Consider the following 113974-nt stretch of genomic DNA (forward strand, 5'->3'; position numbering starts at 1 on the left):
AACTGATCAAGGAATCCCTCGCCGAGCTGGTGCAGAATGAACCTTTCGCCGCCATCCACGTGCGGGCAAGGGTGGAATGATGAACCTGACCGATCCCAAGGAACTGGCCTCGCTGCTCGAGGCGATCCTTCTCGCTGCCGGCAAGCCGTTGTCGCTGGAGCGCCTCTGCGAGCTGTTCGAGGACGGCGAGCGGCCCGAGCCAGCGCTGTTCCGCGAGGCCCTGGCGGTGCTCGCCAAGTCCTGCGAGGGGCGTGGCTTCGAGCTCAAGGAAGTCGCCTCCGGCTATCGCCTGCAGGTGCGCGAGCGCTTCGCGCCTTGGGTGGGCCGCCTGTGGGAGGAGCGCCCGCAGCGCTATTCCCGGGCGATGCTGGAGACCCTGGCGCTGATCGCCTATCGCCAGCCGATCACCCGTGGCGAGATCGAGGACATCCGTGGCGTCGCGGTCAACAGCCAGATTGTCAAGACCTTGCAGGAGCGCGAGTGGATTCGCGTGGTCGGCTACCGCGACGTGCCCGGCAAGCCGGCGATGTTCGCCACCACCCGCGCCTTCCTCGACCATTTCAACCTCAGGAGCCTCGATGAGCTGCCGCCACTGGCCATCCTGCGCGAGCTGGAGCCCGAGCCAGAACTGGCGCTCGACGAGGAGGCGCCGGTGCCCGAGGCATTGCAGGCGCGCGCCGACCTGGCCGCTGCCGAGGACGAGGCGGCGCAGCGCGGTGAGACCAGCTTCGGCAGCCTGCTGGCCGAGCTGGACGCCATGGAGCAAGGCCTGAAGACCGATTTCGACGACCTGCTCCAGGAAGGCGACGACGACGTCGAGGCGAACCCGCAGGACGAGGCCCTGGGCACCGACGGCCCGCTGCATTGAAGGGATTGAGACTTTCAATCCCGGCCCGGCCCGTTCCCGTCCTATGCTGGCGGCGCCTTTCACCGTGACAGGTTGCCGCCATGAGCAAGAACCCCTGCATCAAGGTCTGCGAGTTCGAGCAGGATGTCTGCGTCGGCTGCGGCCGCAGCCGGCAGGAGATCAAGGGCTGGAAGAAACTCGGCAAGGCCGAGCGCCTGACCCTGCTGGCCGAGGCCGACCTGCGCCTGCTGGCGCTGGAAGCCACCGGCCGGCGCAAGCGCCGCTGAGCGGTCTATAGTCAGCCGTGCGCGACGCCGGCGATCCGCGTATGATGCGCGCCCCTTCACCACACAGTTACACCGGGAGGTGCCCAGATGAGTGAATCCGAATCCAGACCTGGCGGCGAAAAGTTGCAGAAAGTCCTGGCCCGCATCGGCCTGGCGTCGCGTCGCGATGCCGAGGCGTGGATCAGCGAAGGCCGGGTCAAGGTCAACGGCGTGGTGGCCACGCTCGGCCAGCGCGTGGACCTGCACGACGCCATTTCCGTCGACGGTCGCCTGCTCAAGCGCGAAGAGGTCAGCGAAACCGTGCGCCGCGTGCTGATCTACAACAAGCCGGACGGCGAGATCTGCACCCGCGACGATCCCGAAGGCCGGCCAACCGTGTTCGACCGCCTGCCGAAGCTGCGCGAAGGCCGCTGGATCAACATCGGCCGCCTGGACATCAACACCACTGGCCTGCTGCTGTTCACCACCGACGGTGAACTGGCCAACCGCCTGATGCACCCGTCCTACCAGATGGACCGCGAATATGCGGTGCGAGTGCGTGGCGAGGTCGACGAAGACATGCTCGAGCGCCTGAAGAACGGCGTGATGCTCGAGGATGGCCCGGCGCGCTTCACCGACATCAAGGAAGCGCCCGGCGGCGAAGGTCTCAACCACTGGTACCACTGCGTGGTGATGGAAGGCCGCAACCGTGAGGTGCGCCGCCTGTGGGAGTCCCAGGGTGTGGTGGTCAGCCGCCTCAAGCGCGTGCGTTTCGGCCCGGTGTTCCTGACCTCCGACTTGACCATGGGCCGCTGGCGCGAGATGGGGCAGTCAGAGGTCGACATCCTCAGCGAGGAAGTCGGTCTCAAGCCCGTTCTGCTGCCGGCGATGAAGGAAAAGACCCGCGACAAGCTCGAACGCCTGCAACGCAAGTCGGCCAAGCCGGTCGGTCGTGCCTCCCGCCAGGAGCGCGTGCTGCGTCCGGCGCATGGTTCCGGTTCCCGTCCGGACGGTGAGCGCCCGGCACGGGCTCCGCGCGATGGCGAGCGTCCGGCCCGCAAGCCGCGCGAGGGTGGTGCCGAGCGACCGGTGCGTCAGCCGCGTGGCGACGCTCCCGAGCGGGCGCCGCGTCCGGCAGGCAAGCGCGGCGGTACGCCGGCGGCCGAGCGACCGGGCGATGCCGCCAAGAAGCGTCCTGGCGGCCGTCCGGCAACCGAGCTGGCCGATCGCCCTGCCCGCAAACCGGCACCCGCCAAGCGCCGTCCCCCGGCCGGCGAGGGCCAGCGTCCGGGCTTCGGGCGTGGGCGCAAGCCGGAATAAATGAAAAAGGGACTCTGCGGAGTCCCTTTTTGCTGTTTCCCCCGGGGCCGAGCCCGGCCCGCGTCAGCCCGCCATCGTCAGGCGGTTGCGCCCCTCGCGCTTGGCGACATACAGCGCGTTGTCGGCGCGCCGCAGCAGGCTGTCGGCCGACTCGCCCGGTAGCAGGGTGGCGCAGCCGAGGCTGATGGACAGTTCGAGCGGCTGATCCTGAACCGCGCATTGCAGGTTCAGCACCGAATGGCGCAGGCGCTCACCGATCATTCCGGCGGCTTCGCGGTTGGTGTTGGAGAGCAGGATGAGAAACTCCTCGCCGCCGAAACGGAACACCATGTCGACATTGCGCAGTTGGCCTTTCAGGGTGGCGGCCACCGCCTTGAGCACGTCGTCGCCCACGCCGTGGCCATGGCTGTCGTTGATCCGCTTGAAGTGGTCGATGTCCAGCATCAGCAGCGATAGCGGTTGCAGGTTGCGCCGGGCCAGGTCGACCTCGCGTTGCAGCGCCTGGTCCATGGCGATGCGGTTGCCGGTGCCGGTCAGCGGGTCGCGTAGCGCGCTCTGCAGCGCGGAGCGGTAGAGCAGGGCGTTGCGCAGCGGGAACAGCAGGCAGACCAGCAGCGACTCCAGTTGGCCCAGCTCATCATCGGTGAAGCGCTGGTTGCGGCGGAAGATCAGCTCGCCGAGGTAGTCGCCATCATGGTTGAGGTGGTAGCTGGCCGAATGGGTGGCCCGTTCGCCTAGCTCCAGGCGCAGGTCGCTGGCCGGCTGCTGGTAGGCCAGGGCGCCCAGCGGGATGATGCGCTGCACTTCCTGGAAGAACACGTCGAGGATGCGCTCCAGCTCCAGGCTGGTCTGCAGTTGCAGGTTCAGTTGCTGGCGCAGTTGGTTGAGGCTGAGCGGGTGCAGGTTGGGTGTGCGCTTGGCGGAGAAGCCCAGGCGTTGCAGCTTGGCGGCATCGAAGTCGATGGTGTTGGACTTGCTCGGGGGCAGCATGATCTCTGAGAACCTCTGACGCGAAACGCGACGATACGGGGGTTTGAGCGAATTTCATGCCATTTGTTTCATTTTTATAAAAACTTGTTATTTATCAATTGATTACGTTTTTAGGATGGCCCCGATCGAGCAGCTCTTGCTGGTAACACCGATGAGTGATGGCAAATTGCTGTCGGTTGAGGTGCGGAGGCTGTCGGTTTTCTGGCGGTAATTTTGACTGGGTCTCCGCGAACGCGGGAATCCAGTGAACGACAAGACTACTGGGCGTCGAAGGCCTGGCCGTTGACGCCGCGGCTGTCGGGGCCCATCAGGTAGAGATAGACCGGCATGATCGCCTCGGGCAGCGGGTTGTTCTCCGGATTCTCGGCGGGGTAGGCCTGGGCGCGCATGGCGGTGCGGGTGGCGCCCGGGTTGACGCTGTTGGCGCGCACCGTGCTGATGCCATCCAGTTCGTCGGCGAGGGTCTGCATCAGGCCTTCGGTGGCGAACTTGGAAACCCCGTAGGCGCCCCAGTAGGCGCGGCCCTTGCGGCCGACGCTGCTGGAGGTGAACACCACCGAGGCGTCTTCCGACAGTTTGAGCAGCGGCAGCAGGGTGCTGGTCAGCATGAACATGGCGTTGACGTTGATGTGCATGACGCGCATGAAGTTGTCGCCGGAGAGTTGTTCCAGCGGCGTGCGCGGGCCGACGATGGAGGCGTTGTGCAACAGGCCGTCGAGGCGGCCGAAGTTGCTTTCGACGGTCGCCGCCAGTTCGTCGTACTGGTGCGGAAGCGCGGTCTCCAGGTTGAAGGGAATGACCACCGGCTGCGGATGGCCGGCCGCTTCGATCTCGTCGTAGACCTGGTTGAGGTTTTCCTCGCTCTTGCCCAGCAGCAGTACGGTGGCACCATGGGCGGCGAATGCCTTGGCCGCCGCCGCGCCGATGCCGCGTCCGGCGCCGGTGACCAGGATCACTCGGTCCTTGAGCAGGTCGGGGCGGGCGGAATAATCGAACATGGAAGGTCTCCTTTGGAGAGCTGCAAGCCTCAAGCGGCAGGCTTCAAGTTAAAGCGAAAAGATTTCCCGGCGCCGTACTGTCCCGCAGGCTGGCTTGCAGCTTTCTGCATCCACCGGCGTACTGGTGGAAAACGCTTCGCGGTTTTCCACCCTACGGGTTCAGCAACTGCACAGCGCCTGGTCGAGCACCGCGCGCAGTTCCAGCGGGTGATCGACGATGACGTCGGCGCCCCAGTGGCTGGCGTGGTCGTCCGGGTGGATGTAGCCCCAGGTGACCGCCGCGGTGCGCATGCCGGCGGCCTGGCCGGCCTGGATGTCGCGCTGGTCGTCGCCGATGAACAGTACGCTGGCCGGGTCGAGCTCCATCTGCTGGCAGGCCAGCAGGAGCATTTCCGGGTCGGGCTTGCTGTTGGTCACATGGTCCGGGCAGACCAGCACCGCCGAGCGCTCGGCGAGCCCCAGTTGGCGCATGATCGGCTCGGCGTAGCACACCGGCTTGTTGGTCGCCACGCCCCAGGCGAGCCTCGCCCGCTCGATGTCCTGGAGCAGTTCGGGGATGCCGTCGAACGGCCGGGTCAGTACCGCGCAGTGGCTCTGGTAGCGCTCGAGGAATTCCAGGCGCAGCGGCTCGAAGGCCGGGTCCTGCGGATCGAGGGCGAAGGCGGTGGCGACCATCGCCCGGGCGCCGCCGGACACCACGTCGCGGATGGTCTTCTCGGGCAGTGGTGGCAGGCCACGGTCGGCGCGCATGGCCTGGGTGATGGCGATGAAGTCCGGCGCGCTGTCGAGGAGCGTGCCGTCCATGTCGAAAAGTACTGCTCTCAGGCGCATCACTCCTCCTTGAGCGTATGGATCATGTAGTTGACGTCGACGTCCGTGGCCAGCTTGTAGTGCTTGGTCAGCGGGTTGTAGGTCAGGCCGATGATGTCCTTGACCTGCAGGCCGGCGTCGCGGCACCAGGCGCCCAGCTCGGAGGGGCGGATGAACTTCTTGAAGTCGTGGGTGCCGCGCGGCAGCAGGCGCATCAGGTACTCGGCGCCGACGATGGCGAACAGGTAGGACTTGGGATTGCGGTTGATGGTCGAGAAGAACACCTGGCCGCCGGGCTTGACCAGGCGCTGGCAGGCTTCGATCACCGAGGCCGGGTCGGGGACGTGTTCGAGCATCTCCAGGCAGGTGACCACGTCGAACTGGCCGGGCATTTCGTCGGCCAGGGCTTCGGCGGTGATCTGCCGGTATTCCACCTGCACGCCGGATTCCAGTTGATGCAGTTGGGCCACGGCCAGCGGCGCCTCGCCCATGTCGATGCCGGTCACGGTGGCGCCGCGCTGGGCCATGGCCTCGCTGAGGATGCCGCCGCCGCAGCCGACGTCGAGCACTTTCTTGCCGGCCAGGCCGGAGCGCTCGTCGATCCAGTTGACGCGTAGCGGGTTGATGTCGTGCAGTGGCTTGAACTCGCTCTCGCGGTCCCACCAGCGGTGGGCGAGGGCCTCGAACTTGGCGATTTCGGCGTGATCGACGTTGCTCATGACAACTCCTGTAAAGCGGGAATTCAGTGGGCCTTGCCGGCGATGCGTTCGCCCCAGGCGCGCGCGGTAACCAGGATGCGCTGCTCGTCCAGGCGGGTCAGGTGGCCATCGTCGAGCAGTTGCTTGCCGCCGACCCAGAGGTGCTGCACGCAGTCGCGGCCGCTGGCGTAGATCAGTTGCGACACCGGGTCGTAGACCGGCTGCTGGGCCAGGCGCGAAAGATCGAAAGCGACCATGTCGGCGGACTTGCCCAGTTCCAGGGAGCCGGTCTGTTCGTCCAGGCCGAGGGCGCGGGCGCCGTTGAGGGTGGCCATGCGCAGTGCGCGGTGGGCGTCCAGGGCGGTCGCCGAGCCGGCCACGGCCTTGGCCAGCAGCGCGGCGGTGCGGGTTTCGCCGAGCAGGTCCAGGTCGTTGTTGCTGGCCGCGCCGTCGGTGCCGACCGCTACGTTGACGCCGGCGTTCCACAAGCGTTCCACCGGGCAGAAGCCGCTGGCCAGCTTGAGGTTGGATTCGGGGCAGTGGATCACGCTGCTGTTGCTTTCCACCAGCAGCGCCAGGTCTTCGTCGTCCACCTGGGTCATGTGCACGGCCTGGAAGCGCGGGCCGAGCAGGCCGAGGCGGGAGAGCCGGGCCATCGGCCGCACGCCGTGCAGTTCGAGGCTCTGCTGGACCTCGAAGGCGGTCTCCTGCACGTGCATGTGGATGCCGGCGTCCAGTTCTTCGGCCAGCATGCGCACGTTCTCCAGCTTGTCGTCGCTCACCGAGTAGGGAGCGTGGGGGCCGAAGGCCACCTTGATGCGCGGGTGCAGCTTGAGGTCGTCGAACAGCTTGAGGCCCTTGCGCAGGGCTTCGCCGGCATCGCGTGCGCCGGGGGTGGGGAAATCCAGCACCGGGATGCACATCTGCGCGCGAATGCCGCTCTTGTGCACCAGTTCGCTGGCGATTTCCGGGAAGAAGTACATGTCCGAGAAGCAGGTGATGCCGCTCTTGAGCTGTTCGGCGATGGCCAGTTCGGTGCCGTCGCGGACGAACTCCTCGTCGACCCAGCGGGCTTCGGCCGGCCAGATGTGATCCTGCAGCCAGGTCATCAGCGGCAGGTCGTCGGCGAGGCCGCGGAACAGGCTCATCGCCGCGTGGCCGTGGGCGTTGATCAGGCCCGGGGCCAGCAGGCAGCCGGTCAGCTCGCGGATTTCCTTGGCGGCATGCAGCATGGCCTCCTCGCGCGGGGCGAGCAGCACGATGCGGCCGTCGCGCACGCCCAGCGCGTGGTCCCTCCAGACCACCCCGGCCGGCTCGACGGGTACCAGCCAGGTCGGCAGCAGCAGCAGGTCGAGGGGGGCGGACAGGTCGGACATAAATCGGCTTCCAGTGCGGTATCTCGGCGAATGCGGCAGTATACCCGAGCGTCCCGGCCGGAGGCTCGCTATAATCCGCGGCTTTTGTTTCTCAGTGTGGAGTGGGGCATGCGCGAACAATTGTTGGCAGCGGAAAAGGTCAAGGCCATCGATTGGCGCGACGGCAAGCTGCACCTGCTCGACCAGCGCCGGCTGCCGTTCGAGGAAACCTGGCTGGCCTACGACTCCGCGGCGGGTGTCGCCGAGGCGATCCGCACCATGGTCGTGCGTGGCGCGCCGGCGATCGGCATCAGCGCGGCCTACGGGGTGGTGCTCGGCGCCCGGGCGCGCTTGGCGAATGGCGGCGACTGGCGTGCGGCCCTGGAAGAGGATTTCAGCGTGCTGGCCGAGTCGCGGCCCACGGCGGTCAACCTGTTCTGGGCGCTCAATCGCATGCGCGAGCGTCTGGAGCGCCTGAAGGATGGCGAAACGCCGCTGGCGGCGCTGGAGGCCGAGGCGGTGGCCATCCATGAAAGCGACCGCGAGGCCAACCTGACCATGGCCCAGTACGGTGCCGAGCTGATCCGCAAGCACCAGGGCAACCCGCAGAACATCCTCACCCACTGCAATACCGGGGCCCTGGCCACCGGCGGCTTCGGCACCGCGCTGGGGGTGATCCGGGCGGCCTGGCTGAATGGCCTGGTCGAGCGCGTCTATGCCGACGAGACCCGTCCCTGGTTGCAGGGTGCCCGGCTGACCGCCTGGGAGCTGGCCGGCGAGGGCGTGCCGGTGAGCCTGAATGCCGACGCCGCCGCGGCCCATCTGATGAAGACCCAGGGCATCACCTGGGTGATCGTCGGCGCCGACCGCATCACCGCCAACGGCGACGTGGCCAACAAGATCGGCACCTACCAGTTGGCGGTCAGCGCCATGCACCACGGCGTCCGCTTCATGGTGGTGGCGCCCAGTTCGACCATCGACATGAACCTGGAAAGCGGCGACGACATCCCCATCGAGGAACGCGCCGGCAGCGAGCTGCTGGAGGTCGGCGGTCAGCGCGTGGCGGCCGAGGTGCAGGCGGTCAACCCGGTGTTCGACGTCACCCCGGCCGACCTGATCGACGTGATCGTCACCGAGCGCGGCGTGGTCGAGCGTCCCGACACGGCGAAAATGGCCCAGTTGATGTGCCGCAAGCGTCTGCACTGAGCGGGCTTGCCTTGCGATGACCGGCAGTCCGGAGCCGCTGCGGGCAGTTGTTCCCGCATGGCCCCGGAAACGCTGTCCGGGGTAGGTGCCGGGCGGGCTTTGTGTTAATCTCCGGCAGTTCTCAAGGGGCTGCTCGCGCACCTTTGACGCATGGCATAACTCTTTGATTTGTTGTGAGTCGTTGCTGGCCAGTGGCCGGCGGCGGCGCGCTTCGCTCCATTGAAGGATGGCGCGGCGTTTCACTAGAAAAAGGAACCAGGCTTCTCATGGGCGAACTGGCCAAAGAAATTCTCCCGGTCAACATCGAAGACGAACTGCGACAGTCCTATCTCGACTACGCGATGAGCGTGATCGTCGGGCGTGCGCTGCCGGATGCGCGCGACGGCCTGAAGCCGGTGCACCGCCGCGTGCTCTACGCCATGAGCGAGCTGGGCAACGACTGGAACAAGCCCTACAAGAAGTCCGCCCGTGTGGTCGGTGACGTGATCGGTAAGTACCACCCGCACGGCGACACCGCGGTGTACGACACCATCGTGCGCATGGCCCAGCCATTCTCGCTGCGCTACATGCTGGTCGACGGCCAGGGCAACTTCGGTTCGGTGGACGGCGACAACGCCGCGGCCATGCGATACACCGAAGTGCGCATGGCCAAGCTGGCCCACGAGCTGCTGGCCGACCTGGACAAGGAAACCGTCGACTGGGTGCCCAACTACGACGGCACCGAGCAGATCCCGGCGGTCATGCCGACCAAGATCCCCAACCTGCTGGTCAACGGCTCCAGCGGCATCGCCGTGGGCATGGCCACCAACATCCCGCCGCACAACCTGGGCGAAGTGATCGATGGCTGCCTGGCGCTGATCGACAACCCCGAGCTGACCGTCGACGAGCTGATGCAGTACATCCCCGGTCCGGACTTCCCGACCGCCGGCATCATCAACGGTCGCGCCGGCATCATCGAGGCCTATCGCACCGGCCGCGGGCGCATCTATATCCGTGCCCGCGCCGAGATCGAGGACATGGAGAAGGGCGGCAACCGCCAGCAGATCATCATCACCGAGCTGCCCTACCAGTTGAACAAGGCGCGGCTGATCGAGAAGATCGCCGAGCTGGTCAAAGAGAAGAAGATCGAAGGCATCACCGAGCTGCGCGACGAGTCCGACAAGGACGGCATGCGCGTGGTCATCGAGCTGCGCCGTGGCGAAGTCGGCGAGGTCGTGCTCAACAACCTCTACGCGCAGACCCAGTTGCAGAGCGTGTTCGGCATCAACGTGGTGGCGCTGGTCGACGGGCAGCCGAAGATCCTCAACCTCAAGGACATGCTCGAGGTGTTCGTCCGCCACCGTCGCGAAGTGGTGACCCGCCGTACCGTCTACGAGCTGCGCAAGGCCCGCGAGCGCGGCCACATCCTCGAAGGCCAGGCGGTGGCGCTGTCCAACATCGACCCGGTGATCGAGCTGATCAAGACCTCGCCGACCCCGGCCGAGGCCAAGGAACGCCTGATCGCCACCGGCTGGGAGTCCAGCGCCGTGCAGGCGATGGTCGAGCGTGCCGGCGCCGATTCCTGCCGTCCGCAGGACCTCGATCCGCAATACGGCCTGCGCGACGGCAAGTACTACCTGTCGCCGGAGCAGGCCCAGGCCATTCTCGACCTGCGCCTGCACCGCCTGACCGGCCTGGAGCACGAGAAGCTGCTCGCCGAGTACCAGGAAATCCTTGCCCTGATCGGCGAGCTGATCCGTATCCTGACCAGCCCCGAGCGGCTGATGGAAGTCATCCGCGAGGAGCTGGAGAAGGTCAAGGCCGAGTTCGGCGACAAGCGTCGCACCGAGATCGTCGCCTCCCAGGTCGACCTGACCATCGCCGATCTGATCACCGAAGAAGAGCGCGTGGTGACCATCTCCCACGGCGGCTACGCCAAGTCCCAGCCGCTGGCCGCCTACGAGGCCCAGCGCCGCGGCGGCAAGGGCAAGTCGGCGAGCGCGGTGAAGGAAGAGGACTACATCGAGCACCTGCTGGTGGCCAACAGCCATTCCACCCTGCTGCTGTTCTCCAGCAAGGGCAAGGTCTACTGGCTGCGCACTTTCGAGATCCCGGAAGCCTCGCGCACCGCGCGCGGCCGTCCGCTGGTCAACCTGCTGCCGCTGGATGAGGGCGAGCGCATCACCGCGATGCTGCAGATCGATCTGGAAGCCGTGCGCGCCCAGTTCGCCGGCGACGAGGGTGATGACGATGACGTGGTCGCCGAGCAGGCCGCCGAAGTGGTCGAGGCCGACGACGCCGACGAGGGCGACGACTCCGATTTCAGCCAGGACGAGCCGACCGGCGCCTACATCTTCATGGCCACCGCCAAGGGCACCGTGAAGAAGACCCCGCTGATCCAGTTCACCAAGCCGCGCTCCAACGGCCTGATCGCGCTGAAGCTGGAGGAGGGCGACTCGCTGATCGCCGCCGCCATTACCGACGGCTCGAAGGACGTGATGATGTTCTCCGACGCCGGCAAGGTGATCCGCTTCAAGGAAAGCAAGGTGCGCATCATGGGCCGTAACGCCCGTGGCGTGCGCGGCATGCGCCTGGTTGAAGGCCAGCGCATCATCTCCATGCTGATCCCCGAATCCCGCGATGCGCAGATCCTCACCGCCTCCGAGCGCGGCTACGGCAAGCGCTCGCCGCTGGCCGATTACCCGCGCCGCGGCCGTGGCGGCCAGGGCGTGATCGCCATGGTCATCAACGAGCGCAACGGCAAGCTGGTCGGCGCCATCCAGGTGCTGGACGGCGAGGAGATCATGCTGATCTCCGACCAGGGCACCCTGGTCCGCACCCGCGTCGACGAGGTCCGCAGCCTGGGCCGCAACACCCAGGGCGTGATTCTCATCAAGCTGGCCGCCGACGAGACCCTGGTTGGCCTGGAGCGTGTGCAGGAGCCATCCGGCGAGGATGAGGAAGCGCTGGAAGGTGAAGAGGGCGCCGATGGCGAGGCCGTCGACGAGGCGGAAGGCAGCGAAGAGCCGGAAGTCAGCGAAGAGTAAGGTACCGATGGCTCCCGTGTTTTGCGTGGGAGCCATTGCAGAATCGAGAGCGAGATAGACGTGAGCAAGCGAGCCCATAATTTCTGCGCCGGCCCGGCCGCGCTTCCCACCGCAGTCCTCGAGCGTGCCCAGGCGGAAATGCTCGACTGGCAGGGCCGGGGCCTCTCCGTGATGGAGATGAGCCACCGCAGCGACGAGTACGTGGCCATCGCCGAGAAGGCCGAGCAGGACCTGCGCGACCTGCTCAACGTGCCGAACGACTACAAGGTGCTGTTCCTGCAGGGCGGTGCCAGCCAGCAATTCGCCGAGATCCCGCTCAACCTGCTGCCCGAAGATGGCGTCGCCGACTACGTCGATACCGGCATCTGGTCGAAGAAGGCCATCGAGGAAGCGCGCCGCTTCGGTAACGTCAATGTCGCCGCCAGCGCCAAGGCCTACGACTACTTCGCCATTCCCGGCCAGAACGAGTGGCAACTGTCGAAGGATGCCGCCTACCTGCATTACGCCAGCAACGAGACCATCGGTGGCCTGCAGTTCGACTGGACTCCGGAAGTCGGCGACGTGCCGCTGGTGGTGGACATGTCTTCGGACATCCTCTCGCGGCCGATCGATGTGTCGAAGTTCGGCCTGATCTACGCTGGCGCGCAGAAGAACATCGGCCCGAGCGGCCTGGTGGTGGTCATCGTTCGCGAAGACCTGCTCGGCCGCGCCCGCAGCATCTGCCCGACCATGCTCAACTACAAGGTCGCCGCCGACAACGGCTCCATGTACAACACCCCGGCCACCTATTCCTGGTACCTCTCCGGCCTGGTCTTCCAGTGGCTGAAGGAGCAGGGCGGCGTCGAGGCCATGGAGCGGCGCAACCGCGCGAAGAAGGACCTGCTGTACTCCTTCATCGATGCCAGCGATTTCTACACCAACCCGATCCAGCCCAGCGCCCGTTCCTGGATGAACGTGCCCTTCCGCCTGGCCGACGAGAAGCTCGACAAGGCCTTCCTCGTCGGCGCTGACGCCCGTGGCCTGCTCAACCTCAAGGGCCACCGTTCGGTGGGCGGCATGCGCGCCTCCATCTACAACGCCCTGGGCCTGGACGCCATCGAGGCCCTGGTGGCCTACATGGCCGAGTTCGAGAAGGAGCACGGCTGATGAGCGACGCTGACCAGCTCAAGGCTTTGCGCGTACGCATCGACAGCCTCGACGAGAAGATCCTCGAGCTGATCAGCGAGCGCGCCCGCTGTGCCCAGGACGTGGCGCGGGTGAAGATGCAGACCCTGGCCGAAGGCGAGAAGCCGGTGTTCTACCGTCCCGAACGCGAAGCCTGGGTGCTCAAGCACATCATGGAGCGCAACCAGGGTCCGCTGGACAACGAGGAAATGGCCCGGCTGTTCCGCGAGATCATGTCCTCCTGCCTGGCCCTGGAGCAGCCGCTCAAGGTCGCCTATCTCGGCCCGGAGGGCACCTTCACCCAGGCTGCCGCGCTCAAGCACTTCGGCCATGCGGTGATCAGCACGCCGATGGCGGCGATCGACGAGGTGTTTCGCGAGGTGGCCGCGGGCGCGGTGAACTTCGGCGTGGTGCCGGTGGAGAACTCCACCGAGGGCGCGGTCAACCACACCCTGGATAGCTTCCTCGAACACGACATGGTGATCTGCGGCGAGGTGGAGTTGCGAATCCACCATCACCTGCTGGTCGGCGAAACCACCAAGACCGACCGCATCACCCGCATCTATTCCCACGCGCAGTCGCTGGCGCAGTGTCGCAAATGGCTGGACGCACATTACCCGAACGTCGAGCGCGTGGCGGTTTCCAGCAACGCCGACGCCGCCAAGCGGGTGAAGAGCGAGTGGAACAGTGCGGCCATCGCCGGTGATATGGCGGCCAGCCTGTACGGGTTGACCAAGCTGTACGAGAAGATCGAGGACCGCCCGGACAACTCCACGCGCTTCCTGATCATCGGCAGCCAGGAAGTGCCGCCGACCGGCGACGACAAGACCTCGATCATCGTCTCCATGCGCAACAAGCCGGGGGCGCTGCACGAGCTGCTGGTGCCGTTCCACACCAACGGCATCGACCTGACCCGCATTGAGACCCGCCCGTCGCGCAGCGGCAAGTGGACCTACGTGTTCTTCATCGACTTCGTCGGCCACCACAAGGACCCGCTGATCAAGGACGTCCTGGAAAAGATCAACCAGGAAGCCGTGGCGCTGAAGGTGCTGGGTTCCTATCCGAAAGCGGTTCTCTAATGCGGCGGCAAGCTGCAAGCCCCAAGCTGCAAGCGGGTTGGCATGCGGCTTGAGCTTGTGGCTTGAAGCTTGAGGCTTATAGCTATGTCCTGTGATTTCCTCGCCCTGGCCCAGCCGGGCGTACAGAAACTGTCGCCCTACGTGCCGGGCAAGCCGGTGGATGAACTGGCCCGTGAGCTGAATCTCGATCCGGCCGGTATCGTCAAGCTGGCCAGCAACGAGAACCCGCTGGGCCCCAGCCCGAAGGCGCTGGAAGCCATCCGTGGCGAGCTGGCCGAGCTGACCCGCTATCCGGATGGCAACGGCTTCGAGCTCAAGCGCAGGCTGGCCGAACGCTGCGGCGTGAGCACCGCCCAGGTGACCCTCGGCAACGGTTCCAACGATATCCTCGAGCTGGTCGCGCGGGCCTACCTGGCGCCGGGCCTGAACGCGGTGTTCAGCGAGCACGCCTTTGCCGTCTACCCGATCGTCACCCAGGCGGTCGGCGCCCAAGGCAAGGTGGTACCGGCCAGGGATTACGGTCACGACCTCGAGGCCATGCTCGCCGCGATCGACGAGCAAACCCGCGTGGTGTTCGTCGCCAACCCCAACAACCCGACCGGCACCTGGTTCGGCCCGCAGACCCTGGCCGATTTCCTCGCCCGGGTGCCGGAGCGCGTGCTGGTGGTCCTCGATGAGGCCTACATCGAATACGCTGAGGGCGACGAGCTGCCGGACGGCCTCGACTACCTGGCGCAGTACCCGAACCTGCTGGTCTCCCGTACCTTCTCCAAGGCCTATGGCCTGGCCGGGCTGCGGGTCGGCTACGGGCTTTCCTCGGTGCAGGTCGCCGATGTGCTCAACCGCGTGCGCCAGCCGTTCAACGTCAACAGCCTGGCCCTGGCGGCCGCCTGCGCGGCGCTGGACGACGCCGAGTACCTGGCCGAGAGCCGCCGCGTCAACGATGCCGGCATGCTCCAACTGGAAGAAGGCTTCCGTGGCTTGGGGCTGAAGTGGATTCCCAGCAAGGGCAACTTCATTGCGGTCGATTTCGGTCGCGACGCGGCGCCGATCAACCAGGCGTTGTTGCAGGCCGGGGTGATCGTGCGCCCGGTGGCCGGCTACGGCATGCCGACCTTCCTGCGCGTATCCATCGGCACCCAGGCTGAAAACGCCCGCTTCCTCGAAGTGTTGAGGCAGGTGCTGGCTCGTGGCTGAAGTCAGCAGCCGGCAAGTGGCCGCCCCTGTCCTGGGCCGCCTTGTGGTGGTCGGCCTGGGCCTGATTGGCGGTTCCTTCGCCAAGGGGCTGCGTGAGAAGGGCCTGTTTCGCGAGGTCGTCGGCGTCGACCTAGACCCGGAGTCGCGTCGCCTGGCGGTGGAGCTGGGGGTGGTGGACCGCTGCGAGACCGACCTGGCCGCTGCCTGCCAGGGGGGGGACGTCATCCAGTTGGCGGTACCGATCCTCGCCATGGAGAAGCTGCTGGCCGAGCTGGCCGGGCTCGACTTGGGTGACGCGCTGCTCACCGATGTCGGCAGCGCCAAGGGCAACGTGGTGCGCGCCGCCCGTGAGGCTTTCGGCGGGATGCCGGCGCGCTTCGTGCCTGGCCATCCGATCGCCGGCTCCGAGCAGAGCGGGGTAGAGGCGGCCAAGGCCACGCTGTTCCGCCGCCACAAGGTGATCCTGACGCCACTGGAGAACACCGATCCGGCGGCGCTGGCCTGCATCGACCGGCTGTGGCGAGCGCTGGGCGCCGATGTGGAACACATGGAGGTCGAGCACCACGACGAGGTGCTGGCGGCCACCAGCCACTTGCCGCACCTGCTGGCCTTCGGACTGGTCGACTCGCTGGCCAAGCGCAGCGAGAACCTGGAAATCTTCCGCTACGCTGCTGGCGGCTTCCGCGACTTCACGCGGATCGCCGGTAGCGACCCGGTGATGTGGCACGACATCTTCCTTGCCAACCGCCGGGCGGTGTTGCGCACCTTGGACGCTTTTCGCGACGATCTCGACGCCCTGCGCGGCGCGATCGACGCTGGGGACGGGCATCAACTGCTCGGCGTGTTCACTCGCGCCCGCTTCGCCCGTGAGCATTTCAGCAAAATCCTGGCCCGCAGGGCCTATGTGGACGCCATGCACTCGAACGACCTGATCTACCTCGCCAATCCTGGTGGCTCCCTCTCCGGCCGCATCCGCGTGCCCGGCGACAAATCCATCTCGCACCGCTCGATCATGCTCGGCTCCCTGGCCGAAGGCACCACCCAGGTGGAAGGCTTCCTCGAGGGCGAGGACGCCCTGGCGACCCTGCAGGCATTCCGCGACATGGGCGTGGTCATCGAAGGCCCGCACCATGGCAAGGTGACCATCCACGGCGTCGGCCTGCATGGCCTCAAGGCGCCGCCCGGACCGCTCTACCTGGGCAACTCCGGCACCTCGATGCGCCTGCTCAGCGGCCTGCTCGCCGCGCAGCCGTTCGACACCACCCTGACCGGCGACGCTTCGCTGTCCAAGCGACCGATGAACCGCGTGGCCAAGCCGCTGCGCGAGATGGGCGCGGTGATCGAGACCGGCCCGGAAGGCCGTCCTCCGCTGACCATCCGCGGCGGCCAGCTCCTGACCGGCATGCGCTATGAGATGCCGATGGCCAGCGCCCAGGTGAAGTCCTGTCTGCTGCTCGCCGGCCTGTATGCCGCTGGTGAAACCACGGTGATCGAGCCGGCACCGACCCGTGACCACACCGAGCGGATGCTGCGTGGCTTCGGCTACCCGGTCACGGTGGAAGGCAATACTGCGAGCGTGGAGTCCGGTCATAAGCTGACCGCTACTCACATCGAGGTGCCGGCGGACATCTCCTCGGCGGCCTTCTTCCTGGTCGCGGCGAGCATCGCCGAAGGCTCCGATCTGCTGCTCGAACACGTCGGAGTGAACCCGACCCGCACCGGGGTGATCGATATCCTCAAGCTGATGGGCGCCGATATCAGCCTGGAAAACCAGCGTGAAGTGGGCGGTGAGCCGGTGGCTGACATCCGCGTGCGTTCGTCCGCGCTGAAGGGCATCGACATCCCGGAAGACCTGGTGCCCCTGGCCATCGACGAGTTCCCGGTGCTGTTCGTCGCCGCCGCCTGCGCCGAAGGCCGCACCGTGCTGCGCGGGGCCGAAGAGCTGCGGGTCAAGGAATCCGACCGTATCCAGGTGATGGCCGACGGCCTGGTTGCCCTGGGCGTCAAGGCCGAGCCGACTCCGGACGGCATCATCATCGAGGGCGGCCCGATCGGTGGGGGCGAGGTGTGGAGCCATGGCGACCACCGCATCGCCATGTCCTTCAGCGTGGCGTCCCTGCGGGCCGGCGCGCCGATCCGCATCCACGACTGCGCCAACGTCGCGACGTCCTTCCCGAACTTCATCGGCCTGGCCAACCAGGTTGGTATCCGCGTCAGCGTAGAGGGTGAAAAGTGATGAATACCCAGACTCCCGTCATCGCCATCGACGGACCCAGCGGTTCCGGTAAAGGCACCGTTGCTGGGCTGCTGGCGAAACGGCTGGGCTGGAACCTGCTCGACTCGGGCGCTCTGTACCGCCTGCTGGCGTTCGCCGCGCGCAACCACGGCGTGGACCTCACCAATGAAGAGGCGATGAAGGTGCTGGCCGCTCATCTGGACGTGCAGTTCGTCGCCGCCGGTGCCGGCGAGCCGCAGCGCATCATCCTCGAAGGCGAGGAGGTCACCGACGCGATCCGCAACGAGCAGATCGGCGCGGGTGCTTCGCAGGTCGCGGCCCTGGCGGCGGTGCGCGAGGCGCTGTTGCAGCGCCAGCGCGCCTTCCTGGAGGCTCCGGGGCTGGTGGCCGACGGTCGAGACATGGGAACCGTGGTGTTTCCCGAGGCGCCGCTGAAGATATTCCTGACCGCCAGCGCCGAGGAACGGGCACGTCGTCGCTACCTGCAGTTGAAGGCAAAGGGGCAGGATGTTAATCTTGCGAGTCTGCTAGACGAGATTCGAGAGCGCGATGAGCGCGACATGCAACGCGCGGTCGCCCCACTCAAGCCAGCTCCTGACGCCGTCCAGCTGGATTCCACCGAGCTCTCCATCGAGCAGGTGCTGGAACGCATCATGAGCGAAGTCGCCGACCGCGACCTAGCCGGATGACCAGGGAGGTATACGGGATGCCAGTCGAAGCCCGTTGCCTCCTTTGTACTTAAACGACCCCACATTGGACTGGAATGTGGAAGATGGGCGGATGTTCGCCCTAGATCAATTCAGGAATCAACATGAGCGAAAGCTTTGCAGAACTTTTTGAAGAAAGCCTCAAGTCCCTCGACATGCAGCCGGGTGCCATCATCACTGGCACCGTGGTCGACATCGATGGCGACTGGGTTACTGTCCACGCCGGCCTGAAGTCGGAAGGCGTCATCCCGCTCGAGCAGTTCTACAACGAACAAGGCGAGCTGACCATCAAGGTCGGTGACGAAGTCCACGTTGCGCTGGACGCCGTGGAAGATGGCTTTGGTGAAACCAAGCTGTCCCGCGAGAAGGCCAAGCGCGCGGAATCCTGGATTGTTCTGGAAGCTGCTTTCGCTGCCGAAGAAGTTGTCAAGGGCGTTATCAATGGCAAGGTCAAGGGTGGTTTCACCGTCGACCTGAGTGGCATCCGCGCGTTCCTGCCGGGCTCCCTGGTCGATGTGCGTCCGGTTCGCGACACCACTCACCTGGAAGGCAAAGAGCTCGAGTTCAAGGTCATCAAGCTCGACCAGAAGCGCAACAACGTTGTCGTTTCCCGCCGCAGCGTCCTGGAAGCCGAGAACAGCGCCGAGCGTGAAGCCCTGCTGGAATCCCTGCAGGAAGGCCAACAGGTCAAGGGTATCGTCAAGAACCTCACCGATTACGGCGCATTCGTCGACCTGGGCGGCGTGGATGGCCTGCTGCACATCACCGACATGGCCTGGAAGCGCATCAAGCATCCGTCCGAGATCGTCAACGTCGGCGACGAGATCGAAGTCAAGGTCCTCAAGTACGACCGCGAGCGCAACCGCGTCTCCCTGGGTCTGAAGCAACTGGGCGAAGATCCGTGGGTCGCCATCAAGGCCCGTTACCCGGAAAGCACCCGTGTCACCGCCCGCGTCACCAACCTCACCGACTACGGCTGCTTCGCCGAGCTGGAAGAGGGTGTGGAAGGCCTGGTGCACGTCTCCGAAATGGACTGGACCAACAAGAACATCCACCCGTCGAAGGTCGTTCAGGTCGGCGACGAAGTGGAAGTCATGGTTCTGGACATCGACGAAGAGCGTCGTCGTATCTCCCTGGGTATCAAGCAGTGCAAGACCAACCCGTGGGAAGACTTCTCCAGCCACTTCAACAAGGGCGACCGCATCTCCGGCACCATCAAGTCGATCACCGACTTCGGTATCTTCATTGGTCTGGACGGCGGCATCGACGGTCTGGTTCACCTGTCCGACATCTCCTGGAACGAGCCGGGTGAAGAAGCCGTTCGCCGCTTCAAGAAGGGCGACGAGCTGGAAACCGTCATCCTCTCCGTCGACCCGGAGCGTGAGCGCATCTCCCTGGGCATCAAGCAACTGGAAGACGATCCGTTCTCCAGCTACGTGTCCCTGAACGACAAGGGCTCCGTGGTGCGTGGCACCGTCAAGGAAGTCGACGCCAAGGGTGCCATCGTGACCCTGGGCAACGATGTCGAAGCCGTGCTGAAAGCCTCCGAAATCAGCCGCGACCGCGTCGAAGATGCGCGTAACGTGCTGAAAGTCGGCGACGAAGTCGAAGCCAAGATCATCAGCGTCGACCGCAAGTCCCGCGTGATCAATCTCTCCGTCAAGTCGAAAGACGTCGAGGACGAGAAAGACGCCATGCAGCACCTGCGCAAGCAGGAGGTCGAAAGCACTGGTCCGACCACCATCGGTGATCTGATCCGTGCCCAGATGGAGAACCAGGGCTGATCCCTGACTCCCTCTGACCAGAAAGGGCGGCCCTCGAGCCGCCCTTTTTGTTTTCCGGGTTGTGCGAGTGCGTGGTTGGCAGGGTTGTCTCGGTCCTGGACGAATTTGCAGGCGGTCGCATGCATCCGCAATGCTTCGGGCTGTTCAAAGCCATCCGGTCATGCTAAAACCCTTCAAGAGCTGATCTAGCCGCTTGAAATAGAAGGGAAAACCATGACCAAGTCGGAGTTGATCGAACGCATTGTCACCCATCAGGGGCAGTTATCTGCCAAGGATGTCGAGTTGGCCATCAAAACGATGCTTGAGCAGATGTCTCAGGCATTGGCCACGGGTGATCGTATCGAGATCCGTGGTTTTGGCAGCTTTTCCCTTCACTACCGTGCGCCACGGGTCGGCCGCAATCCGAAAACCGGCGAGTCCGTCCGCCTGGACGGGAAGTATGTGCCGCACTTCAAGCCGGGCAAGGAGCTGCGGGATCGGGTCAACGACGAGCTGGAGTCTTGAGTGGCCCTTGCCGGGGTGTTTGCGCTGAGGGCCTGACTCCGAGGCATGGCTCGTTGATGTGTGTTTTACCATCCTCCGGCGGAACTGCCGTTCTCCTAGGAGGGTCTGTATGGGGCCGTGAATTTAGAGATAGGCTCCATGCATTACCTGTCTTTGCCTGCTTTACGTGGTATGCCTGATGCTTGCGCTTCCAGGGCATGCTACCTGCCTTGTTCTATACATTCCTGATGTCTTGCTTCAGTCAAGACTTGTAATCTCGATGTTATTCGGCACAATTCGGCAACTTTTTGCACAGTTCGTGGCGCAGGCTGCGAGAGGTCCGGATGGGCCGCCGACCAAAAACAACAGATGGACCACCCGTGATGGATGAACTGCAAACAAGCCGTGCAGGCGCAACTGATGAAATCGACCTGGTAGAGCTTGTACGGGGCCTGTGGGGGCAGAAATGGCTGATCCTGCTGGTGACTCTGCTGGTAGCGTCGGGCGCTGCCGCCTATGCCTTCCTCAGCAAGCCGGTCTACGAAGCGCGAGTTGCCGTCCTGCCGCCCCCATTGAGCAAGGTCGCGGGCTTTAACCTGGGACGTACCAAGGAGGCCGGGCTTGAGCCTTTCAAGGTCCAGGATGTCTACGCCGTGTTCACCCGCAACCTGCAATCCGACGAAACCCGTCGCAGCTTTTTCGAGCAGGTCTATCTTGCCGCCTTGGATGAAGATGAGCGCTCTCTGGCACGCGATCGTTTGTATGAGAAGTTTGGCAAGAAGCTGAGCATCAAGGCGCTGGACAAGGCTCAGCCTGATCGCTACCAGTTGATCGTCGAGCACCATGACCCTGTGTTGGCGGCCGACTGGGCGCGCCGTTATATCGATGACGCCGTCCGGCGTTCCCTGGATGAGATGCTGGAAAACGCCCAGCGCGAGATCGAGGTCAAGGCGCGTGATGTCGAAAAGCAGATCAAATCCCTGCGTGAAACCGCAAAGGTTCGTCGTGAAGACCGCATAGTGCGCCTTCGTGAGGCGCTGAGGGTGGCTGAGGCCGTTGGCCTGGAAGATGCCCCCGGCATCAGTAGCGGACAGGTTACCGAGCAACTGTCGGCGATCATGGATGGCAGCCTGATGTACATGCGCGGTAGCCGTGCCTTGAAGGCAGAGATCCAGACGCTGGAGGCGCGGCAGTCGGATGATGCTTTTATTCCCGCCCTGCGTAACCTGGAAGAACGATACGAGCTCTATAGCGATCTACAGATCGATCCGGAGCGGGTGGCGGTATTTCGCCTGGATGGTACGATCGAGACACCGGACGCTCCCGTGAAGCCGAAAAAGACGTTGATTCTGGCAATCGGACTGGTACTGGGCGGCATGCTCGGAGTCTTCATTGCCCTGATCCGCCTGCTGCTGAAAAAGCGCGGGATCGAGGAGTGAACTCGCTCCCCGGAAGGGGAGCGTCGGGCGAACCTTGCGAGCGTTTGCGATGCTGCAGGGCCGGAGGTTAAGGGACTGACCATGGTTTACCCAGAGATTCTCCATCATGGAGCCGTGCAAGGTGTGACCGGCTCCTGTCACCAGTTGCTGATGGATGCGGAGCACAGTCTGCTGATCGACTGTGGCCTCTTCCAGGGGGCGGAAACCTCGCAGGAGGGGAGGGCGGGCGCGAACCACCTGGCCATCGACTTTTCCCTGGACGGCATCAAGGCACTAGTGGCCACTCACGTGCACATCGATCATGTGGGGCGTATTCCCTACCTGATGGCGGCTGGCTTCAAGGGGCCGATTCTCTGTAGCGAGCCCTCGGCGCGGTTGCTGCCCATTGTGCTGGAAGACGCCTTCAAACTCGGCTTCAGCCGCGATCAGCGCCAGGTGGAGCGCTACATCAAACTTGTCGAGACTCGTATCGTCGCGTTGCCTTACAGAAACTGGTTCACCCTGTTCGAGACCGATCGTCTGAACTGCCGGATTCGCCTGCAGCGGGCGGGACACATCCTGGGTTCCGCCTATGTGGAAGTTGACCTGCACTACCCGCAGGAGAAGCGAAGCAAGCGCATCGTCTTTTCCGGGGACCTGGGCGCGCCACATGCGCCGCTGTTACCGGCGCCCAAGCCGCCGTACCGCGCTGATCTGGTGGTGCTGGAAAGCACTTACGGCGATCGCCTGCATGAGGATCGCAAAATCAGAAGGCAACGCCTGGAGCAGGTCCTGGAACAGGCACTGGCCGACAACGGCAGCGTGTTGATTCCTGCCTTCAGCATCGGTCGCACCCAGGAGCTGCTCTATGAGCTGGAAGACATCCTGCACCGGAAAAACCTGAACGAGACCACGGGCGATGCGACCAATCGGCTTGCCGGGGTAGAGCCTGTCGACTGGCCTCGACTCCCCATCATTCTCGATTCGCCGCTGGCCAGCCGTTTCACCGAGGTCTACCGCGAACTCAAGCCTTTCTGGGATGCAGAGGCGCATCTACGCCTTCGAAAGGGGCGGGATCCGCTGTCCTTCGCAAACCTGATCACCGTCGACAGCCATGAGGCTCACCTGCGCATGCTGCGCCACCTGACGGATACCGCTCGTCCAGCCATCGTCATCGCCGGGAACGGTATGTGCAGCGGTGGTCGAATAGTCAATTATCTGAAATCCATGCTTCACGACGAACGGCACAACGTCCTTTTCGTTGGCTACCAGGCCCGGGGAACCCCGGGTAGGGCCATCCAGACGTATGGGCCTCGTGGCGGTCATGTGGATCTGGACGGCGAGCGCTTTGCCATTCGTGCCCGAGTCCATACCATAGGCGGCTATTCCGCGCATGCTGACCAGAAAGGACTGGTCAATTTCGTTACCCGTATGCGGGAGTGGCCGTCTGAAGTACGGATTGTGCATGGGGAGAGTTTCGCTAAACAAAGCTTAACTAAGGCTTTGCAAAATTTTTTTGTTCGGTATGAGCACAGAGTAAAAGTTGCTGTGCCTGTCAATAAAAATGATAGTGCAATATAGTCTTCAAAGTTACGAGTAGTAAGTGTAACTGCGATTATTGATTTGAAGATACTAGTCGGGGTTAGGGTAGAGCTATTGTGGCTTATTTAGGTGTTTGAATGTGCAAATAGTTAGAAGAGCTTTTCAAGATCCAAGGGTAAAAAAATATTTATTTAATTCATCCTGGATGCTTTCGGAACAGTTGTTAAGAATAGTTGCTGGCGTTTTTGTTGGTATCTATATCGCTCGTTATTTAGGGCCCGAGTTATTTGGGGCTCTAAGCTATGTGTTGGCAATATCAGCCTTTATACTTGCAGTTGTACGCCTAGGAATGGACGCGGTTTTGGTTCGCGATCTAGTTGGTGAGGTTGAGCGAGAACGGTTAATGGGGACAGCGTTCTGGCTTATGACTGCGGCTGCGTTGATATGCTATTCACTTGCGGGTTTAACTTTCTGGGGGATGGATGAGGTTGGCGATGTGCGGCTTTACTTGTTTATCGCCTCTGTGAGTGCCTTTTTTTTACCCTTCTTGAGTATTGATTATTTTTATCAGTCACAACTAAAGTCAAAGTATTCCGCTTGTTGCAAGACCGTAACTCTGTTTTTTATGTCATTAGTTAAGTTGTGGTTGATTTATGTGGAGGCCGATCTTTTTTCATTTGTTTTAGCCTCTCTATTTGATCATGTATTGCTTGCAGGACTTCTTCTGCTGATATTTTATAAGGGTTATGGTCTTAGCTTCCTTAAAAATTTTAGTTGGAAAAGCGCCAAAGAGATGTTGGTAAGTGCATGGCCAATGGTGTTGACAGCCGTTGCCTCTCTAATATATATGCGCATTGACCAGATCATGATTCGTAATATGTTGGGGTTGTATGAAGTTGGCATATATTCAGCTGCTGTTAAAATTTATGAGTCGTGGATAGTTATCCCATATATTATTACAGTTTCTCTACTGCCTGCCATTGTAAAGGTTAAGGCAGGGGATGAAGTGATCTATAAGAAGCGAATTGCTCAGTTATTTGGTTTTGTTGTTTGGATAAGCATTTTAGCTGCCGTTGTTACTTGTTTTTTAAGCGAACATTTAATGGTGCTAGCATTTGGTGAGGCATATCGGCCATCTGCAGCCGTTGTAAATATCGTTATGTGGACGGCTGTATTTGCATCTATAGGTTCTGTCTCGGCACGCTATTTCAATGTTGAGAAAATGGAAAGAAAGATAGCTTTACGAACTCTGATAGCAGCTAGTATGAATGTATGTTTGAATTGGCTTCTTATCCCGCTATATGGGATAAAAGGAGCGGCTATCTCAACTTTGTTTTGTACTTTTTTTGCGCACTATTTGCTTGACTGGTTTGATCGGGATTTGAGGATTCTGCTGCAGCTGAAGCATCAGTCTCTATTCATTCTGTTTAAGAGAGTGAAAGAGTCTGATGATGGGTTTTAATTATATGTTAGTTTTTTACAGCCTTGAGGCCTCTTGGGAAGGGTAAATGATTTTATGAGTGGAACTAAAGTTTACAATATCGTTGGGGCTTTTGATCGGCACAATTACGGTGATATTCTTTTTCCCCTTATTCATGCGCAGTTTATTCAGCGCAAGGTGGATAAGGCCGATATACGTTTTTTTTCAATAACCGCTTCTGATATGAGTGTTTGTGGCGGTGTGAGAAGCGAGCCCATAAAAAAACTAATTGCACATGATGGGTACCTTGATAGTACTACAATTATGTCTGGAGGGGACCTGCTAGGTGCAGATTGGGTGACAATGAAAGGGCATGTATCTTCAGAGGCTTTTTTTATACTGCTTAAAGCAACCAAGAAGATTCTTGGATTCACCTTGGCTAATCGATTGGTCGCAAGAGTATTTGGTGAACTAAATGAGTTTCCATACGTCCTGTCGGGTAAAAGTTTAAGCGGAAAGGTCTTTTACGTCTGTGTTGGTGGCTCTGGTTTCAGGAGCAAGGATGATAAGTATCACTTATCTCGAGTGGCGGACGAGCTTAAGACGGTAGCACGTGTTTCGGTGCGAGATCAGAATACATATGAATTATTAAGAGATAAGGGTGTTGACTGCGAACTAATTCCTGATAGCGCTCTAGTCATGTCGGACTACTATCCTCTCAATGTTTTAAATTCCCGAAATTGGCGTGACTCCTTGTTGCAGGACAATGGTTTCGATATCGGAAATTTCTTTGTTTTTCAGTCCGGCGAGTATTTTATATCCAAGTGTATGGATGAGGTGAAAAGAGAGCTTGATACGGTTTCGAAGAAAACGGGAATGTCGATTCTTTTTCTGCCGATAGGTCGGGCAACTGGACATGATGATCACAAGGTCTTATATCCACTTTATATGGAACTGAAAAAGTCTGGGTTGCCTGTCGCCTTTCAAAACAGCCCACATGTTTTAGATATTATGGCAGGATTGGCTAATGGTAAGTTCTATGTGGGGACTAGCCTGCATGGGGCTATTTCAGCATATTCATTTGGGAATAAGGTATGCGGGTTTTCACTGAATAATGTTCCTAAGTTGAAAAGTTTTGTACTTAGTTGGATGGAGAGCGGGGATTATTGTTTAGTGGATAATAACTATTTTTCCCCCCAAGTTCTAGGGATGATAAAGGATGGGGCTGGGGTGTTAGGAGTAGATGGCCTACAGCGACAGAAAGCTATGGTTTATAGTGAGTTGCAGCGCTATTTGTGACTATTGATAAATGGTGCGCCATAATGTTGTCAGAAAAAAGTTGGGTTTCAGGCTTTGGTGCTTTTTTTGTTTATTTTCTTATATTCTTGATATTTTACCATCAGTATATATTTGTAAATTTAGAGGAGGCTCTTGGGGTAGAAATTTTCCTTAAGGCTTGGAAAGAGCTTCTTGTTTTTATATTACTGCCGGTCGTGTTTTATGCTTTTTCTCTGCGAGGTTGGCCAAGGGATCGGGCTGCTTCAACTTTTATTCTCATGCTTTTTTGGTTGTTTTCAGTTTTTGCTTCGAGTCGAGGATCGCTGTTTGAGGATTTTTTATCATTCAAGGCCTTTTCTACTCCTTTGCTCTTGGCATCGGTGCTGTATTTTATAAATCTATATTCTCTTAATATGCATAGGCATTATGTGAATGCATTTTGTCTTGTATCGTTGCTTTTCAGTTTTTATGCATGTTATCAGTACCTTGCTTTCACGGTTCCCGAAGATTTTTGGTATTACAATATTTTTATTGCTCGAGGGCATGAGCAGAATTTTTGGGAGTTTTTTAGGGGCGATCGACCTAGGCTCTCTTCCTTTTTTACAAGTAGTTTAGAGTTTGCTCTGACATTAACTTTTTGCTATGCGATTTTTTTCTCCATGTTCATGGGGACGGTCGGAGTGAGGCGACTGCTGTGGGGAGGGGTCGTTTCTTTTTTGCTATTAGTGATAACGATTTCTAGTGTTAGGAGTGCATTGGTTTTAATCATTGTTGGGCATATGTGTGTATTTTTTTTCTCTTATGTGCGCCCAGTTATGAGAAAGTTTTGGATGTTTGCTTTTGTGGCATTTCTTGTTTTGGCAACTTTCTGGGCCATTAAAACTGGAGTAATTGCGGACTTATCTTCAGCCGGACGTTTGCGGCAGTGGGAAGAATTTTTTTCTCTTGTTGCTGCTTCGCCGCTTGGTGAGGGGGCGTCGTCGGTTGGCGTAGGACGCTTGTATTGGTTTGATTCTTTCTATATTAATCTCTTTTTGTCAATAGGTTTGATTCTTGGGGTGGTGTATTTACTATTCATGTTTTCCCCTGCATTCTATCTGATAAGCTTATACAAAGGAGAGGCTTATAGGCGTGCGAGTCTGCATACTAGAGCTCTTTCTTATGGCGTGGTCTTCTATACGCCTGGCTTGTTGTATTCATTCGTTTTTCAGAGCTTCTTTAATGCAGTAGCTATTTATATATATACTATGGTTTCTTTCTCGGTGTGTTTTTATTTTAAAAAGAATGGCGCGTCTGATAAATAAGGCCGGTTTTTATTTTTGTGTATATAGCTTGGTGGAATGAAATGCTGTCTTTAAGCGTTGTGGTTGTTTTGTATAAAAAGCATTTTGAGAGCTCGGTTGCTGTGAGCTCTCTTTTGTCTTCTTTTGATGCTATTAAGGGCGCTGGTTTCTTGCCAGTGATTTATGTTTGGAATAACTCTCCTGGCTTTTCACCTTGCCTAGATAGGGAGTCTGTTGTTTGGCTGGAGGGTGACAATTCAACATTGCCTTTTATTTATAATAGTGTGGCTGAGTTGGCGTTTGGCTCAGGCTCTTCGATACTTATGATTTCTGATGATGATACTGATTATTCGAATTTTGATTTCACTCGTCACTTGGGGGTGGTGAGGGATTTCGTTTTAGACAAATCTAAATCTGAGGTTACGGGTTGTTTTGTTCCGTGTATTCAGTCAGGAGGGCGATTGGTGAGTCCGGGGGGGCGCATTCTTTTTAAAGGATATCTTCTTAATCAGGTGCGACCGGGTCTTGTGTCATCTAAAAAACTTCTAGCAATTAATAGTGGTACGATTCTTACAAGGTCTTGTTATGAGCGAATGAGGCCTCTTTACAATGAACGGTTGAATTTCTATGGCACGGATACTGACTTTTTTGTTAGGTATGAGGATTTCTATAAGTGTGTCTATGTTTTGGACTCTGAAATCAATCATAGCCTTTCCTCTGATGGCGATGAGTCTATGGATCGTATGTTGTTCAGATGGCGGGACAATATTCATGCTATGAATATTATCTTTGAGAAGCGCTCTTTTTTCTTTAAGTTGGCTATGCATGCTTATTATTTTTTTGTAAAGGTTAAGCTCTCTATCCGCTTCTGTGATAGGAGGTTTCTGAAGATATGGTGATTAATAATCTCGTGAGCTTCTTGGCTTCAAGATTGAAGGGGGAAAATTTCAGGCTTGATCCTGGGGTTACCGATGGGTATTTGTTTCGCTTTGCTTTCTCTAGGGGGATTATGTATTTGCGTGGTTTGTTATACCTGCAACGGATGGTAATGGTTGGGTCTGGCGTTCAGCTTTTTGCCAAATCACATATGAGATTTGGGCGCTCGGTAAGTATTGACGATGGGTGTGTAGTCAATGGACTTTCACGTGATGGGATATTATTTGGTGATAATGTTTCGATCCAGAAGAGAACTATTATTGAGTGCACTGGAAGTTTGCGGCATTTAGGAAAGGGGCTTTCATTAGGGCGAAATGTCGGTGTTGGTTCTAATTCTTTTCTCGGCTGTGCGGGAGGTATTGATATAGGGGATGATACTATAATAGGGAATTATGTCTCGTTTCACTCTGAAAATCATAATCACTCTGATATAGGGATGCCTATTCGGCTTCAAGGTGTATCTCACCTGGGAATAAAGGTTGGTCGAGGGTGTTGGATTGGGGCAAAGGTAACGATACTAGATGGGGCTGTTATTGAAGATGGATGCATCATTGCAGCTGGTGCGCTATTGCCTCGTGGGCGTTATGTAGCTAACTCAATCTATGGTGGGGTCCCAGCTAAGCTAATTAAGAAAAGATAAAATTTATGAGAGAATTGATCTTTGTCCACTTATTCAATGACCGGAGCGGCAGCCCCAAAGTCTTATCGCAAGTTATAGTTGCAATGAGTCGTTTGGGTAGGTCGATAGAAATTCTGACTAGCCATCATGGTGATGGGTTTCTTAGTGATCTGCCTGGCGTGCGTCGTCAAATTTTTTATCGTCGTTCAGAGAATAAAATTCTAACGTTGATTTTTTATTTGGCGTCTCAGTTTTTTTTGTTTTTTCAGTGTCTTCGTTACTGGCGGCGAGATGTTGTTTTTTATATAAATACGATGCTTCCGTTTGGGGCTGCATTGGCTGCTTTATTGATGCGGAAGCCTGTTATTTATCATGTGCACGAAACTTCAATTCGGCCGTTCATGCTTAAGTGTTTTCTTCGGCTGATAATTAAGTTTACAGCTCGGAAGGTTATCTTTGTTTCTGATTATTTGCGTGCTGTTGAGGGGTTTGGTAATAACATATCTCAGTTCGTTCTGCATAATGCTTTGGATGGTGAGGTGAGGCCTATGCAGAGTCGTGTGAGAGAGGGGGATTTTAATGTATTAATGGTTTGTTCCTTGAAAAAATATAAAGGGATTCTCGAGTTTTTTGAAGTGGCAAAATCTTTGCGGCCGGATGTGTCCGTGCGGTTTGTGTTGGTTCTCAATGCGAGCCAGTTGGAAATTGATGAGTATTTATTTGGTGTTGTTGTTCCTGGTAATGTAACTATATTTCCTCGTCAATCGGATATTTCACCATTCTATCTAGACGCCTCGTTAGTTTTGAATTTGTCTCGCCCAGATGAATGGATTGAAACATTTGGCTTGACTGTGCTTGAGGCTATGTCTTTTGGTATTCCAGTTATTGTGCCTCCGGTTGGTGGGCCTGCTGAGATTGTTACTGATGGTAGGCATGGTTACTTAATTTCTTGCTACGAGACTCAGCGGGTCGCAGATACGATTAAGTATCTTTCTAGTAACCCAGGGCTTCATTCGCAATTGGCGCGTAATGCTTGGGTGCATGCTAAGCAGTTCTGTTTAAGAAGGTTTGAGTATAAAGTCTCTGAAATTATAGATAATTAAGGTCTGTGCATTGGATAAGCATCTTTGTATTCTAGGCATTCGCGGTATTCCTGCGCAGCATGGTGGCTTTGAGACTTTTGCGGAAAGGCTCTCGCTGTTTCTATTGTCGAGAGGGTGGAGGGTTTCTGTCTACTGTCAGGAGGAGGGGCAGGGTGACTCTTGGGAAAGTGAGTGGAAAGGGGTTCGTCGTATTCATATTCCTGTAAGCCAGAGAGGGGCGCTTGGGACTGTTGTTTTTGATTGGAAAGTTGCTAATTGCGCGCTCTCAGAGTCAGCTCTATTCCTAACTCTTGGTTATAATACTGCTGTTTTTAATTTTATGCAGAGAGCCAAGGGGCAGTCGAATATTATCAACATGGATGGCATAGAGTGGCGTCGAGACAAATGGGGGGCTATTGCTAAGGCTTGGTTTTGGCTCAATGAGCGTGCAGGTTGCTGGGTCGGTACTCATTTAGTGGCTGATCATCCCAAGATAAAGGATCATCTGGCTACTCGAGTTAACGCTAAAAAAATCACGATGATACCTTATGGTGGCGATGACATTGTAGGCGCTGATGCGGGGCTGCTTGACTCCTATGGTGTTGAGGTAGGGCAATTCTCTATTATTATCGCTCGCCCAGAGCCTGAAAACTCTTTCTTGGAAATGGTGCGGGCCTTTAGCAAGACCAAACGGAACCACAAGCTGGTTGTGTTAGGTAATTTCACCCCCGAAAATAATGCTTTTCACCGCCAGGTTATGGAATCTGCTAGCAATGAGGTGATCTTCCCTGGTGCTATTTACGACACAGCGGTGGTCCAAGCTCTGCGATTCTTTAGTCGTTTCTATCTGCATGGTCATCGTGTTGGAGGGACAAACCCTTCTCTTGTTGAGGGGCTAGGAGCTGGATGTGCGGTCATCGCCCATGATAACCATTTTAATCGCTGGGTGGCGGGTCCTGAAGCAGCTTATTTCAAGGATGAGATGTCTTGCGCATGTCTTTTTGATAAGTTACTTGGCGATGACGATGCTGTTGCACGAATGAAGGCAGGCAGCCGCGAGCGATTTCATGAATGTTTTACTTGGGAGCGGGTCTTGCGTGAATACGAAGAGCTGTTGATCCGTTGGTATCCAAAACATAAGTAAGAGCTTTCTATGACTTCCCGTATTCTCGTTACCGGCGGTGCCGGTTTTATTGGTTCCGCCGTAGTTCGTCACCTAATTCTAGATTCGTCACATGAGGTCGCGAACCTCGACAAGCTCACCTACGCAGGTAACCTGGAGTCGCTGGTTGATGTGGCCGATTCGCCACGCTACCGCTTCTACCAGGTAGATATTTGCGATGGACCTGCTTTGGACAAGGTGTTCACCGAGTTCCAGCCCACGGCTGTGATGCATCTCGCTGCTGAGTCCCATGTCGACCGCTCCATCGATGGGCCGGCGGACTTCATCGAAACCAATATTGTCGGCACCTACACCTTGCTGGAGGCGGCTCGCCGCTATTGGGTCGGGCTGCCTGATGCGGAAAAAGAAACCTTCCGCTTCCACCATATTTCCACCGATGAAGTGTATGGCGATCTGGAGGGCACGGACGATCTGTTCACCGAAACCACGCCTTATGCCCCCAGCTCCCCTTATTCCGCCTCGAAGGCCAGTTCCGACCATCTGGTACGTGCCTGGCATCGAACCTATGGCTTGCCGGTGCTGCTGACCAACTGTTCGAACAATTACGGGCCCTATCATTTTCCCGAGAAACTGATTCCGCACATGATCCTCAATGCGCTACATGGCAAGCCGTTGCCGGTGTATGGCGATGGTTTGCAGATCCGCGATTGGCTCTATGTGGAGGATCACGCTCGCGCTCTGGTGGAAGTGGTCACCAAGGGTAAGGTGGGGGAGACCTACAATATTGGTGGGCACAACGAGAAGCGAAATCTTGAGGTGGTGGAAACGATCTGCGATCTCTTGGACGAGTTGGCGCCGCAGGCAGCGGATCGCGAGCAAGCTCGCTCCTACAGGGAGCTGATTACCTTTGTGAAGGATCGGCCTGGGCATGACCTGCGCTACGCCATAGATGCATCGAAGATCGAGCGGGAGCTTGGGTGGAAGCCGCAGGAAACCTTCGAGAGTGGTATCCGCAAAACCGTGCAGTGGTATCTGGGTAATCGCGAGTGGTGGGAGCGGGTCCTGAATGGCAGCTACCAACTGGGCCGTTTGGGAGGCAAAGCATGAAGGGCATCATCCTCGCCGGTGGGTCCGGTACCCGTCTGCATCCGATCACCCGTGGCGTATCGAAGCAACTGCTGCCGATCTACGACAAGCCGATGATCTACTATCCGCTGTCTGTGCTGATGCTGGCCGGGATTCGTGAGGTTTTGATCATCTCGACGCCGGTGGACTTACCGAATTTTCGTACCCTGCTGGGCGACGGTTCGGAATTTGGTATCGAGCTCAGTTATGCCGAGCAACCGTCTCCGGATGGTTTGGCCCAGGCGTTCCTGATTGGCGAGCAGTTCATCGGAGACAGCAGTGTCTGCCTGATTCTCGGAGACAACATTTTCTACGGCTACGGCTTCAGCGCCATGCTTCGGGAAGCGGCTGGTCGGGAGCGGGGCGCTACGGTGTTCGGCTACCACGTGAACGATCCGGAGCGTTTCGGCGTGGTTGAGTTCGATGACGGCGGTAAGGCGATCTCTATCGAAGAGAAGCCGGCCAAGCCGAAGTCCAACTATGCGGTTACCGGTTTGTACTTCTATGACAACTCAGTGGTGGAGATCGCCAAACAGGTGAAGCCTTCCGCTCGAGGCGAACTGGAAATCACCGATGTGAACAATGCCTACCTGCAACGCGACGATCTGCATGTGAGTCTGCTGGGTCGCGGCTTCGCCTGGCTGGATACCGGCACCCACGACTCGCTGATGGAGGCCAGCCACTACGTACAGACCATCGAGACACGTCAAGGGCTGAAGGTCGCGTGCCTGGAAGAGATTGCCTATCACCAGGGTTGGCTCGGTCGTGAGCAGTTGGAGCGGCAGGCAGAGGCGCTGAGCAAGACAGGTTACGGGCAATACCTGAAGCGGTTGCTGGTCTGAGCAGAATCAGGACTGGCTTCCTGCTCCCGCAAGATCAACGCGGTTGCACCGTCTTCTTTACTTCCCATTTCTTGCGTTTTGTAGCTTATGAACATCATCGAAACAGCATTGCCCGGCGTATTGATCATCGAGCCCAAGGTGTTCGGCGATCATCGCGGTTTTTTCCTCGAAACCTTCCAGGTCGAGCGTTATCGCGAGGCCGGTATCGACCTGCCGTTCGTGCAGGACAATCATTCTCGCTCTCAGCGCGGTGTGCTGCGTGGCCTGCACTTCCAGCGTGCGCGCCCGCAGGGCAAGCTGGTCAGCGTCAGTCGCGGGGCGGTGTATGACGTGGCGGTGGATATCGACCCAGCATCGCCTACCTGCGGTCGCTTCGTCGGCGTCGAGTTGACGGACGAGAACCATCGTCAGCTCTGGGTGCCGCCAGGCTATGCCCACGGCTTCTGCGTACTCAGCGACGTGGCAGATTTCCAATACAAGTGTACCGACTTGTACTTCCCGGAAGATGAAGGCGGGCTGATCTGGAACGACCCCGACGTGAACATCCCCTGGCCGATAGAGGCACCGCAACTGTCGGCCAAGGACCAGCTCAATCCGACGCTGCGTCAATTGCTGGGCAGGGAGGAGTGAGCATGCGCGTACTGGTCACGGGGGCTCGTGGGCAGGTCGGCCATGAGTTGTTGCGCCGTGCACCCGACGGCTTCATGGTCAGTGGCCTGGGCTCGACCGATCTGGATGTCGGCGATGCTGTTCAGGTTGAGGCGATTATCGAGCGACTGCGCCCGCAATTGATCATCAACGCCGCCGCCTATACCGCGGTGGACAAGGCGGAGAGCGAACCGGAGCAAGCCTATCGGGTCAACCGTGATGGCGTCGCTCATCTTGCTCGTACAGCCGCTGCTGCGGACATACCGGTACTGCATATCTCCACCGACTACGTATTTTCCGGTGATGCCGAACAGCCTTATCGGGAAACCGACTCGACTTCCCCCAGTGGCGTCTATGGCGCCAGCAAGCTGGCCGGCGAGCAAGCCTTGGCCGAGCTCAACCCTCGACACCTGATACTGCGCACCAGTTGGGTGTTCGGTGCACATGGCCACAATTTCGTGAAGACCATGCTGCGTCTGGGGCGTGAGCGGGACAGCCTGGGCGTGGTAGCGGACCAGCGAGGTGGTCCCACCCCCGCGGCCAGCATCGCCGACGCGCTCTGGCAATTGGCGGCTCTTTACCGCGATCATGGCAATTTGCAATGGGGTGTCTACCATTTCAGTGGCGTGCCGTCCTGCACATGGCATGACTTCGCGATGGAGATATTCCGCCAAGCCGTGGATCTCGGCTTGCTGGAACGTCTGCCACAGGTGGACGCCATTGCTACTTCCGACTATCCCACTCCGGCGCGACGTCCAGCCTGGTCGGTACTGGACTGCAGTCGGCTGGTTGCTGTCCATGGCATTGCGCAGCCGGATTGGCATGACGAATTGCGTTCGGTGTTGCAGGAGCTGGTTGGGGCTTGACCCCCGAATTCGGAACTTGCAACGGATCTTTCAGCGCCGCTTTGCTTTCATTTATCCAGTTGTGAGAAGCGGGTTTCACATGGGTTGACCGTGCTTCAGGGCTGAGCTGATAGGGATAACGTGCTAGGATGCCTCGCTTTATACGAGTTGTTCTTGCTTTTCAGGAGCTTAGCGTAGGCAATGCCACAGTCCATTCATTACGAGCCCACCTTCGCCGAGCGCTATCCGGTTCCATTGTTCGCTGCCCTTCTGGATCTGTTGCTGGTCATCGGTGCAGCCTATCTGGCGTACTACCTTCGCTTCGGCACTTCGGACATGACGGGTCGCTACAACAGCGCGACCTTGCTGACGGCGGTGACGGTGATGGTGTGCCTGATCATGTTGGGAGTCTACGGGTCCTGGCGGGGCCGCTTCTTTCTACGTCAGCTCGGGCTGGTTTATGGCGCCTGGGGCGTCGCGATTGGCGCCATTCTGGCGTTGTCTTTCTTCCTCAAGGTTTCCGAAAGTTATTCGCGTATCTGGTTTGGTACGACCATTTGCATTGGCATTGCGCTTTGTACGGTGGTGCGTCTGGGGGTCTTTCTTTTCCTGCGTGCAGCACGTGCTCGGGGACGTAACCTCAAGAGTGTCCTGCTCGTGGGGGAGGGCGGAGCGGTGGCTGATTCGCTCAACCATGGCAGGGATCTGAGCGAGTACGGTTTCCGTGTTGCGAAGAGCATGCCGTTCGAGCGAGGTGAAGCCTGGGCTGAGGGTATGCTGCAGGAGGTGGTTGCCACTGGGGCCCACGAAGTATGGCTGTGCCTGCCGCTCAAGGAGGGGGATGCCCTGGGGCAGGTGCTCTACGCCCTTCGTCACCACACGGTCGAGGTGCGCTTTTTCCCCGATCTGGGGGAGATTCCCCTGCTCAATCACAAGGTCAGCAAAATCGCCGGGCGCTATTCCCTGGATCTCAGTTGCAGTCCTATGGATGGGCCGGCACGGATCGTCAAGCGCTTGGAGGATCTGGTGGTTGGTAGCCTGATATCGTTGCTTATCCTGCCTGTTTGCCTGCTGATCGGCCTTGCCATCAAGTTGGGTTCGCCGGGGCCGGTGCTGTTCAAGCAGTATCGCACCGGGATCAATGGCAAGAAGTTCAAGGTCTACAAGTTCCGCTCCATGGTTGTGCACAAGGAAACGGACGGCTCCGTTACCCAAGCTGCGCGTAACGATCCACGGGTAACACCACTCGGAGCCTTCCTGCGCCGCACCAGCCTGGATGAGTTGCCGCAGTTCTTTAACGTACTGCAGGGGCGCATGTCCATTGTCGGGCCCCGCCCCCATGCGCTGGCACACAACGAGTACTACAAGGATCTGGTCGAGTCCTATATGCAGCGCCACAAGGTCAAGCCGGGGATCACCGGTTGGGCACAGGTGAATGGATACCGTGGCGAAACCGACACTTTGCAGAAGATGCAGAAGCGGGTGGAGCACGACCTGTGGTACATCGACAACTGGTCGTTGTGGCTGGACCTCAAGATTATTTTTCTGACGGTGTTCAAGGGGTTCATAGGCAAGAACGCCTATTGATAGGGGAGTCGTCTTGAGGCGCCCGACAGAAATCGTATAGCGAGAAGTATGTGAAGGTTGAAACGAAGAGTCTGTCTGGTTTGATCGGCGACACGGCTGTTTGGCGTTCGGTATTGCTCTGGATGATGGCGGTGGGTCTGTTCATCCAGATATCTGGTTATGTCTGGTTCGAATCCGGCAGCGCTCGTAATGCTCAGGTCTATCTATGGCTGCTGGTACCGGCATTGGCCTATGGATTGGGACTGCTGGTCAGCGGTCGTGTCTCCTGGCCAGGCTGGCACTACTACCCCTGGCTGCTTCTGTTGCTGTGGGTGGGGCTCAGCGCACTTTGGGGGAGCTCGGAAGAGCCTTGGTCTCTGGCCAAGCGTGGTTTTGCGATTGCTGCCTTTTTCTTGGCGGTCCACTGTTTGTTGGACCTGGACGATCGCTTTCTGCGCATGGCGCTTCTGTTCGGTGTCGCAGGAGTAGCGCTAGGAGCTTTGGCCAGTCTGCTATATCAGTTCGCTTGGCTCGAGAAGCCATTGGCTTACCGGGCCTTCCGTATCGACCGCCTGGGGATCGGTGATTTCGCCAATTACGATTGGCCGGTGGTCGCAGGTATTTTTCATGGCGCGGTGGCTAGCTGGGCCTTGGGTGTTGTTGTAGATAAACGTACGTCGTTGCGCGCAGCCGCTTTCTGGTTGCTGGTGTTCGCGGTACTGGCGCTCTATGTATTGCTGACCTACACCCGTGGTGCCTGGTTTGGCATGCTGGGTAGCGCTTTTGCAGTGGTGTTGATGCAACGTTCCCGGCGTGGCTGGTGGTTGCTGGGGTTGGGTTTGCTTTGTATGGCCGTCGCAGTATTTCTGTGGTGGGACCGCTTGTTGTTCGAAGTTCAGACCCGCCAACTTTCCGGTCGCGAACTGATCTGGGATCACTTCGTGGCGGTGATGCCGGGGCACTGGTTGTTCGGTTATGGCCTGGGAACGCCATTCTCTTTTGTCTGGCCTGACGGTAGAAGCATCATCTTCCATGCTCACAGCCTGTTCTTGCAGCTGGTCTACGATAGTGGCCTGGTTGCCTTGGGGCTGATGGCCGCAGGATTGTTGGTGGTGGCCCATAAGGTCTGGAAGCTGCGGGACGACCCGTGGGTGAGGCTGGCCTTCCCCGCACTGGTGTTCGCCTTGATCGCCATGCTGACCGATGTCGAGCGCATATTCACCCGCCCTGGGGTCTACTGGACGGTGTTCTGGTTGCCTCTGGCGATACTGCTGGCCGTACCTGCGCGTAGGGGTAAGTTAGCCGGCGACCGGTAGCTCTTGGGCATGCAGTTTGTGGGTGTGAAGCATGGGGTCGTATGCGCATTCTGTTGACGGGAGGCACCGGCTTCATCGGCTCTGCGGTGGCCCGCGGGGTCGACTCGTGGACCGATCATGAGTTGATACTTGCTGGACGTCGTGCAGGGGCGGTTATTCTGGGCGTCCGCTATATCGAGATCGGGGATATTGGAGCGATCACCGATTGGGCACCTGCCCTGCAACAGGTCGATGTGGTCATCCACTGTGCCGCTCGTGTGCATGTATTGGCAGAGTCCGAGCGGGATCCGCTTGCGGCTTTCCGGGTAGTCAATGTGACAGGCACTTTGCGCCTTGCTCGACAGGCAGCGGAGCAGGGCGTCAGGCGGTTCGTCTTCCTGAGCTCGGTGAAGGTGCATGGCGAGACCAGTGCCCCGGGGAGGCCATTCCGAGTCGGGGACTCTTACGCTCCCGCCGATGCCTATGCCATCTCCAAGATGGAGGCCGAGCAGGCTCTGCTGGCGTTGGCAGAGGAAACCTCCATGGAGGTGGTGATCATCCGGCCGCCGCTGGTCTATGGCCCAGGTGTAGGTGCCAATTTCCGCAGCATGATGGATTGGCTGAGCCGAGGGGTTCCATTGCCCTTGGGGGCAGTGCATAACCGCCGTAGTCTTCTGGCGCTGGACAATCTGGTCGACCTGGTGTTGCTCTGTGTCGAGCACCCCGCGGCTGCGGGCCGGGTCCTGCTGGCTAGCGATGACGAGGACCTTTCCACTCCCGAGTTGCTGCGTCGCTTGGGAAGAGCCATGGGGCGTTCGGCCAGGCTGCTGCCGATTCCACCTCGTTGCTTGGAATTGGGAGCAACCTTGCTGGGGCGGCCAGCGCTGAGCCAGCGTCTTTGCGGCTTTCTCCAGGTGGATATCAGCGAGACCCGCGAGTTGCTAGGATGGACGCCGCCGCTGACTGTCGAAGAGGCGCTGAGGCGTACAGCCGAAGCATATCAAGCCGCCCAGTGAGGTTTTGGGGCGGTGGATGGAGCTTCCTGGGGGCTGAATGGAACTGCTGTGGTGGCTACTCCCTGTGGTGGGTGTGCTTTCGTTCGGGCTGACCGGCGGACTGCTGCATTACGCGCGGGCGCAACGCTTGCTGGATATGCCTAATGGACGCAGCTCCCATACGGTACCGACCCCACGTGGTGGCGGTGTCGCTATTGTCGTCTGTTTTCTTGCCGCTTTGCCGCCACTGTATTTGGCCGGTCTGCTGCCCTGGACTTTCCTGTGGGCCTTGCTGGTGGCTGGAGCCGGCGTGGCTGCCATAGGCTTTCTCGATGATCATGCGCCCGTTGCCATTGCGTGGCGCCTGTTGGTCCATGGGCTCTGTTCGCTCTGGATGCTGGTGTGGCTCGGCGGATTGCCGGAGCTGGATCTGTTCGGGCTCCTTGTCGAGCCGGGGATGCTGGGCGCTGCTCTGGCGTTGCTCTTCCTGGTCTGGCTGCTGAATCTCTACAACTTCATGGATGGTCTCGATGGTATTGCCGCTATCGAGGCGATCTCCGTATGTCTGGGGGGGGCTCTGCTCTACTGGATATCGGGTGCATGGGTGCATGCGGCTGTCCCGTTGTTGCTGGCTTCCGCTGTGGCGGGCTTTCTGTTCTGGAACTGGCCGCCGGCCCGGATTTTCATGGGGGATGCCGGTAGCGGATTCCTGGGGATGGTGCTCGGCGGCCTGTTGCTTCAGGCGGCCTGGATCTCTCCCGAGCTGTTCTGGAGTTGGTTGATCCTGCTCGGAGTGTTCGTGGTGGACGCTACCTGGACGCTGCTGCACCGCATGTTGCGTGGTGAAAAATGGCATCAGGCCCACCGTAGTCATGCCTATCAAACGGCCGCACGGCGTTTCGGTGGGCATCTGCCGGTTACCCTGGCGGTTGCGGCAGTCAACCTGTTCTGGCTGCTGCCCTGGGCGCTATGGGTTGTGGCTGGCGGGCTGTCGGGTGGGGTGGGGCTGCTGTTGGCTTATATGCCGCTGTGCTGGCTGGCATGGGCATTTCGTGCTGGAGCACGAGAGTAGCGGTTTTGCGAGGGCTCGTCGTTTTCGATAGATGCTTCACAGCGGCGGTGGCTGCGTCCAGAATCCCACTGGACATGGACAGACTCCCATCCGCCGAGACGCAGAATGGACAGCCGTTAAGTGAGCAATAACAACAAATGATCGACTCACTGCGTTCCACCCTGTTGGGTTTGCCGCGCCACCACAAGCGCATGTTGCAGGTCGCCACGGATGTCGTATTGATCTGGCTGGCGCTGTGGCTGGCATTCGTTGTGCGCCTGGGATTCGATGGCCCCATCGATCCTTTCGGTGATCATTTCTGGCTGTTCGCCGTTGCCCCGCTGGTTTCCATTCCGATCTTCATTCGTCTCGGCATGTACCGGGCAGTCATGCGCTACTTCGGCAACGATGCGCTGCTCGCCATTTTCAAGGCGGTCACCCTTTCCGTCCTGCTGCTTGCCTTGCTGCTCTACCTGTATAGGGAAGCGCCTGTCGTGGTTCCGCGCTCCCTGGTGTTCAACTACTGGTGGTTGAGCCTGATGCTGATTGGCGGTTTACGCCTGGCCATGCGGCAGTACTTCCTGGGCGATTGGTACGTGGCCAGCCAGCAGTTTCCCTTCATCACTGGGCGGCAGGAGGATGGCCTGCGCAAGGTGGCTATCTATGGCGCGGGTGGGGCGGGCAACCAGTTGGTGGCGGCCCTGCGTTCGGGGCGGGTGATGCGTCCGGTGGCGTTCGTCGACGACGACGAGAGCCTGGCCTACCGGGTGATCGCCGGGCTACTGGTTTACAAGCCTGCCCATATCCAGCGAATGATCGAGCGTACCGGGGCGCAGGAAATTCTCCTGGCGATTCCCTCGGCTTCAAGGGCGCGGCGCCGGGAAATTCTCGAGATGCTGGAGGACACTCCCTTGCACGTGCGCACCGTGCCGGATGTCAGCGAACTCGCCAGTGGCCGGGTTCGGGTCGATGACATCCAGGAGGTGGATATCGCGGACCTGCTCGGGCGCGATGCGGTGCCTCCACAGCAGGCGCTGCTCGAGCGCTGTATCCGTGGACGTTCGGTGATGATCACCGGGGCAGGAGGCTCCATCGGCGGAGAGCTATGTCGGCAGATTCTTGGCTGCGCCCCCGAGGTCCTGTTGTTGCTGGACCATAGCGAGTTCAACCTGTACAGCATTCATGCCGATTTGATTCGAAGAGTCGAACGCGAGGGGCTTGCGATACGCCTGATACCTGTCCTGGGCTCGGTGCGTAATCCGGGGCGTCTGCACGAACTGATGCATACCTGGCAGGTGAACACTGTCTATCACGCCGCCGCCTACAAGCATGTTCCGATCGTCGAGCAAAACATCGCCGAGGGTGTGTTGAACAATGTGATCGGGACGTTGCACACCGCTCAGTCAGCGGTACGGGCGGGAGTGGAGAACTTCGTGCTGGTTTCGACCGACAAGGCGGTGCGCCCGGCCAACGTGATGGGGTGCACCAAGCGACTGGCGGAAATGCTGTTGCAGGCCCTGAGTCGCGAGCCCGCTCCGGTGATGTTCGATGATCGGGATGGCCTGCACCGGGTCAACAAGACCCGTTTCACCATGGTGCGTTTCGGCAATGTACTGGGATCTTCCGGCTCGGTGATTCCGCGCTTCCAGGAACAGATCTTGCGCGGCGGTCCGGTGACGGTGACACACCCGGGCATCACCCGATATTTCATGACCATTCCCGAGGCTGCCCAGTTGGTCATCCAGGCGGGCGCGATGGGGCAGGGAGGGGATGTCTTCGTGCTGGACATGGGCCGCCCGGTAAGGATCGTCGAGCTGGCTGAGAGGATGATTCGCCTTTGCGGGCTACGCGTGCGCTCGGAAAAGAACCCTCATGGCGACATCGCCATCGAGTTCACCGGCCTGCGCCCTGGCGAGAAGCTCTACGAGGAGTTGTTGATCGGCGATAACGTCAGTAGCACCGAGCATCCTATGATCATGCGGGCCAACGAAGAGCATCTGTCCTGGGATGCCTTGAAGTCAGTACTCGAGGCGCTGCTGCAGGCCATCGAGGGTGATGATTATGTGCGGGTCAGGGAGTTGCTGCATGGTGCGGTGAGTGGCTATGCCCCGGAGGGAGATATCGTCGACTGGATTCATTTGCGACGCGCTTCAAAGTTTCAGGACCCGGAGCTTTGATGCCGGGTCCGGTTGGGGCTAGGTTCGGAATGCGCGGAATAGCCGCGCCGATGTCAACTGATGAAATGGAGCTTCAATATGTTCAAGGGACGCGTTTCCTCTCTGCTGTTCGCTGTTTTTGCAACTCTCTCCGTAGCCACTGTGGCGGCCGAGCCCTCCAAGGTTCGGGCTGGTAGCTCTGCCGCTGCTGTGCATGTGGTCGAAGGCAAAGTGAACCTCAACACCGCCGACGCCGAAACCCTGCAGCGTGAGCTGACTGGTATCGGGGCGACCAAGGCCGAGGCTATCGTCGAATACCGCGAGGCGAACGGTCCGTTCGTTGCGGTGGACGAACTGCTGGAGGTGAAGGGGATTGGCGCGGCGACGTTGGATAAGAATCGCGATAAGTTGACGATCAACTGATTGCGAGTCGTGCTGGATGGGCCGGTCGAATGACCGGCCTTTTTGCATTCTGGACTGAACGTAAACGTAGGGTGGGCTTTAGCCCACCGCACAGAGTTCGAGCCTGGATGGTGGGCTAAAGCCCACCCTACGCGGCAAACCCACCAGAAACGAAAAAGCCCCAGGCTTTCACCTGGGGCTTCGAATCTGGCTCCGCGACCTGGACTCGACGGCGTCAGCCGAACGCGCTTCAGCGCGGCCCCGAAGGGGTGGCCGAATAACCTGGGACGTAGTCCCTGGTGAGAGTTCAGTACCGGCAAACAAAAAGCCCCGGGCTTCCACCTGGGGCTTTTGAATCTGGCTCCGCGACCTGGACTCGAACCAGGGACCCAGTGATTAACAGTCACTTGCTCTACCGACTGAGCTATCGCGGAACAACGGTGCGTATCCTACTGATTAAAAAGGGGAAGTCAAGTCTTGCCGACTTCCCCTCGTCGTTTTTACAGGACCCGGGCGATTGCGCTGGTCACCGCAGAGAGGTTGCGGCTGTTCAGTGCGGCGACGCAGATGCGTCCGGTGCCGACCGCATAGATGCCGAACTCGGTCTTCAGGCGCTCGACCTGTTCGACGGTCAGGCCCGAGTAGGAGAACATGCCACGCTGCTCGGCAACGAAGCCGAAATCGCGCTTGGCGCCCAATGCCGCCAGTTGCTCGACCATGGCCAGGCGCATGCTGCGGATGCGGTCGCGCATTTCGCCCAGCTCTTCTTCCCACAAGGCGCGCAGTTCCGGGCTGTTGAGCACCGCTGCGACGACGGTGGCGCCGTGGGTCGGCGGGTTGGAGTAGTTGGTGCGGATCACCCGCTTGACCTGGGACAGCACGCGGCTGGCTTCTTCCTGCGAGTTGGTGACGATGGACAGAGCGCCGACTCGCTCGCCATACAGCGAGAAGGACTTGGAGAAGGAGCTGGATACGAAGAACTGCAGCCCGGATTCGGCGAACAGGCGCACCGCTTCGGCGTCCTGCTCGATGCCGTCGCCGAACCCCTGGTAGGCGATGTCCAGGAAAGGCACGTGCTCGCGCTCGCGCAGGACTTCCAGCACGGCTTTCCAGTCCTCGAGCTTGAGGTCCACGCCGGTCGGGTTGTGGCAGCAGGCGTGCAGCACCACGATGGAGCGAGATGGCAGGCTGCGCAGGTCTTCGAGCATGCCGCCGCGGTTGACGCCGTTGCTGAAGGGATCGTAGTAGCGGTAGTTCTGCACCGGGAAACCGGCCGATTCGAACAGCGCGCGGTGGTTTTCCCAGCTCGGGTCGCTGATAGCGACCACGGCGTCCGGCAGCAGGCGCTTGAGGAAGTCGGCGCCGATCTTCAGCGCGCCGGTGCCACCCAGGGCCTGGGTGGTGACTACGCGACCTTCGGCGATCAGCGCGGCATCGGCGCCGAACAGCAGTTTCTGCACGGCCTGGTCATAGGCGGAGATGCCCTCGATCGGCAGGTAGCCGCGCGGCGCATGGGCGGCCAGGCGGGCCTTCTCGGCCTCGGCGACGGCGCGCAGCAGCGGAATTCGACCTTCTTCGTTGTAGTAGACCCCCACACCCAGGTTGACCTTGGTCGGACGGGTGTCGGCGTTGAATGCTTCGTTGAGGCCCAGGATGGGGTCGCGCGGAGCCATTTCGACGGCGGAGAAGAGACTCATGATGAATGCGGCAGCTCGAAGGTGAGGGTGGGGGCCATGTGCCCCCCGTCAGCGAGCGTTGGGGGGCGCCTAAACGGGGCGCTAGTATAGCGGTCCCGGGGGTGCGCGGCGACAGTGAAAACGTCTGAAATACAGGCGTTCTGCGCGAGAAACGGCTGAAAAGGGCGGTGCGTCTTCATCGCCGGTTCCGTCGTCCGCGACACTCTGCTTTTGACGTAGTCTGTCGGAGTGCGTCACAGTCGTTGATTGCCACTGTTTTTAGGCGGGGTGGTCCCTGTGTCCGGAATGCGACCGGCGAGCGAGCCCCCTTCATCGAGGTAAGCCATGTCCCAGTTCCAGCTCGTGACCAGATTCCAGCCTGCCGGCGACCAGCCGGAGGCCATTCGCCAGATGGTCGAGGGGCTCGAGGCAGGCTTGTCGCACCAGACGCTGCTCGGCGTGACCGGCTCCGGCAAGACCTTCAGCATTGCCAACGTGATCTCCCAGGTGCAGCGCCCGACCCTGGTTCTGGCGCCCAACAAGACCCTGGCGGCGCAGCTCTACGGCGAGTTCAAGGCGTTCTTCCCGCACAACGCAGTGGAATACTTCGTTTCCTACTACGACTACTACCAGCCGGAAGCCTATGTGCCGTCCTCCGACACCTTCATCGAGAAGGATGCCTCGATCAACGACCACATCGAACAGATGCGTCTGTCGGCGACCAAGGCGCTGATCGAGCGGCCGGATGCCATCGTGGTCGCCACCGTCTCCTCCATCTACGGCCTGGGCAGCCCGGAGGAGTATCTGAAGATGGTCCTGCACATCGACCGTGGCGACAAAATGGACCAGCGCGCCTTGCTGCGCCGCCTGACCGAGTTGCAGTACACCCGCAACGACCTGGATTTCGCCCGCGCGAGCTTCCGCGTGCGTGGCGATGTGATCGACATCTTCCCGGCCGAGTCCGAGCTGGAGGCCATCCGCGTCGAGCTGTTCGACGATGAGGTGGAGAGCCTGGCGGCCTTCGATCCGCTGACCGGCGAGGTGATCAAGAAGCTGCCGCGCTTCACCTTCTACCCGAAGAGCCACTACGTCACCCCGCGCGAAACGCTGCTTGGCGCGGTGGACGCGATCAAGCTCGAACTGGCCGAGCGCCTGGAATGGCTGCGTGCCAACAACAAGCTGGTCGAGGCGCAACGCCTGGAGCAGCGCACCCGCTTCGACCTGGAGATGATCCTGGAGCTGGGTTACTGCAACGGTATCGAAAACTACTCGCGCTATCTCTCCGGCCGGGCGCCGGGCGAGCCGCCGCCGACCCTCTACGACTACCTGCCGGACGAGTCGCTGCTGGTGATCGACGAGTCCCACGTCACGGTTCCGCAGATCGGCGCGATGTTCAAGGGCGACCGCTCGCGCAAGGAAACCCTGGTGGAATACGGCTTCCGCCTGCCCTCGGCGCTGGACAACCGGCCGCTGCGCTTCGAGGAGTGGGAGGCGGCGAGCCCGCAGACCATCTTCGTGTCCGCCACGCCTGGGCCCTACGAGGCCGATCACGCCGGGCGGGTGATCGAACAGGTGGTGCGCCCCACCGGGTTGGTCGACCCGGAGGTCGAGGTGCGCCCGGCCACCACCCAGGTCGACGACCTGCTCTCGGAGATCCACAAGCGCGTGGCGGTCGCCGAGAGGGTGCTGGTCACCACCCTGACCAAGCGCATGGCCGAGGACCTCACCGACTACCTGGCCGATCACGGTGTGCGGGTGCGCTACCTGCACTCGGACATCGAGACCGTCGAGCGGGTGGAAATCATCCGCGACCTGCGCATCGGTACCTTCGACGTGCTGGTCGGCATCAACCTGCTGCGCGAGGGCCTGGACATGCCGGAGGTCGCGCTGGTGGCGATCCTCGATGCCGACAAGGAAGGCTTCCTGCGTTCCGAGCGCTCGCTGATCCAGACCATCGGCCGCGCGGCGCGCAACCTCAACGGCAAGGCGATCCTCTATGCCGACAACATGACTGGCTCGATGCAGCGCGCTATCGGCGAGACCGAGCGGCGCCGCGTCAAGCAGATCGCCTTCAACGAGGCCCACGGCATCGTGCCGAAGGGCGTCAAGAAGGATGTTCGCGACATCCTCGAGGGGGCTACCGTGCCCGGCTCGCGCAGCGGCAAGCGCAAGAGCATCGCCAAGGTGGCGGAGGAGAGCGGCCGCTACGAAAACGAGCTGCGTTCGCCGAGCGAGATCACCAAGCGCATCCGCCAGCTCGAAGAAAAGATGATGCAACTGGCCCGCGACCTGGAATTCGAAGCCGCCGCCCAGGTGCGCGACGAGATCCATGCGCTGCGCGAGCGTCTGTTGCAAGTCTGATGCCGATACCACTCCCGTAGGGTGGGCTTCAGCCCACCGAGCGGAGCCGAGCGTTGCCTGGTGGGCTGAAGCCCACCCTACGAAATCAGCTCAATGGGCCGCGCCGCCGGTGGTTCCGGGCGGCAGAGGGCGGGTCAGCAGTACGGCGAGCATGCTGACGCCGAGGGCGATGCCGATGAAGTGGAAGGCGTCGTTGTAGGCCATGATCGCCGCCTGCTGGTGGGCGATTTCGCTGAGCTTGCCGAGCGCGGCCTGCTCGCTGCCGAGCCGCTCGGTGAGCAGCGCCAGGCGTTCGGCGACCTGCGGGTTGCTCGGGACCAGGGATTCGCGCAGGTAGTCGAAATACACCTTGGCGCGGCTGTCGAGCAGGGTGGCCAGCAGGGCGATGCCGATGGCGCCGCCGAGGTTGCGCAGGATGTTGAACAGGCTCGAAGCCGAGCCGGCGTCCTGCGGCAGGATGTAGGCGGTGGCGATCAGCGAGACGGTCACCATCACCAGCGGCTGGCCGAGGGCGCGGATGATCTGGATATGGTTGAACTGCTCGCCGGCGAAGTCCAGGTTGAGTACCCCGGAGGCGAAACTGGCGAAGCCGAACAGGCCGAAACCGGCGGCGCACAGCAGTTTCGGGCTGATCACCTTCATCAGCTTGGGCACCAGCGGGATCAGGAACAACTGGGGAATGCCCATCCACATGATCACCTCGCCGATCTGCAGCGCGTTGTAGCCCTGGATCTGCGCCAGGTAGAGCGGCAGCACGTAGATCGAACCGTACAGGCCGATGCCCAGGCCGACGCTGGAGATGCTCGACAGGCCGAAGTTGCGCTCGCGCAGCACACCCAGGTTGATCAGCGGGTTGGGCTTCGACAGTTGCAGGATGACGAACAGCATCAGGCTGACCAGGGCGATGCTGCCCAGGCCGACGATCAGTTGCGACTCCAGCCAGTCCTTGCGGTGGCCTTCCTCGAGGAACACCTGGAGGCAGCCCAGCCCGACGCCGAGGGTGACGATGCCGGCATAGTCGGTGGTCTTCAGCAGTTCCCAGTGCGGTGCCTTCTTCTCCAGGCCGTAGAGCAGCCCGGCGATCATCAGCAGGCCCGGCGGGATGTTGATATAGAAGATGTATTCCCAGCCCCAGTTCTCGGTCAGCCAGCCGCCCAGGGTCGGTCCGATCGACGGCGCGAAGGTGGCGGTGATGGCGAACAGCGCCATGCCCTTGGCGCGGTGGTGCTCGGGCAGCTTGATCAGCGTCAGGGTGAAGGCCAGCGGGATCAGCGCGCCGCCGGTGAAGCCCTGCATGGCGCGGAACACGATCATGCTCTCCAGGCTCCAGGCCATCGAGCAGAGCAGCGAGGAGGCCAGGAAGCCCAGCGACACCCAGAGTGCCAGGCGCCGCGCCGACAGCAACTGCACCAGCCAGGCGGTGAGCGGGATCATGATGATCTCCGCCACCAGGTAGGAGGTGGAAATCCACGAACCTTCTTCCAGGGTGGCCGACAGCGCGCCCTGGATGTCCTTGAGCGAGGAGTTGGTGATCTGGATGTCCAGCACCGCCATGAAGGCGCCGAGCATGGCGCTCATCACCGCGATCCAGTCGCGGCGCGTGGGTTCGGCGGTAGGGCGGATCAGCGCATCAGCCGCCACTGGCTTCGGCCTTCAGGCTCACCTTGACCAGCACCGACATGCCGGGACGGATCTTGCCGCGCAACGGGTTGTCGGCGGAGAAGGTCAGCTTCACCGGAATGCGTTGCACCACCTTGGTGAAGTTGCCGGTGGCGTTGTCCGGCGGCAGCAGGCTGAACTGCGCGCCGGAAGCGGCGAACAGGCTGTCCACGCGGCCCTCGATGGGCGTGTCGGGGAAGCTGTCGAACACCAGCTCGGCCGGCTGGCCGGCGTGCATGCGGCCGATCTGGGTTTCCTTGAAGTTGGCCTGGATCCAGATGTCCTCGTCCGGCACCACCGACAGCAGGTAGGCGCCGGCCTGCACGAACTGGCCGTTGCGCGCGGAGCGCTGGCCGACCAGGCCGCTGATCGGCGCGTGGATCTCGGTGCGCGACAGGTTCAGCTCGGCCTGGGCCAGTTCCGCGCGGGCGGTGGCGAGCAGCGCGTCGAGGCGCTTGAGCTCGGCATTCAGGGTGTCGACCTGTTGGCGCTGGGCGTCGAGATCGGCCTGCGCCTTGGACACCCGCGAACGAGCCACGTGGCTGTCGGCGACCAGGGTGGTGACGCGCTCCTCGGAGACGTAGCCAGGCTTGCGCAGGGTCTGTGCGCGGGACAGGTCGAGCTGGGCGCGGCCCAGGGTCGCCTGGCTGGCCGCGAGGTCCGCCTGGCTGGCGGCGATCAGGCTGGCCTGCTGGGTCAGCTTGCTCTGCGCCTGGGTCCGCTCTGCCTCGCGGGTGGCCAGGTTGGCGCGGGCGCGTTCGACGGCGAGCCGGAAATCGTCGGCTTCCAGCCTCACCAGCAACTGACCTTTCTCCACGTGCTGGTTGTCGTGCACCAGCACTTCGTCGATCCGCGCGGCGAGCTGGCTGGATACACGGGTGATCTCGCCCTGCACATAGGCATTGTCGGTGGTTTCGACGAAGCGGCTGACGAAGAACCAGTGGGCGAGCAGGGCGGCGGCGACCAGGCCGAGGAGGGCGAGGAAGATCGTCAGGCGGCGTTGCAGTTGGGCAGGCATGCGGATGCTCGAAAGGCGGGCAAAAGTGTGAGGAAATTTAACAGTGTTCCATGCAAGTCAGTAGCCGCTACACTCCGGAAACTTTGTTGCTTATGGGGAACAATAATGGGGCTGGATGATGCCCTGGTGTTCACGCGCGTCGTGGAGTGCCACAGCTTTACCCTTGCCGCCCAGGTGCTGGGCATGCAGAAGTCGACGGTCAGCCGGCGGATCGCCCTGCTCGAAGAGCGTCTCGGCGTGCGGCTGCTCAACCGCACCACGCGCAAGTTGCGCCTGACCGAGGTGGGCCAGGCCTACTACGAGCGCTGTCGGCAGATCATGCTGGACTTCGCCGAGGCCGAGCAGGCGGTGATGCAGTTGCAGCAGGAACCGGCGGGGCTGCTGCGAATCACCGCGCCGATCGAGTTCGGCCAGTTGTTCCTCGGCCGCGTGCTCGGCGCCTTCATGCGCCAATACCCGCAGATCACCGCCGAAGTGGAGCTTACTTCGCGTAACGTGGACGTGGTGGAGGAGGGCGTGGACATCGCCATCACGCTCGGCCAGCCGCAGGACTCCACACTGATCGCTCGCAAGTTGTTCGAGAGCCGGCGCTGCTTCTATGCCAGCCCGGGCTACCTGAAAGCCCACGGCACGCCGCTGGCGACCGCCGACCTGGCCGGCCATCGGGCGATCCTGCTGCCCAGCGACTCGCAGCGCTACTGGCCGCTGCTGAGCGAGAACGTGCCCTGCCAGCGGGTGCTGTTCTGCAACAACATCACCTTCGTGCGCGAGGCGGCGATCGCCGGGGCCGGTATCTGCGGACTGCCGGCGATGATCTGCGAGGAGGCGCTGGAGGACGGGACGCTGGTGCAACTGCTGCCGCAGGCGCAACTGCCTTCCGGCGAAATCTATGCGATCTACCCGTCGCGGCGTTTCCAGGCGATGAAGGTCAAGGCCTTCCTCGATTTCCTCATGGGCAGCCTGCCGGTGGGCGAGGGCCTTGTGCTGGAGCCGGCGTCGGTCCGCCTGATAACATCGCGCCTTTGATCCATCCTTCGTTTCGCCCCTCTTTTCGAGAGACTTCCATGACCACTGTTCGCACCCGCATCGCGCCGTCGCCCACTGGCGATCCGCACGTCGGCACCGCCTATATCGCCCTGTTCAACCTGTGTTTCGCACGGCAGCACGGCGGCCAGTTCATCCTGCGCATCGAGGACACCGACCAGTTGCGCTCGACCCGCGAGTCCGAACAGCAGATCTTCGACGCCCTGCGCTGGCTCGGCATCGAGTGGGACGAGGGCCCGGACGTCGGCGGCCCGCACGGTCCCTACCGGCAGAGCGAGCGCGGCGAGATCTACAAGAAGTACTCCGACGAACTGGTCGCCAAGGGCCACGCCTTCCCGTGTTTCTGCTCCGCCGAGCGCCTGGACAAGGTGCGTGCCGAGCAGATGGCCAACAAGGAAACCCCGCGCTACGACGGCCACTGCCTGCACATCGATCCGGCCGAGGCGCAGCGCCGCATCGCCGCGGGCGAATCCCACGTGGTGCGCATGAAGGTGCCCAGCGAGGGCATCTGCGAAGTCCCGGACATGCTGCGCGGCACCGTCGAGATCCCGTGGGACCGCATGGACATGCAGGTACTGATGAAGGCCGACGGCCTGCCCACCTACTTCCTCGCCAACGTGGTGGACGACCATCTGATGGGCATCACCCACGTGCTGCGTGGCGAAGAGTGGCTGCCTTCGGCGCCCAAGCTGATCAAGCTCTACGAATATTTCGGCTGGGAGCAGCCGGCGCTTTGCTACATGCCGCTGCTGCGCAATCCGGACAAGAGCAAGCTGTCCAAGCGCAAGAACCCCACCTCGATCACCTTCTACCAGCGCATGGGCTTCCTGCCCGAGGCGATGCTCAACTACCTCGGCCGCATGGGTTGGTCGATGCCCGACGAGCGCGAGAAATTCTCCCTGGCCGAGATGATCGAGCACTTCGACCTGTCGCGGGTTTCCCTGGGCGGGCCGATCTTCGACCTGGAAAAGCTCTCCTGGCTGAACGGCCAGTGGCTGCGCGAGCTGCCGCTGGAGCGCTTCGCCGCCGAGGTGCAGAAATGGGCCTTCAACAGCGATTACCTGATGAAGATCGCCCCGCACGTGCAGGGCAGGGTGGAAACCTTCAGCCAGATCGCCCCGCTGGCCGGTTTCTTCTTTACCGGTGGCGTGACCCTCGATGCCAAGCTGTTCGAGCACAAGAAGCTGTCGCCCGACCAGGTGCGCCAGGTGCTGCAACTGATCCTCTGGAAGCTGGAAGCGCTGCGCCAGTGGGAGAAGGACAGGATCACCGCGTGCATCCAGGCGGTGGCCGAGCATCTGGAGCTGAAGCTGCGCGACGTGATGCCACTGATATTCCCGGCGATCACCGGGCAGGCCAGCTCGGTGTCGGTGCTCGACGCCATGGAAATCCTCGGCGCCGATCTGTCGCGCTTCCGCCTGCGCCAGGCCGTCGAGCTGCTTGGCGGGGTATCGAAGAAGGAAACCAAGGAGTGGGAGAAACTCCTGGCCGGCATCGCTTGAGTCGTTATGGGGTAAGTGGTTGTTCTAACGACGAAAATTTTTCACTGCGGTGGAAAAATTCTGTTGACAGCCCGCAGGTGCGCCCCTAATATGCGCCCCGTCCAAGCGACGGGGCTATAGCTCAGCTGGGAGAGCGCTTGCATGGCATGCAAGAGGTCGACGGTTCGATCCCGTCTAGCTCCACCAAGTTTGCCGCCGAACGAATTCCAGCGCGTTCGGTCTGATTGAAGGATTTGTCCCCTTCGTCTAGTGGCCTAGGACACCGCCCTTTCACGGCGGTAACAGGGGTTCGAGTCCCCTAGGGGACGCCACTTCACGCAGTGCTCGCACTGCACGTCGAGAGACGCAAAATCCGGGGCTATAGCTCAGCTGGGAGAGCGCTTGCATGGCATGCAAGAGGTCGACGGTTCGATCCCGTCTAGCTCCACCAATCACCACACAAGGCCAGCCCCGTGCTGGCCTTGTTCATCGAAGGTTTCGTCCCCTTCGTCTAGTGGCCTAGGACACCGCCCTTTCACGGCGGTAACAGGGGTTCGAGTCCCCTAGGGGACGCCATTTTCCCGCCCTGCGGGAGTTTCGAAGGGTCATTCCAATGTGAATGGCCCTTTTTGTTTTCTGCTCCCGGCATCTGCAGGCGGCCCTGCTCCGTAGGGTGCGCCGGTGGGCTTGGGTGGGGCGCCGCGATGGCGCATCATCGGGGCATCCGCTGCATCGATGAGTCCCCATGACGATATCCCCCTCGCTGTTGTCATTTCCCGATCGTGAAAGCTGTGTCCGCCAACTGGCCGACGATCTCGGTCTGCAACTGCGCCAGACCCTGGCGACGAGGCCGCGCGCCGGCCTTCTGTTGCCCGGTGGCAGCAGCCCGCAGCTCTTGTTGCCGCTGTTGCGCGGACAGGCGCTGGACTGGGACAGGGTCGACCTGAGCCCGACGGATGAGCGCTGGGTGGCGAGCGATGATCCGGCCAGCAACTGGCGGTTGCTGAGCGCTGGCCTGCCACGGGCCCATTGCCTTGATCCGCGCCAGGCTTCCGCCCCGGAAGCGGCCGCCATCGGCTGGGCGCAACACCTGGGCGGCTGGCATCCCTTCGCGGCGGTGCTGCTGGGCATGGGCGAGGATGGCCACTTCGCCTCGCTGTTCCCCGGCATGCCTGGGCTGGCCGCCGCGCTGGACCCGCAAGCGCAGCCCGGTGCATTGCCCGGCCTGGCGCCGAGCGAACCACGCCAGCGCCTGTCGCTGAACCTGAGCATGCTGTGCGACAGCGGCTGGCTGGGACTGCTGGCCTTCGGAGAGTGCAAGCGCGAACTGCTCGACGCGGTGCTGCTCGACGAGCCCCGGAGTCGCGATCTGCCCATTCACGCGTTGGCCTGGCAGGTGCGCCAGCCGCTGCGTATCTACTGGGCACCCTGACAGACCTGGCACCTACGTGGGCTTCAGCCCGCCAGCATGGTCCGCTTGGTGGGTTGAAGCCCACCCTGCGTGGAACGCCATGCATCCGACCTGGCGTCCCGAATGATCGAAACGAGTCCCGAACCGTTACACTGCCGGGTAGTAGTCCGTCATCGGAAATCGTCATGCCGCATCCCGTCGTCGAACAGGTCACCGCTGCCCTCGAGCAGCGTTCCAGCGTCCGCCGCCAGCGTTACCTGGAGCGCCTGCGCGAGGCCGCCGAGCGCGATCCGCGGCGCAAGCTGGGCTGTTCCAACCTGGCCCACGCGCTGGCCGCGCAGCCGGATGACGCGCGCCTGATCATGAAGCAGGGCGGTGCGCCGCACGTCGCCATCGTCTCCAGCTACAATGACCTGCTGTCCGCCCACGCACCACTGCGCGACTACCCGGAGCGCCTCAAGGCCGCGCTGGCCGGGGTTGGCGCCACCGCGCAGTTCGCCGCCGGGGTGCCGGCCATGTGCGACGGCATCACCCAGGGCGAGGCGGGCATGCAGTTGTCGCTGTTCTCCCGCGACCTGATTGCCCAGGCGACCGCCATCGGCCTGACCCATGGCATCTTCGACGGCGCCCTGTATCTCGGTGTGTGCGACAAGATCGTCCCCGGCCTGCTGATTGGCGCGCTGACCTTCGGCCACCTGCCGGCGGTATTCGTGCCGGCCGGCCCCATGCACTCCGGGCTGGCCAACAAGGAGAAGGCGGCGGTCCGCCAGCGCTTCGTGCGCGGCGAAGCCAGCCGCGACGAACTGCTGGCCGCCGAGCAGGCTGCTTATCACCAGGACGGCACCTGCACCTTCTATGGCACCGCCAACACCAACCAGTTGCTGATGGAGGCCATGGGGCTGCACGTGCCGGGCAGCGCTTTCGTCCATCCGCACACGCCGTTGCGCGATGCCCTGACCGACGAGGCCGCGCGTCTGGTGGCGCGTAACAGCCGCCAGGGCGAGCGCTACCTGCCGCTGGGTGAGCAGGTCGATGCGCGGGTGCTGATCAATGCCGTGGTGGCCCTGCTGGCCAGCGGCGGGTCGACCAATCATGGCCTGCACCTGCCGGCCATCGCCCGGGCTGCCGGTTACGAGCTGGCCTGGGAGGATTTCGCCGCCTTGTCGAAGGTGGTTCCGTTGCTGGCGCGGGTCTACCCCAACGGCGCGGCGGACGTGAACCAGTTCCAGGCCGCCGGCGGGCCGGCATGGATCATCCGCGAACTGCTCGGCGCCGGGCTGCTGCACGGCGAGGTGCCCACCGTCGCCGGCGAGGGCCTGCGGGATTACGCCCGCGAACCCTGGCTGGAGGAGGGGAGGCTGGCCTGGCGCGATCTGCCGGCGGAGAGTCCGGCGCCGGATATCGTCCGCCGCATCGACCGGCCGTTCGTGGCCGATGGCGGTTTCGTGCTGCTGCGCGGCAACCTCGGGCGCGCCATGCTCAAGACCTCGGCGGTCGACCCCGCGCACTGGCGGGTGAGGGCGCCGGCGCGGGTGTTCGATAGCGAGGCGGCGGTACAGGCCGCCTATGCGGCGGGCGAACTGACCGGTGACCTAGTCCTGGTGGTGCGCTTCCAAGGCCCACGTGCCAATGGCATGCCCGAGCTGCACAAGCTGATGCCGCTGCTGGCCAACCTGCAACAGGCGGGGCAGCAGGTGTCGCTGGTCACCGACGGGCGCCTGTCCGGCGCTTCCGGCCAGGTGCCCGGCGCCCTGCACCTGACCCCGGAGGCCACTGGCGGCGGGCCGCTCGCCAAGGTGTGCGATGGTGACTGGATCGAGCTGGACGCGCGCCAGGGTGTGTTGCGTCTGGAAGTGGAGGATGACGTCCTTCGGAGTCGTGAGGCGGCCGTCGCTCCCGTCGGGCTGGCCGCCGGCTATGGATTGGAATTGTTCGCGGCGCAGCGCCATCTGGTCGGACCGGCCGATCAGGGCGCTTCGACGCTGTCGTGGGATTGCGTGGAGTGAAGAGCATGACCCTGAGGATGGATGAGGTGCTGCAACAGGCCCGCCCGGTGCTGCCGGTGCTGGTGATCGAGGATGTCAGCCTGGCGCTCGACGTGGCTCGTGCGCTGCACGCCGGTGGTGTGAGCGTGCTGGAAGTGACCCTGCGCACACCGCGCGCGCTGGATGCTGTGGCGGCGATCCGCAAGGAGTTGCCGGAGGTTCTGGTCGGCGCCGGCACCCTGATCCACACCGAACAGTTCCTCGAGGCGCGCGAGGCGGGTGCCCAGTTCGCCGTCAGCCCCGGCTGCACGGAGCGTCTGGCGGCGGCGGCGGAGGATTCCGGGTTGCCCTATCTGCCGGGCGTGATGACGCCCTCGGAAGTGCTGCTGGCGCTGGAGTACGGCTACCGCTCGCTGAAGCTGTTCCCGGCCAACGGCAACGCCAGCGTGAAGATGCTGAAGAGTTTCAAGGGGCCGTTCACCGGTATCCGCTTCTGTCCCACTGGCGGCGTCACCCCGGACAACCTGCTGAGTTTCCTGCGCCTGCCCAACGTCGCCTGCGTCGGCGGCACCTGGGTGGCGCCGGCCAACCTGATCCGCGCCCGCGCCTGGGACCAGATCACCCAACTGGCCGCCGAAGCCTGCGAGCTGGCCAGCAGCCTGGAGCATCACGCATGAACTGGGATTTGCCGACGCCCTTCACCATCGACCTCAAGGTCGCCGCCGATGACATCGACGGCCTCGGCCACGCCAATAACGCCGCCTACGTCACCTGGATGGAGCGCTGCGCCTGGCGCCACTCGCAGAGCCTGGGGCTGGATCTGGTCGAGTACCGCCGGCTGGACCGTGCCATGGCGGTGCTGCGCCACGAGATCGACTACCTGGCCAGCGCCTACGAGGACGACGAGTTGCAGATCGGTACCTGGATCGTCGAGTCCGATCATCGTCTGAAGATGACCCGTCGCTTCCAGTTGATCCGCCCGGCCGATGCCACCACCCTGCTGCGCGCGCAGACCACCTTCGTGTGCATCGAACTGTCGACCGGCAAGCCCAGGCGCATGCCGGCGGAGTTCGTCGAAGGCTACGGGGCGGCGCTGCTGGAGCCCTATCCGCTACAGCTCTGATCCGCCTGACGTAGCCCGGGTGCAATCCGGGAGGAGAGGGAAACTTCTCCCCGGATTTCATCCGGGCTGCGAACCTTCGCTACAATCGCCGCCCTGAATTTTCCCGAGCTTGCTGCTGTGCAAATCGCCCTGGCACCGATGGAAGGCCTGGTCGACGAAATCCTCCGTGACGTGCTGACCCGCGTCGGTGGAATCGACTGGTGCGTGACCGAATTCATCCGGGTCTGCGACCGCCTGTTGCCGGCCTCGACCTACCAGAAGCTCGCTCCCGAGCTGTTCGCCGGTGCGCGGACCGCCGCCGGCACGCCCATGCGCGTGCAGTTCCTCGGCTCCGATCCGGTCTGCCTGGGCGACAACGCCGCGTTTGCCGCCGAGCTGGGCGCGCCGGTGGTCGATCTCAACTTCGGTTGCCCGGCCAAGACGGTGAACAAGTCCCGTGGCGGCGCGGTGCTGCTCAAGGAGCCGGAACTGCTCCATGCCATCGTCCGCGAGGTGCGCCGCAGCGTGCCGGCGGCGATCCCGGTGACCGCCAAGATGCGCCTCGGCTTCGACCACAAGGACGACGCCCTGGATTGCGCACGCGCGCTGGCCGAGGGCGGCGCGCAGCAGATCGTGGTGCATGCGCGCACCAAGGTCGAAGGCTACAAGCCGCCGGCGCATTGGGAGTGGGTGGCGCGGGTGCAGGAGGCGGTCAGGGTGCCGGTGATCGCCAACGGCGAAGTGTGGACCCTGGACGACTGGAAGCGCTGCCGCGCGGTGAGCGGCGTGGATGACGTGATGCTCGGCCGTGGCCTGGTGGCGCGCCCGGACCTGGCCCGGCAGATCGCCGCCGCGCAGGCCGGCGGGCCGGTCGTCGAGATGAGCTGGGCGGAATTGCTGCCGCTGATCGGTGACTTCTGGCTGCAGGCCCGGCGCAAGCTGTCGCCGCGCTACGCGCCGGGGCGGCTGAAGCAGTGGGTCGGCCTGCTGACCCGCAGCTATCCCGAGGCGGTGCGGCTGTTCGATGCGATCCGCCGCGAGAACGATTGCCTGCGGATCGATGCCTTGCTCGGGGTGCGTTTGGAGGCGGCGGCCTGAGCCGAGCGTGCCCTTGAAATCCTGTCCAGCGACCCTAACTAGTCGATTGTCGGGATGCCGAAGTCGGGTCCCGCCATCAACCACTCGCTGAAATCTCAGGAGAATCGTTATGAGCAATGTACTTTCCTTGGCTCCGTTGTTCCGTCAATCCATCGGCTTCGACCGCTTCAATGATCTGTTCGAGTCGGCGTTGCGCAATGGCGAGGCCAGTTCCTACCCGCCCTACAACGTCGAGAAGCACGGCGACGATCAGTACCGCATCGTCATCGCCGCTGCCGGCTTCCAGGACAGCGACCTGGAGCTGCAGGTCGAACGTGGCGTGCTGACCGTCAGTGGCGGCAGGCGCGACAAGGGCAACGAAGGCGTTACCTATCTGCACCAGGGTATCGCCCAGCGCTCCTTCAAGCTGTCGTTCCGCCTCGCCGACCATATCGAGGTCAAGGGCGCGGCGTTGCAGAACGGCCTGCTGAACATCGACCTGGAGCGCATCGTGCCGGAAGAGGCCAAGCCCAAGCGTATCCCGATCAATACCGAGCGGCCGGCTCTGGAAAACTGATTCGGGAAGACCGTGGCAAGACTGGGGGCGCCTTCGGGCGCCCCTTTCGTTTCCGGGGGTCAGGCTGGGACGTGACGTTGCCCGTCCAGATGGCTCATGAAGGCCCGCGCCGCGTTCGACAGGGTGCGCTCGGTGTGCAGGATATAGCCCAACTGGCGGCTGAGCTGGAGGCCCGGCAGCGGCAGGCGCACGACCTGGTCGTCGAGCATGGTGCGCGGCAGCACGCTCCAGGCCAGGCCGATGGAAACCATCATCTTGATGGTCTCCAGGTAGTTGGTGCTCATGGCGATGTTCGGTGTCAGGCCCTCCGCTTCGAACAGGCGCCGAACGATATGGTGGGTGAAGGTGTTGTCGCCGGGAAAAACCGCCGGATGGCGCGCCACGTCGGCAAGGCTGATCGCGTTGCCGCGCGCCAGCGGGTGCTCGGGGGCGGCGACGAAGTCCAATGGGTCGTCCCATACCGGCACCGCCTGGACCGGCGGATGGGTTTCCGGCGCCAGGGTGATCACCGCCAGTTCGGCGCGGCCATGGAGGATTTCCTCGTAGGCCACTTCCGAATCGAGGAACTGGATATCCAGCGCCACCTGCGGATGCGCGCGGGTGAAGGCGCGCAGCAGGGGAGGCAGGCGATGCAGGCCGATATGGTGACTGGTCGCCAGGGTCAGCCGACCGCTCACCTCGCCGCTGAGGTTGGTCAGGGCGCGGCGGGTATCGTCCAGCACGTTGAGGATCTGGTAGGCCCGTGGCAGCAGCGCGCGGCCGGCCTCGGTAAGGCTCACCTCGCGGCCCAGGCGGTCGAACAGACGCACCTTGAGCTGCTGCTCCAGCCCGGCGATGCGCTTGCTGACCGCCGGCTGGGTCAGGTGCAGGCGCTCGGCGGCTTCCGAGAAACTGCCGGTCTCGGCGATGGCGATGAAGGCGTTCAGGCTGGCGAGATCCATACGAGAGCTCCAAGCGGCAAGCCGCAAGCCACAAGAAAAAGCCGCTTTGACTTGCGGCTTGAGGCTTGTGGTTTGCAACTAAAAGAAGGATTCCTTGCTGGAATGCTTTGGATAAAAAATATGAATTTGAGTTATTCGTGCCGGAATCATAGCATTCCCCACATAAGCGCAAGGGCTATTGCCCTTGGCATAGAAAGACGCTGATGAGGGTATATCCGAATGGCCGGCAAGACGCTGTACGACAAGCTCTGGGACATGCACGAGGTGAAGCGGCGCGACGACGGTTCGTCGCTGATCTACATCGACCGCCACATCCTCCACGAGGTGACCTCGCCGCAGGCCTTCGAGGGCCTGCGCCTGGCCGGCCGCAAGCCGTGGCGCATCGACGCCAACATCGCCACCCCGGACCATAACGTGCCGACCACCCGCACCGAGCGGCAGGGCGGCCTCGAGGCGATCGCCGATGAAGTCTCGCGTATCCAGGTCAAGACCCTGGACGAGAACTGCGACGATTTCGGCATCCTCGAATTCAAGATGAACGACGTGCGCCAGGGCATCGTCCACGTGGTCGGCCCGGAGCAGGGCGCCACGCTGCCGGGCATGACCGTGGTCTGCGGCGACTCGCACACTTCCACCCACGGCGCGTTCGGTGCGCTGGCCCATGGCATCGGCACGTCCGAGGTCGAGCACGTGCTCGCCACCCAGTGCCTGGTGGCCAAGAAGATGAAGAACATGCAGGTGCGCGTGGAAGGCAAGCTGCCGTTCGGCGTGACCGCCAAGGACATCGTGCTCGCCGTGATCGGCAAGATCGGCACCGCCGGCGGAAACGGCCATGCCCTGGAGTTCGCCGGCAGCGCGATCCGCGACCTGTCCCTGGAAGGCCGCATGACCATCTGCAACATGTCCATCGAGGCGGGCGCCCGGGTCGGCCTAGTGGCCGTCGACGAGAAGACCATCGAATACGTCAAGGACCGCCCGTTCGCGCCCAAGGGCGACGACTGGAACAAGGCCGTGGAGGTCTGGAAGGACCTGGTGTCCGACCCCGACGCGCACTTCGACACCGTGGTCGAGCTGCGCGCCGAGGACATCAAGCCGCAGGTCAGTTGGGGCACCTCGCCGGAGATGGTCCTGGCCGTCGACCAGCGTGTGCCGGACCCGGCCGTCGAGGCCGATCCGGTCAAGCGCGACTCCATCGTCCGCGCCCTGAAGTACATGGGCCTCGCCGCCAACCAGCCGATCACCGACATCCAGTTGGATCGCGTGTTCATCGGCTCCTGCACCAACTCGCGGATCGAGGACCTGCGCGCCGCCGCCGCCGTGGCCAAGGGCCGCAAGGTCGCCGCGACCATCAAGCAGGCGCTGGTGGTGCCGGGCTCCGGCCTGGTCAAGGCGCAGGCCGAGCAGGAAGGGCTCGACAAGATCTTCATCGAGGCCGGTTTCGAATGGCGTGAGCCGGGTTGCTCCATGTGCCTGGCGATGAACCCGGACAAGCTGGGCAGCGGCGAGCACTGCGCCTCGACCTCCAACCGCAACTTCGAGGGCCGCCAGGGCGCCGGCGGGCGTACCCACCTGGTCAGCCCGGCGATGGCCGCGGCGGCAGCCGTCACCGGCCGCTTCATCGATGTACGCGAACTGATCCAGGCCTGAGGAAACGACTGATGAAAGCCTTTACCCAACACACCGGCCTGGTCTGTCCGCTGGATCGCGCCAACGTCGACACCGACCAGATCATTCCCAAGCAGTTCCTCAAGTCGATCAAGCGCACCGGCTTCGGCCCGAACCTGTTCGACGAATGGCGTTACCTGGACGTCGGCCAGCCGAACCAGGACAACTCCAAGCGCCCGGTCAACAAGGATTTCGTGCTGAACTTCCCGCGCTACCAGGGCGCCAGCGTGCTGCTGGCGCGCGAGAACTTCGGCTGCGGCTCGTCGCGCGAGCACGCGCCGTGGGCGCTGGAAGAGTACGGCTTCCGCACCATCATCGCGCCGAGCTATGCCGACATCTTCTTCAACAACAGCTTCAAGAACGGCCTGCTGCCGATCATCCTGAAGGAAGAAGAGGTCGACGAACTGTTCCAGCAGTGCGAAGCCACCGAAGGCTACCAACTGACCATCGACCTGGCGGCACAGACCGTGACCCGCCCCGACGGCAAGCAGTACGGCTTCGAAGTCGACGCCTTCCGCAAGCACTGCCTGCTCAACGGCCTGGACGATATCGGCCTGACCCTGCAGGACCAGGAGGCGATCAAGGCCTTCGAAGGCAAACACCGGCAGAGCCAGCCCTGGTTGTTTGGCGCAATCAAATAACCGCGGTCGCAAGCTTCAAGCGGCAAGCTGCAAATAAGAGCGGCTCCTCTTGAAGCTTGTGGCTTGCAGCTTGTAGCTATTTCCGAAGGAAATCCCCCATGGCAAAACAGATTCTGGTTCTCCCCGGCGATGGTATCGGCCCGGAAATCATGGCCGAGGCGGTCAAGGTCCTGGAGCTGGTCAACGACAAGTACCGGCTGGATTTCGAGCTGAGCTTCGACGAACTGGGCGGGGCGGCCTACGACAAGTACGGCGTGCCGCTGGCCGACGAGACCCTGGAGCGTGCCCGTGCGGCCGACGCCGTGCTGCTCGGCGCGGTCGGCGGACCCAAGTGGGACAACATCGATCCGGCGCTGCGCCCCGAGCGCGGCCTGCTGAAGATCCGCTCGCAACTGGGTCTGTTCGGCAACCTGCGCCCGGCCATCCTCTACCCGCAACTGGCCGAGGCCTCGACCCTCAAGCCGGAAGTGGTCGCCGGCCTGGACATCCTCATCGTCCGCGAACTGACTGGCGGCATCTACTTCGGCCAGCCGCGCGAGTCCCGCGTGCTGGAGAACGGCGAGCGCCAGGCCTACGACACCCTGCCGTACAGCGAGAGCGAGATCCGCCGCATCGCCAAGGTCGGCTTCGATATGGCGCGCCTGCGCAACAGGAAGCTGTGCTCGGTGGACAAGGCCAACGTGCTCGCCTCCAGCCAGTTGTGGCGCGCGGTGGTGGAGGAAGTGGCCAAGGATTACCCGGACGTCGAGCTCAGCCACATGTACGTCGACAACGCCGCCATGCAACTGGTGCGCGCGCCCAAGCAGTTCGACGTGATCGTCACCGACAACATGTTCGGCGACATTCTGTCGGATGAGGCTTCCATGCTGACCGGTTCCATCGGCATGCTGCCCTCTGCGTCCCTCGATGCGAACAACAAGGGCATGTACGAACCGTGCCACGGCTCGGCGCCGGACATCGCCGGGCAGGGCGTCGCCAACCCGTTGGCGACCATCCTCTCGGTGTCGATGATGCTGCGCTACAGCTTCGCCAAGGCCGAGGCGGCCGATGCCATCGAGAAAGCGGTGAGCCTGGTGCTCGACCAGGGGCTGCGCACCGGTGACATCTGGTCGGCGGGCACTACCAAGGTCGGTACCCGTGAAATGGGCGATGCGGTAGTCGCCGCGCTGCGTAATCTGTAATCTGTCCGATCCGCCGTTCGCGCGGTGGGTCGGTTTCCAATAAAGGTGTAGTTGCGATGAAACGTGTAGGTCTGATCGGTTGGCGTGGCATGGTCGGTTCCGTGCTCATGCAGCGGATGCTGGAAGAGCGGGACTTCGACCTGATCGAGCCGGTGTTCTTCACCACTTCCAACGTGGGTGGCCAGGGCCCGGCCGTGGGCAAGGACACCGCGCCGCTGAAGGACGCCTACAGCATCGACGAGCTGAAAAGCCTCGACGTGATCCTGACCTGCCAGGGCGGCGACTACACCAGCGAAGTATTCCCCAAGCTGCGCGAAGCCGGCTGGCAGGGCTACTGGATCGATGCCGCGTCCACCCTGCGCATGGACGACAGCTCGGTCATCGTCCTCGACCCGGTCAACCGCAAGGTCATCGACCACTCGCTGGACAACGGCGTGAAGAACTACATCGGCGGCAACTGCACCGTCAGCCTGATGCTGATGGCCCTGGGCGGCCTCTACGAAGCCGGCCTGGTCGAGTGGATGAGCGCCATGACCTACCAGGCGGCCAGCGGGGCTGGGGCGCAGAACATGCGCGAGCTGATCAAGCAGATGGGCGCGATCAACGCCGCCGTCGCCGATGACCTGGCCAATCCGGCCAGCGCCATCCTCGACATCGACCGCAAGGTGGCCGAAGCCATGCGCGGCGACAGCTTCCCGGTCGACCACTTCGGCGTGCCGCTGGCCGGCAGCCTGATCCCCTACATCGACAAGGAGCTGCCCAACGGTCAGAGCCGCGAAGAGTGGAAGGGCCAGGCCGAGACCAACAAGATCCTCGGCCGCTTCAAGAATCCGATCCCGGTCGATGGCCTGTGCGTGCGCATCGGCGCCATGCGCTGCCACAGCCAGGCGCTGACCATCAAGCTGAACAAGGACGTGCCGCTGTCCGACATCGAAGGGCTGATCAGCCAGCACAACCCCTGGGTCAAGCTGGTGCCGAACCAGCGCGAGGCGAGCATCCGCGACCTGGGCCCGACCGCCGTCACCGGTACCCTGAGCGTGCCGGTCGGCCGCCTGCGCAAGCTCAACATGGGCTCGCAGTACCTGGGTGCCTTCACCGTCGGCGACCAGTTGCTGTGGGGTGCCGCCGAGCCTCTGCGGCGCATGCTGCGCATCCTGCTGGAGCGTTGATCCTGCCGGCGCCGGCCATTCCGGTCGGCGCCAAATTGCTTGCGCGCAAGGGCGGCGCTACAGTGCCGTCCTTTCCCTGTCGCGTAAGGCTTCCCGATGTCCCAGTCCTTCGCTATTGCCGTGGTCGGTGCAACCGGCACCGTCGGCGAAACCCTCGTCCAATTGCTCGAAGAGCGTGAATTCCCCGTTTCCGACCTGCACCTGTTGGCCGGTCGGGATTCGCAGGGGCACTCCCTGCCGTTCCGTGGCAAGAACCTGCGGGTGCGCGCCATCGAGGATTTCGACTTTTCCCAGGTGCGCCTGGTGTTCTTCGCGGCTGAGGCGTCGATCACCCTCGAATATGCGCCGCGAGCCCGGGCGGCGGGGTGTTCGCTGATCGACCTGAGCGGTGCGCTGCCTCTGGAGCAGGCGCCGCGCGTGGTGCCCGAGGCCAATGCCGACGTTCTGGATACCCTGTCGACGCCTTACCAACTGGCCAGCCCGAGCGCCGCCGCGACCGCGCTTGCGGTGGTGCTGGCTCCCTTGCGCTCCCTTCTGACGCTGCGCCGGGTCAACGTCACCGCCTGCCTCGCCGTGTCGGCGCAGGGGCATGAGGGTGTCACCGAACTGGCCCGGCAGACCACGGAACTGCTCAACATGCGCCCGCTGGAGCCGCGCTTCTTCGACCGGCAGATCGCCTTCAACCTGCTGGCCCAGGTGGGGGTGCCGGATGATAGCGGGCATGCCCATTCAGAAATTCGTCTGGCGGCCGAAACAAGACAGGTACTGGGGGATTCCGGGCTGAAGGTGTCGGCGACCTGCATCCAGGCGCCGGTGTTCTTTGGCGATAGCCTGAGCGTTTCCCTGGAGCTGGAGAGCGTGGTGGACCTTGTCGCTGTGCGCGAGGCGCTGGAAGGCGCGACGGGAGTGGAGCTGGTCGACGCCGGCGACTATCCGACGGTTGTCGGTGATGCGGTCGGGCAGGATGCTGTATATGTAGGCCGGTTGCGTTCGGGGCTGACCGACGATGCCGAACTCAATTTGTGGATTGCGTCTGATAATGCACGTAAAGGCTCGGCTCTGAATGCTGTGCAGCTAGGCGAATTATTGATAAAACACTATCTGTAAAAGATACTTATCTAGAAATTTGAAGAAATATTCTAGCTTGGCAATACTGGCTGGGCGCATTGCTGGTGGGGAACCGTCGCAAGACGGAAGCGGCAGCAAATAAAGCCATCTCGCCCGTCGAGAAAAGATAAAACAAGGGATAACGCTATGGTTCGGGTACGCAAACTGGTACTGGCAATTGCAGCCGCTTCGGCGCTCACGTCCGGTATGGCGCACGCATTGGGGTTGGGGGAAGTCACGCTCAAATCCGCGTTGAATCAACCATTGGATGCGGAAATCACTTTGCTCGACGTGAGGGATCTGGACTCGACCGAAGTACTTCCGAAACTGGCTTCTCCCGAGGATTTCAACAAGGCTGGCGTCGATCGCCAGTACTTCCTAACCGATCTCAAGTTCACTCCGATTCTCAAGCCCAATGGCCAGAGCGTCATCCGGGTGACTTCCAGCAAGCCGGTGCGCGAGCCGTACCTCAACTTCCTCGTCGAAGTGCTCTGGCCCAACGGTCGCTTGCTGCGCGAATACACCCTGCTGCTCGACCCGCCGCTCTATTCGCCGCAGGTCGCCACGGCTGCCGCGCCACAACTGCCGATCGCCGCGCCGGCGCCGCGTCCGGCCACCGCAGCCCCGGCTCCGCGCCCGACAACACCGGTCGCCGCGCCCGCTACCCGTCCGGCCGCCCCCGCCCAGGCATCCATCCAGGGCAACGAATACCGCACTTCTTCCAACGACACCTTGTGGCAGATCGCCGAGCGCACCCGCTCCGCCGGGTCTGTGCACCAGACCATGCTGGCCATCCAGGATCTCAATCCCGACGCGTTCATCGACGGCAACATCAACCGCATGAAGAGCGGACAGGTGCTTCGTCTGCCAGACGAGCAGCAGGTCAGAAGCCGTTCCCAGAGCGAAGCCCTCGCCCAGGTGGCCGTCCAGAATACCGCGTGGCGTGAAGGCCGTTCCCTGGCGAGCGGCGGCGTTCGCCAACTGGACGCCACCAAGCGTGCCGCCGCTGGCGCCGCTCCGGCCCAGGCGCAAAGCGCGGACAGCCTCAAGCTGGTGTCCGGTGACGCGGGCAAGGCTGCCGGCAAGGGCGCTGCCGGCGACAGCAAGGCGCTCACCGACAAGCTGGCCGTCACCCAGGAAAGCCTCGATACGACCCGTCGCGAGAACGACGAATTGAAAAGCCGCATGACCGACCTGCAGAGCCAGTTGGACAAGCTGCAGCGGCTGATTCAACTGAAGGACGAACAACTGGCCAAGCTGCAGGCCGACCTGGCTACCAGGGGGCAGGCGGTTCCTACCGAGGTCCTGCCTGCCGAATCGGCACCGGCTGCCCCGGCCGAACAGGCCGCCTCGCAACCGGAAGGCACCCAGGCCACCGCTCCTGCGCCCGGACCTGAGCCTGTCGATGCCCAGGCCGAGGCGCCGGACTACAACTACAGCGAAGAGCCGGCTGAAGAAGCTGCGCCGCAACCTGCCGCGACTCCTGCTCCGGCCGCCCAGGCTCCCGCGGAACAACCCGCTCCCGCGCCTGTCGAGGCGGAACGGCCCGCGCCTGCGCCCGCAGCGGAAGAACAACCGCAGCCGGGCTTCGTCGACGATCTGCTGGCCAATCCGATGCTGCCGTGGATTGCCGGTGGCAGCGGCCTGCTGGTGCTGCTGATCCTGCTGATGGCCTTGTCGCGGCGTAACGCTCAGAGAGAGCGTGAACTGCAGGACAGCCTGGCCGCCGAGGAGAGTGATACCGCTTTCGCCAGCGACCTGGACTTGCCGGCTTCGGAGTTCGAAGGGCTGGAGAGCGTCGACGCCCCGGCTACCCAACAGCAGCAGTCGGATGATCGTGTGACCGCCCAGACCAGCGATGCCCTGGGCGAAGCGGACATCTACATCGCCTATGGCCGGTTCAACCAGGCGGCCGAGCTGCTGCAGAACGCGATCAACGATGAGCCGAATCGCAGCGACCTGCGCCTGAAGTTGATGGAAGTCCAGGCCGAGCTGGGGGACCGTGAAGGCTTCCTGCGCCAGGAAAGCGAACTGCGCGAGATCGGTGGTGCAAGCGCCGAGGTCGAGCAGCTCAAGGGCCGGTATCCGGCCATGGCCGCAGTTGCAGCCGCTGGCGTGGCTGCTGCTGCGCTCGCCGACAAGGCGGACGATCTGAATTTCGATGACCTGTCCTTCGACGACGAGCAGGTCACCCCGGTCTCGAAGCAGGAAGAGGCATTCGACCTCAGCCTGGATGACCTGGCTTCCGAGCTGGAAAGCGAACTGTCCGGAGCCTCTTCTGCCGAGACGTCGGTCGATTTCGACCTGGGCAGCGATGCGGATGCCACCTCCACGGCTGGCGTCGATGACGGTTTCGACTTCGACCTGGAAGTGGACGAAGTACCAACCTCCAATAAGGCGACGGATGAGCTGGCGGACTTCAGCCTAGAGCTCGATGAAGCGAGCGCGACTGCGGATGAGGATTTCTCGCTGAGCCTGGATGACGACCTGGCTGTCGAGCCGAAAGGCGACGAGCTGTCCGGGGCCGGTCTGGACTTCGAACTGCCGGAAGGTGCGGCGGAGCTTCCCGCCGATTTCGATCTTTCCCTGGATGACGAAGTGGCTTCGCCGTCCGGCGCCGATTTCGCCGCCCAGCTCGAAGAGGCGAGTGCGGGGCTGGACCAGTTCGATGAGTTGGAGCCTGTCGCGGAGCCCAAGCCTGCCGTCGCGGCTGCCCCGGACGATGCCTTCGAGGGCGACGATGACTTCGACTTCCTCTCCGGCACGGACGAGACCGCGACCAAGCTGGACCTGGCGCGTGCCTACATCGACATGGGCGATGTGGAAGGTGCCCGGGATATCCTCGACGAGGTCCTCGCCGAGGGCAGCGACGGTCAACAACAGGAAGCGCGCGAATTGATCGCCCGTCTCGTATAGCTGCATGACTGATGTGTTAGCACCTGCAGCGGCGGCCGAAACGGCCGCCGTTGGCTTTTCCAGAATCGCCCTTGGCGTGGAGTACAAGGGCTCGAGCTACCGTGGCTGGCAGCGCCAGGAGTCCGGCGTGCCGTCGGTCCAGCAGGCGCTCGAAGCGGCGCTGTCGAGGGTCGCTGCCTCACCGGTCGGCGTGGTCTGTGCCGGGCGCACCGATGCGGGCGTACACGCCAGCGGCCAGGTGGTGCATTTCGATACCCAGGTGCAGCGTCCGCTGAAGGCCTGGATCATGGGCGCCAATGCCAACCTGCCGCACGACATCAGCGTGACCTGGGCGCAAGTCATGCCGGCGCATTTCCATGCCCGTTTCAAGGCGGTCGCGCGGCGCTATCGCTATGTGATCTACAACGACCAGATCCGCCCGGCGCACCTGGCCCAGGAGGTCACCTGGAATCACCGGCCCCTGGATATCGAGCGCATGCGCGAGGCCAGCCGCCATCTGCTGGGGACCCATGATTTCAGCGCGTTCCGTGCGACCCAGTGCCAGGCGAAATCGCCGGTCAAGCACATCCATCACCTCGAGCTGATCCCGTACGGCAAGCTGATCGTGCTGGATATCCGCGCCAACGCCTTCCTGCACCACATGGTTCGCAACATCGCCGGGGTACTGATGACCATCGGTGCGGGCGAACAGCCGGTGAGCTGGGCCAAGGCCGTGCTGGACGGGCGAGACCGGCGCGAGGGTGGGGTGACCGCGCACCCCTATGGCCTGTATCTGGTCCAGGTGGAGTACCCCGAGGAGTTCGCCCTGCCGGAGCGCTACCTCGGCCCGCACTTCCTTTCGGCGCTCCCGGATTGTGCGGCTGACGCCTGAAAGCTCCATTTGCTAACATCCGGGGGCTTTCCCCCAAAGGTGCCGCAACTTGTCACTCGTTCGCAGCAAAATTTGTGGAATCACCCGTGTCGAGGATGCCCTGGTCGCCGCCGAGGCGGGCGCCGATGCCATCGGCCTGGTGTTCTACGCCAAGAGCCCGCGCGCGGTGAGCGTTCAGCAGGCGCGGACGATCATTGCCGCCTTGCCGCCCTTCGTGACTACCGTCGGGCTGTTCGTGAACGCCAGCCGCTGCGAGCTCGGCGAGATCCTCGACGCGGTCCCGCTGGACCTCCTGCAATTCCATGGAGACGAACAGCCCGCGGACTGCGAGGGCTACCACCGTCCCTATATCAAGGCCCTGCGGGTCAAGGCGGGCGATGATATCGCCGCGCAGGTCGCACGCTATCCGAAGGCTGCCGGAATCCTGCTGGACACCTATGTTCCGGGCGTGCCGGGTGGTACGGGCGAGGCGTTCGACTGGAGCCTGGTGCCTCATGATCTGGGGCGGCCGGTGGTCCTCGCCGGTGGTCTGAACGCGGCGAACGTGCGTGCCGCGATCGAGCGGGTGCGCCCCTACGCCGTCGATGTCAGCGGCGGAGTGGAAGCGGGCAAGGGGATCAAGGATGCCGACAAGGTGCGTGCTTTCCTCGCCGAAGTGCGACGGACAACGATTTGAGTGTGACGGCCCGAGGGCCTTGGCCGTCCATTAGCGGACTGCCGTAATGACCTTCCGAAGCCGGCGCAGCGCTTGCGTGGCATCGGAGGGCGGGAATCCAGCGGCGAGGATGCCTCGTCGATACGGCCGCCGACGCTCCGCCTGCGTTGCAGCGGCCATGAATTCGCTTGTGGATGTCTGCCGACGACATCCGGACCAACAGCTTTGGAGAATGAGAGCATGAGCAACTGGCTGGTAGACAAGCTGATCCCTTCGATCATGCGTTCTGAAGTAAAGAAGAGCTCGGTGCCCGAAGGACTCTGGCATAAATGCCCATCCTGCGATGCGGTGCTCTACAAGCCGGAGCTGGAAAAGACTTTCGAGGTCTGCCCGAAGTGCGACTACCACATGCGCATCGGCGCGCGGGCGCGCCTGGATCTGTTCCTGGATGAGGGCGGGCGCGAGGAGATCGGCGCCGATCTCGAACCGGTCGACCGCCTGAAGTTCCGTGACAGCAAGAAGTACAAGGATCGCCTGTCCGCGGCCCAGAAGCAGACCGGTGAAAAGGACGCCCTGGTGGCGATGAGCGGGACCCTGCAAGGCATGCCGGTGGTGTCCTGCGCCTTCGAGTTCGAGTTCATGGGCGGTTCCATGGGCTCGATCGTCGGCGAGCGCTTCGTGCGTGCCGCCAACGTGGCCCTGGAAAAACGCTGCCCGCTGGTCTGCTTCTCCGCTTCCGGCGGTGCGCGCATGCAGGAAGCCCTGATTTCCCTGATGCAGATGGCCAAGACCTCGGCGGTCCTGGCGCGCCTGCGCGAGGAGGGGCTGCCGTTCATTTCCGTACTGACCGACCCGGTCTACGGCGGGGTTTCCGCGAGCCTGGCGATGCTTGGCGATGTCATCGTCGCCGAACCCAAGGCGCTGGTGGGCTTCGCCGGCCCGCGGGTGATCGAGCAGACGGTGCGCGAGAAACTGCCGGAAGGCTTCCAGCGCAGCGAATTCCTCCTCGAGCACGGCGCCATCGACCTGATCGTGCATCGCCGTGACCTGGCCGATCGCCTGGCCAAGCTGCTGGCCCAACTGATGGGGCTGCCCAGTCCGTCCGCCGCCGCATGATGCCCGCAACCCTTGCCGAGTGGCTGAGCTACCTCGAACAGCTCCATCCTTCCGCCATCGACATGGGCCTGGAGCGTTCGCGGGAGGTGGCGCGGCGCCTGGGGCTGGGCAAGCCCGCCCAGCGGGTGATCACGGTCACCGGCACCAACGGCAAGGGGTCGACCTGCGCCTTCCTCGCCGGCCTGCTGCGCCAGCGGGGGCTCAAGGTCGGCGTCTACAGCTCGCCGCACCTGCTGCGCTACAACGAGCGGGTGGTCATCGATGGCGTCGAAGCCGGCGATGACGAGCTTTGCCAGGCATTCGCGGCGGTCGAGGCGGCCCGCGGCGAGATTTCCCTGACCTATTTCGAGATGGGCACCCTCGCGGCCTTCTGGCTGTTCGAGCGTGCGGGCCTGGATGCCGCCGTGCTCGAGGTCGGTCTCGGTGGGCGGCTGGATGCGGTCAACCTGGTCGACGCGGATCTGGCCCTGATCACCAGCATCGGCCTGGACCATGCGGAATGGCTGGGCGACGACCGCGACTCGGTGGCCTTCGAGAAGGCCGGCATCCTGCGCCAGGGGCGGCCGGCGCTGTGTGGCGATCTCGACCCGCCGCAACCGCTGCTCGACCAGGTGGCGGCGCTGGCGACTCCCTTCTTCCTGCGCGGGCGCGACTACGACCTGGCGATCGGTGACCAGGGCTGGCACTGGTATGGCCGTGATGGCCAGGGCCGGCAGCTAGAACTGCACGACCTGCCGCTGCTCGACCTGCCCATGGAGAATGCCGCGTTGGCCTTGCAGGCCTTCGCCCTGCTGGACCTGCCCTGGAATGCCGGCGAGATCGCCACGGCGCTTGCCGCTACCCGGGTCAGCGGTCGCCTGGAGAGGAGGGCGCTGGACTGGAAGGGCAAGCCGCTGACGTTGCTGCTGGATGTCGGGCACAATCCCCACGCGGCCGCCTATCTGGCCGGCCGCCTGGCCGCTCGCCCGCAGACCGGCAGGCGCCTGGCGGTATTCGGCCTGCTGGCCGACAAGGACCTGCATGGCGTATTGGCACCGTTGCTGGATCGGGTGCAGGATTGGGCGGTGGCTCCGCTGCCCACGCCGCGTACCCGGCCGGCGGCCGAGCTGGAAGCGGCACTGCTCAATGCCGGCGCGTCCGTGACGGCTTACCCCGACGTGGCGGCGGCTCTCGTGGCACAATGCGAGCGTGCGGCGGCGGGAGACGAGATCCTGCTGTTCGGTTCTTTTTACTGCGTGGCCGAGGCTCTGGAGTGGCTGGTCCGTCATTGAAGAGCCGGCGCGCGATCTCGCGATGTTGATTCAACGGCGCAGGTCGGTGCGTGACAGATCGCGAACAGGTTCGAAGGGGGACATGCAGGATGGCTTTGCTAGATAAGGGGCTCAAGCAGCGTATCGTGGGGGCCCTTGTGCTGGTGGCGTTGGCGGTGATCTTCCTGCCGATGCTGCTGACCCGCGAGGACGAGACTCGGCATGTCGTGGTCGACGCTCCCAGCATGCCACGGGCGCCTGCCGTACCCGAGATCACCATGGATCCGGTGGCGGTGCCTGAGCCGCAGCCGCTGCCGGATGAGCCGATCCCCGCCGATCCGGCCGCCGACGGCCTGGCCGAGCAGCCCGTGCCCGAAGCGCCATCGGCACTCGCCGCCGAACCTGCGCCCAAGCCCAGCGCTCCAGCCAAGGCACCGGTTGCGGCCGCTCCTCAGCCCGCCACCCCGGCCGCGAAGCCAGCGCCGGCGAGCCGGCTGGATGCCAACAGCCTGCCGGTGAGCTGGTCGATCCAGTTGGCCAGCCTGTCCAATCGGGCCAGCGCCGAGAACCTGCAGCAGACCCTGCGCAGCAAGGGCTACAACGCCTATATCCGTACTGCGGACGGGATGAACCGGGTGTTCGTCGGCCCGGTGATCGAGCGCGCCGAGGCCGACCGGCTGCGTGACCAGCTCAACCGCCAGCAGAAGCTCAACGGTTTCGTGGTGCGCTTCCAGCCTGAGCGCGGTTGAGGGCGTTCGGCGTGCGGGTTACCCCGGAGGCGGGCGTCTGCTAAAATGCTGCGCCTTTCCCGTTCGTAGGCTGCACCGTGGCATTTACCTGGTTCGATTGGGCGATCATCGCCATCATCGTGGTTTCCAGCCTGATCAGCTTGAGACGCGGCTTCGTCAAGGAAGCGCTGTCGTTGGTCACCTGGATAGTCGCCGGGGTCGTAGCCTGGATGTTCGGTGGCGCGCTTGCCGGGCATCTCACCGAATTCATCGACACGCCATCGGCACGTGTGATCACCGCCTGCGCGCTCTTGTTCATCGTCACGCTGCTGGTCGGCGCATTGGTCAATTTTCTCATTGGCGAACTGATTCGCGTCACCGGCCTGGACGGCACCGATCGTGTCCTCGGTATGGTATTCGGCGCCGCCCGTGGCGCCTTGCTGGTGGTGGTGGCGGTCGGGCTGCTCAGCCTGGCGCCGGTACAGCAGGATTCCTGGTGGCAGCAGTCGACTCTGCTGCCGCATTTCTTGATGGTTGCCGACTGGTCGAAAACGCTCATCCTGAATTTCACCGGTCAGTGGTTTTCCGGCGGCGTGGCCATACCCGGCTGAGCCGCAGTAACAAGGGGCTGTCCGCTCGACCTGGCGGCCATGCCCATCATTAGCCTGAACTACATAGCAGGGGTTGCGTCACATGTGTGGCATCGTCGGTATCGTCGGTAAGTCGAACGTCAATCAGGCGCTGTATGACGCGCTAACCGTCCTTCAGCATCGCGGCCAGGACGCTGCCGGTATCGTAACCAGCCACGAGGGACGGCTATTCCTGCGCAAGGACAACGGACTGGTGCGCGATGTCTTCCAGCAGCGGCACATGCAGCGTCTGGTCGGCCACATGGGCATCGGCCACGTGCGCTACCCGACCGCGGGCTCGTCGAGCTCCGCCGAGGCGCAGCCGTTCTACGTCAACTCGCCGTACGGCATCACCCTGGCGCACAACGGCAACCTGACCAACGTCGAGCAACTGGCCAAGGAAATCTACGAGTCTGATCTGCGCCACATCAACACCACCTCCGACTCGGAAGTGCTGCTCAACGTGTTTGCCCACGAACTGGCCCAGCGCGGCAAGCTGCAGCCGACCGAGGAAGACGTGTTCGCCGCGGTGAGCCACGTGCACGAGCGTTGCCGTGGCGGCTATGCGGTGGTGGCGATGATCACCGGCTACGGCATCGTCGGCTTCCGCGATCCCAACGGCATTCGCCCGATCGTCTTCGGCCAGCGCCACACCGACGAAGGCGTCGAGTACATGATCGCCTCGGAAAGCGTGGCCCTCGACGTGCTCGGCTTCACCCTGATCCGCGACCTGGCACCGGGTGAAGCGGTATACATCACCGATGATGGCAAGCTGCACACCCGCCAGTGCGCGGCCGACCCGAAGTATTCGCCGTGCATCTTCGAGCACGTCTACCTGGCCCGCCCGGATTCGCTGATGGACGGCATCTCGGTCTACAAGGCGCGCCTGCGCATGGGCGAGAAGCTGGCCGACAAGATCCTCCGCGAGCGCCCGGACCACGACATCGACGTGGTCATCCCGATCCCGGACACCAGCCGCACCGCCGCCCTGGAGCTGGCCAACCGCCTGGGCGTGAAGTTCCGCGAGGGCTTCGTGAAGAACCGCTACATCGGCCGTACCTTCATCATGCCCGGCCAGGCGGCACGCAAGAAATCCGTGCGGCAGAAGCTCAACGCCATCGAACTGGAGTTCCGCGGCAAGAACGTGATGCTGGTGGACGACTCCATCGTGCGCGGCACCACCTGCAAGCAGATCATCCAGATGGCCCGCGAGGCCGGCGCGAAGAAGGTCTACTTCTGCTCGGCGGCGCCGGCGGTGCGCTATCCCAACGTCTACGGCATCGACATGCCGAGCGCCCATGAGCTGATCGCCCATGGCCGCACCACCGAGGAAGTGGGCGAACTGATCGGCGCCGACTGGCTGGTCTACCAGGACCTGCCGGACCTGATCGACGCGGTCGGTGGCGGCAAGATCAAGATCGAGCACTTCGATTGCGCGGTGTTCGACGGCAACTATGTCACCGGCGACGTCAACGAGGCCTACCTGGACAAGATCGAGCAGGCCCGCAACGACGCCAGCAAGGTCCAGGCCCAGGCGGTCAGCGCGATTATCGACCTGTACAACAATTGAGCTGCAAGCTTTGAGCCGCAAGCTGCAAGCCACGAGATGGCGAAGAGGATTGCACGATGACGATTGAATGGGATGCCGGTCGGCTGGACAGTGACCTCGAAGGTGCGGCCTTCGACACCCTGGCGGTGCGCGCCGGCCAGCAACGCACGCCGGAAGGCGAGCATGGCGAGCCGCTGTTCTTCACCTCCAGCTATGTGTTTCGCACGGCCGCCGATGCCGCCGCGCGTTTCGCCGGCGAGGTGCCGGGCAACGTCTATTCGCGCTACACCAACCCGACCGTGCGCCTCTTCGAAGAGCGCATCGCCGCCCTGGAAGGAGCCGAGCAGGCGGTGGCCACGGCTTCCGGCATGTCGGCGATCCTTGCCATGGTGATGGCCCTGTGCAGCGCCGGCGACCATGTGCTGGTGTCGCGCAGCGTGTTCGGCTCGACCATCAGCCTGTTCGAGAAGTACCTCAAGCGCTTCGGCGTGCAGGTCGACTACCCGGCTCTTTCCGACATCGACGGCTGGCGCGCGGCCTGCAAGCCCAACACCAAGCTGTTCTTCGTCGAGTCGCCGTCCAACCCGCTGGCCGAACTGGTGGATATCGCCGCGCTGGCCGAGGTGGCCCATGCCAACGGTGCCCTGCTGGCGGTGGACAACTGCTTCTGCACCCCGGCGCTGCAACAGCCGCTGAAGCTGGGCGCGGACATCATCATCCACTCGGCGACCAAGTACATCGACGGCCAGGGCCGCTGCCTGGGCGGCGTGGTGGCCGGGCGCAGCCAGCAGATGCAGGAGGTGGTCGGCTTCCTACGTACCGCCGGACCGACCCTCAGCCCGTTCAACGCCTGGGTGTTCCTCAAGGGCCTGGAGACCCTGCGCATCCGCATGCAGGCCCATAGCGCCAGCGCACTGGCCCTGGCCGAGTGGCTGGAGCAGCAGCCGGGGATCGAGAGGGTCTACTACGCCGGGCTGCCCAGCCATCCGCAGCACGAATTGGCCAAGCGCCAGCAATCGGGCTTCGGCGCGGTGGTCAGCTTCGAGGTCGCCGGAGGCAAGGAGGGCGCCTGGCGCTTCATCGATGCGACCCGGATGATCTCGATCACCACCAACCTGGGCGATACCAAGACTACCATCGCCCACCCGGCGACCACTTCCCACGGGCGCCTGTCGCCGGCGGAGCGGGCCAATGCCGGTATCGGCGACAACCTGATCCGTGTCGCGGTGGGCCTGGAAGATGTCGCCGACCTCAAGGCCGACCTGGCCCGAGGCCTGGCGGCGCTGTAATGGTCGACTCGACGATCGATTGGCAGGTCCAGGGTTCCCCGGCGAACAACGGCAGGGTGGCGCTGGTCACCGGCGCGGCGCGCGGTATCGGCCTGGGTATTTCCGCCTGGCTGATTTCCGAGGGCTGGCAGGTGGTGCTGGCCGACGTGGACCGCGAACGCGGCTCCAGGGTGGCCAAGGCTCTGGGCGGCAATGCCTGGTTCGTCGCCATGGATGTGTCCCAGGAAAGCCAGGTGGTGGTCGGCGTGGCCGAGGTTCTCGGTCAGTTCGGGCGGCTGGATGCGTTGATCAACAACGCTGCCATCGCCGATCCCCATGAGTCGCCGCTGGAGAGCCTGGACCTGGCGCGCTGGCAGCGCACCCTGGCGGTCAACCTGACCGGGCCGATGCTGCTGGCCAAGTACTGCGCACCTTATCTGCGAGCCCATTGCGGCTCCATCGTCAACATCTGCTCGACCCGCGCCCACCAGTCCGAACCGCACAGCGAGGCCTACGCCGCCAGCAAGGGCGGCCTGCTGGCGCTGACCCATGCACTGGCGATCAGCCTGGGGCCGGATATCCGCGTCAATGCGGTCAGCCCCGGCTGGATCGATGCGCGCGATCCCCGCGAACGGCGCGCAGCGCCCTTGAGCGATCAAGACCATGCCCAGCATCCGGCGGGGCGGGTCGGCACGGTCGAGGACGTGGCGGCGGTGGTCGGTTGGCTGCTGTCCGGCTGTGCCGGGTTCGTCACCGGCCAGGAGTTCCTGGTCGATGGTGGCATGACGCGGAAGATGATCTACGCGTAGGAGCGGGGGCGCTCTTTTCTGGTTCTCCGCGTTCGCGGAGATGACAAGGCGCGTAGCGAGGGCGCGCGCCTGGTCCTCTGCTCTCGATTCTCCGGCCACGTAAAGAGCATCGCGAGCAGAGCTCGCCTACAGGTGGGCTGCCGTGGCACGAAGGCAGCCCCGCACGCACACCACTCGACCGTCATCCCCGCGAACGCGGGGACCCAATAAAAACAGGCCGATCAGCGCTTCGGCCGCAAGTCCACCGCCGGGGCGCCCTGGCCGTCGAACAACTGGGCCGGGTTGGCCGGCAGGATGCTCGGCCCCCGGTCGGTTCCGCCGAGCACGCGGATGTCACTGTATTTCTTGCCGGACAGCGCGGCCAGGCCGGCGCCGTCGCGGACGATGCTGGGGCGCAGGAAGACCATCAGGTTGCGCTTGATGTGGGTGTCGCGGGTCGAGCGGAACAGCCGGCCGAGCCACGGGATGTCGCCGAGCAACGGGATCTTCGAGTCGGTCTGGGTCACGTCGTCCTGGATCAGCCCGCCGAGCACGATGACCTGGCCGTCCTCGGCGAGGATGGTGCTCTTGATCGAGCGCTTGTTGGTGATCAGGTCGACCGCCTGGGCGGTGAGCGTGGCGCTGGGGGCGATGGAGGAGATCTCCTGCTCGATCTCCAGGCGCAGGGTGGCACCGTCGTTGATGTGCGGGGTGACCTTGAGGGTGACGCCGATGTCCTGCCGCTCGATGGTGGTGAACGGGTTGCTCGCGCCGTCCGTGGCGGTGGTGTAGGAGCCGGTCTGGAAGGGCACGTTCTGGCCGACCAGGATTTCCGCCTTCTGGTTGTCCAGGGTCAGCAGGCTCGGCGTGGACAGCAGGTTGCTCTTGCTGTTGGCCGACAACGCGGTGATCAGCGCGCCGAAACTGTCGGTGCCGATGCCGATGATGGCGCCATCGGGCAGGTTGTTGAGCAGTGGGTTGTCGACGTCGTTGCGACCGTCCTGTATGGCCTGCAGTACCGAACCGATCGACAGGCCGGTATTGCCGAAATTCACGCCGCCGAGGCCGCCGGTGCTGCCGCGCGCATCCACCGCCCACTGCACGCCGAGAGCGTCGCTGACATCGCCGGAGATTTCGACGATGGCCGCCTCGACCATCACTTGTGCGCGTGGCACGTCGAGCTGGCGGACGATCTCCTCGAGGGTCGCCACGGTGTCCGGATCGGCCAGCAGAACCAGAGCGTTGAGGCTTTCGTCGGCGCGGATCAGCAGATTCTGCACCTTGCCGCCCGTACCGTTCGCGGCGGCTTCGAGCTCGGGATTCCTGAGGCCTTCGGACAGCTCGCTGAGGGTCGCGGCCAGGGCCTTCGCATCGTTGTGGCGCAGGCGGATCACCCGGGTATTGGCCGAGCGGGTGGTCGGCGTGTCCAGAGAACGGGCCAGGGTCGCCAGTTTGGCGCGGGCGGCCGGCGGGCCGAGCAGGATCAGCCGGTTGGTGCGCGCGTCGGCGATCACCTGGGTGCCGCTGCTCTTGGACTGGCCGCGCGCCTGGGCGTTGTTCAGCGCCTCGGCGACGTCCATCACCCAGCCGTGGCGCAGGTCGACCACGCTGTAGTCCTGGTCGCTCTTCTGGTCGAGCTGGCGAATCAGGGTCTCGATACGCGCGATGTTGGCCCTGCGGTCGCTGATGATCAGGGCGTTGGCGGTGCTCACCGCTGCCAGGTGGCCGTACTGCGGCACCAGCGGGCGGATCAGCGGAATCAGTTCGGTGACCGGGGTGTGCTGGACCTGGATCAGGCGGGTTTCCATGGTCTCGGCGCTGAGCCGGCCGATGCTGCCGGCGGCGGCCTTGGCTTCGGCGTTGGGCACGATGCGTGTCTGCCCGGCCTGGGTGACCACGCTGAAGCCGTGGGTGGCCATCACGGAAAGGAACAACTGGTAGACCTCGCTGAGCCCCAGTGGCGCTTTCGACACTACGCTGACCTGGCCCTTGACCCGTGGATCGACGATGAAGGTTTCGCCGGTTATGTCGGCGATCTGGTCGACGAACTCGCGGATGTCGGCATCCTTCAGGTTGATGGTCCAGCGCTCTTCCTGCTGACTGGCGTGGGACTGCGCTGGCGCGTTCGCCGCGCTGGCGACCAGTGGTGAGGCCAGCAGGCCCGCGGCGAGCAGGGCGATGGTCAGGCGCGAGAGGTGTGCGGGCATCGTTCAGTTTTCTTCCGTGGAGGGTTCAGGGGGCGTCTCGTCGACGTTCTCTTCGGCAGGCAGGGTGCCGGCCGCTTCCATCTGTTGGCGCAGGGCTTCCAGGCGTTCGCGCAACAGTGCGGCGTCTTCTTCCTGCAGGGCGGATAGGTCGTCGGTGGCGCTGTCCTGGATACTGTCCGGGGCAGGGTAATCGAGGTTGTTTACAGTGCGACTGGTGGGGGCCGGAAAGGTCAGGGTTTCCAGGCGGCCGTTGCGGTCCAGTTCGATGCGATCGCGGTATACCGCGTGCAGGCGCACGCCGGAGTCGATTTCCTCGCCGACGGCGAAGCGCTTCGGTTTGCCGCTGTCGCGCTGGACGATCGCGCTGGAGCGTTGCGGATCGGCGTTGACGAAGCTGCCGCGCAGGGTCAGGCGCAGGTTGGTGGACGGCGGTGCGCTGTCGCTGCTGGAGCGGGCCGGGCCGAACAGGGTTTCCAGGCGCTCCAGTGCCGGAGTGGAGAGGGCGCTCGACGGGGCGGCGCCCTGGACCGCCGGGGGAGTACGCAGCAGGCGGATCCAGTCCGCGGTCTGCCAGGCCAGGCCGACGCTCATGGCAATGACCAGCAGCGCGCCGAGCAGGATCGGCACGTGGCGCTGCAACCAGAGCTGAGAGGCGAGGTTGGCCAAAAGTGTCACTCCGTGGCGATTATTTCTTGTTATTAGGGTGAATAGGCCAGTCGGGATCATAGCAGCAGCCCGGCCATGCCTCGCAAGTCGAAATACCGGTGGATGTGCGATTCCAGACGTTGTGATAAAGATAGAACAGGGCACCGGTCGACAGGTGCCTGCGCGATAACAATAAGAATGCGGAATCGGATGGTGGCTACGTCAAATTCGGATGACAGGCTGCCACCTTCACCCAGGAAGGTCGCTTTGCATGAATGTTCCGCTCACCCAGGCGCAACAGCGTCGCCTGCCCTTCAGCTTCGCCAAGCGCCACGGCGTGGTATTGCTCAATGAGTCCGGCCAGCTCCGCCTCGGCCACCGCGCGACGGTCGAGCTGACCGCGCTGTCCGAGGCGCAGCGCTTCGCCGGTCGTCGCCTGCCGTTGCAACGGCTGTCCGCCGAGGACTTCGAGCGGGCGCTGGGCCTGGCCTACCAGCACGATTCCGCCTCGATGCAACTGGCCGAGGACATCGGCGGCAACCTTGATCTCGCCGCGCTGGCCGACCAGGTGCCGGAGACCGAGGACCTGCTGGAGCAGGAGGACGACGCGCCGATCATCCGCCTGATCAACGCCATCCTCGGAGAGGCGATCAAGGAGAACGCCTCCGACATCCACCTGGAAACCTTCGAGAAGCGCCTGGTGGTGCGTTTCCGCGTCGACGGCATCCTCCGCGAGGTGCTCGAACCCAAGCGCGAGCTGGCGGCGCTGCTGGTGTCGCGGGTCAAGGTGATGGCCAAGCTGGACATCGCCGAGAAGCGCGTTCCCCAGGACGGGCGGATTTCCCTGCGGGTCGGCGGCCGCGAGGTGGACATCCGCGTCTCCACGTTGCCCTCCGCGAATGGCGAGCGGGTGGTGCTGCGCCTGCTCGACAAGCAGGCCGGGCGCCTGACCCTGCAACACCTGGGCATGAGCGAGCGTGACCGGCAACTGATGGAAGAGACCGTGCGCAAGCCGCACGGCATCCTGCTGGTCACCGGCCCCACCGGCTCGGGCAAGACCACCACCCTGTATGCCAGCCTGGTCAGCCTCAACGACCGCACGCGCAATATCCTCACCGTCGAGGACCCGATCGAATACCACCTCGAAGGCATCGGCCAGACCCAGGTCAACACCAAGGTCGACATGACCTTCGCGCGCGGCCTGCGCGCCATCCTGCGCCAGGACCCGGACGTGGTGATGGTCGGCGAGATCCGCGACCGCGAGACCGCCGAGATCGCCGTGCAGGCCTCGCTGACCGGCCACCTGGTGCTTTCCACCCTGCACACCAACAGCGCCATCGGCGCCATCACCCGCCTGGTGGACATGGGCGTGGAGCCCTTCCTGCTGTCCTCGTCCCTGCTCGGCGTGCTGGCCCAGCGCCTGGTGCGCGTGCTCTGCCCGCATTGCCGTGAGGCGTATCAGGCCGGCGAGGCGGAATGCCGCGCCCTGGGCGTGTCGGTGGACGAACCGGCGCAGCTCTATCACGCTCGTGGCTGCGCACAATGCAACCAGCAGGGCTATCGCGGGCGTACCGGCATCTACGAACTGGTGGTGTTCGACGAGACCATGCGCACCCTGGTGCACAACGCCGCTGGCGAGCAGGAGATGACCCGCCACGCCCGCAGCCTCGGCCCGAGCATCCGCGAGGACGGCCGGCGCAAGGTGCTGGACGGGGTGACCACCCTGGAAGAAGTGCTGCGCGTAACCCGTGAAGAGTGAGTGAGCAACGTCCATGGCCGCTTTCGAATACCTTGCCCTGGACCCTGACGGCCGCCAACGGAAAGGCGTGCTGGAGGCCGACAGCGCCCGCCAGGTGCGGCAACTGCTGCGCGAACGGCAACTGGCGCCGCTGGAGGTCAAGCCGACCCGCGTGCGCGAGCAGGCGGCCACTGGCGGCTTCCGTTTCGCGCGGGGCCTGTCGGCACGTGACCTGGCCCTGCTGACCCGCCAATTGGCGACCCTGGTGCAAGCCGGCCTGCCGATCGAAGAGGCCGTGCGAGCCGCCGCCGCCCAGGCCAGCGCACCTCGGGTGCAGTCGATGCTGCTGGCGGTGCGCGCGCGCGTGCTGGAAGGGCACAGCCTGGCCACCAGCCTCAAGGAGTTTCCCGCCGCCTTCCCGGATCTGTACCGGGCCACCGTGGCCGCCGGCGAGCATGCCGGGCATCTCGGCCCGGTGCTCGAACAACTGGCCGACTACACCGAGCAACGCCAGCAGTCGCGGCAGAAGATCCAGTTGGCGCTGCTCTATCCACTGATCCTGATGGTCGCCTCGCTGCTGATCGTCGGCTTCCTGCTGGGCTACGTGGTGCCGGACGTGGTGCGGGTGTTCGTCGACTCCGGGCAGACCCTGCCGGCCCTGACCCGTGGCCTGATCGCGACCAGCGAACTGGTCAAGGGCTGGGGCTGGTTGCTGCTGCTGGCGATCGTCATCGGCGTGTTCGCGTTCCGCCGGGCGTTGCGCGACGAGCGCCTGCGCCTGCGCTGGCACGGCCTGCTGTTGCGCCTGCCGCTGGCCGGGCGGTTGATCCGCGCCACCGACTGCGCGCGTTTCGCCTCGACCCTGGCGATCCTTACCCGCAGCGGCGTACCGCTGGTGGAGGCGCTGAGCATCGCCGCCGAGGTGATTGCCAACCGGCTGATCCGCGGCCATGTGGTGGTGGTGGCCCAGAAGGTCCGCGAAGGCGGTAGCCTGACCCGTGCGCTGGAGGCCAGCGGCCAGTTCCCGCCGATGATGCTGCACATGATCGCCAGCGGCGAACGCTCCGGCGAGCTCGACCAGATGCTGGCGCGCACCGCGCGCAACCAGGAGAGCGACCTGGGCGCGCAGATCGCCCTGCTGGTCGGCCTGTTCGAGCCCTTCATGCTGGTGTTCATGGGCGCCGTGGTACTGGTCATCGTGCTGGCGATCCTGTTGCCGATCCTTTCTCTCAATCAATTGGTGGGGTAAATCCGTGAAACGATTTCAGAACCTGTTCACGATCTCGCGAGCTAGAGATAAACGGTGGCGAAAACGGCCGAGGGAGCGGAGTTCACGTCTTGTAAATGAGCATCCCGAGGCCGTTTTCAACGCCGTTTGGCCGACGCGCAGCAGATCGTGGGCAGGTTCTCAGGGTGGCTTCACGCTCATCGAAATAATGGTGGTGGTGGTCATCCTCGGCATCCTTGCCGCGCTGGTGGTGCCGCAGGTGATGAGCCGGCCGGACCAGGCCAAGGTCACCGTCGCCAAGAGCGACATCAAGGCGGTGGCTGCCGCGCTGGACATGTACAAGCTGGACAACCACGTCTACCCGAGCACCCAGCAGGGGCTCGAAGCGCTGGTCAGGAAGCCCTCGGGCAACCCGCAGGCGCGCAACTGGAACAAGGACGGCTACCTGAAGAAAGTCCCGGTCGACCCCTGGGGCAATCCCTACCAGTACCTGGCGCCGGGCAGCAAAGGCGCGTTCGACCTGTACTCGCTGGGCGCCGACGGCAAGGAAGGCGGCAGCGACCTGGACGCCGATATCGGCAACTGGGACCAGTGACCGCCCATGCGCCGCGCCGAGGGCTTCACCCTGGTCGAGTTGCTGGTGGTCCTGGTGATCATCGGCAGCCTGGCCGGGCTGGCGGTGCTCGGCAGCGGCCTGGCCAGCCCGGCGCGTGCATTGCAGGGCGAGGCCGAGCGGCTGGCCGGGCTGATCGGCGTGCTGGTCGACGAGGCGGTGCTGGACAATCGCGAGTACGGCCTGCGCCTGAGCCCGGATGGTTACCAGGTGCTGCGCTATGAAGAGAGCAGCGGCGAATGGCAGCCGATGAGCGACAAGATGCACCGGCTGCCCGATTGGGCCGAGCTGCGCATAGAGCTGGAGGGGCAGGCGATCAGGCTGCCCGGCCCCGCGGCTGACGATGGTGACGGGAAAAAGGCCGCCGAGCGGAACGCGCCGCAATTGCTGATCCTCTCCAGCGGCGAATTCAGCCCGTTCCGTCTGCAACTGGGAGAGCGACGCCAGGACGGCCTGCGCCTGCAACTGTCCAGCGACGGTTTCCGCCTGCCCCGGATCGAAACGCTTCCCGCCTCGGGGCGTGCCGGCTGATGCGCCCACGCGGCTTCACCCTGCTCGAAGTGCTGGTGGCCCTGGCGATCTTCGCCGTGGTCGCCGCCAGCGTGCTGGCCGCCAGCGCGCGCAGTTTGCAGGGCGCCGCGCGTCTGGAGGACAAGACCCTGGCGATGTGGGTCGCCGACAACCGCCTGACCGAACTGCAACTGGCGGAAAACCCACCGGCCAATGGCCGTGCCGACGGAGCGACGGATTTCGCCGGGCGGCGCTGGCAGTGGCGCAGCCTGATCGAGGCTACCAGCGAACCGGAAATGCGCCGGGTGACCCTGTGGGTGGCGGCGGATGGGCGTGGCGATGTCGAGGAACGCGCGCTGGTGCGCCTGGTCGGCTTCGTGGGGAGGCAGCCATGAGGCGTGCGCACGGTTTCACGCTGCTCGAACTGCTGATCGCCATCGCCATCTTCGCCGTGCTCGCCCTGGCCACCTACCGCATGCTCGACAGCGTGCTGCGCAGTGACGAGGCGACCCGCGTGCAGGAGCAGCGGCTGCGCGAGTTGACCCGCGCCCTGGCCGTCTTCGAGCGCGACCTGTTGCAGGTGACGGCCCGACCGGTGCGTGACGGCTACGGCGAGTCGCGCCCGGCGCTGGTCGGCCAGAGCGGCGACAGCACGACGCTGGAGTTCACCCGCACCGGCTGGCGCAACCCCACCGGCCAGCGCCGCTCGCGCGTGCAGCGGGTGCGCTGGCAGCTCAGCGGCGAACAGTGGCAGCGGCGCTACTGGTTGGTGCTCGACCAGGCCCAGGACAGCCAGCCGCAGGCGCAGCAGGTACTCGACGGCGTCACCCGTTTTGCCGTGCGCTACCTGGACGAGGAGGGTCGCTGGCTGGACGGTTGGCCGGACAGCGATGGCGAAAACGAGGACGATCTCCGGAAGTTGCCGCGCGCCCTGGAAATGACGATCGAGCACCGTCACTACGGCCAACTGCGCCGCCTGCTGCGCCTGCCCGATGGCGCCAAACGAGAGGCGGGCCAGGGAGCCGGCGAGAGTGAGGATGGGGCGCCTGATGACGGGGAGCAGGGCCCATGAAGCGCCAGCGGGGAGTGGCCCTGATCACCGTGCTGCTGGTCGTCGCCGTGGTCACCGTGGTCTGCGCCGGGCTGGTCGCCCGGCAGCACCTGTCCATCCGCAGCACCGCCAACCAGTTGAGCGTCCTGCAAGCCCGGCACTACGCGCTGGGTGGCGAGCGCCTGGCGGAGGCTGTGCTGTTGCGCGACCTCCGCGAGGGCGATCCGCGCCGGCCGGTGGATCACCTCGGCGAAGCCTGGGCCCGGCCGCTGGCCAGCTTCCCGCTGGACGATGGCGGCGAATTGCGGGTGCGCATCGAGGACCCGAGCGGGCGCTTCAATCTCAACGGCCTGGTGCGCCAGCGACAGGCCGATCTACGCGCCGTCGCTCAGTTCCGCCGCCTGTTGCAGCGCCTGGAGATCGAGCCGATCTACGCCGATCGCCTGGTCGACTGGCTGGATGGCGACGACGAGCCGAGCGGCGGCGATGGCGCCGAGGACAACCAGTACCTGCTGGCGGAGCCGCCTTACCGAGCGGCCAACCGCAGCCTGGCCGACGTCTCCGAGCTGCGCCTGCTGCTGGACATGCGCGAGGCCGATTACCGGCGCCTGTTGCCCTACGTCAGCGCGCTGCCGGACGATACCATGCTGAACGTCAACACCGCCGGCGCGTTGGTGCTGTCCACCCTGGTCGACGGCCTGACCCCGGCGCGGGCGATGGAGCTGGTCGCCGCGCGTGGCAGGGAGGGCTACCGTTCAGTGGAGGAGTTCCTCGCCCAGCCAGCGCTGGCCGGGCTCGGCGCACGTTCCCAGGGGCTGGCGGTGGGCAGCCAGTATTTTCAGGTGATTTGCGAAGTGAATCTGGACCAGCGTCGACAGGTGCTGGTAAGCAGTCTGCAACGCGGCAGCGATAGTCGGGTGCGGGTGCTCGGCCGCGACCTCGGTCAGTCGGGATTGCCGCCCAGGGCGGTCGAAGAGGAGAAACCATGAATCAGGCGTGCCTGTTCCTGCCACCGGAGGCGTGCGACGGAGCTGCGACGGAACTGGAAGTGCACTGCGTGCAGCAGGGAACCACCAGCGTCATGAGCTTTGCCGCCGCCCTGGAGCGCTTGTCGCCACCCTGGCGGCTGGTCCTGCCGGTCGAGGCGGTCACTGCCTGTGCCGTGCAGTTGCCAACCCAGAAGGCGCGCTGGCTCCGCCAGGCACTGCCGTTCGCGGTGGAGGAACTGCTCGCCGAGGATGTGGAGCGCTTCCACCTGGCGCTCGGGGCGTCACTGGCCGATGGCCGTCACCGGGTATTCGCCGTGCGCCGCGACTGGCTGGAGAGCTGGCTGGCGCTGTGCGGCGACAAGCGGCCGGGCAGCATCCAGGTGGATGCCGACCTGCTGCCCGACGACGGTACCCGGCTCGGCTGGCTGGATGGGCGCTGGCTGCTTGGTGGTGCCGGCAGCGCACGCCTGGCCCTGGCCAGCGAGGACTGGCCCGCGCTGGCGGCGAACTGTCCGCCGCCACGGCGGGCCCATGCGCCGCGGGAGCAGGCGCGCCTGGAGGACGTCGAGGAGCAGGAGAGCGTTGCCGACATGCACGCTTGGCTGGCCGGGCAGCGTGGAACCTGCGAGCTGGCCCAGGCCGAGTTCGCGGTGCGCGAGCCGGGCGGCCACTGGCAGCGCTGGCGGCCGCTGCTCGGCTTGCTCGGTCTCTGGCTGCTGCTGCAATGGGGCTTCAACCTGGCCCAGGGCTGGTACTTGCAGCGCGAGGGCGAGCGCTACGCGGCGGCCAGTGCCGATCTCTACCGCGAGCTGTTCCCCGAGGACACCCGGCTGGTCAACCTGCGCCACCAGTTCGACCAGCACCTCGCCGAGGCTTCCGGCTCGGGGCAGGGGCACCTGCTCGGCCTGCTCGGCCAGGCCAGCGACGCGCTGCTGGCCGAGGGCGGGCAACTGCGTGTGCAGCAGATGGACTTCAGCGAGGGGCGCGGCGATCTGGCCTTGCAGGTCCAGGCGCCGGGCTTCGATGCCCTGGAGCGCCTGCGCCAGCGTCTGCTGGAGGCCGGCCTGAGCGTGCAACTGGGGTCGGCCAGCCGTGAGGAAGGCGGTGTCAGCGCGCGGTTGGTGATCGGAGGATGAGGATGGAATCGAGAGGATTGAATGCGCCGCTGGCGGTGCGCCTGGAGCAGTCGCCATGGTTCCAGCGCTGGCGCGCCCTGGCACCCCGCGACCGGCTGGCGCTGGCGGTGCTGGGTGGCTTCCTGCTGCTGGTCCTGCTGTACCTGCTGCTCTGGCGACCGGTCGAGCAGCAGCGCGATGCGGCACGCCGCTACTTCGAGCAGCAGCGCGAGCTGAACGTCTACCTGCAAGCCTGGGCGCCGCTGGCGCGCGGTGCCAGGGAGCGGCCGCAGACCAGCGTCGATCCGGCGCGCCTGCAGGGTCTGGTGACCGCCAGCGCGGCGGAGCATGGGCTGGCGGTGGAGCGTCTGGACGGCGAAGGAGAGGGCGGTGTGCAGGTCAGCCTGCAGGCGGCGCCCTTCGCCCGCCTGCTGGGCTGGTTCGCCGCGCTGGAGGGGCAGGGCGTGCGCATCGACGAAGCCGGCCTGGATCGCACGGGAGAAGGCTTGGTGGCGGCGCGGCTGACCCTGCGGGCCGGTCCGTGATCGCTGCGCCATGCTGGGGCAGGGCGCTGCTGGAGTGTGCGGGAAAGGTGCTCCGGGAATGCTGGCGCGGGAGCGGTTTCTGGCCAGCTTCGCCCTTCCGGGAGCGCGAATGGATTCGCGCCTGGGTATGCGGCGTCAGTCTGACGGAATCCCGTTTTCCAGAAAATTTCCATGCAGGGTGTTGACTTAGCACCGCCTCCTGCGTAAATTGCGCGCCTCGCAAGGCAAGGCTGATTAGCTCAGCTGGGAGAGCACCTGCATCACACGCAGGGGGTCGGCGGTTCGATCCCGTCATCAGCCACCAAACCTTGCTACGGACGAAAGTCCGGCCGACGCGCAGCGGTAGTTCAGTCGGTTAGAATACCGGCCTGTCACGCCGGGGGTCGCGGGTTCGAGTCCCGTCCGCTGCGCCATATTCTCCATGCCGGGTTCGCCGGGCATGAGGTGAGAAGCCAAAGGCTTGGCACCAGACGAAGCAAGAGTTCCACGGACGAAAGTCCAACCGACGCGCAGCGGTAGTTCAGTCGGTTAGAATACCGGCCTGTCACGCCGGGGGTCGCGGGTTCGAGTCCCGTCCGCTGCGCCATACCGAAAGCCCCGAGTCGCAAGACTCGGGGCTTTTTCTTTGCGCCATCCTGCGGCCTCGACATCTTTCGTTCATCAGGGATCTTTAGGCTGCCTGGCACGGTCTTTGTTTCCAGTCACGTGTCAGCTTCAGGAGAGCCCAAGAATGGATGACTATCAGGAAGAATTGCTCGAATACCATGCCAGCGAACAGGACGCCGCCGAGCTGGTCGACGATGCCACCGAGATGTGAGCCGGGCCCGGCTAGCCGGCCTGGCGCTGCTCGCGCCGATACTCTCCGGGCGTCTGCCCGCTCCAGCGCTTGAAGGCACGCTGGAACGCCTCGGCGGAGGCGAAGCCGAGCAGGTAGGCTATTTCCCCGAAGGTCAGTTCGGTGTCGCGGATATAGGCCATCGCCAGGTCGCGGCGGGTGTCGTTGAGGATGCTGCGGAACTGGGTGCCTTCTTCCGCCAGCTTGCGGCGCAGGGTCCAGGTGGGCATCTGCAGGCGGCTGGCGACTTCCTCCAGGTCCGGTTCCCGGCCCAGCAGCAGCGGGCCGAGCAGGTGCACGATGCGTTCGCGCAGGCTGCGGGTGCGGGTCAGTTGCTCCAGTTCCCGTTCGCAGATTTCCAGCAGGTGCCGCCAGGTGCCTGGGCTGTGCTCGGGGTTGCGCAGGGCCAGGTTGGCCTGGTCGAAGCGCAACTGGTTGGTGGGGGCGCCGAACTCCACCGGGCAGTCGAACAACTCGCCGTAGCGCTCGCCGTAGCCCGGATCGGGGAACTCGATCATCACTCGCTCCAGACGCAGTCCGCCGCCGCATAGCCGCTTCAACTGGCAGGCCCAACTGGCCAGCACGGCATCCACCACGAAGCGGTTGTAGGCGTTGTAGGGGCTGATCGAATAGAAGCGCAGCCAGGCGCCGCGATTGTCTTCGACGAAGCTCGACTGGCCACGGTAGTTCTGCGCATAGAGCGGCTCGAAGCGGGTCAGGATGCGCGCCGCCTCGCGTACCGTCGGCGCCTGCTGGGCGGTGACGCCGGCCAGGCCCAGGCGGTTGAGGCTGCCGAGTGCGCCCATTTGCAGGCCCAGCGCCGGATCGCCGGTGAGCTGGATCGCCGCGTGGCCGAGGCGCATGTAGCGCGGGATCGACAGGCGCGCGCGTGGTTCGGCCCGGCGCGCGGCGTCCAGGCCGTACTGCTCGAGCAGCGGGGTGGGGTCCTGGCCATGATTGCGCACGGCATCGGCGAGGCTGTCGATGAAGGCGACGCTGAGGTCGCCGAGGCGCACGCGGGTGGGCTTCATCACAACCACAGGTTGACCAGGCGCGCGCCGGGGCCGTCGTCGGCCAGCCGGTAGTGCTGCGGCGTGGCCACCAGGCTCTGCCCGTCGCTGCCCAGGTCCCACAGTTGGCCGCGCATGAACACGGTGATCCCGGCCCGGGCGCCGCTGTCCGGCAGGCGGCCAGCCAGGGCCAGGCGTTGCCAGGCCTCGCCTTCGCTCAGTTCGCCAGGGCGCAGGCTGACGTCCGCCGGCGCCGGCGCGCCGTTGTAGCCGCCCCAGGGGCGCTGCCAGTGGCCGTTGCCGCTGAGGAAGGCGGGCACCGCCAGCAGTTGCGCGCCTTGCCGCATGAGCTCGGCATAGCCGGCCGGGTACCAACTGTCGGCGCAGATCAGCACGCCCAGGCGGCCGGCGGGGGTGTCCACCGTCTGCAGGTCGCTGGCGGGAGCGGCCGCGGTGAAGGGTTGCTCGTCGCGGATCGGGAAGACCTTGCGCTGCGGCTGGCCGAGCGGGGTGCCGTCCACGCCGAACACCAGGCTGGCGTTGTACAGCGGCCCCTTGCCGACGCGCAGTTGGCCGTTCTCCACCCGGGGTTCGGGCAGCACGATGGAGCCGGCCACCAGGGTCACGCCGAAGCGCTTGGCCAGGCCGCCGAACAGTTCCTGGTAATCCTTCGCCATGCGCTTGGCCTTCATGCGCAGCAGTGCGTCGGCCAGGCGATCCTCGCCATGCGCGGCGAACCAGGCCAGGCCCAGGCGCAGCGGGTTGCTGGCCGCCATCCAGGTCATCGCCTCGTCCAGCGTGGCGGCCCGGTAGACCTCCGCCTTCTCGCCGCTGGCCACCAGCCAGGTCCCGACATGCTCGGGAAGCACCACCACCGTCTTGTCGTTGAGCAGCCCTTCGCCGCGCGCCTTCTCCAGGTAGGCGACGAACTTCAGCTCGAGCCGTTCTCGGCTCTGGTAGTCGCCGGCGAACAGTTCCGGCTGGATGCCCAGCAGGTTGCCGTGCTCGCCCGGCTGTCCTTCGTCGAGGACGACCTGGCTGCGTAGGTCGGACAGGTAATGACCGACCGGGCGCGTCTCGGACCACAGCAGATAGCTGGCGAGCAGGGCCAGGCTGAGGGTGAGCGTGATGATTCGCAAGAGTTTGAACATCGGCCGGCTGCCTGTTGGATTCAGGCCCTAGGTTAGGAGCGGGGCCGGGAAATGCCAAGCCGTGCTGCGCATTTCGATCAGTAACTAGTCACTTTGGATCATTGAGCGCTTGGGGCCGGCTCCTTATCGTCTGTTCCATAACCGACCACCGCCCATTTCGAGGCGATGGCATTCCGTGAATCAGCTTGGCGTGGAGTTTCCCCCATGAGCACTCGCTACCCGCACCTGTTGGCCCCCCTCGACCTGGGCTTCACCACCCTGAAGAACCGCACCCTGATGGGCTCCATGCACACCGGCCTGGAAGAGCGGCCGAATGGTTTCGAACGCATGGCGGCCTATTTCGCCGAACGCGCCCGTGGCGGCGTCGGCCTGATGGTCACCGGCGGTATCGGCCCGAACGAGGAGGGCGGCGTCTATACCGGCGCGGCCAAGCTGACCACCGTCGAGGAAGCCGAGAAGCACCGCATCGTCACCCGCGCGGTGCACGAGGCGGACGGCAAGATCTGCATGCAGATCCTCCACGCCGGCCGCTACGCCTACAGCCCGAAATCGGTGGCGCCGAGCGCCATCCAGGCGCCGATCAACCCGTTCAAGCCGCGCGAGCTGGACGAAGAGGGCATCGAGAAGCAGATCCAGGACTTCGTCACCTGCTCCGTGCTGGCCCAGCAGGCCGAGTACGACGGCGTCGAAATCATGGGATCGGAAGGCTACTTCATCAACCAGTTCCTGGTCGCCCACACCAACCAGCGCACCGACCGCTGGGGCGGCAGCTACGAGAACCGCATGCGCCTGCCGGTGGAGATCGTCCGCCGCGTGCGCGAGGCCGTGGGGCCGAACTTCATCATCATCTACCGCCTGTCGATGCTCGACCTGGTGGAAGGCGGCAGCACCTGGGACGAGATCGTCCTGCTGGCCAAGGCCATCGAGGCGGCTGGCGCGACCATCATCAACACCGGTATCGGCTGGCACGAGGCGCGCATCCCGACCATCGCCACCAAGGTGCCGCGCGCGGCCTTCACCAAGGTCACCGCCAAGCTGCGCGGCGAGATCGGCATCCCGCTGATCACCACCAACCGCATCAACACCCCGGAAGTGGCCGAGCAGGTACTGGCCGAGGGCGACGCCGACATGGTCTCCATGGCCCGTCCGTTCCTCGCCGATCCGGATTTCGTCAACAAGGCCGCCGAAGGCCGCGCCGACGAGATCAACACCTGCATCGGCTGCAACCAGGCCTGCCTGGACCACACCTTCGGCGGCAAGCTGACCAGTTGCCTGGTCAACCCGCGCGCCTGCCACGAGACCGAGCTGAACTACATCCCGGTCGCCCGGGCGAAGAAGATCGCCGTGGTCGGCGCCGGCCCGGCCGGGCTGTCCGCCGCCAGCGTGGCGGCCGAGCGCGGCCACCAGGTGACCCTGTTCGACGCGGCCGCCGAGATCGGCGGCCAGTTCAACGTCGCCAAGCGCGTGCCGGGCAAGGAAGAGTTCTACGAGACCCTGCGCTACTTCAAGCGCAAGCTGGAAACCTCCGGCGTCGACCTGCGCCTGAACACCCGCGTGTCGGTCGACGACCTGGCCAAGGGCGGCTACGACGAGATCATCCTGGCCACCGGCATCGTGCCGCGCACCCCGGCGATTCCCGGCATCGAGCACGAGAAGGTGATCGGCTACCTGGACGCCATCCTCCAGCGCAAGCCGGTCGGCCAGAAGGTCGCGGTGATCGGCGCCGGCGGCATCGGCTTCGACGTCTCCGAGTTCATCGTCCACCAGGGCGAGGCCACCAGCCAGAATCGCGAGGCGTTCTGGAAGGAGTGGGGCATCGATGGCGCGCTGGAGGCCCGTGGCGGCATCGCCGGGATCAAGGCCGAAGTGCATCCGGCGGCGCGCCAGGTGTTCCTGCTGCAGCGCAAGAAGTCCAAGGTCGGCGACGGCCTGGGCAAGACCACCGGCTGGATCCACCGCACCGGGCTGAAGAACAAGAACGTGCAGATGCTCAATTCGGTCGAGTACCTCAAGGTGGACGACGATGGCCTGCACATCCGCATCGCCGAGGGCGAGCCGCAGGTGCTGCCGGTGGATACGGTGATCGTCTGCGCCGGCCAGGACCCGCTGCGCGAGCTGCATGACGGCCTGGTCGCCGCCGGGCAGAACGTGCACCTGATCGGTGGCGCCGACGTGGCCGCCGAGCTGGACGCCAAGCGCGCCATCAACCAGGGCTCGCGGTTGGCCGCCGAGCTGTAGGCCGCGCAGGCTCTCTGGGTCCCCGCGTTCGTGGGGACGACGGGCACCGTGATATCGCGTCATTCCCGCGAAGGCGGGACGCTGCTTGCATCGAGCGCCCTTCAGGGGGCTCGAAGCGAGTAATCCACTCAACACAGGAGGTTCCGCATGTCCGCTCCGCAACTACAACCCAATGCCGCCGCCACGCTGGCGAAATGGCACGAGTTGATCGCCGCCCACGACCTGAGCGGGCTGCCCGGGCTGCTGCATCCCGGGGCGGTGTTCCGCTCGCCGATGGCGCACAAGCCCTACGAGGGCGCGCCGGTGGTGTCGCTGATCCTCAACACGGTGCTCAAGGTGTTCGAGGACTTCACCTACCACCGCGAACTGTCCTCGGCCGATGGCCTGAGCGTGGTGCTGGAGTTCAGCGCCCGGGTCGGCGACCGGCAGCTCAAGGGGATCGACATGATCCGTTTCGACGAGTCCGGCAAGGTCGTCGAGTTCGAGGTGATGATCCGTCCCATGAGCGGCTTGCAGGCCCTGGGCGAGGAAATGGGCCGGCGCCTGGCGCCCTTGCTCGCCGCCAGGGCGGGCTGATTCCCCACTGTTCGCCCGGCCGTCGACGATCCGCCGGATCGTCACGGCGAGCGACTGCCAACCCAATCACATTGTCCGCCTTCCTTTTTCCCCTAGACTTAGCCGAACCACGGCATGGCCCCTGCGTTTCCTGGGGGCATTCGACGCCGCTGGACATCTTCCGCCACCGGTGACGGGGCGGCTTGGGAGGGGAGCCCGATGAGCATGCAGAACAAGCCGCAGATGGTGGAGGCCGTAGTGTTCTTCAATGAACGCGGCATCTGCAGGGAAATGCTCTTTCCCGAGTTCGAGGCGTTGCTCGACGGCGTGGTCAACATGCCCGAGTTCGTCGACCAGCAGGTCCGCGCCGTCTACGCGCTGATCAATCCGCGCCTGCTGGTGCGCGCCGCGGTGTTCTTCTACCTGGATTTCGACGAGAACGGCCGGCCCGACAGCGGCTGGAACATCCCCCTGCGCCATCTTGCCGAACGCTCCGGCCGGGGCCCGGACATGGGCGCCGGGCCGATCCGCCTGGCCTGCCGCAGCCAGTGCCCGGTGTCCTGGCACCAGATGCACCTGTGGGACCCGAGCCTGGCGCCGGGCAAGAACGACCTGGTGCTGCTGCGCGACACCATCAAGCGCAACCAGCTCGGCCTGCTGATCGAGGAGGAGAGCGCTCCGGCGGTTGCTCCCGAGCGTTTGCAGGTGGCCCCCGAGGATAAGTGGTATGCGCCGGACCCCGACAAGGAAGCGGCGGAAAGGCTCGCGGCGAAGATGGACCAGGAACATCGCCTGAAGACCGCGCAGTTGATCAAGCAGCAGCGCCTGCGCATCAGCAGCCTGGGGCGGCAGCACGAGGAGGAACTGGCGCGCTTCAAGCTGGCCGCCGAGGAGCAGCGCAAGACGCTGCTGGCCGAATCCCTCGCGTTGCGCCAGGCCCTGCGCCAGCAGGAGGACCTGAACGCCAGCCTGAAGGAGCAACTGCGCGAGCAGGTGGACAACTTCCAGAGGGTTCGCGAGGAGATGACCGAGCAGTTGCGCGCCCTGGAGCGCCACAGCCGGGCCGAGGCGGACATCCTGCGCTCGCAGTTCGACAGCGAGTTGCAGGCCCGGATTGCCGCCGCGGTGGTGGAGTACCGCGAGCAGATCGCCATCCGCGACGTCGAGCTGGCCTATCGCAGCGAACTGGACAGCCAGTTGCAGCAGGAGATCGACCGCCTCAAGCGCGACCGCGAGGAAGCGCTCGGCCAGAGCGGCGACCAGGTGCTCGAGCGGCTGGCCAAGATGGGCGTGGTGTTCGTGGTCTACCATCCGGGCGCCGGCCACCTGACCATTCCCCTGCAGGATATCGCCCGCTACCAGGACAACCCCCTGGCCTACGCCGCATCCAAATGCTTCGTCTCGGAGGACCAGTACCGCCAGTGGCTCGCCCACTACCAGCAGCCGGTGTGCGAGGCGCTGCAACCCAATGGCGAGCGCTGCGCCATGCCGATCGACCGGGTGGAGGCGCCGAGCCGCTTCATCGCCGACGACTCCAATTGCTGCACTCGGCACAAGGCCGCCAACCGCCTGCGTACCGTCGGTTGAATGTCCCCGATGGGCGGCCCTGGTTGCATGGCCTCGGTGCAGGTGGGATTCGCGGGCAAGCTATCCCACAATGGGAAGCGGTACACGACTGGGACGTAGCCTGAACCTTGCCACTCGTCATTCCCCAATGGGCGCCTCGGGCGCCGCTCGAAGCGCTGCGCCTGCCGTGGCTGGCGCGCGCCGGTGTCGAAGTCGCGGTGCTGCGGCTGGACCTGATCGACCCGCTGGTTTCCGGCAACAAGTGGTTCAAGCTCGTCGGCCACCTGCATGAGGCCGCCGCGCTTGGTGCCGAGGGGCTGATCAGCCTGGGCGGCGCGCACTCCAACCATCTGCATGCCCTGGCGGCCGCCGGCCGGCGCTTCGGCTTTCCTACCGTCGGCCTGTTGCGTGGCCATGAGCAGGAAACACCGACCGTCGCCGACCTGCGGGCATTCGGCATGCAACTGCACTGGCTCGGCTATGGCGGCTATCGTGCTCGCCATCGGGCCGACTTCTGGACGCCCTGGCGTGAGCGCTATCCCCACCTGCATACGGTGCCCGAGGGCGGCGGCGGACTGCTCGGTGCGCGGGGTTGCGCGGCGTTGCTGGAGATGGCCCAGGCGCAGTTGGCCAGCCTGGGCTGGCCCGACTATCACGGCTGGTGGCTGGCCGCCGGCACCGGCACCACCCTGGCGGGGCTGGTGCTGGCCGAGCGCGGCGCCCATCCGGTCCATGGCGCGCTGGCGGTGCCCGCCGATCATGGCGTGGCCGGGCAGGTGCGGGAAATCCTCGGACAGGCCGGGCAGGGCGACCAGGGTTACCGGCTGGTCGAGGCCTGCCGTGGAGGCTTCGCCAAGGTCGATGCGGAGCTGCTGGCATCCATGCGCGACATGGAGGACGAGAGCGGCCTGCCTCTGGAGCCGGTATACACCGGCAAGGCGTTGCTGGCGCTTCGCCGGAGCGTCGAGGCCGGCGATTTCGTGGCCGGCACGCGGCTGTTGTTCGTACACACCGGTGGCTTGCAGGGGAGGACAGCAGCCTTGGACCCGATGCGGATATGCCCATGAACCAGGCCCTGTCCTTCGAGCAACTGCGCAGCCTGACCCCGCTCAATGCGCTTTCCGAGCCGCAGTGGCGGCTGTTGCGCGATCAGTTGGTGCCGCAACCGCTGTTGGCCGGGCAATGGCTGTTCCGCATGGGCGACCAGGCGCCGCAGACCTGCTTCCTGCTGGCCGGCACCTTGCTGTTGCGGGACGAGGCGGGGCGCGAGGAGCGCCTGGTGGCGGGCAGCCCGGCCAGTTGTCATCCGCTGTCGCCGGCTCTGCCGCGCCGCCAGGAAGCACGGGCGCTGACCGACGCCAGCGTCCTGGTCATCGACGGCGCCACGCTGGACAACCTGCTCACCTGGCGCCTGGCTTTCCAGGACCTGCTGCTGGAACTGGACGAGGGCGACGGAGAGGACGGCTGGCTGGAGGCCATGCTGAACAACCCGCTGTTCGGCAAGGTGCCGGTCGACAACGTCCGCGCCATGTTCGAGCGCCTGCAGGTGCTCGAATTGCCGGCCGGCAGCGTCATCCTGAGCGAGGGCGAAACGGGCGATTGCTGCTATTTCCTCAAGCGCGGGCGTGTCGAGGTGATGCGTGGCACCGGCAGCGGGCAGCAGGTCCTGGCCGAACTCGAAGCGGGTGCCTGTTTCGGCGAGGAGGCGCTGCTCGCCGATGCGCCGCGCAATGCCACGGTCACCTTGCTGGAGGATGGCTGCGTGCTGCGCCTCGACCGCGGGGACTTCTTCGCCCTGCTCAAGGCCCCGGTGGTGGCCGAGGTGGGGCTGGGCGAGGCGGCGCGCCTGCTGGCCTCTGGCGCGCAGTGGCTGGACGTGCGCCTGCAGGAGGAATACGAACGCGGCCACGCCCTCGAGGCGCTGAACATGCCATTGCACCTGCTGCGCCTGAAAAGCCGCCTGCTGGACCCGGCACGGGCCTACCTGTGCTATTGCGACAGCGGCAAGCGCAGCGCCAGCGCGACCTTCCTGCTCGTCCAGAACGGCTTCCGCGCCTATGCCTTGTGCGGCGGGGTGGACGCCCTGCCGGCGGTGCAACGCGATGCCCTGCTGTGCGACAGCGGCCCCGGCTACCTGGCGCGCTCGGACGGCCGGGTGGAGCGCAGCCGGTAGCCCCCGCTAGCTTTGCGTAGGGTGCGCTGTGCGCACCGAGAGGGGATTTGTACGAAAAAGTCATGGGCGGGGCAAAAGGACCTGCTACGCACAAGCTCAGTGTCGGCGTCTTCCCGATGCGCACGGCGCACCCTGCAAGGCGGATATGTTTCGGTGGTGTGCCGCTAGTGCGGCCAGCTATCCCGAACCAGGAATAGCCTTTCGCTTTCCAGCCAGGCTCCGTCGCCGTCCTCTTCGAGGCGTACCAGCATCTGCGCGGGGGCGCGTGGGTCCAGTTGGGCCAGCCATTGCTCGAAGTCGTCTTCGCTCCAGAGCTGCTCGGCCTCGACCCGTGCCGGGGCCAGCCAGGACTGGCGGGGCAGCGGCTGCCAGGCTCCGGGGTGGGCGGCGCGATAGGCCGGCCAGGCGTGGCGGGGCAGCCAGCGGCCGTGCAGGTGCCGGGGATCGGCGCCGTTCGGGGTGTGGCAGTCGCCGGGCCAGGGGTAGAACAGGTAGCCGCCCATCCAGAACGCGGCGCGGACTTCGTCCAGCCCCAGCTCCTCCAGGGTGGAGCGGGCCTCCGGGCGGGCCGACAGCGGCAACTGGTGGCCGCTCAGGTGGGCGAGCTTGAGGTCCAGCCGGTCGTGGCTGCCGGGCCCCAGCCAGCGGTGCGGGTCGAGACCGTCGCCGGCGGCCGGGCCGAGGTACAGCTTGATCGCCAGCTCCAGGTGGTGAACGCCTTCGGCATCGCGCAGCAGCAAGTCGAACTCGCCCAGGGTATGGCCCTCCAGGCGGATTGGCAGGTTGGTGGCGAGCAGCTCGATGCCCGGCGCGGCTTGCAGGGCGAATTGCCAGAGTCGTTCGTAGTAGAGGCCGAGGCGGCGTTCCACATGCGCGTTCAGCCAGCTTTCCAGTGCCCGGTCGTCCGCGTCCAGGGCGCGCAGCCAGTCGGCCAGGCGCGTCGGCTCGCGGGCCCAGGCGCTGGCGGCGAGCGGATGGCGCTGCGGCCAGGTAGCGCGTTCGAGCAGCGGTGGGGCGGTGATTACCCAGGCAAGGTCGCGCACCCGCGGCTGGCGCAGTTGGCTGGGCAGGTCGTCGAGCTGGCTGAAAGGCGTCATGCTGCGAGCATAGCTTGCAAAGGCGAGAAGCCGGGAAAAGCGCTGGAAGGTTGGATGAAAAGGCGGCTCGTTCTTATGGGGGCGGCCTCGGATCGGTGCGCGCGGCGCCCCCTACGTTGGATTCCCGCGTTCGCGGGAATGACGGGGGTTGGCCGAGCCGTCATCCCCGCGAACGCGGGGACCCAGTAAACAACCATGGCCACGAATCGCGCGCATGGCGCGCTCCTACAGGTCGGCGTCGGGGTAGTGTCGTAGGAGCGGCCCATGGCCGCGAATCGCGCGCGTGGCGCGCTCCTACAGGTCGGCATCGAGGCCGTGTTTGTAGGAGCGGCCCATGGCCGCGAAAAAGCTTGACGTAGAGGCGGCATGGCCAGAACCCGTGTCCGGGCTACCCGTTCGCTTTTGTAGGAGCCAGCTTGCTGGCGATGCTTTGGCGTTGCCGGTGATCGTGCGCATGGCGCGCTCCTACAACAGGACTCCGTCGTAGCGGCGGGGGCGCCCAGTTCCATGGCCGCGAAAAAAGGTTTGACGGAGAAGGAGAGAGGCCAAAACACTGTGCAGCTTGCAGCCCTGCATGCCCCGGTTTGCCGCTGTCGGCGGCTTTCCCCCATAATTCCCGGCATCCCGTCCCAGATAGCCGCGCAGGATTTCCATGGAGCAGTTCCGCAATATCGGCATCATCGGTCGTCTGGGCAGTTCCCAGGCGCTCGACACCATTCGCCGCCTGAAACGATTCCTGCTCGACCGCCACCTGCACGTGATCCTCGAAGACGCCATTGCCGAAGCCCTGCCGGGACACGGCCTGCAGACGTCCTCGCGGCGCAACCTCGGCGAGGTCTGCGACATGGTGATCGTGGTCGGCGGCGACGGCAGCCTGCTCGGCGCCGCGCGGGCGCTGGCGCGGCACAAGGTGCCGGTGCTCGGCATCAACCGTGGCAGCCTGGGCTTTCTCACCGATATCCTGCCGGACGAGCTGGAAGTCAAGGTCGCCGAGGTGCTCGACGGCCAGTACCTGGTGGAGAGTCGTTTCCTGCTCGAAGCCGAAGTGCGCCGCCATGGCGAGGCGATCGGCCAGGGCGACGCGCTCAACGACGTGGTGCTGCACCCCGGCAAGTCGACCAAGATGATCGAGTTCGAACTGTTCATCGACGGCCAGTTCGTCTGCAGCCAGAAGGCCGACGGCCTGATCGTGGCGACCCCCACCGGCTCCACCGCCTACTCGCTGTCCGCCGGCGGGCCGATCATGCATCCCAAGCTGGATGCCATCGTGGTGGTGCCGATGTACCCGCATACCCTGTCCAGCCGGCCGATCGTGGTCGACGGCAATAGCGAGCTGAAGATCGTGGTGGCCAAGGACATGCAGATCTATCCGCTGGTCTCCTGCGATGGCCAGAACCATTTCACCTGCGCGCCGGGCGACATCATCACGGTCGCCAAGAAGGCGCAGAAGCTGAGCCTGATCCACCCGCTCGACCACAACTACTACGAGGTGTGCCGGACCAAGCTGGGGTGGGGCAGTCGCCTCGGCAACGGAGGCGACTGATGCTCGATCCGGCGCGGGGCTATGACCTGATCGGGGATGTGCACGGCTGTGCGCACACCCTCGAACGCCTGCTCGAACGGCTCGGCTACAGCCGGCGGTCCGGCGTCTGGCGGCACCCGCAGCGCATGGCGTTGTTCCTCGGCGACATCGTCGACCGCGGCCCGCGGGTGCGCGAGGCGCTGCACCTGGTGCACGACATGGTCGAGGCCGGCCAGGCGCAGTGCATCATGGGCAACCACGAGTTCTACGCCCTCGGCTGGAGCACCCCGGCGCCGCCCGGCAGCGGCAAGCAGTTCGTCCGCGAGCACACCCCGCGCCACGCCCGGCTGATCCGCCAGACCCTGGAGCAGTTCGAAGATCATCCGGGCGACTGGCGCGACTTCCTCGGCTGGTTCCAGAGCCTGCCGCTGCTGATCGACGGCGGGCGTTTCCGACTGGTGCACGCCTGCTGGGACGGCTCGCTGATCGAGGCGTTGCGCGCGATCTACCCGGACGCGCGGGTCGACGAGGCGTTCGTCAAGGCCTCGGCGGTGCCGGGCAGCTTCGCTTCGCGGGTATTCAACCGCCTGCTGCGCGGCACCGACATGCGCCTGCCGGATGGCCTGACCCTGACCAGCGAGGACGGCTTCACCCGCGCCTCCTTCCGTACCAAGTTCTGGGAAGACGACCCGCAGACCTACGGCGATATCGTCTTCCAGCCCGATGCGCTGCCGGACTGGGTGGCTCGCACGCCGTTGACCGAAGAGGAAAAGAACGAGCTGCTGCGTTACGGCGAGCACGAGCCGCTGCTGTTCGTCGGCCACTACTGGCGCAGCGGCAAGCCGGCGCCGATCCGCGCCAACCTGGCCTGCCTGGACTACAGCGCGGTGCTCTACGGCAAGCTGGTGGCCTATCGTCTCGACCAGGAAACCCGTCTCGATCCGCACAAGTTCGTGTGGGTCGAGGTTGAACGCCCGGAGGCACCGCGATGAGCGTCGTGGAAGCGCTGCGCCTGCCCGCGCAACAGGACCTGAGCGGCTTCATCGCCCTGTTGCAGCGCCTCGACGTGCCGCACCGGGTCAGCGAGGAGCGCGACGAGCAGGTGCTCTGGGTGCCCGGCGAGCAATTGGCCGACCAGGTGCGTGAGCTGTATGCGCGCTATCCGGAAGGCGACCCGCAGGCCGAACTGGAGTCGCCGAGGACGGCGCGACCGGTCCCGCCCGGCTTCGTGGCCCAACTGCGTGGTGCCCCGCTGACCGCGCTGATGCTGCTGGTCACCCTGGTGGTGGCGGGCGTCACATTGCTCGGCAGCAACTTCGAGACGATCCGCTGGCTGAGTTTCCAGGACTTCCAGATCCAGGGCGACTACATCTACTTCGCACCCCTGACCGAAAGCCTGGCGGCGGGGCAGTGGTGGCGGCTGTTCACGCCGATGCTGATCCACTTCGGGATGCTGCACCTGGCGATGAACGCGCTGTGGTACTGGGAGCTGGGGCGGCGCATCGAGGCGCGCCAGGGCTGGGTGATGCTGCTCGGCCTGAGCCTGCTGTTCGGCCTGGTGTCGAACGTCGTGCAGTTCCTGTGGAGCGGCCCGTCGCTGTTCGGAGGCCTGTCCGGGGTGCTGTTCGGCTTGCTCGGCCACTGCTGGATCTTCCAGATGCTGGCGCCCAACCAGGCCTACCGGCTGCCCAGGGGCGTGGTGGCGATGATGCTGATCTGGCTGGTGGTCTGCCTGTCGGGCCTGATCACCGCCCTCGGTTTCGGCAGCATCGCCAACGGCGCGCACGTCGGCGGCCTGCTGATCGGTTGCGCCACCGGCCTGGTCGGCGGTGGGTTGGCCCGTTTGCGTCGCTGAGAGTGACGCTCTTGTAGGGTGTGCCGTGCGCACCGGAGGGCTCCCCCGGTGTTTCCGGTGCAAGCTGGCGTTGCCGGTTTTCGCGAGCAGAGCTCGCTCCTGCAGTGATCATGGGGTCGCCCCCGCAGGGGCCTTCGGGGCCGTAGCCTGTTAAACTGCCCACCTTTGCCGTCGGAGGCCCAGGCATGTCGTCTTTTCTTGAAATGATCGAAAACATCACCCCCGAAATCTACGAGAGCCTCAAGCTGGCGGTGGAAATCGGCAAATGGTCCGATGGCCGCAAGCTGACCCAGGAGCAGAAGGAACTGTCGCTGCAGGCGCTGATCGCCTGGGAGATCAAGAACCTGCCGGAAGACCAGCGCATCGGCTACATGGGCTCGCAGGAGTGCGGCTCCAAGTCCGAACCGGTGCCCAACCTGCTGTTCAGCTCGGGCACCGTGCACTGATGGTCGAACTGGCCCGCGGCGCGCTGAGCAAGATGGCGGCGCAGCTCGAAGCTCCCGTGCAGTACGCCTTCCGTCTTGGCGACGATCAGGTCCCGGTCAATCCGCTGATCGGCCAGCGTGTCCGTCTCGAATACCTCGGTGCGATCCACTGCATCCATTGCGGGCGCCGCACCAAGACCAGCTTCAGCCAGGGCTATTGCTATCCCTGCATGCAGAAGCTGGCGCAGTGCGACGTCTGCATCATGAGCCCGGAGAAGTGCCACTACGACGACGGCACCTGCCGCGAGCCGGCCTGGGGCGAGCAGTTCTGCATGACCGACCACGTGGTCTACCTGGCCAACTCGTCGGGCATCAAGGTGGGCATCACCCGCGCCACGCAGATTCCCACCCGCTGGCTCGACCAGGGTGCCAGCCAGGCGCTGCCGATCCTGCGCGTGGCGACCCGCCAGCAGTCGGGCCTCGTCGAGGACCTGCTGCGCAGCCGGGTACCGGACCGCACCAACTGGCGCGCGCTGCTCAAAGGCGATGCCGAGCCGCTCGACCTGGTCGCCATCCGCGAGGGACTGTTCGACCACTGCGCCGACGGCCTGCGCGCGTTGCAACAGCGCTTCGGCCTGCAGGCCATCCAGCCGCTGCCCGACGCGCAGCCGGTGGAGATCCGCTACCCGGTCGGGGCCTACCCGGCCAAGATCACCAGCTTCAACCTGGACAAGGACCCGCTCGCCGAGGGCACACTGCTCGGCATCAAGGGCCAGTATCTGTTGTTCGATACCGGCGTCATCAATATCCGCAAGTACACCGCTTACCAAATAGCCATAAGCTGCAAGCCACAAGCTGCAAGCTGATGGATATCCTGCTTGCAGCTTGAAGCTGTCTCGAAGAGGCCCCCTATGCGTACCGAACAACCGAAGACCATCTACCTCAAGGACTACCAGGCGCCCGAGTACCTGATCGACGAGACGCACCTGACCTTCGAACTGTTCGAGGACCACACCCTGGTCCATGCCCAACTGGTGATGCGCCGCAACCCGGAGCGCGTGGCCGCCACCGGCGTGGCGCTGCCGCCGCTGGTGCTCGACGGCCAGCAACTGGAGCTGCTGTCCGTCTCCCTCGACGACGTGGCGCTGGCCCCGGCCGACTACGTGCTGACCGACAGCCACCTGACCCTGCAACCGAAGGCCGAGCGCTTCGTTGTCGACAGCTCGGTGCGCATCCACCCGGAGAGCAACACCGCGCTGGAGGGCCTGTACAAGTCCGGCGGCATGTTCTGCACCCAGTGCGAGGCCGAGGGCTTCCGCAAGATCACCTACTACCTCGACCGCCCGGACGTGATGAGCAAGTTCACCACCACGCTGTCCGGCGAACAGCTCAAGTACCCGGTGCTGTTGTCCAACGGCAACCTGATCGCCAGCGGCGCGGAAGAGGGCGGACGTCACTGGGCGACCTGGGAAGACCCGTTCAAGAAGCCGGCCTACCTGTTCGCCCTGGTCGCCGGCGACCTCTGGTGCGTGGAGGATGCCTTCACCACCATGAGCGGCCGCGAGGTGACCCTGCGCATCTATGTCGAACCGGAGAACATCGACAAGTGCCAGCACGCCATGGACAGCCTGAAGAAGGCCATGAAGTGGGACGAGGAGGTCTACGGCCGTGAATACGACCTGGACATCTTCATGATCGTCGCGGTCAACGATTTCAACATGGGCGCGATGGAGAACAAGGGCCTCAACATCTTCAACTCCAGTTGCGTGCTGGCCAGGGCCGAGACCGCCACCGACGCCGCCCACCAGCGCGTCGAGGGCGTGGTGGCCCACGAGTACTTCCACAACTGGTCGGGCAACCGCGTCACCTGCCGCGACTGGTTCCAGTTGTCGCTGAAGGAAGGCTTCACCGTGTTCCGCGACGCGGAGTTCAGCGCCGACATGAACTCGCGCACGGTCAAGCGCATCGAGGACGTCGCCTTCCTGCGCACCAACCAGTTCGCCGAGGACGCTGGCCCCATGGCCCATCCGGTGCGGCCGGATTCGTTCATCGAGATTTCCAACTTCTACACCCTGACCGTCTACGAGAAGGGCGCCGAAGTGCTGCGCATGATCCACACGCTGCTCGGCGCGGAAACCTTCCGCAAGGGCTCGGACCTGTACTTCGAGCGCCATGACGGCCAGGCGGTGACCTGCGACGACTTCGTCAAGGCCATGGAGGACGCCAGCGGCCTCGACCTCACCCAGTTCAAACGCTGGTACATCCAGGCCGGCACCCCGCGCCTGGCGGTCAGCGAGTCCTACGATGCGGCGGCGAAGACCTACAGCCTGACCTTCCGCCAGAGCTGCCCGCCGACGCCGGGCCAGAAGGACAAGCAGCCGTTCGTGATCCCGGTCGAGCTGGGCCTGCTGGATGGCCAGGGCCGCGAACTGCCGCTGCGCCTGCAGGATGAGGAGGCCGCTACCGGCGGCAACCGCGTGCTGTCGGTGACCGAGGCGGAGCAGACCTTCACCTTCGTCGACATCGCCGAGAAACCGCTGCCCTCGCTGCTGCGCGGCTTCTCCGCGCCGGTCAGGCTGAGCTTCCCCTACGATCGCGACCAGTTGATGTTCCTCATGCAGCACGACACGGACGGCTTCAACCGCTGGGAGGCCGGCCAGCAACTCTCCGTGCAGGTGTTGCAGGAACTGATCGGCCAGTACCAGCGTGGCGAAGCGCTGGCGCTGGACCAGCGTCTGGTCGCCGCGTTGCGCACGGTGCTGGAGAACGAGGCGCTGGACCAGGCGATGGTTGCCGAGATGCTGTCGCTGCCGAGCGAGGCCTACCTCACCGAGATCAGCGAAGTGGCCGACGTCGATGCCATCCATGCCGCCCGCGAGTTCGCCCGCCGGCAACTGGCTTCGGCGCTGTTCGAGCCGCTCTGGAAACGCTACCAGGCCAATCGCGAGCAATCCCGGCAGACCACCTACGTGGCCGAGGCCGGCCACTTCGCGCGGCGCAGCCTGCAGAACATCGCACTGTCCTACCTGATGCTCTCGGAGCGTCCGGAAGTCCTGGCGGCCTGCCTGGAGCAGTACGACGCCTGCGATAACATGACCGAGCGGCTGACCGCCCTGGCGGTGCTGGTCAACTCGCCGTTCGCCGAGGAGAGGGCCAAGGCCCTGGCGGCGTTCGCCGAGCACTTCAAGGACAACCCGCTGGTCATGGACCAGTGGTTCAGCGTGCAGGCCGCCAGCACCCAGCCGGGCGGGTTGGAGCGGGTGAGGGCGTTGATGGAGCACCCGGCCTTCAACCTGAAGAACCCCAACAAGGTGCGCGCGCTGATCGGCGCTTTCGCCGGGCAGAACCTGGTCAACTTCCACAACGCCGACGGTTCCGGCTACCGCTTCCTGGCCGACATCGTCATCACCCTCAACGGCTTCAACCCGCAGATCGCTTCGCGGCAACTGGCGCCGCTGACCCGCTGGCGCAAGTACGATGCTTCCCGCCAGACGCTCATGAAGGCCGAGCTAGAGCGGATTCTCGCTTCCGGCGAGCTTTCCAGCGACGTCTATGAAGTGGTGAGCAAGAGCCTAGCCTAAGACCTGTTCTGGTCTTTTTAGTGTTACCGGCGATATCCGGTAACACTTTTTGTTACTTATAGGAATAACTCTTTCGATCGCAGCGAGTGTGCCAGCCCTAGGTTAGGGGCGGGCCGCTTGACTGCGCGCTTTTCCTCTGGCTGTGGTTTTCCCCGGGCTGTGTGGAAGAGTGACAAATCGCGCCAGCTTGTAGGACAAGTTGCGCATCCGACGATGGATTTGTTCAGTGAATGATCGGTCACAAAATGGCTTTTTTGGTCGATTTAGTGGCGCCGAAAATTTGTCGAGAAAATGGCAATTTGGCACCGCGGTTGCAAAGCCATGGGCCGATCAAGCCCCGTAATGGTGCAGGCACAAGCGCCAGGGGGACGCAGCAGCGTCACTGACGATTCACTGAAAGCCGCCGTCCGTGCGGTTCACTGCAAGTCCGGCGATTGGCCTTGCGATAAGAAGAACGATCTGTCCTCGGAGTAGAGCCTCGATGGAATTCAAGTCCAATAGTCCCATGCGTTTTGCGCCGTCCAAGGCAGGCTTCGCCCTGGCCGGCCTCCTGCCTCTGCTGGTGGCCGCCCAGGCCCAGGCGGTGGAGTTCAGCTTCGCCGACAACGAAATCAGCGGCTCGATCGATACCACGCTGTCCTACGGCCAGTTGTGGCGCGTGCAGGGGCGCGACAAGAACAACGACGACATCAATACCAACGACGGCAACCGCAACTTCGACACCGGGCTGGTTTCCGAGGTCTACAAGATCACTTCCGACCTGGAAGCGACCTACCAGAACTACGGCCTGTTCGTGCGTGGCACCGCTTTCTATGACACCCAGATCATGGACAAGCGCAACGACTACCTGGACAACAACAACCCGTCGCAGCCGAGCCAGAGCTTTCCGAAGGACGACCGCTTCACCTACGAGACCCGCCACAAGGCCGGCCGTAACGCGCAGATCCTCGATGCCTACCTGTACGGCAACTGGGATGTCGCCGACATGCCGGTGACCGGCCGGATCGGTCGCCAGGTGTTCAACTGGGGCGAAGGCCTGTTCTACCGTGGCGGCATCAACACCACCAACCCGATCGACGCCGCCAAGTTCCGCCTGCCGGGCTCCGAGCTGAAGGAAGTGCTGGTGCCGGTGGAAGCGCTGAGCTTCAACTTCGGCCTGACCGACAACCTGTCGATGGAAGCCTTCTACCAGTGGAACTGGAAGGAAACCGCGCTGGACCCGGTGGGCACCTTCTTCTCCGAGACCGACCTGTTCGCCGACGGCGGCAATACCGCCTACACGACGGTGGGCGCGCTGAGCAACCCGCTGTTCCAGACCGTCTACAACGCGGCTGTCGGTGGCGGCCTGGGCGTGCCGAACTTCGGTGGCCTGCAGGGCACCCAGTACCTGGACTCCAATGGTGTGTTCAAGGTCGCCCAGGTAGGGTCGGACATCAACGCCAAGAACGACGGTCAGTTCGGCGTCGCCTTCCGCTATATCGCCGAAGAGCTGAATTCCACCGAGTTCGGTTTCTACTTCGTGAACTACCACGCCAAGGAACCGACCATCTACGCTGACCTCAACCGCAGCTACGCCGGTCTGGACATCGACCAGTTGGCCGGTCTCGGTTCTCTCCTCGGCGTCAGCGCCAGCAGCTATGACGACCTCGTGCAACAGGCAGCGAGCAACCCGCTTGCCGCCCAGGTACTGGGCCTGGTCAACGGCGCCGCCGCCGTGGACTTGGCCAACCAGGTCAACGCCCGCCGCGAGTTCGCCGAAGACATCCGCATGTACGGCATGAGCTTCAACACCACCGTGGGCGAAGCCTCGGTGTTCGGTGAACTGGCCTACCGGCCGAACCTGCCGATCGGCGTCGGCACCACCAACGACCTGCTCGGCGACCTGCTGGGGCAGGCCGCGCTGCTGGCCGATGGGCGGCCGGTCAACATCTCCGGCAAGGAAGTGCGGATCACCGACCAGATCCACAACTCCGAGCGCGTCGAGGTCTTCAACACCTCCCTGGGCAGCATCTACAACTTCGGTCCGGTGCTGGGCTTCGACTCGCTGTTCGGGGTCGCCGAGCTGGCTTCCGAGCACCTGCGCGGCAGCAGCCTGAAGTACCAGGCCTGGGATGGCACCACCCGTTACTACTCCGGCCGTGGCAACACCTCCTACGTCAGCGGCGGCGACCGTGACGACCAGGTCAACAAGAACGCCTACGGCTACACCCTGGTGCTCTCCGGTACCTGGAACGACGTGTTCGCCGGCGTGAACGTCTCCCCCTACGTCGTCTACAAGGACGACTTCGAGGGCAACTCGCACCAGACCGGCAACTTCATCGAAGGCCGCAAGGCCTACACCCTGGGCGTCAAGGCCAGCTACCTGAACAGCCTGGAAGCCGAGTTGCAGTACACCGAGTTCTACGGTGCCGGCCAGAACAACGGCGCGCGCGACCGCGACAACGTCGGCGTCAACGTCAAGTACTCGTTCTAAACCCACAACTATTAGAAAAGCTGCCGGACGCCCCGGGCGTCCGGCCGATGAATCCCACGGAGAATTGCAATGCTGAAGAAGCACATGCTGACAGGTGTGGCGATCGCCCTGACGCTGGCCGCGGGCCAGGCGCTGGCGGCGGTTTCGCCGGCGGACGCCGCCAAGCTGGGTAACACGCTGACCCCGTTCGGCGCCGAGAAGGCCGGCAACGCGGCCGGCACCATCCCGGAGTGGACCGGTGGCATCACCAAGGCGCCGGCCGGCTACAAGGGCTCGGGCCAGCATCACCCGGACCCGTTCCCCGGCGACAAGCCGCTGTTCACCATCACCAAGGCCAACCTGGACCAGTACAAGGCCAACCTGACCCCCGGTCAGATCGCCCTGTTCCAGGCCTATCCGGACAGCTACCAGATGCCGGTGTACCAGACCCGTCGTTCGGGCTCGGCGCCGCAGTGGGTGTATGACAACACTGTCAAGAACGCCACCACCGCCAGGCTGCTCGACGGCGGCAACGGTTTCGCCGACGCCTACGGTGGCATCCCGTTCCCGATTCCGCAGAACGGCGTGGAAGCGGTGTGGAACCACATCGCCCGCTACCGCGGCACCTACATCGTGCGCCGTGCCTCGGAAGTGGCGGTGCAGCGCAACGGCAGCTTCAGCCTGGTGACCTCGCAGCAGGAAGCCCTGTTCAAGTACTACCTGCCGAAGGGCAGCTACGCTGACCTGAACAACATCATGTTCTACTACCTGTCCTTCACCAAGAGCCCGGCGCGCCTGGCCGGTGGCGCGACCCTGGTGCACGAGACCCTGGACCAGGTGAAGGAACCGCGCCAGGCCTGGGGCTACAACGCCGGCCAGCGCCGCGTGCGTCGTGCGCCGAACCTGGCCTACGACACCCCGATCGCCGCCGCCGATGGCCTGCGCACCGCCGACGACACCGACATGTTCAACGGCGCGCCGGATCGTTACGACTGGAAACTGGTCGGCAAGAAGGAAATCTACATTCCCTACAACAACTACCAGGTGACCAGCAGCGAGGTGAAGTACAAGGACCTGCTCCAGGTCGGCCACCTCAACCCGGCGTTCACCCGCAACGAACTGCACCGCGTCTGGGTGGTGGAGGGAACGCTGAAGTCCGGCGCCCGCCACATCTACTCCAAGCGCACCATGTACCTGGACGAGGATAGCTGGCAGGCCGCCGTGATCGACCAGTACGACGGTCGCGGCGAGCTGTGGCGCGTCTCCATCGCCTACCTGAAGAACTACTACGAGCTGCCGACCACCTGGTCCGCGCTGGATGTGTTCCATGACCTGCAGTCGCGCCGCTACTACGTGCAGAACCTGGACAACGAGGAGCCGACCACCATCGACTTCAGCCAGGCGATCCCTGACGATGGCTACTTCAAGCCGGCGGCGCTGCGCCGTCGCGGTACCCGCTGAGGATGTTCGTCACTCCCGCGCGAGCGGGAGCGGCCGCTAGCATGTGCCGGGGTCTTTCCGGGCAATATTCTGGCGCCAGAAAAAGCCGCTACCCCCGGGTAGCGGCTTTTTTGCATTCGCCAGCCTGATGGCGGGGTAATCAGCGGAGATGCTTAACAAAACATAACGTCCCGCCAATTGTCAGTCATTTCGAAAGCTGGCTAGGATAGGCTGTCCCTGTGAGACAGCTATACCCATAACAAGAAGGGGGAAGGTTTTATGAGTGAGCCCGTCATGTGGCGCACCCAGTCTACTCGCGTCGAGCCGGCGCTCCGTATCCGGCCGCCGCTGGCAAAGATTCTGTCGCTGTGTAGTGTGTTGTCCATCTTCGCGTTAGCGACCCTTCCGGCGCATGCCGAAAGCAATGCCGACCCCGCCGCCTATGCCATCGAATCACCCAAGGCAGCCCGTTCCCTCCTGCTCGATGTCGCCCATGCCGGCAAGCGCCTGGTCGCGGTCGGCGAGCGTGGCCACATCCTGTATTCCGACGACGACGGCAAGACCTGGACCCAGTCCAAGGTGCCGACCCGCCAGATGCTGACCGCGGTCACCTTCGTCAACGACAAGCAAGGCTGGGCCGTCGGCCACGACGCGCAGATCCTCGTGAGCCAGGACGGTGGCGCCACCTGGACCCAGCAGTTCAGCGACATCGAGCGCGAAGAGGGCTCCCCGTTCCTGGACGTGCTGTTCACCGATGAGAACCACGGCTTCGTCGTGGGTTCCTACGGCGCGCTGTTCACCACCGCCGACGGTGGCAAGAACTGGGAAGACTCGTCCGACATCCTGGACAACCCGGACGGCTACCACCTCAATGCCATCGCGCAGATCAAGGGTTCCGGCCTGTTCATCGTCGGCGAGATGGGCAGCATGTTCCGCTCCGCTGACGACGGCGAAACCTGGGAAACCCTGACCGGCCCCTACGAGGGTTCGCTGTTCGGCGTGCTCGGCACCCAGCAGCCCGGCGTGGTATTGGCCTACGGCCTGCGCGGCAACCTGTACCGTTCCGAGGACTTCGGTTCGAACTGGGAGAAGGTCGAGGTGGAGTCCGCGAATGGCAACGAGCTGGAATACGGCCTTGCTGGCGGCTCCCTGCTGGATGACGGCAGCATCGTTCTGGTCGGCCACGGCGGCAGCGTGCTGAAGAGCACCGACGATGGCCGCAGCTTCGGCCTGGTCAACCGCTCCGATCGCCTGTCGCTGTCCTCCGTGGCGGCTTCCTCGAATGGCACCCTGATTCTGGTAGGGCAGGCCGGGGCGCAACTCGCCTCGCCGACTGGCGCCGAGTTGGGTCAACAATAATAAGCCTGGGCTTTATGGGATATGACTGCAATGAGTAACCACCACCAGGACAAGACGACCTTTCTCGAGCGTCTGATCTTCAACAACCGGCCGGCGGTGATCCTGATCTGCCTGCTGGTCAGCGTCTTCCTGTTCTACCAGGCGATGCAGGTTCGTCCCTCGACCAGCTTCGAGAAGATGATTCCGCTGCACCACCCGTTCATCGAGAAGATGCTCGAACACCGCAACGACCTGGCCAACCTCGGCGGCAACACCATCCGCATCGCGGTGGAAGCCAAGGATGGGGACATCTTCTCCAAGGACTACATGGAAACCCTGCGTCAGGTGCATGACGAGGTCTTCTACATTCCTGGCGTCGACCGCTCCGGCCTGAAGTCGCTGTGGAGCCCGAGCGTCCGCTGGACCGAAGTGACCGAAGAGGGCTTCTCCGGCGGCGAAGTGATCCCGCAGACCTACGACGGCACCGAGGCGAGTCTCAACGAGCTGCGCAACAACGTGCTGAAGTCCGGCCAGATCGGCCGCCTGGTGGCGAACAACTTCAAGTCGAGCATCGTCGACGTGCCGCTGCTCGAGGTCTACCCGGACCCCGAGGACCAGGGCAAGCTGCTGAGCCTGGACTACCGCCAGTTCTCCCATGAGCTGGAAGAGAAGATCCGCGACAAGTACCAGGCGCAGAACCCCAACGTGCAGATCCACATAGTCGGCTTCGCCAAGAAGGTCGGCGACCTGATCGACGGTCTGCTCATGGTGGTTGGGTTCTTCGGCGCCTGCTTCCTGATCACCCTGGTGCTGCTCTACCTGTTCACCTGGTGTATCCGCAGCACCATCTCCGTGCTGGTCACCACCCTGGTGGCGGTGATCTGGCAGTTGGGCCTGGTCCACCTCATCGGCTACGGGCTCGATCCGTACTCGATGCTGGTGCCGTTCCTGGTCTTCGCCATCGGCATCTCCCACGGGGTGCAGAAGATCAACGGTATCGCCCTGCAATCGGGTGAGGCGGACAACGCCCTGACCGCCGCGCGGCGTACCTTCCGGCAACTGTTCCTGCCGGGGATGATCGCGATCCTCGCCGACGCCGTGGGCTTCATCACCCTGCTGATCATCGACATCGGCGTGATCCGCGAACTGGCCGTCGCCGCCTCGATCGGCGTGGCGGTGATCGTGTTCACCAACCTGATCCTGCTGCCGGTGGCGATCTCCTACATCGGCATCAGCAAGAAGGCCGTCGAGCGCAGCAAGCGCGATGCCCACCGCGACCATCCGTTCTGGCGCGGGATGTCGAACTTCGCCCACCCGACGGTGGCCCCGATCTCGGTGGTCATCGCCCTGGTGCTGGGTATTTCCGGCTTCCTTTACCAGAAGGAACACCTGCAGATCGGCGACCTCGACCAGGGCGCGCCGGAACTGCGTCCGGACTCGCGCTACAACCTGGACAACGACTTCATCATCCGCAACTACTCGACCAGTTCCGACGTGCTGGTGGTGATGGTGAAGACCGGTCCCGAGGGCTGCTCGACCTACGAGGCCATGGAGCCCATCGACCGCCTGATGTGGAAGATGAACAACACCGCGGGCGTGCAGTCGGCCATTTCCCTGGTCACCGTCTCCAAGCAGATGATCAAGGGCATGAACGAAGGCAGCCTGAAGTGGGAGGCGCTGGCCCGTAACAAGGACGTGCTGAACAACTCCATCGCCCGTGCCGAAGGCATGTTCAACACCGACTGCTCGCTGGCGCCGGTGCTGGTCTTCCTCAACGACCACAAGGCCGAGACCCTCAAGCGTGCGGTCAAGGCGGTCGAGGAGTTCGCGGCGGAAAACAACCGCGAAGACCTGCAGTTCATCCTCGCCGCGGGCAACGCCGGCATCGAGGCGGCCACCAACGAGGTGATCGCCACCTCCGAGCTGACCATCCTGATCCTGGTCTATCTGTGCGTGGCGGGCATGTGCCTGATCACCTTCCGCTCGCTGGCCGCGACCATCTGCATCGTGATCCCGCTGATCCTCACCTCGATCCTCGGCAATGCCCTGATGGCGTTCCTCGGCATCGGCGTGAAGGTCGCCACGCTGCCGGTGATCGCCCTCGGCGTGGGTATCGGCGTAGACTACGGCATCTACATCTACAGCCGCCTGGAGACCTTCCTGCGTGCCGGCCTGCCGTTGCAGGAGGCGTACTACGAGACGCTGAAGTCCACCGGCCGCGCGGTGCTGTTCACCGGCCTGTGCCTGGCCATCGGCGTGGCGACCTGGATGTTCTCGGCGATCAAGTTCCAGGCCGACATGGGCCTGATGCTGACCTTCATGTTCCTGCTGAACATGTGGGGTGCGCTGTGGCTGCTGCCGGCCCTGGCGCGCTTCCTGATCAAGCCGGAGAAACTGGCCGGCAAGGTCGGCGGTTCGCTGCTGGCGCACTGAGTTCGTCCGAACGAAAGAACCGCGGCCCCGGCCGCGGTTTTTTTATGCGCGCAGGGCTTCAGCCCACCAGCGAAGACGACCCGGATCCTCCCGATTGACGCTGCTGCCAGCCGGTTCCACCATCGGCTGGACGTTCAGCGGAGGGTGCGCGAATGCACAGAAGCAGGCTGGGCAACATCGTCATCGATTGCCGGACGGACGACCTCCTGGCAGAGGCCCGGTTCTGGAGTGCCGCCCTGGGCTACCCGTTGCCCCCGGAACCGGATGCGGGCGGCCCTTTCATCCAGCTCGTAACGCCGCCCGGCGACATGCAGGTCATCGTTCAGCGAGTCCGCCATGAAGCGCGGGCCCATCTCGACATCGAGACGGATTCGATCGACTCGGAGGTCGCCCGCCTGGAGCGCCTGGGGGCGATGGTCGTGTCCCGCAAGGATGGATGGGTGGTGATGCAGGCCCCGAGCGGGCACCGGTTCTGCGTTGGCAGCCCCTACCGCGAAGGCTTCGAACAGGGCGCCAACGTCTGGGAGTGAGGCGTCCCGGCGCAAGGGCGATGGCCTCGGTTCGCCAAAGAGATTCGCTGGGTTGAGTTCGGGCTCGCACGATCGCTTTTGTAGGGGGTGCCGCGCGCACCAACCGGGAAGCGACACGAAAGCCACGGGAACAACGCCCATCCGGTGCGCACGGGTAGCCCGTATGCAATCCGGGACATTGGAGGCGGGCGGCAGTATGTAGGGTGCGCTTAGCGCGGGTACAGCGGCGGCAGCCCTCCGGCTTCGCTGGGACTGCTCTGCGGTTGTTCGTTGCTGGGCAGTGAGCGGATCGCCCGCCAGAGTTCCTCGCCTTGCCATTGCTGGCCCGTCTCGCTGTAGAGCGCGCCGTTCAGGCCGTCCAGGGCGTCGGACAGCGGTACGAAGCGCGCGGCCATGTCGGCGAGGGTTTCCGGTTGCTGGCGGGCCCAGGCGTCGAGGGCCTGGCGGGTGGCGTGCGGGTCGTTGGCCAGGCAGGCGCGCCTGAGGTCGTCCAGCAGCGTGCGTGGGTTGGGGCCGGTCTGGGCGCTGGGCAGGATGGCCGGTTGCCGGCGGGCGCGCCACCAGAGGCCGAAGCCGAGCAGGGTGGTGCTGGCCAGCAGGCCGGAGGCCAGTTGCCAGGGCCAGAGCGGCGGCCCTTCCTGGACCAGCACCTGCGGCTCCTCGTTGCCAGGGCTCGCTTCCTCGGCCAGCGCCGGGTTGCTGGCCACGTCCAGGGTGCGGGCGGGGAGCAGGGCACGTTCCAGGCGGTCTTCGCGGGTGTTCCACCACAGCACTTCCACGGGCGGCAATTCGATCTGGCCGCTTTGCCCCGGCACCAGCGCCTCGCTTTCCTCGCGGCTGCCGACCAGCCCGCGTTCGCTGGCCTGGTTGGCCAGCTTCGGTTGGTCGGGATAGCGGCGCAGACCTTTCGCCCGGGTGGTTGGCAGCGGCGGCAGTTGCGCGCTGGCCAGGCCATCGACCTTGAGCATCAGGTGGCGGGTCAGGGAATCGCCGACCTGCACCTTGCCCGGCTCCGGGGCCCAGCTCTCGGTCAGGCTCAGCGCACGGGCCGGCAGCCAGGGGGCGTTGGCCGGATAGTCGGCGGGCTTGGCCTTGACGGCCAGCGGAATCTGCGGCGAGCGGACTCTCACCAGCTTGCCCGGGCGTGGCCCGAAAGGCTGGAAGTCGCTGGCCTGGCTGGGATCGACCGTGGTGGCGCTGAACATCAGCGCGGGAATCTGCAGCTCGCCGCTGCGCTGCGGGAAGATGGCGTAGCGCACTTCGATCACGCCGTGGCGCACGCCGCCGATGTCCTTCTCGTAGGTACGTGCCTGGCCCAGTTGCTCGACCCGCGCATCGGCGATCTGCAGCGGGGTCAGGCTGCTGTCGTCGAACAGCGAGACCGAGTGGTAGATGCGCAGGGTGAGCACGGCCTGGGCCTGCACGTAGACGCTTTCCTGGTCCAGGCTGGCGTCGATGAACACCGGGGCGACCTT

General features: G+C 63.7%; 97 protein-coding genes and 8 tRNA genes (2 of these 105 running past the window's edge). 88 read left to right on the forward strand and 17 right to left on the reverse strand.

The window, feature by feature from the left end; all coding sequences use genetic code 11:
• The 4 genes from PSEWESI4_RS20070 to rluB form a co-directional block, all read left to right on the forward strand.
• Nucleotides 1-80, forward strand: partial view of a segregation and condensation protein A gene (locus PSEWESI4_RS20070; RefSeq protein ID WP_456243225.1) — the 3' end only. 748 nt of this gene lie to the left of the window's left edge; only the last 80 of its 828 coding nucleotides appear in the window; its start codon lies off the left edge, out of view; the stop codon is at nucleotides 78-80.
• Nucleotides 80-868 (forward strand): SMC-Scp complex subunit ScpB, encoded by a 789-nt coding sequence (gene scpB, locus PSEWESI4_RS20075; protein WP_187673000.1) that lies wholly within the window; start codon nucleotides 80-82, stop codon nucleotides 866-868. Before PSEWESI4_RS20070 ends, scpB begins: the two co-directional genes overlap by 1 nt.
• Before the next feature lie 80 nt (nucleotides 869-948).
• The gene (locus tag PSEWESI4_RS20080) at nucleotides 949-1134 is read left to right on the forward strand and encodes a DUF1289 domain-containing protein (protein WP_187673001.1); all 186 of its coding nucleotides are present in this window, start codon (nucleotides 949-951) and stop codon (nucleotides 1132-1134) included.
• An 87-nt stretch (nucleotides 1135-1221) separates the two neighbouring features.
• Nucleotides 1222-2433: a 23S rRNA pseudouridine(2605) synthase RluB gene (gene rluB, locus PSEWESI4_RS20085; protein WP_187673002.1), complete on the forward strand. Its 1212-nt coding sequence runs from the start codon at nucleotides 1222-1224 to the stop codon at nucleotides 2431-2433.
• A gap of 63 nt (nucleotides 2434-2496) precedes the next feature.
• Here rluB and PSEWESI4_RS20090 read toward each other — a convergent pair whose 3' ends face one another.
• From PSEWESI4_RS20090 to PSEWESI4_RS20110, 5 genes are all read right to left on the reverse strand, one after another.
• Entirely contained in the window at nucleotides 2497-3423 is a 927-nt protein-coding gene (locus PSEWESI4_RS20090; protein WP_187673003.1) for a GGDEF domain-containing protein, read from the reverse strand.
• Nucleotides 3424-3680: 257 nt separating this feature from the next.
• Nucleotides 3681-4421, reverse strand: a complete 741-nt coding sequence (locus PSEWESI4_RS20095; protein ID WP_187673004.1) for a YciK family oxidoreductase — start codon at nucleotides 4419-4421, stop codon at nucleotides 3681-3683.
• A 159-nt stretch (nucleotides 4422-4580) separates the two neighbouring features.
• On the reverse strand, nucleotides 4581-5252 hold the full coding sequence (mupP, locus tag PSEWESI4_RS20100; protein ID WP_187673005.1) for an N-acetylmuramic acid 6-phosphate phosphatase MupP: 672 nt from the start codon (nucleotides 5250-5252) through the stop codon (nucleotides 4581-4583).
• The gene (gene ubiG, locus PSEWESI4_RS20105) at nucleotides 5252-5950 is read right to left on the reverse strand and encodes a bifunctional 2-polyprenyl-6-hydroxyphenol methylase/3-demethylubiquinol 3-O-methyltransferase UbiG (RefSeq protein ID WP_187673006.1); all 699 of its coding nucleotides are present in this window, start codon (nucleotides 5948-5950) and stop codon (nucleotides 5252-5254) included. Before ubiG ends, mupP begins: the two co-directional genes overlap by 1 nt.
• 23 nt (nucleotides 5951-5973) lie before the next feature.
• A complete protein-coding gene (locus PSEWESI4_RS20110) occupies nucleotides 5974-7305 on the reverse strand; it encodes a TRZ/ATZ family hydrolase (protein ID WP_187673007.1) in 1332 nt (443 codons plus the stop codon).
• A gap of 108 nt (nucleotides 7306-7413) precedes the next feature.
• On the opposite strand from PSEWESI4_RS20110, the gene mtnA reads away from it, so the two are divergent.
• The 28 genes from mtnA (at nucleotide 7414) to PSEWESI4_RS20250 (ending at nucleotide 41813) form a co-directional block, all read left to right on the forward strand.
• On the forward strand, nucleotides 7414-8490 hold the full coding sequence (gene mtnA, locus PSEWESI4_RS20115; protein WP_187673008.1) for an S-methyl-5-thioribose-1-phosphate isomerase: 1077 nt from the start codon (nucleotides 7414-7416) through the stop codon (nucleotides 8488-8490).
• A 266-nt stretch (nucleotides 8491-8756) separates the two neighbouring features.
• Nucleotides 8757-11516: a DNA gyrase subunit A gene (gyrA, locus tag PSEWESI4_RS20120; protein ID WP_187673009.1), complete on the forward strand. Its 2760-nt coding sequence runs from the start codon at nucleotides 8757-8759 to the stop codon at nucleotides 11514-11516.
• A gap of 60 nt (nucleotides 11517-11576) precedes the next feature.
• Complete coding sequence (gene serC, locus PSEWESI4_RS20125; RefSeq protein ID WP_187673010.1) at nucleotides 11577-12662, forward strand: 3-phosphoserine/phosphohydroxythreonine transaminase; 1086 nt, start codon at nucleotides 11577-11579, stop codon at nucleotides 12660-12662.
• Complete coding sequence (gene pheA, locus PSEWESI4_RS20130; RefSeq protein WP_187673011.1) at nucleotides 12662-13759, forward strand: prephenate dehydratase; 1098 nt, start codon at nucleotides 12662-12664, stop codon at nucleotides 13757-13759. Before serC ends, pheA begins: the two co-directional genes overlap by 1 nt.
• Nucleotides 13760-13843: 84 nt before the next feature.
• On the forward strand, nucleotides 13844-14956 hold the full coding sequence (gene hisC, locus PSEWESI4_RS20135) for a histidinol-phosphate transaminase (RefSeq protein ID WP_187673012.1): 1113 nt from the start codon (nucleotides 13844-13846) through the stop codon (nucleotides 14954-14956).
• A complete protein-coding gene (locus tag PSEWESI4_RS20140) occupies nucleotides 14949-17192 on the forward strand; it encodes a bifunctional prephenate dehydrogenase/3-phosphoshikimate 1-carboxyvinyltransferase (protein ID WP_187673013.1) in 2244 nt (747 codons plus the stop codon). Before hisC ends, PSEWESI4_RS20140 begins: the two co-directional genes overlap by 8 nt.
• Nucleotides 17192-17881, forward strand: a complete 690-nt coding sequence (cmk, locus tag PSEWESI4_RS20145; protein ID WP_187673014.1) for a (d)CMP kinase — start codon at nucleotides 17192-17194, stop codon at nucleotides 17879-17881. The genes PSEWESI4_RS20140 and cmk overlap by 1 nt, the downstream gene beginning before the upstream one ends.
• Before the next feature lie 122 nt (nucleotides 17882-18003).
• On the forward strand, nucleotides 18004-19683 hold the full coding sequence (gene rpsA, locus PSEWESI4_RS20150; RefSeq protein ID WP_187673015.1) for a 30S ribosomal protein S1: 1680 nt from the start codon (nucleotides 18004-18006) through the stop codon (nucleotides 19681-19683).
• Nucleotides 19684-19896: 213 nt separating this feature from the next.
• Nucleotides 19897-20187, forward strand: coding sequence for an integration host factor subunit beta (gene ihfB / locus PSEWESI4_RS20155; RefSeq protein ID WP_187673016.1), 291 nt, complete (start codon nucleotides 19897-19899; stop codon nucleotides 20185-20187).
• Nucleotides 20188-20549: 362 nt separating this feature from the next.
• Complete coding sequence (locus PSEWESI4_RS20160; protein WP_187673017.1) at nucleotides 20550-21605, forward strand: LPS O-antigen chain length determinant protein WzzB; 1056 nt, start codon at nucleotides 20550-20552, stop codon at nucleotides 21603-21605.
• A gap of 81 nt (nucleotides 21606-21686) precedes the next feature.
• Nucleotides 21687-23165 carry an MBL fold metallo-hydrolase RNA specificity domain-containing protein gene (locus PSEWESI4_RS20165; protein WP_187673018.1) on the forward strand — a complete coding sequence of 493 codons (1479 nt, stop codon included), beginning with the start codon at nucleotides 21687-21689 and terminating at the stop codon, nucleotides 23163-23165.
• Between the two features lie 100 nt (nucleotides 23166-23265).
• Nucleotides 23266-24588 (forward strand): flippase, encoded by a 1323-nt coding sequence (locus tag PSEWESI4_RS20170; protein WP_187673019.1) that lies wholly within the window; start codon nucleotides 23266-23268, stop codon nucleotides 24586-24588.
• 54 nt (nucleotides 24589-24642) lie between these two features.
• A complete protein-coding gene (locus PSEWESI4_RS20175; protein ID WP_187673020.1) occupies nucleotides 24643-25845 on the forward strand; it encodes a polysaccharide pyruvyl transferase family protein in 1203 nt (400 codons plus the stop codon).
• A gap of 23 nt (nucleotides 25846-25868) precedes the next feature.
• Nucleotides 25869-27128, forward strand: a complete 1260-nt coding sequence (locus PSEWESI4_RS20180; RefSeq protein WP_187673021.1) for a hypothetical protein — start codon at nucleotides 25869-25871, stop codon at nucleotides 27126-27128.
• 41 nt (nucleotides 27129-27169) lie between these two features.
• Entirely contained in the window at nucleotides 27170-28006 is an 837-nt protein-coding gene (locus PSEWESI4_RS20185) for a hypothetical protein (RefSeq protein WP_187673022.1), read from the forward strand.
• Nucleotides 28000-28683, forward strand: coding sequence for an acyltransferase (locus PSEWESI4_RS20190; RefSeq protein ID WP_210768864.1), 684 nt, complete (start codon nucleotides 28000-28002; stop codon nucleotides 28681-28683). Before PSEWESI4_RS20185 ends, PSEWESI4_RS20190 begins: the two co-directional genes overlap by 7 nt.
• Before the next feature lie 5 nt (nucleotides 28684-28688).
• Nucleotides 28689-29765 (forward strand): glycosyltransferase family 4 protein, encoded by a 1077-nt coding sequence (locus PSEWESI4_RS20195; protein WP_187673023.1) that lies wholly within the window; start codon nucleotides 28689-28691, stop codon nucleotides 29763-29765.
• Between the two features lie 10 nt (nucleotides 29766-29775).
• Nucleotides 29776-30888: a DUF1972 domain-containing protein gene (locus PSEWESI4_RS20200; protein ID WP_187673024.1), complete on the forward strand. Its 1113-nt coding sequence runs from the start codon at nucleotides 29776-29778 to the stop codon at nucleotides 30886-30888.
• Between the two features lie 9 nt (nucleotides 30889-30897).
• On the forward strand, nucleotides 30898-31974 hold the full coding sequence (rfbB, locus tag PSEWESI4_RS20205; protein ID WP_187673025.1) for a dTDP-glucose 4,6-dehydratase: 1077 nt from the start codon (nucleotides 30898-30900) through the stop codon (nucleotides 31972-31974).
• Nucleotides 31971-32834: a glucose-1-phosphate thymidylyltransferase RfbA gene (gene rfbA / locus PSEWESI4_RS20210; protein WP_187673026.1), complete on the forward strand. Its 864-nt coding sequence runs from the start codon at nucleotides 31971-31973 to the stop codon at nucleotides 32832-32834. The genes rfbB and rfbA overlap by 4 nt, the downstream gene beginning before the upstream one ends.
• An 87-nt stretch (nucleotides 32835-32921) precedes the next feature.
• Nucleotides 32922-33464 (forward strand): dTDP-4-dehydrorhamnose 3,5-epimerase, encoded by a 543-nt coding sequence (gene rfbC, locus PSEWESI4_RS20215; RefSeq protein ID WP_187673027.1) that lies wholly within the window; start codon nucleotides 32922-32924, stop codon nucleotides 33462-33464.
• A 2-nt stretch (nucleotides 33465-33466) separates the two neighbouring features.
• Entirely contained in the window at nucleotides 33467-34348 is an 882-nt protein-coding gene (rfbD, locus tag PSEWESI4_RS20220; RefSeq protein WP_187673028.1) for a dTDP-4-dehydrorhamnose reductase, read from the forward strand.
• Nucleotides 34349-34528: 180 nt separating this feature from the next.
• Nucleotides 34529-35914, forward strand: a complete 1386-nt coding sequence (locus tag PSEWESI4_RS20225) for an undecaprenyl-phosphate glucose phosphotransferase (RefSeq protein WP_187673029.1) — start codon at nucleotides 34529-34531, stop codon at nucleotides 35912-35914.
• 50 nt (nucleotides 35915-35964) lie between these two features.
• Nucleotides 35965-37209, forward strand: a complete 1245-nt coding sequence (locus PSEWESI4_RS20230; RefSeq protein ID WP_187673030.1) for an O-antigen ligase family protein — start codon at nucleotides 35965-35967, stop codon at nucleotides 37207-37209.
• A gap of 41 nt (nucleotides 37210-37250) precedes the next feature.
• Nucleotides 37251-38204, forward strand: a complete 954-nt coding sequence (locus tag PSEWESI4_RS20235) for a UDP-glucose 4-epimerase family protein (protein WP_187673031.1) — start codon at nucleotides 37251-37253, stop codon at nucleotides 38202-38204.
• A gap of 37 nt (nucleotides 38205-38241) precedes the next feature.
• Nucleotides 38242-39255, forward strand: coding sequence for an MraY family glycosyltransferase (locus PSEWESI4_RS20240; protein ID WP_187673032.1), 1014 nt, complete (start codon nucleotides 38242-38244; stop codon nucleotides 39253-39255).
• Nucleotides 39256-39392: 137 nt separating this feature from the next.
• Nucleotides 39393-41411 carry a polysaccharide biosynthesis protein gene (locus tag PSEWESI4_RS20245; RefSeq protein WP_187673033.1) on the forward strand — a complete coding sequence of 673 codons (2019 nt, stop codon included), beginning with the start codon at nucleotides 39393-39395 and terminating at the stop codon, nucleotides 41409-41411.
• Between the two features lie 78 nt (nucleotides 41412-41489).
• Nucleotides 41490-41813, forward strand: coding sequence for a ComEA family DNA-binding protein (locus PSEWESI4_RS20250; protein WP_187673034.1), 324 nt, complete (start codon nucleotides 41490-41492; stop codon nucleotides 41811-41813).
• Between the two features lie 337 nt (nucleotides 41814-42150).
• Here PSEWESI4_RS20250 and PSEWESI4_RS20255 read toward each other — a convergent pair.
• Together PSEWESI4_RS20255 and PSEWESI4_RS20260 are read right to left on the reverse strand one after the other, a co-directional pair.
• Nucleotides 42151-42226, reverse strand: a tRNA-Asn gene (locus PSEWESI4_RS20255).
• Nucleotides 42227-42292: 66 nt separating this feature from the next.
• Complete coding sequence (locus PSEWESI4_RS20260; RefSeq protein ID WP_187673035.1) at nucleotides 42293-43489, reverse strand: amino acid aminotransferase; 1197 nt, start codon at nucleotides 43487-43489, stop codon at nucleotides 42293-42295.
• Nucleotides 43490-43813: 324 nt separating this feature from the next.
• Here PSEWESI4_RS20260 and uvrB point away from each other — a divergent pair, with 324 nt between their 5' ends.
• A complete protein-coding gene (gene uvrB / locus PSEWESI4_RS20265) occupies nucleotides 43814-45829 on the forward strand; it encodes an excinuclease ABC subunit UvrB (RefSeq protein ID WP_187673036.1) in 2016 nt (671 codons plus the stop codon).
• Nucleotides 45830-45919: 90 nt separating this feature from the next.
• On the opposite strand, the gene PSEWESI4_RS20270 is transcribed toward uvrB, so the two are convergent.
• On the reverse strand, nucleotides 45920-47470 hold the full coding sequence (locus PSEWESI4_RS20270) for an MDR family MFS transporter (RefSeq protein ID WP_456243226.1): 1551 nt from the start codon (nucleotides 47468-47470) through the stop codon (nucleotides 45920-45922).
• Nucleotides 47460-48506 carry an HlyD family secretion protein gene (locus PSEWESI4_RS20275; RefSeq protein ID WP_187673037.1) on the reverse strand — a complete coding sequence of 349 codons (1047 nt, stop codon included), beginning with the start codon at nucleotides 48504-48506 and terminating at the stop codon, nucleotides 47460-47462. The genes PSEWESI4_RS20270 and PSEWESI4_RS20275 overlap by 11 nt, the downstream gene beginning before the upstream one ends.
• Before the next feature lie 105 nt (nucleotides 48507-48611).
• Between PSEWESI4_RS20275 and PSEWESI4_RS20280 the strand changes: the two genes are divergently transcribed.
• The 12 genes from PSEWESI4_RS20280 to PSEWESI4_RS20335 all read left to right on the forward strand — a co-directional run bounded on the left by PSEWESI4_RS20280 (nucleotide 48612) and on the right by PSEWESI4_RS20335 (nucleotide 57183).
• Nucleotides 48612-49532, forward strand: a complete 921-nt coding sequence (locus tag PSEWESI4_RS20280) for a LysR family transcriptional regulator (protein WP_187673038.1) — start codon at nucleotides 48612-48614, stop codon at nucleotides 49530-49532.
• 38 nt (nucleotides 49533-49570) lie between these two features.
• Entirely contained in the window at nucleotides 49571-51052 is a 1482-nt protein-coding gene (gene gltX / locus PSEWESI4_RS20285; protein ID WP_187673039.1) for a glutamate--tRNA ligase, read from the forward strand.
• A 110-nt stretch (nucleotides 51053-51162) separates the two neighbouring features.
• A tRNA-Ala gene (locus tag PSEWESI4_RS20290) sits at nucleotides 51163-51238 on the forward strand.
• Nucleotides 51239-51287: 49 nt separating this feature from the next.
• A tRNA-Glu gene (locus PSEWESI4_RS20295) sits at nucleotides 51288-51363 on the forward strand.
• A 43-nt stretch (nucleotides 51364-51406) separates the two neighbouring features.
• A tRNA-Ala gene (locus PSEWESI4_RS20300) sits at nucleotides 51407-51482 on the forward strand.
• Between the two features lie 49 nt (nucleotides 51483-51531).
• A tRNA-Glu gene (locus PSEWESI4_RS20305) sits at nucleotides 51532-51607 on the forward strand.
• 169 nt (nucleotides 51608-51776) lie between these two features.
• A complete protein-coding gene (locus PSEWESI4_RS20310) occupies nucleotides 51777-52463 on the forward strand; it encodes a 6-phosphogluconolactonase (protein WP_187673040.1) in 687 nt (228 codons plus the stop codon).
• Nucleotides 52464-52627: 164 nt separating this feature from the next.
• Entirely contained in the window at nucleotides 52628-54448 is a 1821-nt protein-coding gene (gene edd, locus PSEWESI4_RS20315; RefSeq protein WP_187673041.1) for a phosphogluconate dehydratase, read from the forward strand.
• Nucleotides 54449-54453: 5 nt separating this feature from the next.
• Nucleotides 54454-55104 carry a bifunctional 4-hydroxy-2-oxoglutarate aldolase/2-dehydro-3-deoxy-phosphogluconate aldolase gene (locus PSEWESI4_RS20320; protein ID WP_187673042.1) on the forward strand — a complete coding sequence of 217 codons (651 nt, stop codon included), beginning with the start codon at nucleotides 54454-54456 and terminating at the stop codon, nucleotides 55102-55104.
• Nucleotides 55101-55550: an acyl-CoA thioesterase gene (locus tag PSEWESI4_RS20325; protein WP_187673043.1), complete on the forward strand. Its 450-nt coding sequence runs from the start codon at nucleotides 55101-55103 to the stop codon at nucleotides 55548-55550. Before PSEWESI4_RS20320 ends, PSEWESI4_RS20325 begins: the two co-directional genes overlap by 4 nt.
• A 117-nt stretch (nucleotides 55551-55667) precedes the next feature.
• Nucleotides 55668-56627, forward strand: coding sequence for a tRNA dihydrouridine synthase (locus tag PSEWESI4_RS20330; RefSeq protein WP_187673044.1), 960 nt, complete (start codon nucleotides 55668-55670; stop codon nucleotides 56625-56627).
• Nucleotides 56628-56736: 109 nt separating this feature from the next.
• Nucleotides 56737-57183: an Hsp20 family protein gene (locus tag PSEWESI4_RS20335; protein ID WP_187673045.1), complete on the forward strand. Its 447-nt coding sequence runs from the start codon at nucleotides 56737-56739 to the stop codon at nucleotides 57181-57183.
• 59 nt (nucleotides 57184-57242) lie between these two features.
• Here the strand turns inward: PSEWESI4_RS20335 and PSEWESI4_RS20340 are convergent, their stop codons facing one another.
• Entirely contained in the window at nucleotides 57243-58124 is an 882-nt protein-coding gene (locus tag PSEWESI4_RS20340; RefSeq protein ID WP_187673046.1) for a LysR family transcriptional regulator, read from the reverse strand.
• A 219-nt stretch (nucleotides 58125-58343) separates the two neighbouring features.
• On the opposite strand from PSEWESI4_RS20340, the gene leuC reads away from it, so the two are divergent.
• The 15 genes from leuC to PSEWESI4_RS20415 all read left to right on the forward strand — a co-directional run bounded on the left by leuC (nucleotide 58344) and on the right by PSEWESI4_RS20415 (nucleotide 75678).
• Nucleotides 58344-59771 (forward strand): 3-isopropylmalate dehydratase large subunit, encoded by a 1428-nt coding sequence (gene leuC, locus PSEWESI4_RS20345; RefSeq protein WP_187673047.1) that lies wholly within the window; start codon nucleotides 58344-58346, stop codon nucleotides 59769-59771.
• An 11-nt stretch (nucleotides 59772-59782) separates the two neighbouring features.
• Entirely contained in the window at nucleotides 59783-60430 is a 648-nt protein-coding gene (gene leuD / locus PSEWESI4_RS20350) for a 3-isopropylmalate dehydratase small subunit (protein WP_187673048.1), read from the forward strand.
• A 98-nt stretch (nucleotides 60431-60528) separates the two neighbouring features.
• Nucleotides 60529-61611 (forward strand): 3-isopropylmalate dehydrogenase, encoded by a 1083-nt coding sequence (gene leuB / locus PSEWESI4_RS20355; protein WP_187673049.1) that lies wholly within the window; start codon nucleotides 60529-60531, stop codon nucleotides 61609-61611.
• Between the two features lie 56 nt (nucleotides 61612-61667).
• Entirely contained in the window at nucleotides 61668-62780 is a 1113-nt protein-coding gene (gene asd / locus PSEWESI4_RS20360; RefSeq protein ID WP_187673050.1) for an aspartate-semialdehyde dehydrogenase, read from the forward strand.
• A gap of 96 nt (nucleotides 62781-62876) precedes the next feature.
• A complete protein-coding gene (locus PSEWESI4_RS20365; protein WP_187673051.1) occupies nucleotides 62877-63887 on the forward strand; it encodes an aspartate-semialdehyde dehydrogenase in 1011 nt (336 codons plus the stop codon).
• Between the two features lie 147 nt (nucleotides 63888-64034).
• Nucleotides 64035-66803, forward strand: coding sequence for a FimV family protein (locus PSEWESI4_RS20370; protein WP_187673052.1), 2769 nt, complete (start codon nucleotides 64035-64037; stop codon nucleotides 66801-66803).
• Nucleotides 66804-66807: 4 nt separating this feature from the next.
• Nucleotides 66808-67674 carry a tRNA pseudouridine(38-40) synthase TruA gene (gene truA, locus PSEWESI4_RS20375; protein ID WP_187673053.1) on the forward strand — a complete coding sequence of 289 codons (867 nt, stop codon included), beginning with the start codon at nucleotides 66808-66810 and terminating at the stop codon, nucleotides 67672-67674.
• Nucleotides 67675-67723: 49 nt separating this feature from the next.
• Nucleotides 67724-68350 (forward strand): phosphoribosylanthranilate isomerase, encoded by a 627-nt coding sequence (locus PSEWESI4_RS20380; RefSeq protein WP_187673054.1) that lies wholly within the window; start codon nucleotides 67724-67726, stop codon nucleotides 68348-68350.
• Nucleotides 68351-68569: 219 nt separating this feature from the next.
• Nucleotides 68570-69445, forward strand: coding sequence for an acetyl-CoA carboxylase, carboxyltransferase subunit beta (accD, locus tag PSEWESI4_RS20385; RefSeq protein ID WP_187673055.1), 876 nt, complete (start codon nucleotides 68570-68572; stop codon nucleotides 69443-69445).
• Nucleotides 69442-70716: a bifunctional tetrahydrofolate synthase/dihydrofolate synthase gene (gene folC, locus PSEWESI4_RS20390; protein ID WP_187673056.1), complete on the forward strand. Its 1275-nt coding sequence runs from the start codon at nucleotides 69442-69444 to the stop codon at nucleotides 70714-70716. Before accD ends, folC begins: the two co-directional genes overlap by 4 nt.
• Nucleotides 70717-70805: 89 nt before the next feature.
• The gene (locus tag PSEWESI4_RS20395; RefSeq protein WP_187673057.1) at nucleotides 70806-71444 is read left to right on the forward strand and encodes an SPOR domain-containing protein; all 639 of its coding nucleotides are present in this window, start codon (nucleotides 70806-70808) and stop codon (nucleotides 71442-71444) included.
• A 77-nt stretch (nucleotides 71445-71521) separates the two neighbouring features.
• A complete protein-coding gene (locus PSEWESI4_RS20400) occupies nucleotides 71522-72034 on the forward strand; it encodes a CvpA family protein (RefSeq protein WP_187673058.1) in 513 nt (170 codons plus the stop codon).
• Nucleotides 72035-72116: 82 nt separating this feature from the next.
• Nucleotides 72117-73622 (forward strand): amidophosphoribosyltransferase, encoded by a 1506-nt coding sequence (gene purF / locus PSEWESI4_RS20405; protein ID WP_187673059.1) that lies wholly within the window; start codon nucleotides 72117-72119, stop codon nucleotides 73620-73622.
• A gap of 56 nt (nucleotides 73623-73678) precedes the next feature.
• Complete coding sequence (locus PSEWESI4_RS20410; RefSeq protein ID WP_187673060.1) at nucleotides 73679-74890, forward strand: O-succinylhomoserine sulfhydrylase; 1212 nt, start codon at nucleotides 73679-73681, stop codon at nucleotides 74888-74890.
• Nucleotides 74890-75678, forward strand: a complete 789-nt coding sequence (locus PSEWESI4_RS20415) for an SDR family oxidoreductase (protein WP_187673061.1) — start codon at nucleotides 74890-74892, stop codon at nucleotides 75676-75678. Before PSEWESI4_RS20410 ends, PSEWESI4_RS20415 begins: the two co-directional genes overlap by 1 nt.
• 221 nt (nucleotides 75679-75899) lie before the next feature.
• On the opposite strand, the gene gspD is transcribed toward PSEWESI4_RS20415, so the two are convergent.
• Both gspD and PSEWESI4_RS20425 read right to left on the reverse strand, forming a co-directional pair.
• Nucleotides 75900-77864: a type II secretion system secretin GspD gene (gspD, locus tag PSEWESI4_RS20420; protein WP_187673062.1), complete on the reverse strand. Its 1965-nt coding sequence runs from the start codon at nucleotides 77862-77864 to the stop codon at nucleotides 75900-75902.
• Between the two features lie 3 nt (nucleotides 77865-77867).
• The gene (locus PSEWESI4_RS20425) at nucleotides 77868-78530 is read right to left on the reverse strand and encodes a type II secretion system protein N (protein ID WP_328821936.1); all 663 of its coding nucleotides are present in this window, start codon (nucleotides 78528-78530) and stop codon (nucleotides 77868-77870) included.
• Nucleotides 78531-78780: 250 nt separating this feature from the next.
• Between PSEWESI4_RS20425 and gspE the strand changes: the two genes are divergently transcribed.
• The 12 genes from gspE (at nucleotide 78781) to PSEWESI4_RS20485 (ending at nucleotide 86884) form a co-directional block, all read left to right on the forward strand.
• The gene (gene gspE, locus PSEWESI4_RS20430; protein ID WP_187673064.1) at nucleotides 78781-80268 is read left to right on the forward strand and encodes a type II secretion system ATPase GspE; all 1488 of its coding nucleotides are present in this window, start codon (nucleotides 78781-78783) and stop codon (nucleotides 80266-80268) included.
• 13 nt (nucleotides 80269-80281) lie between these two features.
• The gene (gene xcpS / locus PSEWESI4_RS20435) at nucleotides 80282-81496 is read left to right on the forward strand and encodes a GspF family T2SS innner membrane protein variant XcpS (RefSeq protein WP_187673065.1); all 1215 of its coding nucleotides are present in this window, start codon (nucleotides 80282-80284) and stop codon (nucleotides 81494-81496) included.
• Nucleotides 81497-81683: 187 nt separating this feature from the next.
• Nucleotides 81684-82070: a type II secretion system major pseudopilin GspG gene (gene gspG / locus PSEWESI4_RS20440; RefSeq protein WP_187673066.1), complete on the forward strand. Its 387-nt coding sequence runs from the start codon at nucleotides 81684-81686 to the stop codon at nucleotides 82068-82070.
• A 6-nt stretch (nucleotides 82071-82076) separates the two neighbouring features.
• Entirely contained in the window at nucleotides 82077-82619 is a 543-nt protein-coding gene (gspH, locus tag PSEWESI4_RS20445) for a type II secretion system minor pseudopilin GspH (protein WP_187673067.1), read from the forward strand.
• Nucleotides 82616-82993, forward strand: a complete 378-nt coding sequence (gspI, locus tag PSEWESI4_RS20450; RefSeq protein ID WP_187673105.1) for a type II secretion system minor pseudopilin GspI — start codon at nucleotides 82616-82618, stop codon at nucleotides 82991-82993. The genes gspH and gspI overlap by 4 nt, the downstream gene beginning before the upstream one ends.
• Nucleotides 82990-83670, forward strand: coding sequence for a type II secretion system minor pseudopilin GspJ (gene gspJ / locus PSEWESI4_RS20455; protein WP_187673068.1), 681 nt, complete (start codon nucleotides 82990-82992; stop codon nucleotides 83668-83670). The genes gspI and gspJ overlap by 4 nt, the downstream gene beginning before the upstream one ends.
• Complete coding sequence (gene gspK / locus PSEWESI4_RS20460; protein ID WP_187673069.1) at nucleotides 83667-84638, forward strand: type II secretion system minor pseudopilin GspK; 972 nt, start codon at nucleotides 83667-83669, stop codon at nucleotides 84636-84638. Before gspJ ends, gspK begins: the two co-directional genes overlap by 4 nt.
• Nucleotides 84635-85774, forward strand: a complete 1140-nt coding sequence (gene gspL, locus PSEWESI4_RS20465; RefSeq protein WP_187673070.1) for a type II secretion system protein GspL — start codon at nucleotides 84635-84637, stop codon at nucleotides 85772-85774. Before gspK ends, gspL begins: the two co-directional genes overlap by 4 nt.
• 2 nt (nucleotides 85775-85776) lie before the next feature.
• On the forward strand, nucleotides 85777-86298 hold the full coding sequence (locus tag PSEWESI4_RS20470; RefSeq protein WP_328821937.1) for a type II secretion system protein M: 522 nt from the start codon (nucleotides 85777-85779) through the stop codon (nucleotides 86296-86298).
• A gap of 228 nt (nucleotides 86299-86526) precedes the next feature.
• Nucleotides 86527-86602 (forward strand) — tRNA-Val (locus tag PSEWESI4_RS20475).
• A 32-nt stretch (nucleotides 86603-86634) separates the two neighbouring features.
• Nucleotides 86635-86711 (forward strand) — tRNA-Asp (locus PSEWESI4_RS20480).
• Between the two features lie 96 nt (nucleotides 86712-86807).
• A tRNA-Asp gene (locus PSEWESI4_RS20485) sits at nucleotides 86808-86884 on the forward strand.
• A 242-nt stretch (nucleotides 86885-87126) separates the two neighbouring features.
• Here the strand turns inward: PSEWESI4_RS20485 and PSEWESI4_RS20490 are convergent.
• Together PSEWESI4_RS20490 and PSEWESI4_RS20495 are read right to left on the reverse strand one after the other, a co-directional pair.
• A complete protein-coding gene (locus PSEWESI4_RS20490) occupies nucleotides 87127-88164 on the reverse strand; it encodes an AraC family transcriptional regulator (RefSeq protein ID WP_187673072.1) in 1038 nt (345 codons plus the stop codon).
• Nucleotides 88164-89294 (reverse strand): carbon-nitrogen hydrolase family protein, encoded by a 1131-nt coding sequence (locus PSEWESI4_RS20495; protein WP_187673073.1) that lies wholly within the window; start codon nucleotides 89292-89294, stop codon nucleotides 88164-88166. Before PSEWESI4_RS20495 ends, PSEWESI4_RS20490 begins: the two co-directional genes overlap by 1 nt.
• A gap of 204 nt (nucleotides 89295-89498) precedes the next feature.
• On the opposite strand from PSEWESI4_RS20495, the gene PSEWESI4_RS20500 reads away from it, so the two are divergent.
• The 5 genes from PSEWESI4_RS20500 (at nucleotide 89499) to PSEWESI4_RS20520 (ending at nucleotide 95826) form a co-directional block, all read left to right on the forward strand.
• Nucleotides 89499-91532, forward strand: a complete 2034-nt coding sequence (locus PSEWESI4_RS20500; RefSeq protein WP_187673074.1) for an NADPH-dependent 2,4-dienoyl-CoA reductase — start codon at nucleotides 89499-89501, stop codon at nucleotides 91530-91532.
• Nucleotides 91533-91679: 147 nt separating this feature from the next.
• Nucleotides 91680-92108: a nuclear transport factor 2 family protein gene (locus PSEWESI4_RS20505; protein ID WP_187673075.1), complete on the forward strand. Its 429-nt coding sequence runs from the start codon at nucleotides 91680-91682 to the stop codon at nucleotides 92106-92108.
• 198 nt (nucleotides 92109-92306) lie between these two features.
• Nucleotides 92307-93674, forward strand: coding sequence for a chromosome partitioning protein ParA (locus tag PSEWESI4_RS20510; RefSeq protein ID WP_187673076.1), 1368 nt, complete (start codon nucleotides 92307-92309; stop codon nucleotides 93672-93674).
• Between the two features lie 107 nt (nucleotides 93675-93781).
• Nucleotides 93782-94720: a 1-aminocyclopropane-1-carboxylate deaminase/D-cysteine desulfhydrase gene (locus tag PSEWESI4_RS20515; RefSeq protein ID WP_187673077.1), complete on the forward strand. Its 939-nt coding sequence runs from the start codon at nucleotides 93782-93784 to the stop codon at nucleotides 94718-94720.
• The gene (locus tag PSEWESI4_RS20520) at nucleotides 94717-95826 is read left to right on the forward strand and encodes a cyclic nucleotide-binding domain-containing protein (protein WP_187673078.1); all 1110 of its coding nucleotides are present in this window, start codon (nucleotides 94717-94719) and stop codon (nucleotides 95824-95826) included. The genes PSEWESI4_RS20515 and PSEWESI4_RS20520 overlap by 4 nt, the downstream gene beginning before the upstream one ends.
• 164 nt (nucleotides 95827-95990) lie before the next feature.
• Here the strand turns inward: PSEWESI4_RS20520 and PSEWESI4_RS20525 are convergent, their stop codons facing one another.
• Together PSEWESI4_RS20525 and PSEWESI4_RS20530 are read right to left on the reverse strand one after the other, a co-directional pair.
• Nucleotides 95991-96923: a DUF1853 family protein gene (locus PSEWESI4_RS20525; RefSeq protein ID WP_187673079.1), complete on the reverse strand. Its 933-nt coding sequence runs from the start codon at nucleotides 96921-96923 to the stop codon at nucleotides 95991-95993.
• Between the two features lie 294 nt (nucleotides 96924-97217).
• Nucleotides 97218-97379 (reverse strand): hypothetical protein, encoded by a 162-nt coding sequence (locus PSEWESI4_RS20530; protein WP_187673080.1) that lies wholly within the window; start codon nucleotides 97377-97379, stop codon nucleotides 97218-97220.
• A gap of 196 nt (nucleotides 97380-97575) precedes the next feature.
• Here PSEWESI4_RS20530 and PSEWESI4_RS20535 point away from each other — a divergent pair, with 196 nt between their 5' ends.
• From PSEWESI4_RS20535 to PSEWESI4_RS20585, 11 genes are all read left to right on the forward strand, one after another.
• Nucleotides 97576-98466 carry an NAD(+) kinase gene (locus tag PSEWESI4_RS20535; RefSeq protein ID WP_187673081.1) on the forward strand — a complete coding sequence of 297 codons (891 nt, stop codon included), beginning with the start codon at nucleotides 97576-97578 and terminating at the stop codon, nucleotides 98464-98466.
• On the forward strand, nucleotides 98466-99437 hold the full coding sequence (locus PSEWESI4_RS20540) for a metallophosphoesterase (RefSeq protein ID WP_456243227.1): 972 nt from the start codon (nucleotides 98466-98468) through the stop codon (nucleotides 99435-99437). Before PSEWESI4_RS20535 ends, PSEWESI4_RS20540 begins: the two co-directional genes overlap by 1 nt.
• Nucleotides 99434-100300: a rhomboid family intramembrane serine protease gene (locus PSEWESI4_RS20545; protein WP_187673082.1), complete on the forward strand. Its 867-nt coding sequence runs from the start codon at nucleotides 99434-99436 to the stop codon at nucleotides 100298-100300. The genes PSEWESI4_RS20540 and PSEWESI4_RS20545 overlap by 4 nt, the downstream gene beginning before the upstream one ends.
• Before the next feature lie 185 nt (nucleotides 100301-100485).
• On the forward strand, nucleotides 100486-100746 hold the full coding sequence (locus PSEWESI4_RS20550) for a YeaC family protein (protein WP_187673083.1): 261 nt from the start codon (nucleotides 100486-100488) through the stop codon (nucleotides 100744-100746).
• Nucleotides 100746-101591, forward strand: coding sequence for a DUF2797 domain-containing protein (locus PSEWESI4_RS20555; protein WP_187673084.1), 846 nt, complete (start codon nucleotides 100746-100748; stop codon nucleotides 101589-101591). The genes PSEWESI4_RS20550 and PSEWESI4_RS20555 overlap by 1 nt, the downstream gene beginning before the upstream one ends.
• A gap of 45 nt (nucleotides 101592-101636) precedes the next feature.
• A complete protein-coding gene (gene pepN / locus PSEWESI4_RS20560; protein WP_187673085.1) occupies nucleotides 101637-104306 on the forward strand; it encodes an aminopeptidase N in 2670 nt (889 codons plus the stop codon).
• Nucleotides 104307-104787: 481 nt separating this feature from the next.
• On the forward strand, nucleotides 104788-106779 hold the full coding sequence (locus PSEWESI4_RS20565; protein ID WP_187673086.1) for a DUF1302 domain-containing protein: 1992 nt from the start codon (nucleotides 104788-104790) through the stop codon (nucleotides 106777-106779).
• 69 nt (nucleotides 106780-106848) lie between these two features.
• On the forward strand, nucleotides 106849-108219 hold the full coding sequence (locus PSEWESI4_RS20570; protein WP_187673087.1) for a DUF1329 domain-containing protein: 1371 nt from the start codon (nucleotides 106849-106851) through the stop codon (nucleotides 108217-108219).
• Between the two features lie 258 nt (nucleotides 108220-108477).
• Complete coding sequence (locus tag PSEWESI4_RS20575; protein ID WP_187673088.1) at nucleotides 108478-109557, forward strand: WD40/YVTN/BNR-like repeat-containing protein; 1080 nt, start codon at nucleotides 108478-108480, stop codon at nucleotides 109555-109557.
• A gap of 30 nt (nucleotides 109558-109587) precedes the next feature.
• On the forward strand, nucleotides 109588-111969 hold the full coding sequence (locus PSEWESI4_RS20580) for an efflux RND transporter permease subunit (RefSeq protein ID WP_456243228.1): 2382 nt from the start codon (nucleotides 109588-109590) through the stop codon (nucleotides 111967-111969).
• 152 nt (nucleotides 111970-112121) lie between these two features.
• Complete coding sequence (locus PSEWESI4_RS20585; protein ID WP_187673090.1) at nucleotides 112122-112499, forward strand: VOC family protein; 378 nt, start codon at nucleotides 112122-112124, stop codon at nucleotides 112497-112499.
• A 209-nt stretch (nucleotides 112500-112708) separates the two neighbouring features.
• Here the strand turns inward: PSEWESI4_RS20585 and PSEWESI4_RS20590 are convergent, their stop codons facing one another.
• Nucleotides 112709-113974, reverse strand: partial view of a BatD family protein gene (locus PSEWESI4_RS20590; protein WP_187673091.1) — the 3' portion only. 375 nt of this gene lie beyond the right edge of the window; the window shows 1266 of its 1641 coding nt (coding positions 376-1641); its start codon lies beyond the right edge, outside the window; its stop codon occupies nucleotides 112709-112711.

This window comes from Zestomonas carbonaria (assembly GCF_904061905.1).
GTDB lineage: Bacteria > Pseudomonadota > Gammaproteobacteria > Pseudomonadales > Pseudomonadaceae > Aquipseudomonas > Aquipseudomonas carbonaria.

Excerpts from the sequence above, each read along its gene's own strand:
- leuD (WP_187673048.1), top strand. The coding sequence starts at position 59,783 with ATGAAAGCCTTTACCCAACACACCGGCCTGGTCTGTCCGCTGGATCGC.
- PSEWESI4_RS20395 (WP_187673057.1), top strand. The coding sequence starts at position 70,806 with ATGGCTTTGCTAGATAAGGGGCTCAAGCAGCGTATCGTGGGGGCCCTT.
- rfbD (WP_187673028.1), top strand. The coding sequence starts at position 33,467 with ATGCGCGTACTGGTCACGGGGGCTCGTGGGCAGGTCGGCCATGAGTTG.
- PSEWESI4_RS20335 (WP_187673045.1), top strand. The coding sequence starts at position 56,737 with ATGAGCAATGTACTTTCCTTGGCTCCGTTGTTCCGTCAATCCATCGGC.
- PSEWESI4_RS20570 (WP_187673087.1), top strand. The coding sequence starts at position 106,849 with ATGCTGAAGAAGCACATGCTGACAGGTGTGGCGATCGCCCTGACGCTG.
- PSEWESI4_RS20080 (WP_187673001.1), top strand. The coding sequence starts at position 949 with ATGAGCAAGAACCCCTGCATCAAGGTCTGCGAGTTCGAGCAGGATGTC.
- PSEWESI4_RS20470 (WP_328821937.1), top strand. The coding sequence starts at position 85,777 with ATGGAATCGAGAGGATTGAATGCGCCGCTGGCGGTGCGCCTGGAGCAG.
- PSEWESI4_RS20555 (WP_187673084.1), top strand. The coding sequence starts at position 100,746 with ATGGTCGAACTGGCCCGCGGCGCGCTGAGCAAGATGGCGGCGCAGCTC.
- hisC (WP_187673012.1), top strand. The coding sequence starts at position 13,844 with ATGTCCTGTGATTTCCTCGCCCTGGCCCAGCCGGGCGTACAGAAACTG.
- PSEWESI4_RS20490 (WP_187673072.1), bottom strand. The coding sequence starts at position 88,164 with ATGAAGCCCACCCGCGTGCGCCTCGGCGACCTCAGCGTCGCCTTCATC.
- ihfB (WP_187673016.1), top strand. The coding sequence starts at position 19,897 with ATGACCAAGTCGGAGTTGATCGAACGCATTGTCACCCATCAGGGGCAG.
- gspE (WP_187673064.1), top strand. The coding sequence starts at position 78,781 with ATGAATGTTCCGCTCACCCAGGCGCAACAGCGTCGCCTGCCCTTCAGC.
- cmk (WP_187673014.1), top strand. The coding sequence starts at position 17,192 with ATGAATACCCAGACTCCCGTCATCGCCATCGACGGACCCAGCGGTTCC.
- PSEWESI4_RS20320 (WP_187673042.1), top strand. The coding sequence starts at position 54,454 with ATGACCCTGAGGATGGATGAGGTGCTGCAACAGGCCCGCCCGGTGCTG.
- gspG (WP_187673066.1), top strand. The coding sequence starts at position 81,684 with ATGGTGGTGGTGGTCATCCTCGGCATCCTTGCCGCGCTGGTGGTGCCG.
- gspL (WP_187673070.1), top strand. The coding sequence starts at position 84,635 with ATGAATCAGGCGTGCCTGTTCCTGCCACCGGAGGCGTGCGACGGAGCT.
- PSEWESI4_RS20525 (WP_187673079.1), bottom strand. The coding sequence starts at position 96,923 with ATGACGCCTTTCAGCCAGCTCGACGACCTGCCCAGCCAACTGCGCCAG.
- PSEWESI4_RS20325 (WP_187673043.1), top strand. The coding sequence starts at position 55,101 with ATGAACTGGGATTTGCCGACGCCCTTCACCATCGACCTCAAGGTCGCC.
- PSEWESI4_RS20240 (WP_187673032.1), top strand. The coding sequence starts at position 38,242 with ATGGAACTGCTGTGGTGGCTACTCCCTGTGGTGGGTGTGCTTTCGTTC.
- gspD (WP_187673062.1), bottom strand. The coding sequence starts at position 77,864 with ATGCCCGCACACCTCTCGCGCCTGACCATCGCCCTGCTCGCCGCGGGC.
- PSEWESI4_RS20505 (WP_187673075.1), top strand. The coding sequence starts at position 91,680 with ATGTCCGCTCCGCAACTACAACCCAATGCCGCCGCCACGCTGGCGAAA.
- mtnA (WP_187673008.1), top strand. The coding sequence starts at position 7,414 with ATGCGCGAACAATTGTTGGCAGCGGAAAAGGTCAAGGCCATCGATTGG.
- pepN (WP_187673085.1), top strand. The coding sequence starts at position 101,637 with ATGCGTACCGAACAACCGAAGACCATCTACCTCAAGGACTACCAGGCG.
- PSEWESI4_RS20250 (WP_187673034.1), top strand. The coding sequence starts at position 41,490 with ATGTTCAAGGGACGCGTTTCCTCTCTGCTGTTCGCTGTTTTTGCAACT.
- ubiG (WP_187673006.1), bottom strand. The coding sequence starts at position 5,950 with ATGAGCAACGTCGATCACGCCGAAATCGCCAAGTTCGAGGCCCTCGCC.
- PSEWESI4_RS20580 (WP_456243228.1), top strand. The coding sequence starts at position 109,588 with ATGAGTAACCACCACCAGGACAAGACGACCTTTCTCGAGCGTCTGATC.
- PSEWESI4_RS20175 (WP_187673020.1), top strand. The coding sequence starts at position 24,643 with ATGAGTGGAACTAAAGTTTACAATATCGTTGGGGCTTTTGATCGGCAC.
- PSEWESI4_RS20535 (WP_187673081.1), top strand. The coding sequence starts at position 97,576 with ATGGAGCAGTTCCGCAATATCGGCATCATCGGTCGTCTGGGCAGTTCC.
- gspJ (WP_187673068.1), top strand. The coding sequence starts at position 82,990 with ATGAGGCGTGCGCACGGTTTCACGCTGCTCGAACTGCTGATCGCCATC.
- rfbB (WP_187673025.1), top strand. The coding sequence starts at position 30,898 with ATGACTTCCCGTATTCTCGTTACCGGCGGTGCCGGTTTTATTGGTTCC.
- leuB (WP_187673049.1), top strand. The coding sequence starts at position 60,529 with ATGGCAAAACAGATTCTGGTTCTCCCCGGCGATGGTATCGGCCCGGAA.
- leuC (WP_187673047.1), top strand. The coding sequence starts at position 58,344 with ATGGCCGGCAAGACGCTGTACGACAAGCTCTGGGACATGCACGAGGTG.
- purF (WP_187673059.1), top strand. The coding sequence starts at position 72,117 with ATGTGTGGCATCGTCGGTATCGTCGGTAAGTCGAACGTCAATCAGGCG.
- PSEWESI4_RS20410 (WP_187673060.1), top strand. The coding sequence starts at position 73,679 with ATGACGATTGAATGGGATGCCGGTCGGCTGGACAGTGACCTCGAAGGT.
- PSEWESI4_RS20310 (WP_187673040.1), top strand. The coding sequence starts at position 51,777 with ATGACGATATCCCCCTCGCTGTTGTCATTTCCCGATCGTGAAAGCTGT.
- gspK (WP_187673069.1), top strand. The coding sequence starts at position 83,667 with ATGAAGCGCCAGCGGGGAGTGGCCCTGATCACCGTGCTGCTGGTCGTC.
- PSEWESI4_RS20095 (WP_187673004.1), bottom strand. The coding sequence starts at position 4,421 with ATGTTCGATTATTCCGCCCGCCCCGACCTGCTCAAGGACCGAGTGATC.
- PSEWESI4_RS20245 (WP_187673033.1), top strand. The coding sequence starts at position 39,393 with ATGATCGACTCACTGCGTTCCACCCTGTTGGGTTTGCCGCGCCACCAC.
- PSEWESI4_RS20185 (WP_187673022.1), top strand. The coding sequence starts at position 27,170 with ATGCTGTCTTTAAGCGTTGTGGTTGTTTTGTATAAAAAGCATTTTGAG.
- PSEWESI4_RS20550 (WP_187673083.1), top strand. The coding sequence starts at position 100,486 with ATGTCGTCTTTTCTTGAAATGATCGAAAACATCACCCCCGAAATCTAC.
- PSEWESI4_RS20370 (WP_187673052.1), top strand. The coding sequence starts at position 64,035 with ATGGTTCGGGTACGCAAACTGGTACTGGCAATTGCAGCCGCTTCGGCG.
- pheA (WP_187673011.1), top strand. The coding sequence starts at position 12,662 with ATGAGCGACGCTGACCAGCTCAAGGCTTTGCGCGTACGCATCGACAGC.
- PSEWESI4_RS20340 (WP_187673046.1), bottom strand. The coding sequence starts at position 58,124 with ATGGATCTCGCCAGCCTGAACGCCTTCATCGCCATCGCCGAGACCGGC.
- PSEWESI4_RS20110 (WP_187673007.1), bottom strand. The coding sequence starts at position 7,305 with ATGTCCGACCTGTCCGCCCCCCTCGACCTGCTGCTGCTGCCGACCTGG.
- truA (WP_187673053.1), top strand. The coding sequence starts at position 66,808 with ATGACTGATGTGTTAGCACCTGCAGCGGCGGCCGAAACGGCCGCCGTT.
- asd (WP_187673050.1), top strand. The coding sequence starts at position 61,668 with ATGAAACGTGTAGGTCTGATCGGTTGGCGTGGCATGGTCGGTTCCGTG.
- PSEWESI4_RS20545 (WP_187673082.1), top strand. The coding sequence starts at position 99,434 with ATGAGCGTCGTGGAAGCGCTGCGCCTGCCCGCGCAACAGGACCTGAGC.
- PSEWESI4_RS20585 (WP_187673090.1), top strand. The coding sequence starts at position 112,122 with ATGCACAGAAGCAGGCTGGGCAACATCGTCATCGATTGCCGGACGGAC.
- scpB (WP_187673000.1), top strand. The coding sequence starts at position 80 with ATGAACCTGACCGATCCCAAGGAACTGGCCTCGCTGCTCGAGGCGATC.
- PSEWESI4_RS20180 (WP_187673021.1), top strand. The coding sequence starts at position 25,869 with ATGTTGTCAGAAAAAAGTTGGGTTTCAGGCTTTGGTGCTTTTTTTGTT.
- rpsA (WP_187673015.1), top strand. The coding sequence starts at position 18,004 with ATGAGCGAAAGCTTTGCAGAACTTTTTGAAGAAAGCCTCAAGTCCCTC.
- PSEWESI4_RS20565 (WP_187673086.1), top strand. The coding sequence starts at position 104,788 with ATGGAATTCAAGTCCAATAGTCCCATGCGTTTTGCGCCGTCCAAGGCA.
- PSEWESI4_RS20540 (WP_456243227.1), top strand. The coding sequence starts at position 98,466 with ATGCTCGATCCGGCGCGGGGCTATGACCTGATCGGGGATGTGCACGGC.
- PSEWESI4_RS20495 (WP_187673073.1), bottom strand. The coding sequence starts at position 89,294 with ATGTTCAAACTCTTGCGAATCATCACGCTCACCCTCAGCCTGGCCCTG.
- PSEWESI4_RS20235 (WP_187673031.1), top strand. The coding sequence starts at position 37,251 with ATGCGCATTCTGTTGACGGGAGGCACCGGCTTCATCGGCTCTGCGGTG.
- PSEWESI4_RS20090 (WP_187673003.1), bottom strand. The coding sequence starts at position 3,423 with ATGCTGCCCCCGAGCAAGTCCAACACCATCGACTTCGATGCCGCCAAG.
- PSEWESI4_RS20280 (WP_187673038.1), top strand. The coding sequence starts at position 48,612 with ATGGGGCTGGATGATGCCCTGGTGTTCACGCGCGTCGTGGAGTGCCAC.
- PSEWESI4_RS20575 (WP_187673088.1), top strand. The coding sequence starts at position 108,478 with ATGAGTGAGCCCGTCATGTGGCGCACCCAGTCTACTCGCGTCGAGCCG.
- gltX (WP_187673039.1), top strand. The coding sequence starts at position 49,571 with ATGACCACTGTTCGCACCCGCATCGCGCCGTCGCCCACTGGCGATCCG.
- folC (WP_187673056.1), top strand. The coding sequence starts at position 69,442 with ATGATGCCCGCAACCCTTGCCGAGTGGCTGAGCTACCTCGAACAGCTC.
- edd (WP_187673041.1), top strand. The coding sequence starts at position 52,628 with ATGCCGCATCCCGTCGTCGAACAGGTCACCGCTGCCCTCGAGCAGCGT.
- PSEWESI4_RS20195 (WP_187673023.1), top strand. The coding sequence starts at position 28,689 with ATGAGAGAATTGATCTTTGTCCACTTATTCAATGACCGGAGCGGCAGC.
- PSEWESI4_RS20510 (WP_187673076.1), top strand. The coding sequence starts at position 92,307 with ATGAGCATGCAGAACAAGCCGCAGATGGTGGAGGCCGTAGTGTTCTTC.
- PSEWESI4_RS20275 (WP_187673037.1), bottom strand. The coding sequence starts at position 48,506 with ATGCCTGCCCAACTGCAACGCCGCCTGACGATCTTCCTCGCCCTCCTC.
- PSEWESI4_RS20260 (WP_187673035.1), bottom strand. The coding sequence starts at position 43,489 with ATGAGTCTCTTCTCCGCCGTCGAAATGGCTCCGCGCGACCCCATCCTG.
- rluB (WP_187673002.1), top strand. The coding sequence starts at position 1,222 with ATGAGTGAATCCGAATCCAGACCTGGCGGCGAAAAGTTGCAGAAAGTC.
- gspH (WP_187673067.1), top strand. The coding sequence starts at position 82,077 with ATGCGCCGCGCCGAGGGCTTCACCCTGGTCGAGTTGCTGGTGGTCCTG.
- rfbC (WP_187673027.1), top strand. The coding sequence starts at position 32,922 with ATGAACATCATCGAAACAGCATTGCCCGGCGTATTGATCATCGAGCCC.
- PSEWESI4_RS20530 (WP_187673080.1), bottom strand. The coding sequence starts at position 97,379 with ATGCGCACGATCACCGGCAACGCCAAAGCATCGCCAGCAAGCTGGCTC.
- mupP (WP_187673005.1), bottom strand. The coding sequence starts at position 5,252 with ATGCGCCTGAGAGCAGTACTTTTCGACATGGACGGCACGCTCCTCGAC.
- xcpS (WP_187673065.1), top strand. The coding sequence starts at position 80,282 with ATGGCCGCTTTCGAATACCTTGCCCTGGACCCTGACGGCCGCCAACGG.
- PSEWESI4_RS20500 (WP_187673074.1), top strand. The coding sequence starts at position 89,499 with ATGAGCACTCGCTACCCGCACCTGTTGGCCCCCCTCGACCTGGGCTTC.
- PSEWESI4_RS20160 (WP_187673017.1), top strand. The coding sequence starts at position 20,550 with ATGGATGAACTGCAAACAAGCCGTGCAGGCGCAACTGATGAAATCGAC.
- uvrB (WP_187673036.1), top strand. The coding sequence starts at position 43,814 with ATGTCCCAGTTCCAGCTCGTGACCAGATTCCAGCCTGCCGGCGACCAG.
- PSEWESI4_RS20190 (WP_210768864.1), top strand. The coding sequence starts at position 28,000 with ATGGTGATTAATAATCTCGTGAGCTTCTTGGCTTCAAGATTGAAGGGG.
- PSEWESI4_RS20415 (WP_187673061.1), top strand. The coding sequence starts at position 74,890 with ATGGTCGACTCGACGATCGATTGGCAGGTCCAGGGTTCCCCGGCGAAC.
- PSEWESI4_RS20225 (WP_187673029.1), top strand. The coding sequence starts at position 34,529 with ATGCCACAGTCCATTCATTACGAGCCCACCTTCGCCGAGCGCTATCCG.
- PSEWESI4_RS20520 (WP_187673078.1), top strand. The coding sequence starts at position 94,717 with ATGAACCAGGCCCTGTCCTTCGAGCAACTGCGCAGCCTGACCCCGCTC.
- PSEWESI4_RS20165 (WP_187673018.1), top strand. The coding sequence starts at position 21,687 with ATGGTTTACCCAGAGATTCTCCATCATGGAGCCGTGCAAGGTGTGACC.
- gyrA (WP_187673009.1), top strand. The coding sequence starts at position 8,757 with ATGGGCGAACTGGCCAAAGAAATTCTCCCGGTCAACATCGAAGACGAA.
- rfbA (WP_187673026.1), top strand. The coding sequence starts at position 31,971 with ATGAAGGGCATCATCCTCGCCGGTGGGTCCGGTACCCGTCTGCATCCG.
- PSEWESI4_RS20365 (WP_187673051.1), top strand. The coding sequence starts at position 62,877 with ATGTCCCAGTCCTTCGCTATTGCCGTGGTCGGTGCAACCGGCACCGTC.
- accD (WP_187673055.1), top strand. The coding sequence starts at position 68,570 with ATGAGCAACTGGCTGGTAGACAAGCTGATCCCTTCGATCATGCGTTCT.